This is a genomic window from Rouxiella sp. Mn2063 (genome assembly GCF_049319665.1).
Taxonomy (GTDB): Bacteria; Pseudomonadota; Gammaproteobacteria; order Enterobacterales; family Enterobacteriaceae; genus JBMOUD01.
The window spans coordinates 288,358-403,700 of the sequence record NZ_JBMOUD010000004.1 but is presented as its reverse complement, the minus strand read 5'-3'; the positions used below and the strand labels follow the sequence as shown (position 1 = coordinate 403,700).

Below are 115,343 nucleotides of genomic sequence, written 5' to 3'. Positions count from 1 at the left end.
CGTGCTCGTTTTTTACATTATCCCCGACACCAATCTTTAATTATTCCTTGCTGAAAAAACAGCATATTTAAATGATGGTCTTGCAATAATTATTTGTATTATTGCTTTGGTGGACAAGTTTTCGCATATTAACAGATGTAGAAAAAATAATAAATCTTATTATACCCAAGAAACATTCAGTTACAGGTAGTCGGCAACTGAGATAGTTCTTAGGAGCTTATATAACTAAATAACTGGGATGGGCGATAAATTTGCCAGGAGCAGATTTATCGCTGCTTGTAGCGGCCCTTTTGGGGCGAAGTTCACGGATGAGCCGAGTCATTGCGGCTAACAACCTTTCATATTGAAGGTATGACGGGTTAGCAATATCAATGATGAATCCATCATTGTGAGGTGCCACCGCCAGGGCAGTTCTCTATGCTATGATAGGCCAACTCAACAATTTCTGTTTACTGCCTCCTGATGAAATGGATAGGAGTAAGTATCAGAAGATGTAAAATAACTCATAAAATTAATAAGATATGGAACTTAAACCATTAGATATAAAGGGCGTTATTGTGGGAAATACTGATAAATATAGCGCTCAGCGTTTCTCCGTTGCGCCGATGCTCGACTGGACGGATCGCCACTGCCGCCATTTCCATCGTCTATTAAGTGGTGAAGCGTTGCTCTATACCGAAATGGTGACCACAGGGGCGATTATTCACGGCAAAGGGGATTATCTGGCCTTCGGCGAACAAGAACATCCAGTTGCACTGCAACTCGGTGGCAGCAACCCTGCGGACCTGGCACACTGCGCTAAATTAGCTGAAGCGCGGGGATATGATGAGATCAACTTGAACGTCGGCTGCCCGTCCGATCGCGTGCAGAATGGCATGTTTGGTGCGTGTTTGATGGGGCAGGCTACATTAGTGGCTGATTGCATCAAAGCGATGCGTGATGTGGTGTCTATTCCAGTCACCGTGAAAACACGTATCGGTATTGACGATATGGACAGCTATGAATTCCTATGCGATTTCATCGGCCAAGTCTCTGAACGCGGTGGTTGTGACACCTTTATTATTCATGCTCGCAAAGCCTGGTTGTCTGGCCTGAGCCCAAAAGAGAACCGTGAAGTGCCACCGCTAGATTATCCGCGTGTGTATCAGCTCAAACGTGATTTCTCTCACCTGACGATGGCGATCAATGGCGGCATTAAAACACTAGATGAAGCGAAACAGCACCTCGAACATATGGATGGCGTGATGCTAGGACGCGAGGTTTATCAGAACCCAGGTATTCTGCTCGACGTTGACCGAGAACTGTTTGGTTCGACGGCTGCGCCGTTAACCGGGCCAGAGGCTATCCGGGCGCTCTATCCTTATATTGAGGCAGAGTTATCCAAAGGTACGTATTTAGGCCATATCACTCGCCATATTCTCGGCATATTCCAAAGTATTCCGGGTGCGCGTCAATGGCGTCGCCATTTGAGTGAGAATGCGCATAAACCAGGCGCCGGTATTGATGTGGTTGAACAGGCGCTATCGCTGGTTGCACAGCCGAAAAAATCGCCGCTCGAAGTGTAATTCACTATCTGTTAGTCAACCTGACCAACTCCGCTTGTTTGTTTATAGAATAAATAAGCGGTAACTTCTTATAAATCAACGCACTATATTTTCATCTCTTCTGGCATGTTTCTTGTAATACCTTGCATGGTTATAACGTGTAATTTTTTGCACCTGAGGAGCACGCCATGTTGGAAATTTTATTTGTTTTGGGCTTTTTCTTTATGCTGTTACTGACCGGCATTTCTCTGTTGGGGATGATTGCGGCACTCGTGGTGGCCTTTGCGCTAATGATGTTGGGAGGCCTGCTGGCAGTTGTTATAAAAATGTTGCCATGGTTGGTATTGGCGGTCGCAGTGGTTTGGCTTTATCGTGCTTTCAGGCAGCCTGAATTGCCTCGTTATAAAGGCAGACGCTTGCCTTGAGATGCAAATAAGCGCGGTGAATATAAAGCAGCTATGGATAAAAAGGCTATTTTTCATAAGGTAAACAGTTTTCCCTATTACACATAGGGGCAAATTTGTAGAGATAACTTTTACTTATGTGCAATGGATCACAGCTTAGAACATAAAACGCTATTCTTAGCGCTTAACCATATTTTTTAACATTCTAGGCTGTTAGGATACGTTTCATTGCTTGGACAAACATTTTCATCCGGTTTGCAAGATACAAAATAGTTGCTTAAGCGACACCATCTGCAAATCGACCTCGCAGTAACCTACAAATAAGCAGTAAGGTCTTTCATTCATTTGAACTAGCAAGTTAGTAAGATTGAATATAAGACAACAAAAAGGCTCCTTAATCGGAGCCTTTTTGCATTTTTGCATCAAGGGATCAGCAGGCTGGAACCCTGTGTTGCACGGCTTTCTAGCAGTTCATGCGCCTTCTGCGCATCGGCTAAGGCAAATTTTTGCGTCTCCGGCACATCAATTTTAATATCGCCACTGGCAATTAATGAGAACAACTCATGGCTGGCAGCCGTCAATTGATCGCGGTTGGTGATGTATCCATTGAGCGAAGGGCGTGTCACATACAGTGAGCCTTTCTGGTTAAGGATTGCCAGGTCAATACCCGTTACTGGACCGGAAGCATTGCCAAAGCTCACTAACAAGCCGCGCCGTTGCAAGCTGTTTAAAGAATCCTGCCAAGTACTTTTACCCACCGAATCGTAAACCACGGCAACTTTTTTACCTTGCGTTAACTCTGCAACGCGGCTGGCAATGTCTTCTTTTTGATAGTTAATGGTTTCCCAGGCACCAGCCTGTTTAGCACGTTGGGCTTTCTCATCGGAACCGACGGTACCTATCAACTTTGCACCCAGCGCTTTTGCCCATTGCGAGGCAATTAGACCAACACCGCCGGCAGCAGCGTGGAATAGAAAAATCTCGCCGGGTTTGATTTGATAGGTTTGGCGCAGCAGGTATTGTACGGTCAATCCTTTCAGGAAAGAGGCGGCAGCCTGTTCAAAACTAATACTGTCTGGCAGCAGTGCCACTTTATCTTCTGGTACATTGTGTAATTGGCTATATGCGCCAAGTGTTGCCTGGGCATAGACCACGCGATCGCCAACTTTGAACCCGCTGACGGCGCTGCCGACTTTAGTGACCACGCCGGCAGCTTCAGTTCCCAAACCAGAGGGGAAGGAGGCAGTTGCATACAAGCCGCTACGCACATAGGTATCAATGTAGTTAATCCCTACCGCTTTATTCTCGACCTGAACCTCTGAACTTGTTGGATCTTGTTGCTGATAATCAACATATTGCAGGACTTCCGGGCCACCGGTTGTGGCGAATTGAATGCGCTTAGCCATCACTGCTCCTCACTGTTTGGTGTTGATTTTAACCTACGCTAATTAAGTACCCTGATCTAGATACAACCGTGCCGTCGCTAAGACCATTTAGAAATGACTCATCACAAGGAAATATAATTGAGTATACTGACGCGTTATTATCGTTCGTCGCAACAGGCAGGCAGACGTTTCCACGCAGGCTATTCAGAGTAGGAAAGAATCCATTCATGGCAGCAGCAAAAAAACCAACGACTAAACCGAACGAGCAACCCCGCGATCGCCAGATGGAAGGATTGAAACTTCCCCCGCACTCGCTGGAAGCGGAACAGTCCGTGTTAGGCGGGTTGATGCTGGATAACGAGCGCTGGGATAACGTGGCTGAAAGGGTGGTCAGTAACGACTTCTTTAGCCGTCCACATCGACTTATCTTCACCGAAATGCAGCGTTTGCTAGAGATGAGCAAACCTATCGACCTGATTACCTTATCGGAATCTCTGGAACAGAAATCCGAGCTGGAATCCGTCGGCGGTTTTGCTTATCTGGCCGAACTATCAAAAAATACGCCAAGTGCGGCGAACATCGGGGCTTATGCAGATATCGTCCGTGAACGTGCCGTTGTTCGTCAGATGATCTCGGTAGCGAACGAAATTGCGGATGCCGGTTACGACCCGCAAGGCCGCAGCAGCGAAGAACTGCTCGACTTAGCCGAGTCTCGCGTCTTCCAAATTGCTGAAAGCCGTGCCAATAAAGATGAAGGCCCGAAAAGCATCGATTTGGTATTGGAAAGCACGGTATCGCGTATTGAAGAGCTGTTCCAGCGCCCGCATGATGGCGTGACCGGCGTATCGACTGGCTATAGCGATTTAGATAAGAAAACTGCCGGTCTGCAAAAGTCCGACTTAATTATCGTGGCGGCACGTCCTTCGATGGGTAAAACCACCTTCGCGATGAACTTGTGCGAAAACGCCGCGATGATGCAGGAAAAACCGGTACTGATTTTTAGCCTGGAGATGCCCGCAGATCAGCTGATGATGCGTATGTTGGCCTCGTTATCGCGCGTTGACCAGACTCGAGTGCGTACCGGTCAGTTGGATGATGAGGATTGGGCGCGCATCTCCAGCACGATGGGCATCTTGCTGGAAAAACGTAACATGTACATCGATGACTCCTCCGGTCTGACGCCAACCGAGGTACGTTCGCGTGCGCGGCGTATTTTCCGCGAGCATGGCGGGTTAAGCCTGATCATGATCGACTACCTGCAATTGATGCGTGTACCCTCGTTGTCTGATAACCGTACCTTAGAAATCGCCGAAATCTCTCGTTCTCTCAAAGCGCTGGCTAAAGAATTACAGGTGCCGGTTGTGGCGCTGTCACAGTTGAACCGAAGCCTGGAGCAGCGTGCCGATAAACGCCCGGTTAACTCCGACTTGCGTGAATCTGGCTCGATTGAACAGGATGCCGACTTGATCATGTTTATTTATCGTGACGAGGTGTATCACGATAACAGTGATGAAAAAGGCATTGCGCAGATCATCTTAGGTAAGCAGCGTAACGGCCCAATCGGCACTGTGCGACTGACCTTTAATGGTCAATGGTCACGCTTCGATAACTACGGCGGTCCGCAATACGACGAGGACTAATCGGTCTGGTCAGTCTGCATTGTTGGTCAGGGCGCTGTATTGCATCATCTCGTTAAATTTTTTCGTTAAGGAACGCCAATGAAAGCCGCTACGGCTGTGATCGACCGCCGCGCTTTGCGACATAATCTGCAACGTATACGTCAACTCGCGCCGAACAGCCGGGTCGTTGCGGTGGTAAAAGCGAACGCTTATGGGCATGGCATCGTTGAAGCCGCTCAAAGTTTACAAGCGGCGGATTATTACGGCGTGGCGCGCTTGTCGGAAGCACTGGCCTTACGTGCCAGTGGCATAACTAAGCCTATTTTGCTGTTAGAGGGTTTTTTCGAAGCAGCTGACCTGCCGCTATTAGTCGCTAATGCAATTGATACGGCAGTTCACAGCGAAGAACAGTTGCTAGCGTTGGAGCAGGCCCAGCTTTCCAGCCCGCTTAATGTGTGGATGAAACTCGACACGGGTATGCATCGTTTAGGTGTGCGTCCTGATGTTGCCGAGACATTTTACCAGCGCTTAACCGTTTGCAAGAACGTTGTGCAGCCCGTGAATATCATGAGCCATTTCAGCCGTGCCGATGAGCCACAGGTTTCTTATACTTCCGAGCAGCTTGCTTGCCTGAGTCAATTTATGGCTGGTAAACCAGGAATGAAATCTATCGCTGCATCGGGCGGTATTTTGCTCTGGCCCACAGCGCATCTGGATGTCGTTCGGCCCGGCATTGTGCTTTATGGTGTTTCACCACTAAACGATGGCAATGCCCGTGATTTTGGTTTGCAACCAGCTATGACACTGACTACCAGCCTGATTGCCATTCGTGAACACCGGGCGAATGAGCCGGTGGGCTATGGTGGTATCTGGGTGAGTGGTCGCGATACACGCCTTGGTGTGTTGGCAATAGGTTACGGCGATGGCTATCCGCGAGATATGCCGAGCGGTACGCCGGTGCTGATCAATGGCCGACAGGTCCCGATTGTGGGACGAGTATCGATGGATATGATCTCGGTGGATTTAGGCCCTGATGCTAAAGACTGTGTCGGCGATGAAGCGATTCTCTGGGGAGCCGGTTTGCCTGTTGAACAGATTGCCGCCGCTGCTAAGATGAGCGCCTATGAATTGATCACTCGCCTGACGCCACGCGTGGAGCGTGAATATCGAGAGGCGTAATCTTTTTCGGATATGTGTACCAGGCCGCAATTGATGAAAATTCACTGCCAATCCGCATCTTTTTATCGATATTTACCCGCGTAAACGGCATATTTAAAGGCTGGAGCTTAGCCATTTTGGTTGGCTGATTGCAGCTCTGATAATGGTTCGACATTAAAAATAATCCCAGGAGAGTAATACCGTGTTTCAACATGTTGATGCTTATGCAGGTGATCCCATTCTGTCACTGATGGACGTTTTCAAAAAGGATCCAAGAGAGAAGAAAGTTAACCTGAGCATCGGTCTTTATTACGACGCACACGGTATTATTCCTCAGCTCGATGCGGTCGCAACGGCTGAAAACCAACTGAACGCATTGCCGCAGGTCGCCTCCTTGTATCTGCCAATGGACGGTTTGCCAGCTTACCGTGGTGCGGTGCAACAGCTGTTATTTGGTGCTGAGCATAGTGCTTTGCAACAACAGCGTATTGCGACGATTCAAACCGTAGGTGGCTCTGGCGCATTGAAAGTCGGTGCCGACTTCCTGAAAACTTATTTCCCACAGTCCGAAGTCTGGGTCAGCGATCCGACTTGGGATAACCATGTGGCTATCTTTGCTGGCGCGGGCTTTAAAGTGCATACCTATCCGTACTTTGATCCGCAAAGCCTTGGGGTGAATTTCGACGCGATGCTCGCCACGCTGCAACAGATGCCTGCGCGTAGCATTGCCTTGCTGCATCCTTGCTGCCATAACCCAACCGGTTCAGACCTGACTCATGCGCAGTGGGATCAGGTGATTGAAGTGGTGAAACAGCGCGAGCTGATCCCATTCCTCGACATCGCTTACCAAGGCTTTGGTGCTGGTATGGACGACGATGCTTATGCCATCCGCGCGATGGCGGCGGCAGGCGTCACGCTGCTGGTAAGCAACTCCTTCTCTAAAATCTTCTCACTTTATGGCGAGCGCGTAGGCGGCCTGTCAGTAGTGTGTGAAAATAGCGAAGCGGCCGATCGCGTATTAGGACAGTTGAAAGCTACCGTGCGCCGTAACTATTCCAGCCCGCCAAACTTTGGTGCGCAAGTTGTTGCTACCGTATTGAATGACGCCACGTTGAAAGCACAGTGGCTGGCAGAAGTAGAAGGCATGCGTACACGTATTATTGAAATGCGTGAGACTTTGGTTAATACGCTGAAAGTGGCGTTGCCTACACGTAACTTTGATTACCTGCTGCAACAGCGCGGTATGTTCAGCTATACCGGTTTTAGTGCCGCTCAGGTCGATCGCTTGCGTGAAGAGTTTGGTGTGTATCTGATTGCCAGCGGCCGTATGTGCATGGCGGGATTGAATCACCACAACGTGAAACAAGTCGCCGAAGCCTTTGCTGCAGTGCAATAAGCGGCGCTAAGCGTTAGATAGCATGTCATCAAGCCGGGCAATATAGAGTGCCCGGCTTTTTTATCGGCTTATTCTTGTAGATTCACCACAACGCGACCGCGAATATCGCCATTGATCAGGCACTCAGCAGCATCAATAGCATTTTCCAATGGTATTTCCTGACTGACCGCATCGAGTAATTCTCGGCTGACTAGTTGTGCCAATCGTGCCCATGCAACATCGCGCTCCTCTGCTGGGCGAGTTACGCTGTTAATCCCGGCGAGTGTGACGTTACGCAAAATAAACGGCGCGACGCTGGCGTTAAAATCCATTCCCTGCGCCATACCACAGGCGGCAACGGTGCCGCTCTCGATGATGCTGGCACAGACATTTGCCAGCGTATAACTACCAACGGAATCAATCGCCGCTGCCCAACGCGCTTTTTGCAATGGCTTGCCCGGCTCGCTTAAGGTTGTACGATCGATAATTTCATTCGCGCCGAGTGTGGTGATCAGATAATCCTGCTCGTGCGGGCGGCCGGTGGCTGCCGCAACCTGATAGCCTAATTTAGCCAGCAGCGCGATAGCAAAGCTGCCGACGCCACCATTAGCGCCGGTTACCAGTATTTGACCTTTTTCTGGCGTTACACCGTTCTTTTCTAAGGCGATAATACACAGCATGGCGGTATAACCGGCGGTACCGATAATCATCGTATCTTTTAGGCTTAAACTCTCGGGAACGCGAGTGAGATATTTGGCATCCACACGCGCTTTTTGAGCTAAACCACCCCAGGCCTGTTCACCAAACCCCCAGCCGTTAACCAACACCTTATCGCCTTTAACGTAATCAGCGTTGCTGCTATCGGTGACGATGCCGGCAAAATCGATACCCGGAACCATCGGGAAGCTACGGACAATCGGCCCTTTGCCAGTGATGGCTAATCCGTCTTTATAATTCAGGCTGGAGTAGTGTACATCGATCAATACTTCGCCCGGCGGTAGCTGATCTTCAGATAACTGCGTTAACGTGCTTTGGCTCTTATCATCTGTTTTTTCTATTAAAATAGCCTGAAACATTATTCGCTCCTGAGTAGAAAACGGGTAATCCATATTAAACGACATGACCCAAGGCTATACTTTGCGGTGGAATAACGAAAGAGGAGATAGCACGAATGTGGGTGCAAAAAGAGTTAACGCTGAAGCCAAAAAACCGCGGTTTTCATCTCGTTACCGAAGAGGTGATGCAGCAACTTCCAGAAATTCGCCAGTTTTCCGTGGGCTTATGCCATATCCTGCTGCAGCATACTTCAGCCTCGTTAACCATTAACGAAAATGCCGATCCAACGGTGCGCATGGATTTTGAAAGCCATTTCAATCGTACTGTGCGTGAAAACGAACCCTATTATCAGCACGATTATGAAGGTAGCGACGATATGCCAGCGCATCTGAAAAGCAGCTTACTTGGTTGCACTCTGACGCTGCCGATAACCAGAGGGCGGCTCAATCTTGGTACCTGGCAAGGGATCTATCTGTGCGAGCATCGTAACCACGGTGGCGCGCGGCGCATCGTGATTACCTTGCAAGGGGAATAGCCTCCCCTGAATTGAGGAGGCGAGTTGAGATCACTATTTTTGTTTGTTGCTGTGGCGTTCTAACAGCGGCTTGAGGAAGCGTGCGGTATGGGATTCGGCACATTCGGCGACCGTCTCCGGTGTACCAGACACCAGGATTTGCCCGCCGCCGTGACCACCTTCGGGCCCAAGATCGACAATCCAGTCTGCGGTTTTAATCACATCCAGATTATGCTCGATAACCACGATGGTATTGCCCTGATCGCGCAACTGATGCAGCACTTCTAACAGCTGCTGAATATCGGCGAAGTGCAAACCGGTGGTTGGCTCATCAAGGATATACAGCGTTTGGCCGGTGCCGCGTTTTGACAGCTCACGGGCCAGCTTAACGCGCTGGGCTTCACCACCAGACAGTGTGGTTGCCGATTGGCCCAGACGGATATAGGACAGGCCAACATCCATCAAAGTTTGCAGCTTGCGTGCTAATGCAGGAACGGCATCAAAGAAATCTCGCGCTTCTTCGATAGTCATATCCAGCGTTTCGTGAATGCTTTTGCCTTTGTATTTAATCTCCAGCGTTTCACGGTTATAGCGCTTACCTCGACACTGATCGCACGGCACATAAATGTCCGGCAAGAAGTGCATTTCTACTTTGATAACCCCATCGCCCTGGCAGGCTTCGCAGCGGCCACCTTTCACGTTAAAGCTGAAACGCCCCGGCGTATAGCCGCGAGAACGAGACTCTGGGACACCGGCAAACAGTTCACGAACCGGAGTGAAAATGCCGGTATAAGTTGCCGGGTTAGAACGCGGTGTACGACCGATTGGGCTTTGGTCGATATCGATAACCTTATCGAAATGCTCCAGCCCCTGAATATCACGATATGGCGCCGCTTCAGCAATGGTGGCACCGTTTAACTGGCGCTGGGCCAGCGGGAACAACGTATCGTTAATCAGCGTCGATTTGCCTGAGCCAGACACTCCGGTAATACAGGTAAACAGGCCAACTGGCAGCGTCAACGTGACGTCCTTCAGGTTGTTACCCGTTGCACCAATCAGTTTTAGTACCTTACCTGCATCGGCTTGCACTCGTTGCGGTGGTACGGCGATTTCACGCTTACCGCTCAGATATTGACCTGTGAGCGATTCCTCTTTCGCCATAATATCTGCGGCGGTACCTTCGGCAACCACTTGGCCACCGTGAACACCTGCGCCCGGACCGATATCGATAATGTGGTCAGCGGCACGAATTGCATCTTCATCATGTTCAACCACAATGACGGTGTTACCAAGGTCACGCAGATGGATCAGCGTTTCCAGCAGGCGTTCGTTATCGCGCTGATGCAAACCGATAGATGGCTCATCAAGCACATACATCACGCCAACTAAGCCTGCACCAATCTGGCTGGCCAGACGGATACGCTGTGCTTCACCACCGGATAAGGTTTCGGCAGAGCGTGACAGCGAGAGGTAGTTTAGACCGACATTCACCAGAAACTTCAGGCGGTCACCGATCTCTTTGAGGATTTTCTCGGCAATCTGCTTACGCTGACCGCTGAGTTTCATATTGAAGAAGAAATCCATCGCGTGGCCGATGCTGAAATCTGAGATTTCCGGCAATGTAGTTTCTTCAACGAATACATTACGCGCTTCTTCGCGCAGGCGCGTTCCTTTACAGGAGGCACAAGGGCGATTGCTGATGTATTTCGCCAGCTCTTCACGTACTGCACTGGATTCCGTCTCTTTATAACGGCGCTCCATATTATGCAGCACGCCTTCAAATGGATGGCGGCGGATCGAGGTGTCACCGCGATCGTTTATGTATTTAAACTCGATAGTGTCTTTGCCCGAGCCTTGCAAAATAGCCTGCACAACGTCTTTATCCAACTCGCTGAACGGCGCTTCAACATCGAACTTATAATGCTCACCTAACGAGCGCAGCATTTGGAAATAGTAGAAGTTACGACGATCCCAGCCGCGGATGGCACCACCGGCTAATGACAACTCTGGATTTTGGATCACGCGTTCAGGGTCGAAGAACTGTTGTACACCCAAACCATCGCAAGTTGGGCAAGCACCTGCCGGGTTGTTGAACGAGAACATGCGTGGTTCAAGCTCGCGCATGCTGTAGCCACATACCGGACAAGCAAAGTTGGCCGAGAACAGCATCTCTTCGGCGTCAGCATCGTCCATATCTGCTACGACAGCCGTGCCACCAGACAGCTCCAGCGCCGTTTCAAAGGACTCTGCCAGGCGTTGTTGCAAGTCATCACGGACTTTAAAGCGGTCAACGACGACTTCAATGGTGTGCTTTTTCTGCAGTTCCAGCTTCGGTGGATCGGACAAGTCGCAGACTTCGCCATCGATACGTGCGCGGATGTAACCCTGTGCCGCCAGGTTTTGCAGCGTCTTGGTATGTTCGCCTTTACGATCTTTAATGATCGGAGCCAACAGCATCATGCGCTGGCCTTCCGGCTGTGCCAGCACGTTATCAACCATCTGGCTGACGGTTTGTGCTGACAGCGGCTCGTTATGCGTTGGGCAGCGCGGTTCACCGACGCGGGCAAATAGCAGACGCAGATAATCGTGGATCTCGGTAATGGTCCCTACGGTAGAACGCGGGTTGTGCGAGGTCGATTTTTGCTCGATAGAAATCGCCGGAGACAGGCCTTCAATATGGTCAACGTCCGGTTTTTCCATCAGGGATAAAAACTGCCGCGCATAGGCTGAAAGGGATTCAACGTAGCGGCGTTGGCCTTCGGCATATAAGGTGTCAAAAGCCAGAGAAGATTTGCCAGAACCGGACAAACCGGTGACAACAATCAGTTTGTCACGCGGGATTATCAGGTTGATATTCTTGAGATTGTGGGTACGTGCGCCCCGAACTTCGATCTTATCCATTCACCATTCCCGCAGTAACTTGAAAGTTCACCGTGCCGGAGACAGTCTGTGATGCGTGGGCGTGCATCGCTGTCACCATGCTAATTGCATAGAAATCTTGGGCACAGAAAGTACGAAACGGATAAGTATGCCATAAAAAAAGCTGAATGGATATCCAGTATTCGCTTGCAAATCAGGCTACCGTTTCATCTTGCTCTGAATCTATATCGCAGGTATTAACTCTGGCGATGGCGTGCTAAAATTATTCGTTTAGACTGTAAAAATTAACTCATCAGGAGAGTCGACATGGCCAGCAGAGGCGTAAACAAAGTGATTCTGGTCGGGAATCTGGGTCAGGATCCCGAAGTCCGCTATATGCCTAACGGCGGTGCCGTAGCTAATATCACCCTGGCTACCTCTGAAAGCTGGCGTGACAAGGCTACCGGCGAGCAGAAAGAAAAAACGGAATGGCACCGTGTTGTGCTGTTCGGCAAGCTGGCGGAAGTGGCAGGCGAATACCTGCGTAAAGGCTCTCAGGTTTATATCGAAGGCGCACTGCAAACCCGTAAATGGACCGATCAGGCTGGCGTAGAAAAATACACCACCGAAATCGTGGTTAACGTTGGCGGCACCATGCAGATGCTCGGTGGCCGTCAAGGTGGTGGCGCTCCAGCAGGCGGCGGTCAGGCTTCTGGCGGTCAGCAAGGCGGTTGGGGTCAACCTCAGCAACCACAAGGCGGCAACCAGTTCAGCGGCGGTCAACAATCTCGCCCAGCGGCACAGAACAGCGCGCCAGCACAAAGCAGCAACGAACCACCAATGGACTTTGACGACGACATTCCGTTCTAAGCCCTGCTCAAGAAGTCAGGAGCAAAAGTGGTTACGATAGGCCCTGTTAATCAGGGCCTTTTTTATGCTGTATTTTTAAGTTTGAAACTTAGATTAAAAAATAAAAAAGACCTATCTTTAAAAAGATGATCAAAGCGATGGCTAGATAGCAGTTACATGACTAAGTAAGAATTAAATAAATTGATTTTAATTGAGCTTATTACAGGCGCATCAAAATGAAAAAAATATATACCCTGCCTTTTTTACTTATCATTTATGCCATTCTGGGATATTTCTCTTATAGTGTGCTTTTGAGTATGTATTTTGATGGTGTACAGGTCGCCATCAATAGCTATAGAGAATTTCTCGCAAAGCCATTATTATCGTCAATATTCTATTTGATTTATATTGTCGTTTCATTCTTCGTGTTTAGGTCTATTCTTGTTGTTTCTTTTAAAAAAGAGATGCTATTTCATTTTTTATTTCTAATAGTCAGTTTTTGTCTGTTATGGATTTTCGTATTTTTCTTTAAAGGCAACGTGGAAGAGCTAGTCAGTACAGATGGTATATTGATTTCTATTAATAATTTTTTAGCGTGGAAGTATTATTTGTCATCTGCAGTTACATCATTTCTAGTTTTCGTGATTGTGAGGAAAAAATGCTTCTCTTGATCGAATCTTTGGCAAGGGCATAGAGTAGTCCGCAGCGATTCAGGTAGGAACTGAGAGGTTCTATCTTGAAGCCAATACTATGTTCCTCACTTGACCACTTGTTATGTAGCAGGATGAAACCATGAAAATGATTGGCCTATTGGGCGGCATGAGTTGGGAGTCGACGATCCCTTATTACCGTTCGATTAACGAAGGCGTTAAGCAGCGCTTGGGCGGGCTGCACTCTGCTGAGTTGTTATTGCACAGCGTAGATTTTCAGAGGATTGAGGAATATCAGGTTCAAGGCCAATGGGATAAAGCGGGAGCGGTGCTCGCGAAAGCGGCCAAAGGGCTACAAGATGCCGGTGCCGAAGGCATTGTGCTTTGCACCAACACGATGCATAAAGTGGCTGAGCATATTGAAAAGGCGTGTTCTGTGCCCTTTTTACATATCGCTGAAGCGACCGGAAAGGTGATTCAGCAGTCTGGATATCAGAGGGTTGCCTTGCTGGGTACGGCTTATACCATGGAGCAGGATTTTTATCGTGGCAGACTGCGTGAGCAGTTCTCCATCGACACGATCATTCCAGATGAGCAGCAAAGAAAAGCGGTCCACCGGATCATTTTCGAAGAGCTATGTGTGGGGATAATCTCGGGACAATCCCGCGATATTTATCTGCAAATTATCAGTAGCCTTAAAGATGCTGGAGCCGAAGCGGTGATTTTTGGCTGCACGGAAATCGGCCTTTTGGTGCCGGTAGAAGCCAGCGCACTTCCGGTATTTGATACCACTGCAATACATGCACAAGCCGCGGTAGATTTTATGTTGAGCTAGGGATGTGGTTAGCGTCATTGCAGCATATTCGCCGCGATGACGCTGAAATGCTTACTTCGTTTCAGCACCCTCCATCACTTTTAATAGGAAAGGAACAGAGTCCCGCAGAGATGGATTGACCGTACCTGAATGATCAAGACCCTCATATTCCCGGACCTCAACATCGGTACCTGCTGCTTTAACCGCTGCTGCAAAGCGCTGCTGCATTGATGTTGGCACGTTGATATCACTATCGCCGATACCAATAAATACCGGATGTGCAATGTGCAGCGTTGGATACTGCATTGTGACCATTTGTGTATTGAGCAATTTATCAATAGCGGGTTTTAGGCTATTGGTCGGGTTCAAGTTGTGACTATAGACTTCTTTAGTGAGTGGTGTGATGCACAGTGTGTTAGCCATTTTTAGGATAGGCAGGGCTTTATCCAAAAAATAATCCTCTGCTTTCAGGCTTGGGTTTGTATCGGCAGCCGAGAGGTATATATAAAAAATATAAGACATTTTAGGGTCTGGTTTATCCGGGCTACTTTGACCGAGAATTTGTTCAGCTGTTGTGGTTTCGTCAAAATATGGGGTTCCAGTTAAGACAGTTGCCACGACATTAAGCTGCGGAGCATAGCTTGGTTGATATCCGGCGCTAGCAAAAGCGGCATGCGCCCCCTGAGACTGACCGACGAGTACCAGCTGGTTTCTCAGTGGGAAAGCAGTCAGAGCAGCTCGAGCACTGTCTAGCACACTCCAAGCTTCGGCTTTAGCATCCATATAATGATGTAGTCCATCGGAGCCCAGGCCCGCATAGTCTGGTGACACGACGGCAAAACCGAGAGATAACCAAGTATTAAGGTACTGTTTATCCCTTTCAGTTCGAGGATTAAGCGAGGGCGCGCAGTCCGTCGCGACACCTATTGTGCCATGTGTCCACACCACAACCGGCCAACCATTTTTTGGGGCCTTTCCCTTTGGCAGGAAAACTGCGGCAGTATCTTGCCGTGACGTTTTGCCATCAACACCGCTGATAGATTCATATTTTATCAGGTACTGTTCAGACGCTTCCGACAGCCCATGTTCCGGCGGTAATAGCGTCTTGCTGCTCACCTTGCCTGAACGAATATCCGTTGGGGCTGCGGAGGCAGTCACTGGTATCAGTATCAGAGAGGAAAGGAGCAGTAACATTGTTCCCGCCTGAGTGAGTATTTTTTTAGGATTCAACGGACTCGCTCCATTCATTATAAGATTTATCATCATTGATGATGTCGTTGGCGCTTGCTGCGAAAAGAGACTGTAACTTTTTAAGTTAAGGTAATAGATAGTCGATGACGGGTGTTGTTGCAAATAACGGGGGTTTTACATTTTGATCTATCGAGGGATCATTTGGTTATTTCCTATATCTAACATTTTCCCATCAACTCTAGGCTTCATGAGTCAGTGAATTAACATCAATATCGGAAGTTTACATATTGTAAACTAAAAGCTATTCCGCTATGTTATTTACATAATGTAAACACAGGGGATTGTGATGCATGTGATTTCCAGGGAACCATTTGAGAAAGCAACACGTGATTTCCCAAATGATGCGGATGCGATTATTGCGACATATAAGCAATTAAAAGAAAAGGATTTTACAAGTCCTGCAATGCTGCGGGAGTATTTTCCTAGCCTCGATAATTTTAAGTATCGAGACAAGTGGTGGGTGATTGATATCGGTGGACACAACCTGCGTATGATTGCCTATATTAATTTTCTAAATAAACGCCTCTACGTCAAACACATCGCTACTCACCGTGAGTACGACAAATTAACCAAGTATTATCGGGAGACGAAAGAATGATTGCGGAACCTCTGAAAGCGATTGAAGCGACAAAAATGCTGGTGGAGGCGGTTCCCTTCTTAGGGGGGAGCACTTCCGAGAAGGCGTACAACGATGCGCTCGCTATGGTTGATTACCTGATCGAGAATGATGATGAAAACCCGCTAATTGATTTTCTGGCGGCAAAAATCTCTGAATATGAAGAGAGCAATCAACGTTTTGCGGCATTCAATACCGCGGTAGATGAAATGCCTCGCGGTGTTGCCGCTTTGCGCGTATTGATGGACCAACATGGTCTTTCATATGCGGATTTGAAAACAGAGATAGGCTCGAAGTCACTGATTAGCCAAATATTCTCTGGGAAGCGCGCGTTGACCATTAGCCATATTAAAGCGTTGGCAGAACGCTTTAATGTCAGGCCAGATGTGTTTATCTAAATAGGAGAGACTTCCTTTCCTTGGCTACACCCCGCTATTCTTACACCTAACAATATCCGCCAATATTGACAGTGCAATTTCTGCCGGCGTTTTGCTGCCGATCGGCAGGCCAATCGGGGCGTGGATACGGTCGAGGTCGTCAGTGGTGAGTTCGCTGATGCGCTGTAAACGTTCACGGCGCTGGAGGCTGTTGGCCTGTGAACCCATTGCGCCGATATAGAATGCTTCGGTGGTAACCGCTTCGCTCAGCGTCAGGTCGTCGATTCTTGGGTCGTGGGTTAATGACACGATGGCGGTGGAGCTGGATGCACCGTATTTTTCCAGATACAGCGCCGGATGCTGGCTAATGACCAGATAAGGCGATAGGTCGCTGAAATCCTGTTGTAACTGCCGTTGTTGTTCTTCTCGGTGTTCACAGATCACCACTTCAAAACCCAACATTTCGGCCAGCTTGATGCAATCATGCGCAACGGCTGAATACCCGGCGATCAGTAACGTTGGCACGCTGCCAATGGGTAGCATGATTTCCTGTTGTTGATAACGGATTGCCGCGGTCATATGGCGAGCCGGGCAGGTTTCTAACATGGCGGCTTGCGGCAATAGCAGCGATTTTAGCAGCCGCACTTCGCCTTTTAGCGCCCGTAGCAGTTGGCTGAGATAATCTAAGGTGGATGCGGCCTGTGGCAGATATTCGATCAACACATCCAATGTGCCGCCGCAGGGCAATTCAATGGCAGTTTCCCGTCCACCTTTGCCATAGCGCACCACTTGACTGGCTTGGCAAAACTCTCCCAGTGCAATACGCGCCAGAAAGTCTTCTTCAATACAGCCGCCGGAAAGTGAACCGATAAATTCGCCTTGCGCCGTGGCAGCCAGCAACGAACCGGGAGAGCGAGGGGAGGAACCGTAAGTATGTAATACGGTACATAACCACACCGGGCTGCTGTTTTGCAGCCAGGCGAGGGCTTGAGCGATAACGCGATAATCCAAAGATTGCATAGACACTTTCCCCCTTATCAATATCGCCCGTTTTCTATTAATGAGTGCCCGGATGGGCACGAATATGCGCCACTTTTTCTGCCAGATTTTCCCATGCCGGTTTACCCGGTGCGTAGGTCTGGCGTAAATATGTCGCCAATTCCGCTACTTGTTTATCGGAAAGGCTGGCGGCAAAGCCTGGCATATAGCCTAAATCTGCTGTCGCAGGTTGCGGAATACCGTTGAGGATCACCCTGATCAGATTATCCGGCTGGCTGCTAAATACGCTGGTGTTATTTGCCATCTCAGGGCTGACGCCAAACAGCTGAGGCCCGCCGCTGGCGGCGGTGTGGCACGCCTGACATGCGCCCTTAAATAGCTGCTCTCCGGCGCGAGCCGAGAAAGTCGCTGCTGGCTGAGGAATCGGCTCTGGCGCGGCGTTGGCAGTTTCAGGATTGAGTGAAGCCAGATAGGTCGAAATCGCCCGCACGTCGGATTCTGGCAAGGTGGCTAGCTCGCTGACTACCGGCCCCATTGGGCCTGCGGCAACGCCGTGCTCACTCGAATAACCGGTACGTAAATATTCAAACAACTGCTGTTCGGTCCAGGGTTTGGGTGAACTGGACAGGCCGTTGAGCGCAGGGGCTTCCCAGCCGTCGACAGTGCCACCCGCAAGGAAAGCATTAACTCCGGTTTTCTCCGCACCTAAAATATTTCTTGGCGTATGACAGGCGCCGCAGTGCCCCAGGCCGTTCACCAGATAAGCCCCGCGGTTCCAGGCTTCACTTTGTTGTGGGTCGTTCTGGTAGGCACCGGTACCTAAAAATAGCGCGTTCCAACCGGCCATCAGCGGGCGGAAGTTAAACGGGAAACGCATAGCGTTCGCCGGGGTTGGCTGCTTAACCGCCGGTTGCGACATCATATAGGCATACAGTGCCTGCATATCGGCATCGGTCATCTTTCTAAATGAGGTGTAAGGAAACGCCGGATAGAGATGATGACCATCGCGGCTGATCCCTTGTCGCATTGCCCGGTCAAAAGCGGTGAACGACCAGTTACCAATGCCAGTCTCTTTATCTGGCGTGATATTGGTGGAATAGAGCGTGCCAAACGGTGTCTCCATTGCCAGTCCGCCAGCATTTTTTATCCCACCGGAGGCGGTGTGACAAACGGCGCAATCGCCCGCGGCGGCAAGTTGCCGCCCGCGTTCTAAGGTGCTTTCAGACCAGGTTCCTGCCGATGGCGTCGCGACAGGCGCGATTTCAGCACGCCAAGGCAGGGCATTAGTCGCCATCCCCAGTGCGATGCCGAACACGCCCGCCGCGCCGCCAAAAAACCATTTTTTCTTCGCCGAGGTTTTTACCCTGGGCTTTGGCCCGTCGAGAGCGGTTGGTCCTTGAGCGTCCGGGCCGTTTAATGCCACGCGCAGCTTGTCGGAGGTAATCGGTAATTCGCGAAAACGAATGCCGGTTGCATCATACACCGCGTTGGCAATCGCCGCCGCGCTGGGCACCGAGGCGGACTCACCCGATCCTAACGGCGGATCATAAGGTCGTGGCATCATCACCACGTCGACGTCCGGCACTTCGGGGAAGGTCAGAATCGGGTAAGCGCCCCATTCCTGACTAGAAACGGTGGATTCTTCAAAGGTGACGCGTTCTTTCAGCGCCCGGCTGGTGGATTGAATCACATTGCCGTGGATCTGATGACGCACGCCATCGGGGTTGATCATCATGCCAGCATCGTGACCGACAGTAATGCGGGTAACGGCGATTTCACCGCTCTTTTTATCGATAGCGACATCCGCTACCCACGATGCCCACGCCGCACCAAATCCGGGGAATTTACTGTGAATATAACGCGCGTAGGCAAAACCACGCCCGCGTAATACGCCCGGTTCCGCCTCGGTTTGCATTGGCTGTGTTCTCGGTGTCCAACCGGCACGCTCGGCGGTAGAACGCATCAGCTCGATGGCTCTTTCATCTTTGATATAGCGCAGGCGATACTCAACGGGGTCGACACCGGCGGCAAAAGCAAGCTCATCAATATAGGATTCATGGGCAAAAGTATTGGGCAACGCTGAGACGCCACGCATCCATGACGCGCGTACAATCGGCGCCATATCTTCAATGGTGATACGCATCTCTGGATATTCATAAGGCGGAATCGAAGTGCGATCGCCCATTTCATAAGCTAACGCGGTGGCATCGACTCGACCGGTAAGTAGCAGCGCCAGCGTTGGTGCGCCGTTGGACGGATACGAGGTGGAAAAATCATATACCGCCAAATGTCCTTCGGCATCGATGCCGCCGTCAACTTCCATTAACTGCGCGGTGCCTTTGGGTTCCCACACATGCTCTTGGGCGCGCGTCAGTTGCACTCGTACAGGACGGCCAACCGCACGCGACAGCAAGGCGGCATCGGCCCCAACATCATCAGCACAGTTACGACCGTAACAGCCTGCTGCTTCCATTCGGTTGATTTCTATCTGTTCTTCCGGGTATTCCAATAGCCAGGCCAGATCGGCACGCATCACGTGCGGGTTCTGTGTCCCCGACCACACACGCAGGCATTGCGGCTGGTAATCTGCCAGCGCACAGGAAGGGCCGATAGAAGCGTGGAGCTGATAGGGCCAAAGATATTCACGAGTAAAACGTTGGCTTACACCCGCCAGCGCTTCGTCCACATGGCCAGTATCGTGGACCACGCGTGCGGTACTTGGATTATCCTTCAACGCCTGGGCGACGTTTTGCAAATCAGGCAGCGGCGTTTGCCAGGCTTTCCACTCAACGACGAGTTCTTTGGCGGCTTTTTCGGCCTGCTCTTCACGCTCGGCCACAATACCAATAAAGTCCTGAATCACCACCACGGCGACAATGCCGGGGATATGAGCGATAGAACTTTCATCTACACCGACCAGACTGTTACCGACAAAACTGCCGCTGTCATATCCGGCATAAGGCGGGCGCACCATGCGGCCATGCAACATGCCGGGCAGGCGCATATCGTGCACATAGGTTAGCTCGCCGGTAGCTTTAGCTGGAATATCAACGCGCGGAGAGCTGGTGCCGACAATCTGATAATCCTTCTGCGGCTTGAGCGGCGCATTGCCAGATATTTTCAGCTCACAGTGTTGCCCTTTGACCAGCTCGGCATAGCTTATCTGTTGGCCATTCTCATCTGATATCAGGCCATTTTTTAATGTCAGACTCTCGATATTGACCGCAAAACGCTCGGCGGCACGTTGCATTAGCCAGCAACGGGCTTCTGCCGCGGCGTTACGCAGTGGAATAGCGGAAATTTGTAGCGTGGCGCTGGCAATGGTGGCCCCTTGATTCGGGGTGCGCTGGGTATCGCCCAACACCATTTGTACCTGACTGGTCGATAGATATAGCTCTTCGGCCACAATTTGCCCTAGCGAGGTTTTGACGCCGGTACCTAAATCGACGTGACCGTTGAAGGCGTAAATCTCGCCGCTATCACAGATGGCAATAAACAGCCCTTGTTCTTTGGGTTTTAGCGTGGGCGTTTGCCCTTTTGGCACTAACCCAGCAGGCGGCTGAATCTCATCGACAATCAGCAACACACCGTTGCGTGATAACAGTTCACTGTGGGTTGGGGTGGGTAAATGTTGCTCACTCATGATGACGACTTTCCTCATTGCGCAGGCGCGTTTTTTTATCGTTGTGTTGATGAGGTTGGGGCTGGGGGCTGGACGTAGTACATGGCTCGGCCACGATACATTGCTCTTTGGCGATACATAGCTCACTGGCGATATACAGCTCGATGGCGTGTTTTACCGCGCTGAGTATCTCGATATGAGTGCCGCAGCGGCACAAATTGCCAGACAGTGCCTGGCGGATTTCCGCGTCAGTAGGATGGGGATTACGCGTTAATAGTGCGGCGGTGGTCATGATCATGCCATTGAGGCAATAGCCACATTGCGCCGCCTGTTTATCGATAAAAGCTTGTTGTACCGGGTGCAAATTATCGCGAGAACCCAAGCCTTCTAATGTGGTGATTTCACGATTAACCATCGCAGATGCAGGGATCACACAGGCGCGAGCGGCGATGCCGTTGACTAACACGGTACAAGCACCGCACTCACCTAAACCACAGCCGTATTTGGGGCCATTGAGTGACAAATAATTGCGCAATACCAATAGCAGAGAGGTATCGGCCATCACGCTGACTTGCTGCTTTATGCCGTTGACGGAAAGTGTAAACGTGGTCTCCGGCACTTTTTTTATGGTGGTGCTGTCTTTGATTTCTGTGACTGAAATCCGCGAAGATAGCTCACTTTCAGATACTGCCATTGCTCTTTCTCCGCCAAGTAAGTTATCGCCAGGCGGTTAATATCAACGCGCCTTATTCTGACTGGACAGGAGTGTCATCCAGCATTTTGTTGAGTAAAAACAACAACGCGACTCGTTCGGCCGGGTTCAGATTGCCGAAGGTCATTTCCGATATCTTTAAGGCGTTGGGCACCGTCATCTCGACTAATTCACGCCCTAGCGTGGTCAGGGAGACAATCACTTTGCGTTTATCGTGCGGGTCTGGACTTAAGGTCACCAGTTCACGCGCTTTTAAGCGTTCGACAATGCCACGGATAGTGGCCTGATCGACTGCGGTAACTTGCACCAGCTCTGTTTGCGAACTCGGCCCCATATCTCGTATTGCGCAGAGTGTAATAAACTGCACCGCCGTCAGCTGTGACTGACCGACGTTTTGCTGAAATATTGCCGCATGTCGCTGATACACTTTACGAAGCAGGTGACCGACCTGATCCAGATAGTGATACTCCTGCTCTGATGCAGGCTCCGTCGATGTTTTATGCTCAAACGCTGTCATGTCTTGTCATCCCTATTAAATTGGCTGCCGGAGATAATAGACCATCTCTGGGGTTCCGGCAGCAACAGGTCATTCCCGCCTGTTTTGCTTTTCTTGCCCCAGACTCAGCGCGCTCTGGAAGCTGCCGGGGCGATGACGTCACCGCCGCTCACTACCACCAGACCATCAACGCTGATTTCGCAATTGCGCAGGGCGATATCCATATGGCAAGGGGTCTTTCTGGTGCCGCCGACTTCGGTATTCGGGCCAGTTGAGAACAAGAAGTTGCCGTAAAATGCGCGGGCGTCCATACACATGCCGTCGTTCTTATCGTGTAGCCCCATTGCGGTCCACTGCGCGCGTGGTTGTAGCCCCCAGCCGATATGCGAAATGCCATACACTTCCGGGTCATTGAAATACTTCATGTATTCGCGTAGATATTCGGCCTCAAAGCCGCCGTGGATCTTGGTAACAAAGCCTTTTTCGATCTCTAAGGTAATTTTCTCGCGAGCGTAAGATTTAAACGGCAGCAGGATATCGCCGACATCCAGTACCAATACGCCTTCGGCCTGCTCCTCATTCGGCCAAGTGAACAGGAAACCGCTTGGCCAGTGGTCCCAGCGGCCCGGCTCATCGGCATAACCGTATTCAGTCACCGTCGGATATTGGCCCAGCGGGGCAATAAAATCGCTGCCAGCGGCTGAAGTCACCTTCATCTGACGGGCTTTTTCCAGCACCGCCGCCGCCGCCATGACGCGCGCTTTATCCTCTTCATTAGGCAACATTCGTGCCAAGACCTCTGGCGGTTCGACCGCTAGCAGGATGCGGGTGCCGGTTTTGAGGATTTGTTCTTGTTCGGGTGAATGCAGCAACATCATGGTATCGACAATCAAATCCGCTGCTTCTAAGGCACGCTGTGCCGCGTGATTACCGGTTAAAGCGGTATCACCACAGTAAGCCGTCATATCGTTACCCATCGCCATCGGGTGGTTAAACGATGGTAATTCAACCGCATAAACCTTGGCCCCTAAACGGATTGCCGCTTCGGTCGCCGCACGAACGGTGCGTGGATCTGAGTAGTGACTTTTCAAGATTGCCACGCTTTGTGTGCTGTCCACTTTCGACAGGCTAAGTACGCGTTCAAACAGTTGAACCAACTGACTCTCGTTAACGGCCATATCTCTCTCCATTCGGTGCGATGGGTAAAATATTCTTGTTTTGAATACCTTAAGTACGAGTTCAAAAAATGCCCGCAATTAAAGTGAGTACGCTATATCTAGTTTATAGGGTGAATTGCTTTTCGATTGCAAGTCATAGCGCTCATCCATAAGTAAATCATATTTTAATCAGCAATAACGCTGTGTTTAACATCGATACCACATAAAAAGTCAATATTTAGACATGCGTAACATTTCTTTAACTAAAGATCTTGCTAAGAAATATGTAGTGTGTGCATTGTATTTTGCGCAATTAATCAACATGGCTAGAGCCGTGAGTGGTTATGCGGAAAACCGAAATCGATAGCCGGATACTGAGGAAAACCCCATGAGCAGTAATAAAAAAATCGCAGTAATTGGTGCTGGCCTTGGCGGTGCCGCCGCCGCCGCCCTGTTACAAAAAGCCGGGTTTCACGTAGATATTTATGAGCAAAGTCCTTCTTTCTCCCGGCTGGGTGCCGGTATTCACATGGGGCCGAATGTCCTAAAAATTTTTCGTGAAATCGGCATTGAGAAGCCGCTGGAATTGATGTCTTCTCACCCAGATTTCTGGTTCAGCCGTGATGCGCAGACCGGTGAGTTTTTGTCGCGCATCCCGCTGGGTGATTTTGCCCGTAAAGAATATGGCGCGTCATATGTCACTGTGCACCGTGGGGATTTACAGGCATTGCAACTGACGGCGCTGCAACCGGGTACTCTGCATTTCAATAAATGTCTGCAAAAAATCGACGATAACGGCACCGATGTGCAACTGACCTTTGCCGATGGCAGCGAAGTGCGGGCCGACATTGTTATCGGTGCTGATGGCATCAACTCAAAACTGCGCGAACATCTGCTGGGCCCGGAAGCGCCGACCTACAGCGGTTGGGTTGCGCATCGTTCGATGATCCGCGCCGAGAAATTAGCCAAATACAATCTGACCTTTGACGATTGCGTGAAATGGTGGGCGCAAGACAGCCATTTGATGGTGTATTACACCACCAGCAAACGCGATGAGTACTACTACGTCAGCGGCGTGCCGCATCCTGCTTGGGATTTCCAGGGCAGTTTTGTCGACAGCAGTCGCGATGAGATGTATGCCACTTTTGGCCACTATCATCCAACGGTGCAAGCGCTGATCGAATGCAGTGAACATGTTACCAAGTGGCCGTTGCTCAACCGTAAGCCTTTGCCTATCTGGAGCGAAGGGCGTCTGGTATTGCTGGGCGACGCGTGCCACCCGATGAAGCCGCATATGGCGCAAGGCGCGGCAATGGCTATCGAAGACGGAGCGATGCTGGCGCGTTGTTTGGGCGAAACCGGCCTGGATGATTACACCACCGCGTTCCGCATGTATGAAAACAACCGTAAGGACCGTGCTTCCAAGGTTCAGGCGGTATCTAATGCCAATACCTTCTTGCGCACGCAGGAAGACCCAGCCTGGGTTTATGGCTACGACCTGTTTGCCCATGATCTCAAATCGGAGAGATCGGCATGAGTCAGTCAACCTTTCTCTACGGCGGGAATGTCGCTGCCAACGGCATCCGCCAGCACTATTTGCGCTACGGACCGGCCTCCGACACGCAAGCGCCAGTGTTACTGCTGATCCCCGGTATTACCAGCCCGGCGATCACCTGGGGGTTTGTCGCGGAGGTTTTCGGCCAATACTTTGACACCTACATTCTGGATGCGCGTGGTCGCGGCCTCTCTTCAAGTGGTGAGGGTTTAGATTACGGCACCGATACCTGTGCTGATGATATCAATGCTTTCGCCGAGGCTTTGGGGTTGAGCCAGTATCATTTGGTCGGTCACTCGATGGGTGCACGTTTTATCATGCGTGCGGCAGTACGCCGACCAGAGGGTGTATTAAGTCTGTCGCTGATTGACCCGCCGGTGTCTGGGCCGGGCCGTCGTGAATATCCGGGGAAATGGCCGTGGTATAGCGATTCTATCCGCCAGTCGCTGGTGGGGATGAATGCACAAGACATGCTGGCCTTCTGCCCTAGCTGGACATTCGAGCAACGCCAACTCCGCGCGGAATGGCTCGGTACTTGTTATGAACCGGCGATTCGTCGCGCCTTCGATGATTTCCATCAAGTCGATATCCATGGTGATTTCGCCAAGCTTCCCGCACCGACATTACTGATGGTGGCGGGCAAAGGCGGCGTTATTTTAGAAGAAGATCGCCGCGAAATTCGCACCTTGTTGCCAGAAATTCATATCAGTGATGTGCCAAACGCGGGTCATATGATCCCGTGGGATGACTTCGACGGCTTCTTCCAGGCATTTGGGAATTTCTTGGGCACAACCTTACATCCGGCAGGAGAAAAATAATGAGTAAAACCTTTCGTATCGGTCAAATCGTGCCGAGTTCCAACATTACGATGGAAACTGAGATCCCGGCAATGTTGGCGGCCCGTCAGTTAATCCGCCCTGAACGCTTTACTTTCCATTCCAGCCGCATGCGGATGAAACATGTAAATAAGGCCGAACTGGCGGCGATGGATGCAGAATCGGATCGCTGTGCGCTGGAGCTTTCTGACGCGCAAGTTGATGTGTTGGGCTATGCCTGTCTGGTGGCAATTATGTCGATGGGGCTAGGCTATCACCGCGAATCGCAAACCCGCCTGGCCGGTGTAACCCGCGAAAATAATGCGCCAGCGCCGGTTATCTCTAGTGCCGGGGCTCTGGTAGATGGCCTGAAAGTATTAGGCGCTAAGCGTATTGCCTTGGTCGCGCCTTATATGAAACCGTTAACGCAAATGGTGGTCGAATATATCGAAAATGAAGGCGTGGAAGTGGTGGTGTGGCATGCATTAGAGATTGCTAACAATCTCGATGTCGCTCGTCATGACCCGCAAAATCTGCCGCAAATCGTTGCTGGATTAGATCTCAGCGGCGTCGACGCCATTGTGCTGTCTGCCTGTGTGCAAATGCCGTCACTACCGGCGGTAGCTAAAGTTGAAGCGCAAACGGGTAAGCCGGTATTAACCGCGGCGATTGCCACCACGTATGCCATGCTGAAAGCACTCGATCTGGAGCCGATTGTCCCCGGCGCTGGCGCACTGCTTTCTGGCGCTTATTAGGAGGTGGGCATGGCACCACAGAGCGCAACGGATAATTATCAGGGCGTGTGGGGCAACCGCATTGGTTTCGGTAGCAAGCCCGCGATATTGGTGATTGATTTTATGCAGGGCTATACCACGGAAGGCGCGCCATTGTTCGCGCCGGGCGTGGTCAGTGCGGTAGCGGAATCTGTTGAGTTAATCGCCAGCGCCCGCCAGGCCGGTATTCCGGTTATCCATACCAACATTCGCTATTCACCGGGCAGTTTTGCCGATGGCGGCATGTGGGTAAAAAAAGCGCCGGTGATGAAAGATATGGTCGATGGCAACCCGCTGGCAGAGTTTTGTCCGCAGGTCGCACCAATAGCGGGCGAGATTGTGCTGACCAAGCAATATGCCAGTGCATTCTTTGGTACCTCTCTGGCCCCAATGCTGGTGACGCAGGGGATTGATACCTTGGTATTAATCGGCTGTTCCACTAGCGGTTGTATCCGCGCCAGCGCGGTAGATGGCGTGCAATACGGCTTCCGCACGATTGTGGTCAGAGAATGTGTGGGTGACCGCCATAGCGCTCCACATGAAGCCAATCTGTTTGATATTGATAGTAAATATGGAGATGTTGTACATAAATCGGCAGCAATCGATTATTTCTCCCAGTTAAAGGCGTAGCAATACGCTGAATTTTCACCTGCATGACGTGCTGTTTAAAAAATAAAAACAACCCTGCCGGCTTGTACCGGCAGGTATTCAAGCACAGCCCTAATTAGGGCCAAAACATCGCCGCTGGAGAGCTACATTTATGTCCATTGACTTAACTCGCAATGCCAAAGTGGCGAGCGCAGACTCGCTATCACTGTATAAAAAAATCACCTGGAAGCTGATCCCCTTTTTATGTTTGTGTTATTTAGCTGCCTATCTGGATCGTATTAATATTGGCTTGGCAAAGTTGCAGATGGCCAACCAATTGCAATTGAGTGAGGCCGCCTTTGGACTAGGCGCCGGGCTATTTTTTGTGGGATATATATTATTTGAAGTGCCAAGTAATTTAATTTTGCAGCGCGTTGGGGCCAGGATCTGGATCGCGCGGATTATGATTACCTGGGGATTACTCTCTGCCGCGACCATGTTTGTTACTACGCCGATGCAATTTTATGTCATCCGCTTTTTCCTCGGCGTGGCTGAAGCGGGCTTCTTACCCGGCGTATTATTCTATCTGACGCTGTGGTTCCCGTCTTATCGCCGTAGTCGAATTATTTCCTTATTTATGATTGGTTTACCACTTTCTAGTGTGATCGGTGGTCCGCTATCTGGCTGGATTATGGGTCACTTTGATATGCGCCATGGTTTACACGGCTGGCAGTGGTTATTCCTGCTAGAAGGCTTACCAAGCGTGTTATTAGGTGTATTAACCTTCTGGGTTTTACCTAATCGTTACGAGCAGGCCAAATGGCTAAGCCCGGTTGAGAAAGCGCAACTGGCTAAAGAATTAAGCGCCGATAATGCCCAAGCCACCGGCAGCAAGCACAGTTTCCGCGACGGTTTCTTCAATCTGAAAGTATTAATGCTCGGCGGTATCGATTTCTCTATTTTGCTGTGTGCTTATGCCATGGGATTCTGGATGCCGACATTTATTAAAAATGCCGGCGTGACGGATATTGGGCATATCGGATTATTAACCGCCATACCCAGCGTGGCGGCCTTATTAGGGATGTTATTTATCGGTGCCAGCTCAGATAAACACCGTGAACGCCGCTGGCATATTATTGTGCCCTTTATTATTGGTGCCGTAGCAATGGGCATCAGCACCTTCTTCGCACACAACGTGATGATTACGGTACTGCTCTTCTCAATCGCTCAGGCGGCGATTATCGGCGCTGTTCCGGTATTCTTCAGCTTGCCGGGTACTTTCCTCAGCGGCACCGCCGCAGCGACTGGTTTTGCACTGGCGTGCTCGGTGGCGAATATCGCCGGATTGGTGAGTAATTCCATTATGGGATTAGCGTTGGATTTTACCGGCAGCAGCGGAGGAGCATTATGGTTTTTTGCAGCATGCTTGCTGCTCAGTTCCTTGTTAGTGGTGGCTTTGCCAGCCAGGCTAGTGAATAGGTAACGTTCGAATCAACGTTGAGGATTAACGTTTGAATCAACGTTGGGATTTTTAAAACTGGAACGGTGAATATTTCGGCTTATCAAATGCAGTGTTCAATGCGGCATAGCAGCCGAAGCCGCCATAAGGGTAGCGCGCTACCCTTATGAATCCCGCGCTTTTTTTGATACTTCAACATTCGCGCTAAGGGAGGCCATGTTTCAGGTGCTACGGCGATAGGCGCAAATTTCATGGCTCCGCCATTCCTTCCTTCGGGTTCGAGCCTGCTGCGCTGTCTCTCCACCACTCGTCAGTGAAATTTTGAGTGCGCCACCGGGCTTTTTTAAATTCAAAAGATAAACTGCCTTTGCCTTTGAACTTGACCTTAAAAGCCGCCAAGCGCACTCAAAATGCCACCGGTGGAGTGGTGAAAGACAATAGAATTATCATTGGCTTGAACCCGCAAGCGGGAAGCCCGGAGGGCTGGCATTTGCGCGATAACGGAAGTTCCTGAAACATAGCCTCCACTGGACTCGATAATAAGATGGGAAAAGGCGCAGGATGCCAGAAGGGTTCCGCCTTGAACCCTTCGGTCGGTTTCGGCTGCGAAGCGGCATTGAACACTATATTTGAGAAACCGAAAAATCACCGTTCTATCTTTTAAAAATCTTGCCGTTGATTTGAACGGCCTCTAGGCGCACTCAAAATGCCACCGGTGGAGTGGTGAAAGACAATAGAATTATCATTGGCTTGAACCCGCAAGCGGGAAGCCCGAAGGGCTGGCATTTGCGCGATAACGGAAGTTCCTGAAACATAGCCTCCACTGGACTCGATAACAAGGTGGGAAAAGGCGCAGGATGCCAGAAGGGTTCCGCCTTGAACCCTTCGGTCGGTTTCGGCTGCGAAGCGTCATTGATCACCGCATTTGAGAAACCGAAAAATCACCGTTCTAGCTTTTAAAATCTCAACGTTGATTCAAACGTTAATCCTCAACGTTGATTCAAACGCTAATTTACTATCTGATAATCGTCTGAGATTAATACCGGATCGCATACCCGCTATGCAAAAAACGAAAAAATCCCCTGGCGTGATCCTGCTGGCAGCAGGAAAAAGTACCCGTTTTCGGCAGGCTACCGGGCGGCATAAGTTGCTCGAAAATATGCCGGGTACTGCGTTATGTGTCTTTGAACATAGCCTTCAACATATCCGCGCTGCTGGCTTGCCGCTGATGGTTATCCTTCGTCACGAGGACATACAGCTACAAGAAATCTGTCAGGGAATGAGCGTGCCATTTACCTGTGTGAATAGTCAGGGAATGGGGGAGTCGATTGCGACGGGCGTGAAAGCAACTCAGGATTGGGCGGGATGGATAATTACGCTGGCAGATATGCCTTTTATTAAAAGCGAGTTATTTGAGAACATTGCTCTACACGTCGCCGAAGGGAACGCGGTTCGGCCAGTATATCTTGGGCAAGTCGGACATCCGGTCGGTTTTCCGCTGCAGACAAAATTAATGCTGGAAGCATTAACTCAAGAACAGGGCGCCCGAGACGTATTGAAATCTTATCCGCCGCTATTATTACCGGTTGACGATGTCGGCTGTATTTGGGATATCGACCTGCCTGAGCAACTCAGTCAGACGCCGGATACCGATCCCTCGGCTAGCTAATACGCCGTGATGGTATTAACTCATGAATAGTCTGCTGCCGGTGCTTCAATTGTCCTCCTTCTCTGCCGTTCAATACCGCTGTTATCTCGGCCAGTATTGCTAAAGCTACGCTTTCTGGCGTATCTCCGCCTAAATCTAGCCCGATAGGGTAATGCAGTCGGGGATCGGTAGGCATATTGATATCAGCCAGCAATTTCTCGGTGCGATCTTTTGGCCCTAATTGGCCGATATACACCGCATCAGAGAGTAACGCCGATTTAAGCCACTGAAAATCCTGTGTAAGACTGTGTGTCATCACCACTACTGCAGCCCCGCTCAATTGCGGATTAAAAGCGAAGGGGGCTCGGCTGTCAGCGACGATTACTGCGTTGGCCTGAGGGAAGCGTTCTGCGCGAGCAAACTGTGAGCGCCCATCAATCACCGTGACCTCCCAACCTAAACGACTAGCCATACTGACCAGCGGTTGGGCATCGTGACCGGCACCAAATACCACCAATTTATGGGCTGGCGGGATATATTCCAGAAACACCTCGATTTCCTCTGTGGTGGCAATATAGCGATGCAAGGCGGACTTACGTTTCTCAAGTACCAGAGACAGATCGCGTTCTACCTGTATGGTGATCGAGGTTAATGACCATGGCTGGCTGAACTGGCCGTGGGCAGTTAATGCCATTCTCTCGCCAGTATGTCCCGTATGTTTCAGTACGGTGGCGATGGCTGCGCCTTCACCGCGCTCTTGTACCTGACGCAATGTGCTGAGCAACGGATTGACAAAGGGATGAACCAAGCGCTCCAGCAGGATATATACGGTGCCATTACAGCCCAAGCCAAAACTGTAGCTGTTGTCGCTCAACAGCTCGTCGTCATCGGCCGCTGTGCTATAGGCACAAACCACGGGGCCGGATTCAGTTAACCACCAGGCCTTTTGGATCACTTCGCTTTCCAGACATCCGCCGCTGATGGTGCCAATCGCTTGGCCATATGACGGGATTAACATCCGAGCTCCGGGTCTGCGATAGGCCGAGCCTTCCACCTTAACGACAGTAGCTAAGACGGCCTGCGAACCGTCGGCATCATAGGCGTCTATCGCATCGAGTAATGACTTAATGTAAGGCACCGTCACGACTCTCCTGAACGTCCTTCGGTTTTATTACCCCGCCGCTTTGCCCGAAGTGATGCAGAACAAAGGTGCTCAGCGCGGCCATCTCTTCATTGTTATAATTTTGAGCAAAACCTGGCATGGTGTGTTCAGATCCGAAAATAGCGGGATCATGTCCTGCCAACACCACTGCCAGCAGATTAGTGCCCGCAGGATCATTCACAGTTTTCAGGCCCTTAAGGGTCGCCACCGGGCTTTGATTGCCCTGTCCATCAATCCGGTGGCAACTGGCGCAGGAGTCGAGGAAAAGTTTTCTACCTAGCTCATTGCCATCGGATTGGGCGAAGTTTGTCGCCATTGTTTCAGGCGTCGGGCGTGCAATACCTTCATGACGTGGTGGTGAATCTTGCAGGTAAACCGCAATCGCATGAATATCCTCTGGCGTCAGATACTTAAGGCTGTTCTCGATAACATCGGTCATTGGCCCACCGGCCATGGCGTAGCCTGGTGCTTCACCGGTGCTCAGATAATGCTTGAGCACGTCCTGCGGCCAGCCGCCGACGCCGTATTTTTTGTCAGAACTGATGTTGTAAGCTATCCAGTTACCAATTTTGGCACCTGCCAGTGAATTACTGGTGCTCATTGCCTGGGCAAGGTTACGTGGCGTATGGCACTCGCCGCAGTGTCCCGGCCCTTGTACCAGATAGGCACCTCGGTTCCACTGTGCAGACTTCTCAGGATCTGGCTGGAAAGTTTTTGACGGAGTGAACGCCAGATTCCAGAAAAACATGCCCCAGCGTTGGTTGAACGGGAAGCCAATCTGGTTCTCTTTTGGCGGCTGATTGACCGGTTTCAGGCTAAACAGATAGGCTTTGATGGCCAAAATATCTTCCCGTGGCATTAACCCGTAAGAGGTGTAAGGGAAGGCCGGGTAATAATGTTGTCCGCCTTTGCCGCCCCCTTTCTGCACGGCGTTGACGAAATCGTCATCACTCCAGGAACCAATGCCTGTGGCTTTATCGGGGGTGATATTCGGTGAATACAAGGTGCCAAATGGCAGCTTGAACGCCAGTCCACCGGTAAAAGGTTTGCCGCCTTGTGTGGTGTGGCAGGCAACGCAGTCGGCGGCACGCGCCAGATATTCGCCTCTGGCAATCAGTGGCGCATCATCGGCTTTAGCACTCATCCAGGTGGTCGCCAGAAGGAGTGCGAGGGTGATTTTCAGCGTCGTCATTCCTGGAACCTCTAAATTGTGTAGTAGCCAAAACGGCTCAGTGGTAAACGGCGGATACGCACATTGGTTGCCGCATAGAGCGCGTTGCATAACGCCGCCGCTGCCGGGACGGCACCCGCTTCACCGACGCCGCCGGGCGTTTCCAGACTCGGCATCAGATGGACTTCAACCGAAGGAACATCGCTCATGCGTACCACCCGGTAATTGTTGAAATTTTTCTGCTCCACCTGGCCGTCTTTGAGCGAGATTTCGTTAAACAGTGTGGATGACAGGCCAAACAAGGTGCCGCCTTCAATTTGTGATTGCACCGAAGTTGGGTTGTTGACGAAGCCGCAGTCGATAACTGACAGCAAGCGAGTAATGCGGATGCAATGTTTATCTTCCATTTGCAACTCGACGACAGTGGCAATATGGCTGCCAAATACCGACGAGACGGCAATCCCACGGCCGCGACCTAAAGGTAAGGGTTTATGCCAATCAACCAATTCAGCCGCTTTACGCAATACGGCTAAGGTGCGAGGTTCTTCGATTAAATTGGCGCGATATTCTACCGGGTCTATTTGGGCGTTATGTGCCAGCTCATCAATAAAGGATTCCAGCGCAAAGGTACTACGCAGCGGGCCAACGCCGCGTAGCCAGGATATTTGAACGATTTTCGGATCTTCGCGAATAAAGCGCACCAGCAGGCTTGGCAATTTATAAATAGGAGTGACGGCAATTTCTACCGCATCAGGGTCGACATTATCTGGCGGCAATTGGCCAAAGAAGTTAGCAAATACTGAACCGCCGGTAATGCTATGTTCCCAGCCTTGTGGCAGACCTTTTTCGTCTAGGGCTACCTGAATCTTGTCGATGTAATGCGGGCGGTAATAGTCGTGGGTCATATCCTCTTCACGACTCCAGATCAATTTGATCGGGTAGCTGACGTGACGGGCGATGTCGGCCGCCTGGAAGATAAAGTCAGATTCCAGCCTGCGGCCGAAAGCACCGCCAATCAGCTGGTTATGCAAGGTGATTTTTTCAACCGGCAGACCGGTTATCTTGCTGACGCCAGCCTGTGCAAATACCGGCGCTTGCGATCCGACCCACAGTTCACAGCCATCCGCTGTCACATGGGCAACGCATCCCATTGGCTCAAGCGGAGAGTGCGACAGTAAAGGTTGCTCGTAAGCGGCTTCGAAAGACTGATTTGCCGATTTCAGCGCGGCCTTAATATCGCCACGGTTTTTGGCAATAACGCCGTCACGGCGCGTGGCATCCTGTAACCTTTTATTCAGCTCGCTGGAGTCTGCATCCGCATATTCGCCATAATCCCATTCAATGCGCAGCGCTTTCAGTGCCTGCTGACAGGCCCAGAAGTTGGTTGCGGTGACGGCAACGGCGTTATCGAGTTTGATAATATCGCGCACGCCGGGGATCTGGCGGGCCTGACCTTCATCCACTGCGCGTAGTTTTCCGCTGAGTACCGGGCAGGTGAGGGTTGAAGCAATCAGCATGTCGGGCACTTGTAAGTCGATAGTAAACTTGGCTTGGCCGTTGACTTTATGCGGCGTATCTAAGCGCTGAACGGGTTTACCCAGCAGCGTAAAATCGGCGATATTTTTCAGCGGTACATCGGTTGGAATCGGCAGCTGTGCCGCGGCTTCTGCCAGCTCGCCATAGCCAGCGACTTGCCCTTGCGGGCCGAATACTTGCCCGTTTTTGGCATGGCATTGCGCGGGAGCAATCTGCCATTTTAAGGCCGCGGCCTGAATCAACATCATACGGGCGGTAGCCCCTGCACGACGTAATGGTTCCCAGGTGGAACGGGTCGAGAAAGAACCGCCGGTACCTTGCATATGCAGTAAGGGGTCAATATAACGCTGATTATCCGGTGGCGCTTCCTGAATCTCGACCTGATCCATGCCGATTTCTAGCTCCTCGGCGACCATCATCGCGATACCGGTTTGTATCCCTTGGCCCATTTCAATCTTCGAGGACACGACGCGCACGCGGCCATCGGTGGCAATCTGCACAAACGCGCCAAAACCTTCAAAATTTTGACCCGGATTACGAACCTGAGCCAGCGCGTCGCCAGCCTTGGAACGAGCCGCAGCACTGGGGATCCAGGTACTGAGGATTAACCCGCCCATTGATATCGCGCCGACTTGAAGCAGTCTGCGGCGCGATAGCTGTGGGGAGGAGAGTTTTTCATTGGACATAGAATGTACCCTTAAGCCTGGCTGACGCTTTTAATTGCCGCCCTGATCCGCGTGTACGTCGCGCAGCGGCAAAGATTGCCGGTCATTGCGGTGACGATCTCTTCATCATTGGCTTTCGGGTTGCTTTCTAATAAGGCTACCGCTGCCATAATCTGCCCTGATTGGCAGTAGCCGCACTGCACCACTTCATGTGCTAACCAAGCCTTTTGAAGCTGGGCGCCCATTTCGGTTTCCCCCACGGCTTCAATAGTGGTGATAGCATGGCCTTCGGCTTGGCTTACCGGCAGCACACAGGAGCGCACGGCTTTGCCATCGAGGTGAACGGTACAAACGCCGCACTGGGCAATGCCACAGCCGTATTTGGTGCCGGTCATCCCGAGCACGTCGCGTAGCACCCACAGCAGGGGCATATCAGCAGGAACATCGACATCTCGACGCTGCCCATTGATCAGTAATGTAGGCATGGTGACCTCTTGCATATTTTGTTCATGGCAACCGTTGAAACTCGCAGAGTTCAGTGCATAAGCATGCGTCGTCTGTTTTTTCTTTAGCGGTCATTGCCTTAATTAGAGGTGCCGATGGATGTTTTCTGCGGTTAAAAAATCCTTGTGTCATAGGGTGGCGAGCACAAGAGAATAGCCACAGTATCGGCAATGTTTTTAACTCTGTTTATTAGTGTAGTAGAGCGTGGTGAAAAATCTTCAGCCACCAGATGCCGCTACTCCCACCAAGCTTTATCCAACCCTTATAAAGGAAACTCATCGGTACCTTAATTATTAGGGTACTGGTGGGTATTGTAATAGTCAAGATCCTCTTACGCCTGATATACGAGCAAGAATGAGGGATTAACGGATAAGTTTGAGAGTCGCTCGAGGAGCTGCGACATAGGCTGTTAGGCCCAAATATTGGGCGCAACAGCGAGGGAGGTCAGTACAAATTTTGTATATTTAAGAGGTTAGCTCGCAATCCCTACGCGACATATTTTCAGTATTTGTCTTACCCGTTCGACGGTTTCGGACTTTGAAAGCGCAGCTCGATGATCGAGTGCCTGTGAAAAAAGAGGGTGAGAAATAAGATAGGCCAGCAGCATTTCTGAAATCACAATCGGGTCTTCAACCACCAGCAGCCCTTTATCGCTCATCTGTTGGAGCCACACCGCCAGTTTTGCAGCCAGATATTCCCCGCCTTTTTCAAAGTGGGCGGCGGCGATACCGGGAAATGTTCTGCGCTCATCCATGGCCAAGCGAACAGTGTTGGTCACCGCCACAGACAGCGCATTGTCAGCCCAGCGGATACAGAAATACTCCAGCAGTTCTATCGCTTCGGCGCTGGTATTTATCTGCTTGTCCAAGAGATCGGCGATACGACTGCGTGAGCGCTCAATGACCAAAGAGATCAGCGTTTCTTTACTAGGGACCAAGTCGTATAACGTCCTTTTGGACATCCCCGCCAGTTTGGCAACTTCAGCCATACTGTGAGCATCCATCTCTTTTTGCTCAAGTAATTGCTGGGTGGTTTCCAAAATTACTTGCATCCGTTCTGCTGACGAAAGAACGGGAGGGCGGCCACGCTTTGGTTGTGTGCTCATGAGTTCTCAACTTGGTACATAAAGATAGTACCTATAAGTATATCTTGGCCTTGGGCTGGCTTATAGGGTAACTTTCGCGCCTTTTAGTTCGATCTGTTTAAACCCTAAATGGTGCATAAATTCACGTAAAATCAGCAAGGTGGCAGCAAATTCGTTACTGGCAGGAATGCCCTCAACGTGGGCTGAACGGCCATTAATCACCAGAGATAATCTATCAAAGGTACGCTCGACGGCGTCGATTGAGAGCAGCATATTTTCATCTTCTGCTACTCCCGCCAGATGCGCGATAGTTCGAATGTCTTGATCCTGGCTGATAAGTCGCGCATCGGCTGGGATATCATAGCGAATACGCATAATCTCATCTTCTACCACCATGATCGCCGTTTCCATTTCGGCGGGCGTTGGTGGCTGGTGGCGGAAATAGCCTAGTGCGGTAATTTCTGTGCCTAGCGTCATACTCAGCACCGACTGACCCACATCTACCTGCGTTTCTTCACTGCCAATATGTAAGGTAATAACGATTGGTTTGGCTGGCATATGTTGTCCCTTATAGGTGAGAGGAGAGGTGAAGATACGTTACGCCTGTTTTGCAGGATTAGGCAATGCTGCTACAGGATCCGTCTATCCCCTTCGACGAGGAGAAACATAGACTAAATTCTGTACTCATCAGCCATAACGGAGCAACGTATGAAACAAGTCTCTCAGATTTATATCAACGGCGAGTTTGTCGAGCCTCACGGCACAGAAGTAATGACCTTGGTTAACCCTGTTACTGAACAGCCTGCCACCGAGGTAAGACTGGCCGATGAAATTGATACTCAGCGTGCGATTGCTGCTGCAAAGGCCGCCTATGTTACCTTCTCCAAAACCAGTAAAGCACAGCGTATACAATATTTGCAGCAACTGCACGATGCGGTTAAAGCTCGCTCTGAGCAACTGATTGCCGTGATGATTGAGGAATATGGCGGTACCTATGCGATGGCAAGTGGTACCGTAAATCGCTCAGCTCAGTCATTTTTGCAAGCTCAAGAGTTGTTGCGCACCTACCCGTTTGTCCGTAAAGAAGGCCGTGCGACGGTAGTGATGGAACCACTGGGTGTCGTTGGTCTTATTACGCCATGGAATGCAAGTTATGGCTTTATCTGCAATAAAATGGCGACGGCGATGGCGGCGGGAAGCACCGTAGTGATTAAACCCAGTGAGTTAAGCGCCGCGCAAACACAGCTATTGACCGAGTGTTTGCACGATGCTGGCTTGCCTCCTGGGATCTTTAATATTGTCACCGGCCGTGGTGATGTCGTAGGCGCAGAGATCACTCGCCACCCGGATATTGCTAAAATCTCCTTTACCGGTTCGACGTTGGTCGGCAAAACCATCGCCCGTGGTGCAGTCGATACCATGAAGCGCGTGACGCTGGAGCTCGGTGGTAAATCGCCTAATGTGATCCTGGAAGATGCGGATTTAGAAAAAGCTATTCCATTGGCGTTGATCGTCGGCACTTTTAACAATGGACAAGCCTGCCTGGCTGGAACTCGATTGATTGTGCCGGAAAGCCGCCTGGATGAAGTTAAGGCTATCATCAAACGCGCTGCCGAGCAGGTTGTAGTGGGTGATCCTGTCGATCCGAAGGTGCAAATTGGACCTTTGGTGACCGCTAAACAGTATCAGCGAGTGGAAGACTATATTCGTCTAGGGATTGCAGAAGGTGCAGAACTGGTCTGCGGTGGCGAAGGGCGTCCTGCCGGTTTAGATAAAGGTTATTTTGTTAAACCGACGGTATTTAGCGGTGTGACATCGCAGATGACCATTGCCAAAGAAGAAATTTTTGGCCCGGTAATTTCTATCCTGACTTATCGGAGTGTGGAGGAAGCCATTGAAATAGCCAATGATACGGTTTATGGCTTACACGCTTATGTCAGTTCTGCGGATACCGAAAAAGCGCGCGCGGTAGCTTCACAAATTGTCGCCGGGCGCATATTTATTAACGGTATCTACGATGAACCTGCCGCACCGTTTGGTGGCTTTAAACAGTCGGGATTAGGGCGAGAATTTGGCTCTTATGGGCTGGATGCGTATCTTGAGCCAAAAGCGGTAATAGCGGATAACGATTAACTCTATCTTCGGAGATAAGTGATGAACCCAGCCCAACAAGCCACAGAATATGAACAGAAGCTGCTGACTTTACGGGCTGCGGTTTTAGATCATCTTGCTTGCAAAAACGTCAACGGAAAACATCTGCAAACGGCATTACCTTGGCTGTCTTTTATCCGTTTTACTGAGCCTACTGAACTCAGTAAAGGCATGTTGGAGCCGTCAATGTGCCTGATTTTACAAGGGCAGAAAAAGGTATTGATAGGCCAGGGCGTCACGGAATACGGCGTCGGTAGTTACCTGCTGACGGCGATTGATATGCCGATAGCCGGGCAGGTTATTCAGGCATCATTGGCGCAACCTTATCTTGGTGTGCGTATCGATCTCGACTTGAAAGAGATGGCCGATACTATCCTCACGCTCAATATGCCGATGTCAGAGAAACCAAAAACTGGCGCGGCAACTTACGTGGCGGTCTCTGATACTGCGTTGCTGGATGCGTTCTTACGGCTGGTAAATATGCTCGATAACCCGCAGGAGCTGCAGGTCTTGGCTACGTTGGTGAAGCAAGAGATTGGCTATCGTCTTATCACAGCGCCTGAAGGCGGCGTGTTTTATCAGCAACTGCTCTCGTATTATCAAGGCAAAGGCATTAACGAGGCGATTGTGTGGATACGCAAGAACTTCGCCAACCCACTGCGGATGGACGAGTTGGCGCGACATGTTGGTATGAGCGTCTCTAGCCTGCATCACCGCTTTAAAGCCACGACGGTGATGAGCCCGTTACAGTACCAAAAACAGATCCGACTGCTAGAAGCGCGACGGCTGTTGCTCAGCGGCAAAATTGACGCCGCAACGGCGGCGTTCAGGGTCGGTTACGAAAGTCCGTCGCAGTTTAACCGTGAGTACCGCCGCTCGTTTGGTGCGCCGCCATTACAGGATATGGATGCGCTGAGACAGCAGGGGATTGTGTTATAAATAAAGCGAATAAATCAGATGTTAAACGCGACGTGCTTACCGTCCGGTAGTTTTACATCAAGTCGTAATTCTCCACCCATTGCCGCTACGTAACGTTTTAGGGTTGATAAGCGCGGATCGTTGTCTGCTTTTTCCATTTTCGCCACAGTAGGTTGTGAAATACCCATAGCGGCTGCCATTTGGTTCTGAGACATTTCAAATTCTTCGCGCAGTTTGCTCAAAACAACCTCAACGCGTAACACATCCATTTTTTCAGCTATGCGCTTCTGACTTTCAGGTGATTGTTTCGCTAAGAGTTCTTCTAAAGTAGACATGTTATTTCCCCTTCTTAGTCGATTTTTTCACTATCTCAGGCTGAGATAACTTTTTTAAATGTTTAGCGTATTCTGCATCTGCGATAGCTATCATGTCTGTGTAGAACTGTTCCTCATTCAGACCCTTTTTATTGCCAGCACATAAGATTATGCCTTGCCTTAAAGGGTCGAAGGCGAAAAAACCTCTGAATGGTAAACCACTACTCTGGACGCGTAGCTCTTTCATGTTTGGGTAGTTTGAAGCTCGTATATTATCAACGTACGGCCGCCCAAGATTAGGGCCTATTTCTTTCAAAATACCGAGCATGGCAATAATATCTTCTTTTACACTTTCATCCTGAGCATCTAACCAAGTGTCAAAAGTATCTGTTGTAATAAGGTCCCACATTGCGCTAACTCCCTATAGCGTAATTACTATGAGAAGTGTATAGCAAGTAAGCTATAGGGGCAATGTTCTTATCAGATCATCACTGGTTCCTTTGCGCGAATTCCCCGACTAGCCAATCGATAAATACGCGAACTCGTGGCGAAAGTTGGCGATTTCGTGGATAAAGTAGAGAAACGGGCATTGAGCCGGGAGGGAATTGACTGAGTACAGGGAGCAAACGACCTTGTGCTAAATCGTCCGCGACGCCGTAACGCGGTACTTGAATGATGCCCATTCCTCGTCGAGCCGCCTCTTTCATACTCTCCGCCCCGCTGACCGAAATGGTGGTCGGCAGCATGAGCTGCTGCGGCTTACCCTCGATGTTAAACACCAGCGGCAGCACATTGCCGGTGGCGGTCGAACGGAAGCCAACCATTCGATGCCCGTCTAGGTCGTTAAGCGTTGCTGGTACGCCGTAGCGAGCCAGATACTCCGGGCTGGCACAGGTTATTTCTTCGAGCCTGCCGAGCAGTCGTGCCACCATATCGCTGTCTTTGAGTTCACCCACCCTGACTACACAGTCAATGCCTTCACGGACTAAATCAACTAAGCGATCGCCCTCGCTCATAAAGAGTTCGATATCAGGATATTGCCTCAGAAACTCTGGCATACCCGGTAGGATAAAATGACGTGCCAGCGTGCCGTGAACATCAATGCGCAACAGTCCCTTTGGTTTTGCCCCGGCAAAGGCCATTTCAGCTTCTTCCACATCGGCCAGAATACGCAGGCAGCGTTGATAATAGGCTTCGCCATCTAAGGTCGCGCTGACATGACGAGTCGTACGTTGCAGCAATCTTATTTTCAGTCGTTCTTCCAACTGCTTAATGGCATCTGTCACAGTCGAGCGTTTGAGACCTAAATCTTGCGCAGCTTTGGTGAAACTGCGCAGCTCTACTACTCTGCTAAATAAACGCATGCTGTCGAGTTTGTCCATTAGGGGCGAGCCTTAGCGTGATTGTTCGTTATTTTCGGATAGTGATAACGAATGTTAGGTGATTATCCGAAAGCGTCAAGGGTGCATTATCTGCTCACCGGCCAACGAGCGACGAAGGCCACCATTAAATAAGGCAAACATCATGACAACTACAACTCACGCAGTAGCAGCGAACAGCGGCAAAGTCGCTTTAGTGACTGGCGCATCACGCGGCATTGGCGCCTCTATCGCGGAACGTCTGGCACAAGATGGTTTCACCGTTATTGTTAACTATTCACGCGGTGCGGCAGAGGCTGATGCGTTGGTGGAGAAAATTGAACTGGCTGGCGGCCGTGCTATCAGCGCGCAGGGCGATGTCAGCGATGCGGCAGCAGTTGCGCGCATTTTTGCCAGCGCAGAACAGGCTTTTGGCGGCATTGACGTGTTGGTCAACAATGCGGGCATCATGACGCTTTCGACCATTGCTGATACCGATGATGCCAGCTTCGATCGTTTGATTGATATCAACCTAAAAGGCACCTTCAATACCTTACGTGAAGCGTCAAAACGCCTGCGTGATGGCGGACGTATCGTGAATTTTTCATCCAGCGTCGTGGGATTGTATCAACCAACTTACGGTGTCTATGCTGCAACTAAAGCCGCAGTAGAAGCGCTGAGCCACGTATTAACTAAAGAGTTACGCGGCCGCAATATTACCGTCAACTCCGTCGCACCAGGCCCAACGGCAACCGACTTATTCCTTAACGGCAAATCTGAACAGTTGATCAACACCATCGCTAATATCGCACCACTGCAACGTCTGGGACAGCCGGAAGATATCGCGGCAACCGTCGCTTTCTTGGTAGGTGCTGATGGTGGCTGGATCAATGGACAAACTCTGCGTGCTAACGGCGGCATTATTTAAGCATTGCCCCTCGCAAAACAGGTCTGAGGAACAAAATATGCAACAAGCTAAACAGGTGATTCTGATCACCGGTGCTTCCAGCGGATTTGGTGCATTGACTGCACGTGCTTTGGCTGATGCCGGACATAGTGTTTACGCCAGTATGCGTGATACTACCGGGCGCAATGCACCCCAAGTTGCGGAAGTTGAGCGCTATGCTCAAGAACGCCACGTCGATTTGCGTAGCGTCGAGTTAGATGTCAGTAAGGATGACTCGGTGCAAGCGGGTATCGCCACAGTAATGGCTGAATCTGGGCGCATTGATGTGGTGATCCACAACGCGGGACATATGTCTTTTGGTCCCGCAGAAGCCTTTACGCCAGAACAATTTGCGCAATTGTTTGATATTAACGTGCTGAGCACCCAGAGGGTAAACCGTGCGGCGTTGCCCTACATGCGTAAGCAAGGTAAAGGGCTGGTGATGTGGATCTCGTCGAGCAGTGCGCGCGGCGGTACACCACCTTATCTCTCGCCGTATTTTGCCGCCAAAGCAGCGATGGATTCTCTGGCAGTATCTTATGCCTCAGAATTGACTCGTTGGGGCATTGAAACGTCGATTATCGTACCGGGGGCTTTCACTAAAGGGACCAATCACTTTGTACATGCTGGTTCGCCAGCAGATAAAGCCAGGGTGTCAGAGTATGACAACGGCCCTTACGCTGGATTGGCAGAACAGAGTTTCCAAGGTTTGGCTGCATTAGAGCCTGAGTGGGCTGATGTTGCGGAGGTCGCGAAGGCGATTGTTGATGTCATTGATTTGCCGTTTGGCTCGCGCCCATTCCGCACCCATATCGACCCTTCAGAAGACGGTTGTGACATCGTCAACGGCGTGGCCGATAGAGTGCGTCGTGAGCTATTCCGCCGCATTGGGCTGGAAGACTTACTCAGCCCGCGTTTAGGCGCGCTGTAAGCCGACTCGCTGTAACCAGCTTGGTGGGCAGAACATCACCAAGTTGCCAAGTAAAATCAGCAGCAGGCCAATGACCGCGTTGGTCTGCCACTGATAGCCTTCATAAAACGTCGATACGGTGAGGGCGACCAGCGGGAACAGCAAAGTACTGTAAGCGGCTTGGCTGGCACCAATACGACCGACCAAGCTGAAATAGATACCAAAAGCCAACACCGAACCAAACACCGATAAATACACCAATGACCCAAGATAACGCAGGCTCAAATCAATGGCGAAGGAATCACCTTGCCATAGACTGAACAGGGCCATCGCTATTGCACCGTAGCTCATCGCGTAAGCATTGGTGGTGGTGACATCTAATCCTCGCGCTTTGTGCCGAGTGCTGATCATATTGCCCAATGAGAACCCATAAGTACCAAGCAAACTCAAGCCAATGCCTTTGAGCAGTCCTGGCGCGATTTGTGCCGCCGCAAAGTCGTTCCAGAAAAGAATGACAATACCGGCTAATCCGAGGATTGATGCAGGTATCAGACCCGGTTTGAGTTTCTGGCGGAAAAACAGCATGCCATTGAAAGCATTGAGCAGTATCGACATCGAGAAGATGACCGATTCTAGCCCGCTGCTGATATACGCCGCAGCATGGTAAAAGCAGTAATAATTGAAGGCGAAAACGCAGCAACCCTGTGCAAGACAAAATAAGTGGTCTTTAAGCGCCATATTACGCAGACGGCGAGTCACTAATAAGACGGCCATCATGATGACGGCAGAGAGTAAAAAACGATAAAAGATAGACACTGTCACCGCAACGCTACCTTGTTGCAAGACGATAGCGAACCATGTGGTTCCCCAAATTAAAACCACCGAAATATATAGTAATGCGTTCATTGAACATTCTCATTGCGAGTGACAGAAAAATAACCCGGCATATTATCCAAAGTGATGCACTACCTTGCTTGCAATAATCGGCTGGCACTTGCATATTCTTGCGCATTTTTCGCAGTTACGGTTGGACAATGACTAGCCTGATATCGCGCAACGTTTTACACTGGCGGCAATTCATTGGTTAAGCGATCTTCTCTATGTCTAAGTATCAGGTCTTCAATACACTGAGCAAGCACCGTGCAGCGTTACAGCGCACTGTTCAGATTGGCTCGGGTATTCAATTGGCGGCTTGGTCAAATAAGAATGATTGCGTCACGCTGGAAAAACCTGAGCACCACACGCTAAGTTTGTACGTGGCTGATGGCTATGAGTGCTACCACAAAACACGTAGCGGTTGGCATAATGGCGGTGGCCCGGATCGTTTTTGTATTATGCCCAAGCATAACGAATCGAGCTGGGATATACGCGGTGCGCTCTCTTTTGTTCATCTGTATTGTACCGACGATCATTTACGTCACTTGGTCGAACAAACCTGGGATCGTAGCCCCGCCTCAATTAATGTTGATGAGCAGGTTTTCGGCGAAGATCCGCAAATTACTATGCTATATCGCCATTTTTTGCTTGATTGCGACTGGCAAGACAATAGTAATCAGTTAATCCTCAGCAGTGCGACCACCTTGCTGATGGCACATCTAGCCAAGCGTTATACTCAGTTGCAGTGGGCGTTGCCTACCACGCGTGGTGGTTTGTCTCCCAACGTATTGAATCGGGTGAAAAGCTATATCCATGAGCATTTATCGGCACCACTGACGCTGGCAGAATTGGCCACGATTGCTGAATTGAGCGAATACCATTTTGCGCGGATGTTTAAACAAAGCATGGGCGTAGCACCGCATCAGTATGTGATGAATGCGCGAATTATTCGAGCAGAAGAGATGTTACGTCACGGGCAGCAGGATATAACGACCATCGCCTTAGCCTGTGGGTTTAGCTCCAGCAGTCATTTCAGCAATCGTTTTAAATCACTTCGGGGTATCAGTCCTTCGGCGCTGCGCCAGCAGTCAGGCAGCATTTATTTGCTGTAATGAGGAAGGTGTTGGAACGGCAGGAGTATTGCTTTTCTGTCGGGGAGTACGACAGTGCAGCAAAACCTGCTGCACTGTCTAAATATCACTTACTTAAAATCGACCATCATCAGTTCAGGAATGGATCTTCCTTTGGTTGATGAAACGCATTTGTCGATATAAGTTTTAAACGCCGCAGGTTTAGGCATGCCCATATCCATCAGACGTTGATTATCAAACTTAACGTTCAATTCTGCAAAACCACCGTATAACTTAATTGCACGCAGAATTATTTTATCGTTACAAGGGCCAAGAATATCTTTAAATTGTTTTCTTATACCGGCAAATTCTGCATAGCTAACTTTTTGGTACTCACCGACGATAGCTGTCGTGTTATTTGCTTTTGCCACTGATGCATCAATTTCATGGAATGGCGTACATAAGTCTTCGCCAGAAGAAATATGGTAGAAGTCGTGAGAAATGGTTTCGCTTAAGCACAGGTTAACCAGCACCATCGCGCAGTAATCGACGGGAATAACATCAATTTTGTCATCCAGATTACAGGTAAATTTCTTCAGCTTCAGCGCCATCAAGAATACCCAGAAAATGCTGCTTGATGGGCGGCAACCGAACTGAGTGTGGCCTACGATGATCGATGGACGAGCAACCACGAATGGCAGTTGCGGACATTCCTGACGGATCAGATTTTCAATGGCACGCTTGGACGCAGTGTACTGCACCAGGTCTTCGTTGTGCTCATTATCTGGCATATCTTCATAGAAGACGCTGTCTTTGTCCGGCATGGAAGCCATTGCTGTACCAACGTGAATAAAACGTTTCAGGCCTTTTACGTTTGCCATGCGTTTGGCAAATGCTAAAGAGCCGTCAACATTGACGCGCCACATTGCAGGATTGTTACCAAAAGAGGCAATGGCAGCACTGTTAATCACGTGTGTGACTGAATCTAATCTTGCATCCTGAATGAAACCTTCAGGGGTAGATAAGTCGCCTAATAAAATAGATTGTTCGCTAATTTTATTAAGTTGTTCAACAGTTAAATCAAACTTCTCAAGATTATCTTTAATTCTGGCTAATCCCGCTGCCTGATCTTCAGCCCGTACTAATAACAGAAGGTTGATATCCTCCCCCTGATATTGGCGTAACAGGTGTTCAACAACGGCACCGCCGACGAAGCCAGTGGCACCGGTAATTAAAATATTTGGCATGACGAGACCTTAAATACTGTGAAATGGCTTGAATTTGCAGCAGGGTAGCATTTTATCTTTAAACCGCATCTATACCAATCCGGGCAGTTAATAAACGAAAGATAAACGACCGAGGGTAAACCATTATTATATCTACTTTGCCAGAAGCTACTCAATAGCGAACATCTGAATTTATTGTAACCGGTAACATCGCCACTCAAAAGTCGATAATGCGCGAGTGCAAAGTATGCAGCATGCCGCCACTACGATAAACTGACGGTTAAGAGTGGCCTGAAGCATGGCGCGAGCAGGGCACGTGTTGACTTGAGATAAAGAATAATGTGCGAGGTCATTCCCTCGCGCGTGTAAATAAGGTACAAGGCTGCATGAAGATCCCAAATAGAATCCAACCTTTGGTGGATGACGGCCTGATTGATGACGTGGTCCGTCGTCTTAAAAGCGGCAAAGAAGCCGATGTTTACACCGTGTTATGTGGTGAGGAAATTCGCTGCGCCAAAGTTTATAAAGAAGCATCGCAGCGTAGTTTTAAGCAGGCGGTGCAGTACCAGGAAGGGCGTAAAGTCCGTAACAGCCGCAGCGCACGTGCAATGCAAAAAGGCTCAAAATTCGGCCGTAAACAGCAAGAAGAAACCTGGCAGACTGCTGAGGTTGATGCGCTGTTCCGTTTAGCTAACGCAGGCGTGCGCGTTCCGCAGCCTTATCTATGCTTAGATGGCGTGCTGCTGATGGAGCTTATCACTGATGCTGAAGGCATGGTGGCGCCGCGCTTAAGTGATGTGACGTTTACTCGTGAAGAAGCGTTAGAAGGCCACGAAATAATGATCCGCAACATCGTACGTATGTTGTGTGCGGGGATTGTTCACGGCGACTTATCAGAATTTAACGTTTTGCAGGACGTCGAAGGGCCGGTGATTATCGACTTGCCACAGGCAGTCGATGCCGCAGCGAACAATCATGCCGAGTCGATGTTTGGGCGTGATGTGAACAATATCTCTGAATTTTATGGGCAGTTTGCGCCGGAACTTCTAAAAACGCGTTATGCCAAGGAGATTTGGGCGCTTTACGAAGACGGTAAATTAACGCCAGAAACACCGTTAACCGGACATTTTGAAGACGATACCCACAGTGCGGATGTCGACTCGCTGTTGGATGAAATTATTGCCGCTGAAGATGAATATTACGATCGTCAGCGGGCGTTAAAAGAACGGGAGCGTGATTAAGTCACGCTAGCAAAACCGGCCTGGCTTAAATAATCTTGTCCTAGCGCAGATAAGATAAAGTCAGCAAGCGATTCGGCGCGGGAATGGCAAAGCGCCAGCGCATATTCCGCGCGGATATTTTGCTCAAGCGGAATATCGATCACCTGTAAATCTTGTTGTTGCCTCAGCAGCGGGGCATAGCTGGCATAACCAATAAACAGATCGCATTGCCCGGTACGAATCAGCCAAGCGGCGGCAAGCTCACCGGTTGGCACCGGCGAGCTTTGTGGTCCGCCAACCAGCATCATCGCCCGTTTACGTAATAATTCCCCTGCGCCAGACTGAGCTTGCTCAATCTTATCAAACAACTGCCAGGTATAATCACCGGAAGGGTCGGCCAGCGGCGTGGATGTGGCGACACGTAAACTTACATCGTTAAGTAGCACAAGCCAGTCCGGTGATCTTTCGGCGCCAAAACGCGCGGCAATGGCTGCTTTACTGACAGTCAGACACAGACTGTTGCTGGCAAAACTCTCAACCCGCAAGGCTTTGCCACTGTCGAGCAGCGTCTGCGGGTGTGCCGTATTGGCCGAGGCGAATAGATCGACTTTTTCCCCTTGCTCAATACGCTGGCGCAATAAACCGGCAGGCCCAAAGTTAGAGGTAACGTGAATACCACTTTGGGCTGTAAAGGTGGCCATCATCGGTAGCCAGACTTTTCGCAAGCTGCCTGCGGCTAATACGTTTAGCGTGTTAGCCATGGCTATCGTCAATATCGGCCTTGGAAGGCTGGTAATGAGTACGATAGAACTGCTGATAATAGGCATCAGCCTGTTTTTGCATATCAATATCTTTGAAGCGCGCTGGATAGAGCTTTTTCGCCATCCACAGCTCGCCGAGTGCCAATGCCTCTGGCATCGGATAGCCCCATGCTTTGGCGTATTCTGGCATCAGGTAGACTTTGTGATTTTTTACCGCATCAATAGTCTGCCATTTCGGATCATGGATTATCTCACCGACCACTTCCGGGTAGCGATCCTGTACGAAAATCACCTGAGGATCCCAGGCAATGATCTGCTCTAGTGATACCTGCTTGTAGCCTTTCACCGTTGCTGCCGCGACGTTAAGTGCGCCAGCATGTGCCATCATCAAACCGGTATATTTACCCGATCCATAAGTGGTGAGCTCTGGGTTCGCCATATAAACGCGGATACGCTGTGCGGCGGGGATCGATTGCAAGCGATCGCTAACGATTTTACGTTGGGCGAAGGTATAAGCGATCAGTTGTTTAGCTTGCTGTTGCCGGCCCACCACATCACCAACCAGCGTAATACCTTCTTTCAAGCCCTCGTTATAGGCTTGCTCCTCGTTATCCAGCGTCGGATTTAGTTTACCCGCCTGATCTTTAGCGTCTTTGCGTAGGGAAATAGCCACGACAGGAATGCCTAGTTGACTGATTTGATCAATCATCTCTTTAGGCGCGTAGTTGGTGACAAAAACCACCTGTGGGTGCAGCGCGACCAGGCTTTCTAGATTAACGTGGGTCAAATCTCCCACCGTTGGCAGCTTGCTCAATTCTGGTGCCAGCCGCTGATAGCCGTCTCCGAGCTGCTGTTTCCAATCGTATTGAATGCCGACAATATCGTTAGTCGCGTCTAACTGAACTAATAAATTGAGTGTCTGGTGTTGTAGTACAACCACACGATCAATATGGTCAGGCAATGTTACTTGACGGCCGAGTTGATCGGTCACTTGGCGAGTGGCCCAAGAGGGAAGAGAAGTAAGGCTAAGTAATGCACCGAGCAGGACTGAGGAGAAGAGAGTACGCATCATGACGTTCCGCATTTCGCTATTTACTGCATTATATAGCGCTGTGTCTGGTCTGAAAATAGACGGGTACTCTCTCGATGCTTATTAAGTATTTATCGCTTACTTACGTCCATCTAACAGCATACGCACGGCCAAACCGCTGAGAACCGTTGCCATTAGCCAGCGTTGGATGGTCATCCACAGTGGTCTGCCGGCCAAAAAGACCGCGATATAGCCGGCACTGATGGCAATCAGTGCATTAACCGTCATGCTGACGGTAATTTGCGCGCAGCCGAGTACTAAAGATTGCATCAGCACATGGCCTTGTGCGGGCACGATAAACTGCGGCAAAAGAGATAAATATAGTACCGCTGTTTTTGGGTTCAGCAGATTGGTGACTAAGCCCATTGTAAAGAGTTTACGCGGACCATCTTTGGGCAGGTCACGTACCTGAAAAGGAGAACGACCGCCGGGTTTAATTGCCTGCCAGGCCATATAAAGCAGGTACATCGCCCCGCATAAACGCAGTGTGTCGTAGGCGAAAGGCACGGCCATTAATAGCGCAGTGATACCAAGCGCTGCACAAACCATATAAAACAAAAAACCTACCGCCACGCCGCCTAGTGAAATTAACCCGGCTTTTGGCCCCTGGCTTAATGAGCGTGAGATGAGATAGATCATATTGGGGCCCGGTGTGACCACCAAACCGAGAGCAATAAACATAAAAGGCAAAATATGAGCGATATCAGGCATGCGAAAGCTCCAGGAAGCGTTGGCTAGGTTTTTTTGAACATTAGATATAGAGCTTTTTTCCGCGCTTTGGCAAGCGTTTATCTGCGCGTGATGTGCTGATTTTCTCCCGCATGCGATATTCTGTCATTTACTGATGTTAATTTATTAATCAATACATTGGACGTGCGAAATTGCCTCAGTTACCGTGATTGTCGCAGCTAAAATTGACTCATATAAGGGTCACTTCAACTCATTAGTGGAAACCATCCGTGAATACACCTATGTCTGCCCGTCTGGCGATAGCCAGTCAGATTGTAGAGCGTGCCGCTGAATTGGCACTGAGCCATTTTAACCGCCGCGATGAAATTAACGTCAGCAGTAAGCGTCCACAGGATTTTGTTTCTGAAGCTGATGTGGCTGTTGAGCAGTTTATTCGTGAGCAGTTGCAGTTACATTTTCCTAACGATGCGGTGGTTGGGGAAGAGATGGGTGGACAATTGGGCGATAGCGCCTGTTGGGTGATCGACCCGATTGATGGTACCTCGAATTTCTTACGAGGTTCACCGTTGTGGGGCGTATCGCTTGGGCTGGTAGAACAACATCAGCCGGTAATTGGTGTCGTGTCGTTGCCGGTACTGAATGAACATTTTGCGGCAGAAAGTGGGCAAGGGGTGTTTCGCAACGGGCAGGTTTTCGTGCGCGATAGCCGTTTTGCTGAGGTGCAAATCCTTTCTCTGGGTGACAGTTCTGATGACAAGTTGGATGAGGCGGTCGCCTTCTTTTATGGATTACGTGCCGCTAACTGGTCAGTACACAGCTATCGTTGTACCACCGTTGGGATGATCTTTGCTGCGAAGGGGATGATTGATGGTCATATGCAGCGCCGCACCACCTTGTGGGATATTGCAGGCGGCGCAGTGATTTGTCAGGAAGCTGGGCTGGAGACAGTGATTGGCAGTAGTGAAGAAGGCATTCGCAAGATGTCCGTTGCCAGTGGTACCACGGCATTAATGCAGACGGTTAAACCGTTATGGCCAGATTTGTCACCAAGATAATTGGATCACCTTAAGAAAAGTAAAACCAAGCGGTGTTAATTAAGCCATTATTCACTTCAAACACCGCTACACTTTCTATCGGTTGTTCGCTCAATCCATGAATCCTTTCGAAATCAAATACCTTATTACCTAATACCGTTCGTGAAATGAGCTCGGCCCGTAATGCTGGCTGATTAAAACGGTGATTGGCATAGAATTCTCGGAGTTGCTGTTTACCTATAATAGATGGCTCGGTTGATGGCATGCGATAAGCGATAAAGTTGTCGCTAAAACTGGCGACGAAAGCATCAAGATCATGCTTGTTATAGGCTGAAAATTGGCTTTCTACTACGCTTAGTGCATCAGACATGATAATTCCATATTGAATTTAAATTCATTAAAAATAAATATAAATTCAATATGGGGCTATCGGTAAGTGATGTCAATAGCGATGAATAAAAGCCATAACCTGCTAATTATTCATCTATAGTTGAGTTATATCGCCTCAATTTTGCCGGAGTTGCATGCATGATTACGATCCATCATTTGGATAATTCACGATCTCAACGCATTCTTTGGATGCTTGAAGAGCTTGGTGTTCCTTATGACATTGCGCTTTATCAGCGTGATAAAAGAAGCATGCTGGCCCCGGAATCACTTAAAAAAGTACACCCGTTGGGAAAATCCCCGGTGCTGGTGGATGGCGCTCTGACGTTGGCTGAGTCTGGTGCGATTATTGAGTATTTGCAGGAAACCTATGATCTTGCAGGAAAATACAAACCCACCGAACATATCGCCCGCCAGCAATATCGCTATTGGCTGCATTATAGCGAGGGTTCATTGATGCCATTATTGGTGATGAAGCTTATTTTCGGGCGTTTGGGGCAATCGCCGATGCCGTGGTTGATTCGCCCGATTGGTCGAGCAATTGGTAAAGGTGTGCAGAAAAATTATCTCGATAAGCAGATTGCCAATCATCTGCATTATCTGGAAACGCACCTTACGACACAGCATTGGTTTGCCGGTAGCCAATTTAGCGCCGCAGATATTCAGATGAGTTTTCCGATAGAGGCGATTGAGTCAAGAGGTGGGCTTGAAGCTTATCCCCACCTGCAAGCTTGGTTATCTGCCGTTCAAGTGCGGCCGGCTTATCAACAAGCGCTTAAAAAAGGCGGGCCTTATCAGCTAGCGCGTTGAAAATAAGATGGGGTCGACCAGTAGCAGCATTATAAATTCAATAATCGATGTAGCTTTGCTTGCTCGACCCAAACAAGAACCTGTTTTCTATCTTCAATCAATCGGTGAGCTTCATCTTTGCAATAGTCGATGATGTAGATGTGATGATCTTGGTCTTTATCAACAAAGTAAGAATAGATGACATAGCTATTACTGGTGCACGCCCATTGAATCTTTAGTTCATCACCGTTACCCCAACAGCATCCTTATTGCCACATATGAGCATGATGAAGTTCTTCAGCCCTAGCAGTTATTGGTCTTTCCATAAATTTGCCTCTTCCGATGGTTTCAGAATAAGACATAAAATCATGCTGTTCTATTTCGGAAGGGACTGGAATCTTTCCTTCTTGCAAGCAAATGAGCTTATATTCTTCAAACTCATCAATAGGAAGTTGTGCTGCAGGTTCTTCGAGAATGACTTCTTGGATTAGTTTTGATCTGACGATTTTGTATCCCATATTTTGCGCTTTTCTTCCATTTTCGCAGCAAGGAGATCAGAGGCGATGCTCAATTGTGTCTTATACTCAGACGAACGGCGAATCGATGGACGTTCAGGTCGTTCCCTACCTTTATGCTCTTCGATTACTTGGGCCATATATACCACCTGATATTAGTGACGAATGCTTAACTTGAAGTAGCATGGTACTCAAATTTTCAAATGGCTGCAAAACATCCTGAGTATATTTTAACCGTTTTGAGAGGGAGGGCTGAAGATTACAAATTATTGAACTGCTATCACATCAGCAGTTGTATTTCTTAGTATTGTCATATCTAAAGCATCCGCAGCATCAAAAAAACTAATGCAATAAAATCGGGATTCGTCCATTCAAACCGCACACAGAGATTTAAACTCTGCCACTTTTTGATCTACTATTCCCCCTCGGGATGTCCGGCGTACTTGCTGCGTTCGGCAAAAAGCTGCAATAGAAATAAGAATCTAAGGAAAGTATGGAAATATTTTTTACCATCCTCATTTTGATTCTGGTGGTCTCACTATCCGGTGTTGTTACCAGAATGTTACCGTTCCAAATACCTCTTCCGCTGATGCAAATTGCAGTAGGTGCTTTACTGGCTTGGCCGAATTTTGGTTTGCATGTGGATTTCGATCCTGAACTCTTTTTGGTCCTCTTTATCCCACCTTTGCTGTTTGCCGATGGTTGGAAAACGCCGATGCGTGAGTTCTTGCATCATGGCAGGGAAATTCTTGGATTAGCTTTAGTATTGGTACTGTTGACGGTCGTGGGTGTTGGTTACCTGATTTATATGATGGTACCTAATGTGCCGTTGGTGGCAGCCTTCGCGCTAGCTGCAGTACTGTCACCGACCGATGCCGTGGCATTATCAGGAATTATTGGTAAGGGGCGTATTCCGAAGTCGATTATGAGTGTGCTGGAAGGTGAGGCGTTGATGAATGACGCGTCCGGCCTGGTTTCTCTCAAATTTGCGATTGCGGTGGCAATGGGCACGATGGTCTTTACCGTCTCGGGCGCTAGCCTGGAGTTCCTCAAGGTGGCGATCGGCGGGTTAATGGCCGGGGTAGCCTTGACCTGGTTGTACAGTAAATCGCTGCGTATCATGAGCCGCTGGAGCGGGGATGATCCGGCAACGCAAATTGTTCTGCTGCTGCTGTTACCTTTTGCCTCCTATCTGATTGCCGAACATATTGGTGTCTCGGGGATTCTGGCGGCGGTTGCAGCAGGGATGACGATTAGCCAGTCCGGGATCATCCGTAATGCGCCTCTGGCTATGCGTTTACGTGCTAACAGCGTGTGGGCGATGTTGGAGTTTGTCTTTAACGGCATGGTCTTCATCATGTTGGGCTTACAACTGCCAAGCATTCTTGAGAACTCTATCGATCAAGCGACCCACGATGCATCTATCGTGACCTGGCACCTGTTTGCGGACGTTGGCATTATCTATTTTGCACTGCTGCTGCTGCGCTTTGTGTGGCTGTGGCTGATGAAGAACTTCAGCAATCGCATTCTGAAAAAGAAACCACTGTTGTTTGGTTCATACAGCACGCGTGAACTGTGGGTGGCATCTTTCGCTGGGGTGCGTGGAGCCATCACACTGGCAGGTGTGCTCTCTATTCCGTTGTTCCTGGCCGATGGTTCATCATTCCCTTCGCGTTATCAACTGGTCTTTTTAGCGACCGGTGTGATTTTGTTCTCCTTAGTGGCCGGGGTTATCGCATTGCCGTTCTTACTACGCGGTGTACATGTGGCGGATAACACGGCTTATCGTAAGGAAGAACGTATGGCGAAAGGCATTGCTGCAGAAGTCGCGATTGAGAGCGTTCATAAGATGGAAGAACGTCTGATGAATGACTCGGAAGAGAACATTGATGAGCTGACGCTCAAAGAGATCAGTTCTCGGGTTGTCGGTACCTTGCGGCGACGTACCGAGAATAAGGATGATATCGAAAGCGCCTTGATGCTAGAAAACCTCGAGCGCCGTTTCCGCTTGACGGCCTTGCGCGCTGAACGTGGTGAGCTGTATCACCTGCGTGCAACGCAGCGGATCAGCAACGAAACTCTGCAAAAGTTATTGCATGATCTCGATTTGCTGGAAGCGCTACTGGTTGAGCGAGAAGTCTAAATCTGCAACATGAGATGATCTGCCCGCCTGGTTCATGCCCGGCGGGCTTTTTTATGTCATGATGCCCCGCGTACCGTCGCTTCGCTGTCTTTTATTTATGTCGTACCTTGCATCGCGTCTCGAAGGGCGTTCACCAATGCTGTGGCAGCTGGCGACAGGCTCACGCCTGCCAGTCTCGAAATACCAATTTGCTCTAAAATCAGTGGCTCAAATGCTGGTAGACGGACGAGATCACCACTGTGTGCGGCATCGAATACGACAGACTGCGGCAGCATGCCTAGCAAATCAGTGCTTTTAAGTAACCATAGGCTATTAAAAAAGGATACCGTTTCAATCGATGCATGAGGCGGATCAATATTCTCTTTATAGAAAATATTATCAAATTGTTTTCGCAGGGTAGTTTCTGAGGACGGAAGTAGCCAGGGTTCGTGTGCGAGCTCCTCAAGCGTTGCTTCCGGTCTTTCAGCCAGTGGATGGCCACGTCTGGCGACGATGATGGCATTCTCGCTAAATAGCGCTTCCTGTAAAACAACGGAACTAGAACTGATGTCCGATAACCTGCCTACCAGAAAATCAAGTTCGCCGGAAATTAAACGGGGTATTAGCTCTCCACTGACACCCTCGACGATTTTGATTCGAATGTTTGGCCGGGATAACCATAGCCTTGCGATTGCGGCTGGCACCAAGTAGCTGGAGCCCGTCAGCATGGTTCCAATGGTAACGCGCCCCGCATGTCCTTTACCCAAGGCATCTATCGCCTGAGAAACGTGCTCGAGTTGTGCAAGCACCATTCTACTGCGGTCTACAAATGCCCGTCCTAACTCAGTCGGTGTGACTCCTCGACGGTTACGGATGAATAACTGAGCGCCAATAGCCTCTTCAAGATCTTGGAGCAACTTGCTTGCTGTTGGTTGGGATATGTTCAGGGCTCTCGAAGCATGAAGGACACTACCGTATTCGAATAGCGCGATGGTTAAGCGAAAATGCCTAACGGTAGCCCAGCGCTCCAATCGTTCCAGACGCATTTTGGTATTCCTTTTTTAAATACCACATTGAATATAATTTGGATTTACGTATATCACAATACTTCATAGAATTCTGGCTAAGCGCTGATTCTTACTTACTTTTTTCGTGATTGAGCAGCGCAATACAGGTATGAGACCTGATTCTCACATCGATGTGGGCGGGCTCATTCTTCCAGGACCAATAGAGAGTGGATTCATGATCAAAAATCCTCATGTACGGCCTGACCTCAGTGATATCGACTTCACGAACTGGGTGGACCGCTGGTTACCGAGAGCGTGGCGACCTTACGCTCGGCTCGCACGGCTAGATCGGCCTGTTGGCACTTGGTTAACGCTGTTGCCGTGTCTTGCCGCCTTGGTGCAGGCCGCTGATGGTCTGCCGACCTTCCAGCGATTGATTGTTTTTTCGCTAGGTGCGCTCATCATGCGAAGTGCGGGGTCAACGGCTAACGACATTGCGGACAGAAAATTCGATGCGCATGTAGAGCGAACCCGTTTTCGTCCGTTAGCGAGTGGGCAACTACGAACTCGTCAGGGGCTGGTGTTTCTCATTGCCGAGCTTGCTGTCGCTGCCTCGTTGCTGATTTTCTTGAATCCGTTATCTCGATGGCTTGCCGTCGGGGTGCTGCCGATTGTCTTTATTTATCCTCTTTGTAAAAGATTTACCCATTGGCCCCAGGTGCCATTAGGTGCCGCTTTTAATTGGGGCATGTTGATGGCGTGGGCTGATACGCAAGGAATGGTTCCTCTCGGTGCCATTATCATGTGGGCCGGTGCTGTTGCCTGGCAAGTCGGTTACGACAGTATTTATGCCTATGTTGATGTGACAGACGATGCCAAGCTTAAACTGCGTTCTACCGCAATATTATTTGGCGCAAGAGGGCGGGAGTGGATCGGTGGGTTTTATATTGTCACCGTGCTGTTGTGGACTATCGGAGGATGGATGCTGTCAATGTCAGCCGCATACTTTTATGGTATGGCGATACTTGCAGCCCATCTCGCGTGGCAAGCATGGAGAATAGATGTTGATCGCCCTGATCTGAACTTCAAGCTATTTAGAGCGAATATAGTCACAGGCGTAATGTTGCTTGGAGCAAGTATCGTAGGCGTATTGCCACTTTTTTAAAAAATACAGTGACGACTGTCAGCATAACAAGGCGATGGCGAATCCCTTTGGGACGAGTCAAAGCCTGATAAATGTTAGCGATTTTTGGGTTTCAGACATTGGCTAAGTAGAGAGAGTCTGTCCCCGTACTCTTTTATGGCTGCTGTTCTTTGCCCGTCAAGTATTCGTGGCACAGCGCAATCCACGCTTGTGCGCTTTGCGACAGGTAGTTCCCCTGATGCCAGATCAAGCCGAGTTGCCAGGTCATCTCTGGCTCTAGCGGCAACCATAATAGGCGACTGGCATCGAGGCGTTGGCAGATTGGCGCGGGTAAAATAGCGACACCCATGCCGGTTTTCACCATCGCGGCCAGGAAATCCCACTGGCCGCTGCGTGCGGCAATTTTTGGCGTAAAGCCTTGCTGACTAAATACCGCCATCAGTTGCCGATAAAGCGCAAAGCCTTCGTTGTAAATCAAAATGCTTTCATTGGCTAAGGCGGCGATGGGCACGCAGGTTTGGCTAAGCCAATACTCATTGCGTGGTGCCACCACGTACAACGGGTGGGAGAAAAGTGGCATCGAGGTGATGGGCAAAGATGAATCGCTTGGCAATGCAGTGATCGCTAAATCTAACTCGCCAGATATCACTGCTTGCTGTACCACCAATCCGCCCAGTTCAGAAATAATCAGTTCTATCCCTGGGTAGCGCTGCCTGAAGGTGCCGATCAGATCTGCCATTTGTGTGCCGACCATTGGCGGAATACCCAGACGTAAGCGCCCGGATTTGACGTTATTGATATCCTCAAGCTCGGCTTCTAGCTGGCGAAACTCTTCAAGAATATTCAGTCCCCGTTGGTAAAGTGCCTGGCCGCTATCGGTCAGATGAAGCCGCCTCCCTTCGCGGATGAGTAAGGTGCATTGCAACTCCTCTTCAAGATGGCGCAACATCTTGCTGATGGTCGGCTGGGTGACGAACAGTTTTTCCGCCGCACGAGTAAAGCTTTGCTGGCGGACCACTTCAACAAAATAGCGCAGGGTGCGAACGTCCATAAAACTCCTATTTTTAAATCATTCCAATTTGGCATGATTTAAGTGATTTTAATTCATTTCTTAACAGGTTTCCTGTGAACGTATACTGCGTATCGTAATTTCTCCTCTTTTAAGGCCATTTACTATGATGTTGGCGTTGCGCTTGAAAGCGCCGTCTTTGATTGCCCGTTTTCAGGTTGTGATTCAGGTCATACTGTATGGGCTGCTTTTTATTGTCGCTGAACGTTTAGTGGTGTTATTACATCTGCCTTTGCCTGCCAACATTGTTGGTATGCTGATGCTGTTGCTACTGATTATTTGCAAGGTGTTGCCTGTGAGCTGGGTGAAAGCTGGCTCTCGCTGGTTATTGGCGGAAATGTTGCTGTTTTTCGTGCCTGCGGTAGTCGCGGTAGTGAATTACACGCAATTACTGATGGTAGAAGGCTGGCGTATTTTACTGGTGATTGCGGTCAGTACTGTACTGACGTTGGGGACGACTGCTTGGGTTGTTGACCGGGTTTATCGTTTTGAACAGCGTATGATGCAAAAGCGTGGCAACCATGATTGATATTATTCTCAGCCTTATCTGCTTTGTGGTGACATTGGCGCTGTATTATTTCAACAAGAAGCTCTATCGTCAAAAACGAACTCTCTTGCTGATGCCGTTACTTTTTACTCCGATAGTCTTGGTGTTGTTGCTGGTGACGACACATGTCTCTTACCAGGATTATATTGGTGAAACACATTGGCTACTGTGGTTTTTGGGGCCTTCAACGATTGCGTTTGCTGTGCCGGTTTATGAAAATTTGCACATCATTCGTCGCCATTGGATGTCACTGAGCGCGGGCGTGTTAACGGCAATTCTTGTCGCCGTGTTCACTTCTGTATGGTTAGCTAAATTCCTGGCATTACCTATGGAAGTACAGCGCAGTCTGGCCGTGCGTTCGGTCACAACACCTTTTGCTTTAGCGGCAGCCAAACAGTTAGGTGGGCAGCCAGATCTGGTGGCGTTGTTTACGGTAATAACCGGTCTGTTTGGTATGACAATCGGCGATATTATGTTTTTGCGTTTAGCGGTAAAAAGCCGCTTGGCTAAAGGTGCCGGGCTTGGTGCATCATCTCACGGTGCGGGCACCGCTAAAGCTTATGAGATGGGGCCAGAAGAAGGGATGGTATCGAGTCTGGTTATGATGCTAGCAGGGGTTGCGACTGTGGTAGCAGCACCGCTGATCGGCATCTTGATGTGGTGATATGCTAAGGCGTATGACTCAATAAAAAGCCCGCGCGATCGCGGGCTGAGTTTGATGACAATGTTGTCTTGAAGATCGAGATACTCGGGCATAGTACGCCTAGGGGCGCTCAGACGGACAAGCCGCTCCGACCCCAACGGCGTACTCTCCCTAATAACTGACTTTGTCAGCAGTCTGAGCCCGCGAATGATCGCGGGCTTTTTGTTTCTGATGCTTAGTAAAGAGAAGGCGCGCCTGCAGGCCGCGTTTTAAATCGGCGATGCAGCCAGAGATACTGAGAAGGTGCTCTCATGATTTCCTTTTCTACTACCCGATTCATATAAGCTGCTGCAGCCATCTCGTCGTCAATAGGATAGTCAGTCAGGGCCGGTTGAATCACCAGATCATAACCGGCACCTTTTTCTTTACGTACCAGTACAACAGAAACCAGCGCTGGTTTTGCCAAACGGGCTAGCATATAGGTACCACTGGTAGTGGCTGCCTGATCGACGGCAAACAGTGGAGCAAATACGCTGCCACGCGGGCCGTAATCCTGGTCTGGAGCAAACCAAACGGCTTCGCCTTTTTTCAGTGCGTGTACCATGCCGCGCAAATCTTTACGATCCAGCATCGCTTTGTTTGAACGCATACGGCCCCAGGTTTGTACAAACTCCATCGCTTTGTTGTTATGCGGGCGGTACATCGCCATCATTGGCTGGCATAGACCCATCGCGCGTCCGCCTAGTTCCAGCGACATAAAATGTACACCAATGACCAGCACCCCTTTTTGATTCTGCTGGGCCTGCTTTAGGTGGTTTAAACCGCTGACATCAAACCAACGTTTAACGCGGGCATCGGACCAGAACCAAGCCATACCGGTTTCTAATAAGCCCATCCCCAGAGATTCAAAATTCTGCACAATAGTGCGTTCTAACGTCTCTTTGTCCATGTGTGGGAAGCAAAGCTGCAAGTTTCTGCGGGTAATCGATACGCGGCGCTTAAGGAAACGCATTGAGGTTCGGCCCAGCCATATCCCAAGACGATACATCACAGGATAGGGTAGCTGAACGAGCAAGAATAGAACGCCTAGACCAAACCAGGTTAGCCAGTAACGTGGGTGTAAGAATGATGCTTGAAAGCGAGTCGGTGCAGTCATAAAAGTTCAATCATCTGTATAGAGTGATTCTGGGGTAACGCGTCAGCTGTGGCAGGAGAGCGATACTGTTTTGTATGAATATTCAGACACCGTTAAAAACGAAACGTTTAAAGAAACATCAAAGTGGCCGAATTATCATGTAAAAGACGGGGGTCGCAAAGCTAACTGGCTTTCCGTAGGCGATTGGCGGAGCGAGGTCGACTCTTTGGGATAACTATAACATGATCATTTAAGAAGACAGAGAGGGTAATCGTCCGAGAAACGTAATGTTTATTACTCATTTGTGAATCATTGTATATTGGTTTACTTTTGTACAAAAATACAATCGGGATGTGATATGTCTTTTATCATTGATATTTTCAATGATAAATAAAATTCCATTAACTATAAGATATTAATAGTTATTTTCCTTTTTTAAACGTTATCTAAACCATTGGTTCTAGTGATGTACTTTGGCCTTTTTCCTACTATGCAATAAAAAATAGCCTGCTATTGTTTAGGCGACTTATTGTCATTAGATAAAGGTTTTGTACCAATATATGGGTATTTATGATGACCAAATCTTATTATAACTGAGATATTTAAGGCCATCAGGTACAAATATTTTTGCTCTTGTATTATGAATATTCTTTAAATTTCAGCAGGTAACTTTTTTATTTAATTCACATTCACTCTTCAATAACTTAGGTCGTACACGAGATATTAGTGCTGGGCAAAGGCCTGCTGTCCTGTTAAAACAGTGGCTTGATTTTTCTATACGATTTAACCCCATTATGATTGTTCGTCCGCAGCAACACTGGTTCCCCCGTCTATTTGTCTGGCATGGCGCGGTGCTTACCAATATCCTTTTCCGCCTTAGCCTAAACTTTTGTGCCTCCATCATCGCTGTTATCTGCGAGCGGGCTTATGAATCCTTGGATATCCGCCTGACCTTAGCGCCGTTTAGCCTGCTGGGGATTGCTATCGCTATCTTCCTCGGTTTTCGCAATAGCGTTAGCTATGCAAGGTTTAGCGAAGCACGCCACCTGTGGGGTAATCTACTCATCACCAACCGTAGCCTGTTGCGTCAGGTTAAGAGCCTGATACCAGATGAAAAGGCTGCCATTGAGCATTTTACCTCGCTACAGATAGCGTTCAGTTATGCTCTCAAACACCAACTGCGCGGGACATCCCCTCAAGAGGATATGCTGCGGTTATTGCCGCAAGAAAGGGCAAATGAGGTGCTCAACACGCAATCTCCGACTAACCGGTTGTTATTGCTGATGGGAGAATGGCTAGGTCATCAACGTCAGGAAGGGAAGCTTTCGGATATTTCTTTCACCGCCATTGATGCCAATATCAATGTTCTTTCTGAAGTACTCGGCGGATGTGAGCGGATTGCCAATACGCCAATTCCTTTTGCTTATAGCCTGATTGTTCATCGTACGGTCTATCTGTTCTGTACGCTGCTACCTTTCGCCTTAGCCCCAACGCTTGGCTATATGACGGTGCTAGTGTCGGTGTTTATCTCTTATACCTTTATCTCTATCGATGCTTTGGCCGAAGAGCTGGAAGACCCATTTGGCACCGCCGACAACGACCTGCCGCTCAATGCCATGTGCAACACTATCGAGATTAACCTACTCGAGATGAATGGTGTCCAACCATTGCCTGCGCGCTTGCAACCGGATGAGAATTATCGGTTGAGTTAAGCCGAGCTGAGCCAACTGATCTTGGTATTTTTAAACTGGCTCTCGTGCTGGCAGCCCTCGTTGGTAGTTTCTTGGAGATTTTCCTATGACACGCTTAAATGCGTTGCTAAATGCACTTTCCGATGTGTATCCAAGTGACATAGCAAGGGCGCCGACAGACACTCGCTCGTTCTGCAAGGTGTGTTCTGCTAGCCTCATACGCCAATCTGTCAGGTAAGCCATTGGTGCAACGCCAGCTACGGTTTTGAAATATGCTGAGAATGTTGCGCGCGACATTGCTGCAGATTTTGCTAATTCTCCTAATTGCCAGGGATGACCTGGTTCCCCATGCATTAATTGCAATGCAGGGGCTAAGCGCTTGTCTCCCATTGCCCGAAGCCTGCCGCTGGTGATGGGATCTACATTCTCAAAATACGCACGTAAGATCTGAATGAACATCAGGTGAGCAAGCTGCGATGAAGCTGCACCTGCTCCTGGATAATTACCATCCTGCTCTGCGACAAGCTGTTCCAATAGCCAACAAAGTGATGGCGAATGTCGGGAAGCGGAACGGATATGAATCATAGGGGGCAACTCATCAATAAGAAGCTGTGCACTATTGTCAGACAGCTCTACTTTCCCGCCTATCATGAAAAACTCTTCACCTTCACCATAATAGGCAATGGTTCCCTTACGGCTTTCCAGAATCTCCGCCAAATGAATAGATTTGAGCGTTAGATCACTTGCCAGGATGTGTGAGCGAGGGGTTCTAAGGAGAAAAATATCCCCAGCTCCAACGGTAATGGGACTAGTTTCTCCATCCATGAGGAGTGAGCAGTTACCACGAACAATGCCCCAGAACTTAATTTGATCGGACGCTGGGAACTCAATAGCCCATTTTCCACCGGTGATCAGTCCACCAGCTAGAACGGATTGCGCATTAAGTAATTTTAGAAGGTCGGAAAAGGGATCTAGAGTCATTTTTAGATTTTTACGCATAAAACATCGAATAACAAGCATTAATAATCTTATTGGCATCCACTATTCTTGAACTGCAATTTGAGGCGCTTTCATCTACAGAGAGCGATTCAGATTTAATCATCTGATTACCTACTTGGAAGGAATGGAAATGATGCAGCAGCGAACTTGGTTTATCACCGGAGTTAACAGTGGCTTTGGTCGCCAGATGACAGAACAACTTCTTGCTCGAGGAGATTGTGTTGCTGGAACCGTGCGTGCGCTATCAACAATGAATGATCTTAAGGCTCGTTATGGCGATCGTTTATGGCTGGCAGAACTTGATTTAACCGATACGTATTCTATTAGGCATGTCATTGATAAGGCGTTTGATGAATTAAGCAAAATTGATGTCGTTGTCAGCAATGCTGGCTATGGTCTGTTCGGGGCTGCGGAAGAAATGACGGATGAGCAGGTGTTGCATCAGATCTCGACTAACCTTATTGGTTCGATCCAAGTGGTACGTGCGGCACTCCCATACTTACGTCACCAGCAGGGGGGACGTATTATCCAGCTATCTTCTGTTGGCGGGCAGGCGGTGTTTCCCGGCGGTTCGTTATATCACGCCACTAAATGGGGGATAGAGGGATTTATTGACGCAGTCGGACTGGAGGTTGCCGCTTTCAATATCGGCTGTACGCTCATTGAACCTGGCGGTGCGCGAACAGATTTTCGCTATAGAAGTTCGCAGCTTGGACCAAAGATCGACGCTTATGATGCGTCGCCTGCGAGTATGGCTCGCCGAATGATTGAAGGGGGGATTATTATTCCTCCGGGCGACCCAGCGAAAATGGCGTCAATCATCATTGATAGTGCGGATCAACATCCAGCGCCGACGAGGATTGCTCTTGGCAGCGATGCGTATAACGTGATGCACAAACAACTTAGCAGCCGGTTAGCCGCACTCGAAGAGCAGAAAGATCTGGCATTTTCTACGGACTATCCAGCAAATAGCTGATTGGCTTTGGTATGGCTGAAAATCTTGAGTCCTTCCATTTATAAACAGCCGCATAAATACCAATAAAAAAGGCGCTCTATCTTGCGATAAAAGCGCCTTTTCTCAAGCAACTCACTGATTAATATCAGTTCATGCCGTATTTTTTCAATTTCTTACGCAGCGTACCGCGGTTGATACCCATCATCAGGGCTGCACGAGTCTGGTTGCCACGGGTGTACTGCATCACCATGTCTAACAGTGGCTGTTCAACTTCAGCCAGAACCAACTCATACAGGTCATTGACGTCCTGACCATTCAGTTGAGCGAAATAGCCCTTAAGTGCTTGTTTTACCGAGTCACGCAGGGGTTTTTGGGTTACCTGATCCTGAGAATTAACGGTAGATACGGTCAGTACATCAGAATTCACGCGTTGTTCGAACATAGTTCTGTCAGCTCTTTTTTGTTACGCAAGATTTTCGAAATATGCTTCCAACGCCTCCAGCTGTTCGCTGGCATCCTCTATGGCGTTGAAGGAGCGCCGAAACTGGTCATTCGGGGCATGCTCCTGGAGATACCAGGAAACGTGCTTACGGGCGATACGGAATCCCTTGCCTTGACCGTAGAAGTCGTGCAATTCCCGTACGTGCCCTATTAACAAGTGCTGAACCTCCCCAAGCGGTGGCGGCGGTAACAGCTCCCCTGTGTCCAGATAATGCTGGATTTCCCGGAAGATCCAAGGTCTTCCCTGAGAAGCGCGTCCTATCATCAAGGCATCAGCCCCGGTGTAGTCGAGCACTGCTCTGGCTTTATGCGGGTCAGTTATGTCGCCGTTCGCGATAATCGGAATGGCGACATTCTGCTTAACTGTCCGAATACTGTCGTACTCAGCCTCTCCATTGAAGAGGCAGGAACGTGTCCGGCCATGAATCGTCAAGGCCTGAATACCACAATCTTCAGCCAATTGGGCAATTTGTAGACAGTTACGGTTTTCCGGTTCCCAACCAGTACGAATTTTCAACGTCACTGGCACATCAACCGCTTGAACGACAGCGGTGAGGATCTGTTTCACCAGATCCGGATACTGCAACAAGGCAGATCCAGCCAGCTTACGGTTCACTTTCTTGGCCGGGCAACCCATATTGATGTCGATGATTTGAGCACCGCTTTCCACATTAATGCGCGCGGCGGCAGCCATATCATCAGGATCACAACCGGCAATCTGCACGGCGCGAATCCCAGGCTCATCGTTATGTACCATACGCAAGCGTGACTTATCCGTCCGCCAGACCTCAGGGTTAGAGGACAGCATTTCGGATACAGCCATACCAGCCCCCATCGCATGACATAAGGCACGAAACGGGCGATCTGTGATACCGGCCATTGGGGCGGCAATCAGGCAATTTTTAAGCTGGTGGTGACCAATGCGCATAGACTAGGAATGACCATACTGAAGTCCGCAAGGGCGCGTATATTACGCATTTTTCCTAGGATATGAAAGGCCAAACTTTGAGCAATAGGCTAAGAAAAAGGTTAATTAACAGATGATGATGCTACGTTTTTTGTTTTTTATCATAAATAACATAATGTTATCGATAATCGATTAAATTGTACTCTTGTGTAATTTCCTTTCATTTCGCTGAATTAGGATGCTCAACTAGTCAAATCTAAGGTGAATATTGCTGTTTTAAGTAGCAATAACCGCGAAGATTCTGTGACGTGCATCGCTCGGAGATTAAAATTAACGCAGCGAAAATCGCCATAAATGACAAGGCATAGCGCAAAAAAAGCCCGTTCGGCGGTGATGCCGGACGGGCTGTGAAAATGATGTGCAGTTGAATTAGTGTTTTTTCACACCCGTGATACGGCACCATTCTTCTTTCTCTGCCACAGGGTCAAGCTCGAACAGGTCGCTATAGGCTTGGGCAACACTTTCGGCTTGGCTTGCTAAAATACCCGAGAGGCCAAGATGTCCACCTGCCACCGGCAGTATGCTGATAAGCGGCGCCAGTTCACGCAATGGGCCTGCAAGGATGTTAGCGACCACGACATCAGCAGAAAGGTTAGCGGGCTGGTCTTGGGGTAGATAGAGCGACAAACGCTCTGAAACGCCGTTACGTTGCGCATTATCGCGGCTGGCTTGAATCGCCTGTGGGTCGATATCAATACCAATAGCGCTAGCCGCGCCGAGCTTCAATGCGGCAATGGCTAAAATACCGGAGCCACAGCCAAAATCGATAACCGTTTTGCCCTGTAGATCGAGGCCATCGAGCCACTCCAAACACATCGCGGTAGTAGGATGCGTGCCAGTACCAAAGGCTAAACCAGGGTCGAGCATCACGTTAACCGCCGTTGGGTCTGGTACATCGCGCCAGCTTGGACAGATCCACAGACGTTGGCCGAAGCGCATTGGGTGGAAGTTGTCCATCCATTCACGCTCCCAGTCTTTGTCTTCCAACTGCTCGATTTTATGGACAAAGCCTTTACCCAGCAGCGGTTCCTGCTCCAGCATGGCAATGACATCGTCCATATCGGTTTCTGCGTCAAACAGACCAATCGCATCGGTATCGCCCCATAGCAGGGTTTCTCCCGGCAGTGGTTCAAACACCGGATTATCATGAGTATCCTGGAAAGTGACAGATACCGCGCCGCTCTCAATCAGCGCATCGCTGAGCGTTTCTGCGTGTTCACCGGTAGTATTAATTTTCAGTTGGATCCAAGGCATAACAATTCTCTTTTTAACTTTCTTGAAAGTAGCAACGGCAACGTTATTGGGTGTCCTGCGCAGTAATGACAGGTTTCACCTGTGGCGTCCGATGACACTTATTGCCCAAATAAAACGCCACCAGGCTCAACAGCAGTGATGGCACAATAGGGTGCAAACCGGCGATATGCAGATTGATGCTGGCTAATAGGGTATAGCATACCGCGCCGACAATCATTGAGCAGAGTGCGCCAGTGGCATTCGCGCGTTCCCAATACAGGCCAAGCACTAGAGGCCAAAGGAAGACCGCTTCCAGGCCGCCGAAGGCCAGTAAATTTAGCCAGATAATCATCTCTGGCGGCCGCCAGGCTGCGAAAACGACCAAAAGACCCAATACCAGCGTTGCCAGGCTAGAAAAGCGTTTAAGGCGCTTCTCATTGGTCATTTGATTAGGGCGGATCCCTAAGTAGAGATCTTTGACGATCGTTGCCGACGATTGCAACAGTTGTGCGTTGATAGTCGACATGATCGCCGCCATCGGTGCAGCCAGAAAGATCCCGGCAGCCAGTGGCGGTAATACGGCGATCATGAGCGTCGGGATCACCTGATCCGGTACTTTGAGATCGGGCAGGATCGCCCGGCCAAGTGCGCCAGACAAATGCATACCAAACATCAGCACGGCAACCACAAGCGTACCGAGCACAATACCACGATGCACCGCCTTGCTGTCACGATAAGAGATGCAGCGTACCGCGGTGTGCGGCAAACCAATCACCCCAAAGCACACTAAGATCCAGAATGATGCCATAAACGGTGCGGAGAGAATGTCATCACCGCCATGTACGGAGACAAGCTTAGGATCGATATGTTGCAGTTTATCGACCGCACTGTGTAATCCACCGGCCGCGTGGATCACTGCCACGACCAGTAAAATGGTACCCAGCAACATCACCAACCCTTGCATGGCATCATTGAGCACGCTGGCGCGAAAGCCACCAAAGGCGGTATAGAGGGCGATACTGACACCGAAAATCATCAGGCCAGTGTCGTAAGGGATACCCGCCGCCGTTTCTAACAGTCGTGCGCCGCCAATAAATTGCACGGTCATGGCACCGAGGAAAGCGACCAGCAGACTAAAGCTTGCCAGCCACACTAAAAGGCGGCTCTGATAACGGCCATAAAGCATGTCATTGAGCGTCACCGCATTATAACGGCGCGCCAGAATGGCAAATTTTTTGCCTAATACGCCAAGCGATAGCCACACCGCGGGCAGTTGGATCATCGCCAGCAGCACCCAGCCTAACCCATATTTATAGGCGGCTCCCGGCCCACCGATAAATGAACTGGCGCTGATATAGGTAGCGGTCAGCGTCATGGCAAGGACAAATCCGCCCATTGAGCGATTGCCAAGAAAATATTCAGTTAGAAAGCTACCTTCCTGACGTTTGGAATAGGCGTAAACCGACAGGCCGAAGACCAACAGCAGATAGGCGATCAGCGGCAGTAATATTTCAATCTTCACCGTTGTTCTCCAATGAAATATCGCGGAATACCACGCGAACCATAACCCAACTGAGTAATACAAACAGCAATGGCACCAACAGGCAGGCCATTTCAAACCAGTGTGGCAGGCCAGTAATCCCTTGTTTATCATCAAGTAGGTAGGCGGCTGACGACCAAGCTAACAGGTAAGCGACCGTCAGGCCAAAGGCCCAGCGTGCTTCCCGATTGGCTTGCAGGAATCGTTTGTCCATTCCAGGCTCCTATAAATGAAAAAAGGCCGGAATATCCGGCCTTAGTAGAGTTAAACCTTGGGTTTACTCGATTATTTTTCCTGCAGACCGAGTTTCTTCTCCAGATAGTGGATGTTGGTTCCACCGTGCTGGAAGTTCTCGTCGCTCATGATGCGCATTTGCAGGTCAACGTTGGTTTTGATGCCATCGATGATCAGTTCTGCCAAGGCGTTTTTCATGCGGGAAATTGCCACATCACGGTTCTCACCGTAAGTGATCAGTTTACCGATCATGGAATCATAATACGGAGGCACAGTGTAGCCTGCGTAAATATGAGATTCCCAACGTACACCAAAGCCGCCAGGCGCGTGGAAACGGGTGATTTTACCCGGGCTTGGCAGGAAGGTGTTCGGATCTTCGGCGTTAATACGACATTCAACGGCATGGCCTTGAATACGTACTTCGTCTTGTTTGATCGACAAAGGCTGGCCTGCGGCAATGCGCAGTTGCTCTTTGATCAAATCGACGCCGGTGATCATCTCGGTAACCGGATGTTCAACCTGGATACGGGTGTTCATCTCGATGAAGTAGAACTCGCCGTTTTCATACAGGAACTCAAAAGTACCTGCACCACGGTAGCCGATATCTACACAAGCTTTTGAACAGCGTTCACCGATATAACGACGCATTTCTGCAGTGATACCTGGTGCTGGAGCTTCTTCAACCACTTTCTGGTGACGACGTTGCATAGAGCAATCGCGTTCTGCCAGATAGATAGCGTTACCTTGACCGTCAGCCAATACCTGGATTTCCACGTGACGTGGGTTTTCCAGGTATTTTTCCATGTAAACCATGTCGTTGTTGAAAGCCGCTTTGGCTTCTGCACGAGTCATGTTAATGGACTGCTCAAGATCTTTTTCGCTACGCACGACGCGCATACCGCGACCGCCGCCGCCGCCAGAGGCTTTGATGATAACCGGATAACCGATGCGCTTACCGAAGGCACGGTTTTTATCCATGTCATCGCCCAGCGGGCCATCAGAACCAGGTACGCAAGGTACGCCTGCTTTTTTCATCGCGCTAATCGCAGACACTTTATCGCCCATCAGACGAATAGTGTCGGCTTTCGGGCCGATGAAGATAAAGCCAGAGCGCTCAACTTGCTCAGCAAAGTCGGCGTTCTCGGACAGGAAACCGTAACCAGGGTGGATAGCCACCGCACCGGTGATTTCTGCCGCAGAGATCAGCGCAGGAATGTTCAGGTAACTTTTTACTGAAGGTGCCGGGCCGATACAGACGGTTTCGTCCGCCAGCAGCACGTGTTTCAGATCGCGGTCAGCGGTCGAGTGCACAGCAACGGTTTTGATGCCTAATTCTTTACAGGCACGCAAAATACGTAGGGCAATCTCACCGCGGTTAGCGATAACAATTTTATCTAGCATGGTTCGCCTCGTTATTCGATGACGACCAGTGGCTCGTCGAATTCAACCGGTTGGCCGCTTTCAACCAGAATGGCTTTAACCACACCAGCTTTGTCGGCTTCGATTTGGTTCATCATTTTCATTGCTTCAACGATGCACAGAGTGTCGCCAACGTTAACTCTTTGGCCAACTTCAACGAAGGCTTTCGCGTCTGGGCTTGGGGTACGGTAGAACGTCCCAACCATTGGCGAAAGAACAACATGTCCGCTGATAGCTGCAGGCGCTGCTTCAGCCGCTGGGGCTGCTGGTGCAACGGCTTGTGCCAGAGCTGGTTGTGGAGCTGGTGCTGCGTATTGCTGCATGACCGGGTAAGCGGCGACAGGTGCTGCACGGCTGATACGAACGGACTCTTCACCTTCAGAAATTTCCAGTTCAGAAATACCTGATTCTTCAACCAGTTCGATCAGTTTCTTAATTTTACGAATATCCATGGTGTGATTCCGCACTCTTGTTTCGAAGTTATTAAATGGATTTTGACAAGCGGTTAACCGCTGCCTGTAAAGCAAAATGGTAGCCATCTGCACCAAGGCCGCAGATGACGCCCACTGCGATATCGGATAGATAAGAATGATGCCTAAATGTCTCGCGAGCATGCACATTTGACAGATGGATTTCGATAAACGGAATCTGTACTGCCAGCAATGCATCACGTAACGCCACGCTGGTATGGGTAAAGGCTGCAGGGTTTATCAAGATAAAGTCCGTATTTCCCCGTGCCTGATGAATCCGGTCAATCAGGAGGTGCTCTGCGTTAGATTGCAGGTGGCTCAACGCAACATTCGCTGCGGCGGCCTGCTGTTCCAAACCTTTAACGATATCGTTAAGCGTGGTACTGCCATAGGTTTCTGGCTCACGGGTCCCGAGTAAATTTAGGTTCGGGCCGTTAAGAAGCAAAATGTCAAACTTATGCGTCATTGTGAGCCTATCTCCGGCAATTAGACAAAGATTGTAGAAAATACCTCGACGTCACCGATTTGTCACCTATTTCGCGTCAAATTAGTCTGCCGATGGGAGTTATGTCGTGCATTATAATGATATCGTGGCAATTCGCAGCTAAATACTGGTCTTATCAGCGAAGATAATCAACCCTCAGTTTGCAACTGAGGGTAAATGAAAGAACATTTTGAGGGGGTAAATACACCACAATCTAGGGAAGATGGCGGCGTTATCGCCACCATTGGCGCACTTTCTTATAGCGTAATGCCAACAAGATCGCGGCAATTAGCGCATAGAGCATTGGCTGAGGCGACAAGATTTTCACTGACCATAGATAGTGAATTGGCGCCAGGATAGCGACAATATAGATACCGTTGTGCAATCTTTGCCACCCTTTACCTAATTTGCGCTGCGACCATAATGTCGAAGTACAGGCTAGTACTAATAAGATTATCCAACTAATAATGCCTAAGGTGAGATAAGGGCGGGAAATAAGTTCGCTGCCCAATAAGGCTAAGTTACTTATACCCAACTCCAGGAAGGAGTAGCTTAATAAATGCAGTGTTCCCCACGCAAAACACCATAATCCGACCAAACGACGCACCCGAATCAATAATGGTTGTTTGCCATAGCGGGCAACGGGCGTGATGAGTAATGTTGCCAGCAGCAGTTTTAACGTCATTCGCCCGGTAAAATGCTGGATATCTTTCGAAGGATCGGCGCTGAACCACCCTTGATTGATTGAGATGAAAATCCACAGTAAAGGTACAAATGCGGCGAGATGTATCACCACCTTCAGCCAGATTATCTGTTTTGCACTAAGGCGTCGCATCGTCGTTGTTCCCGTTTCTCTCAACTTTACTGTGGGGTAAATCATTTATTGTATTTTAAAATCAATGGTTAACCGGTAAATCAATAGTTAACTCGTAAATCCAAGCCGCGATAAAGGTGTGCGACTTCTTTAGCATAGCCGTTGTAGAGCAGGGTCGGTTGGCGTTTCACATCAAGAATGCCGCCTGAACCGATAAAGCGTTCTGTAGCTTGCGACCAGCGCGGGTGGTCAACGTGCGGGTTGACGTTGGCATAGAAGCCGTACTCGTTAGCGGCGATTTGATTCCAGGTTGTTGGCGGTTGCTCCTTGACCAACTTAATGTTCACTATCGATTTAATGCCTTTAAAGCCGTATTTCCATGGAATGGTTAGACGTATTGGCGCGCCATTTTGCGGCGGCATCGCTTTACCGTAAACCCCGACTGACATGAACGCGAGCGGGTTCATTGCTTCATCCATACGCAATCCTTCTACATAAGGATAATCTAGCCCGCCGCCGATAAAACGGTCTTTCTGGCCCGGCATATGCTCTGGGTCATACAAGGTTTGGAAAGCAACAAAACGCGCGTTACTGGTCGGTTCCACGAGCTTCAGGAGGCTGCTGAGTGGAAAACCAACCCACGGGATAACCATTGACCAGGCTTCAACACAACGCATGCGGTAAATGCGTTGTTCTAGCGGGAAACGTTTGAGGATATCGTCCATATCCAGCGTGATAGGTTTGCCCACTTCGCCATCAATGACCACTTTCCAATCGGTCAGTGGCAACTGCCCGGCATTTGCCGCAGGATCGGCTTTATCTAAACCAAATTCATAAAAGTTGTTATAGCCGGTGACTTTATCTTCTGGTGTGAGTGGCAGATTACTTTGATAGTCGGCAGGTTTGGTAAATGTCAGTGGTTTTCCCGCCGGTGCTTTCGGCCGGTCATTGCCTTTGAACCACGAGAGAACATCGGCTTGAGACGTAGCAGGGATCGCGAGCGCTGCCGCGCTAAGTCCAAGTGCCTGCAAAACTTTGCGCCTATCGTTAAAAATATGTTCGGGGGTGACGTCGGCTTCGGTAAGTACGCGTGGTTTGCTCATAAGGACACTCCATAGGAATGACGGCTATTTTTTCTATTCATCAACTATCAATCGATGACGGGATGAATGAAGCATGGCGTTAAAATGAGTATTTGGCGAGAGGGAGGAGCATGAAAATACGAAATTTTACAGATGTTGCAGTAAGAGGATTGTAGGTAATATTTTGTCATAAACACAAACTTATCGCCCTCGCTGGTGATGAAGGCAGTGTAATAGCGCTTTTTCTCGCATAAAAATCTCCGCTTTCTGCTACGTTTTGTTTTTTAATTAGCTAATTAATACCATGTTAATACAGAAATTTTTTTTGTTTACTCGCAGATATAGTTGCCTCTTTCTACGGTTTACCAAGAAAAGTCTTACCACTTTACAGGCGGAGATGTTTTATACTACCCAGGTTACAAGGTGGAGCCGTTGCACGTAGTCAGTTGCAACTTGCATTCAATTCATCAAAGTTCAGTAAGGCACAGGGATGCGATTTACTACCAGATTGTTTGCACTGATATCCATGCTAGTTGCGCTGGCAATATTCGCGATATTGCTCGGCTCAATTTTTAGTTTTGCCTATCAGACGGATAAAAACTCGGATCAACATATGCGGGTTTTAGTCACCAGTCTTGACCAGAGTCTGCTGGTTCAATCTCCTGCGATGCTTGATAACTGGCTGCCCCAAGTGATGGGAACATTGGGTATTGTTGAGCTTAATTTGCTCGACGAGCAGTCTGCTATTTACCAACACAGCTTGCCGCTCAATGATAGCTTCACGTTAGAAAATAGTACGCTGGATTTAAAAGAGGTGACTCTTCCTTTATTAGAACATCCGTCAATGCATGTACGGTTGGTCTATGCCGATCCAGTTGCTGACTATATGTATTCCCCGCTTTCCGCACTCACGATCGGTGGGCTGGTGTTGCTGGTTATCGTGCTGGTGTTATGCAGCTTTCGCTGGCTGAGATCTCAAACATCGGGGCTAGAAAAACTCGAAGCCAAATCGGTGAGGATCTTACGCGGTGAGCGCGATCATTTACCAACGCATGATGTGGCGGAATGGCCTTCAAGTGCCAGTGCCGCTATCGATCAGTTGTTATTGGACTTGAGCCAGGCTCGTGAGCAGCGCAGCCGTGTCGACACATTGATTCGAGCTTTTGCGCAACAAGATGCCAAAACTGGCCTGAGCAATCGGCTATTTTTTGATAACCAACTGACGACAGAATTAGAGGAAGAGGGCGCACACGGTATTGTGATGCTGATTCGTCTGCCAGATTTCGACACGTTGCGAGAAATGCACGACCGCGAGCAGGTGCATGCATTAATGTCGGCGATGGTGAATTTGCTTTCTACCTTTGTGATGCGTTTCTCTTCTGCGCTACTAGCGCGTTATTTCAATAGCGATTTTGCCGTGCTGTTACCACACCGCACGCTAAAAGAAGCAGAAATCATGGCCGCGCAATTGGTTAATGCGCTTGATGCGTTGCCTGTCTCGCGGATCATCGATCGTGAAGCGCTGCTTTATATCGGTATTAGTGCTTATCGTGCAGGACAAACATTAGATCAGGTGATGGATTCTGCGGAACAGGCGACACGCAATGCGTCGTTCCAAGGCAGTAATAGCTGGTCAATTTATGACAATAAAGTGCCAGAAAAAGGGCGCGGCAGCGTCAAATGGCGCACGCTGTTAGAAAATACATTGGCGCGTGGCGGGCCAAGGTTATATCAGAAGCCAGCGATGGATAAAGCGGGCCAACTGGACCACCGTGAAGTTCAGCGACGGATCTTCGACGGCGAACAGGAATTGCTGGCCGCAGAATTTATGCCTCTTGTTGTGCAGTTCGGCATGTCGCAAAGTTATGACCGACGTATGCTTAGTCAGATAATTCCTTTACTGAACCGCTGGCCGGACGAGACGCTGGCATTTCACCTTACGGTTGATTCATTATTGCAACGCACTTTTATCCGCTGGTTACGCGATACATTGTTACAGTGCGAGAAAAAGCAAAGAAGGCGAATGCTAATTGAACTTGCAGAGGCAGATCTTTGTCAACACATCGATAGATTGCGTCCTGCTATTCGATTATTGCAAGGATTAGGCTGCCGACTGGCTGTATCACAAGCTGGATTAACGGTTGTCAGTACATCCTATCTCAAGGTATTTCCTGTGGAGCGCGTAAAACTGCACCCTGGGTTAGTACGTGATATTGATAAACGAATTGAAAATCAGTTGTTTGTGCAAAGTTTACTTAGCGCATGCCAGGGAACATCTGCCAAGGTTTACGCCTCGGGTGTTCGCACAATGGATGAATGGTTAATCCTGTTGGAAAAGGGAATTCACGGCGGTCAGGGGGTTTTATTTGCCGAGCCGGTAGTTGTTGAACCACCCGGTAAAAAATATTCACATAACCTTGAAGTTTTAACTGATCGAAACGCAGAAAATTAACGTAGAATGGCCCACTCGTTACCTAGCGACCGTTTTTATCAGGTCGATCCTTTGGAAACCTTAGGTAAAGTGTAAGAATTTATGTGCGGTGTTTGTGCTTTTGCTTGTTCCTGCAATCTTTAAGCTGTTTCTTAGATTCAGATTTATTATGCGGTGTATTAAATCATCAAGTAAGGCAGCGGACATCGCTGACAATTTTCACCGAAGTAGAACGTTTTTGCGCCTTGTCGCTACTTCGTGTGGTTGGTAAAGTAGGCGGATTTTATTTTCCGCCCCCAGCTAGCAGGATTATCCTTTCGTTATGTTTAAGAAATTTCGCGGCATGTTTTCCAACGACCTGTCCATCGACTTGGGTACTGCCAATACCCTTATTTATGTAAAAGGACAAGGTATCGTGTTGAATGAGCCATCAGTTGTGGCTATTCGTCAGGATCGCGCTGGTTCACCTAAAAGCGTTGCGGCTGTTGGCCACGATGCAAAACAGATGCTGGGTCGTACTCCTGGCAACATCGCAGCCATTCGTCCGATGAAAGATGGCGTTATCGCTGACTTCTTCGTTACCGAAAAAATGCTGCAGCACTTTATCAAACAGGTTCATAGCAACAGCTTTATGCGTCCAAGTCCACGCGTACTGGTTTGTGTGCCTGTTGGTGCGACGCAGGTTGAGCGTCGTGCTATCCGTGAGTCAGCACAAGGTGCTGGTGCACGTGAAGTTTTCCTGATTGAAGAGCCAATGGCCGCTGCTATCGGTGCAGGTTTACCGGTTTCTGAAGCCACAGGTTCTATGGTGGTGGATATTGGTGGTGGTACGACTGAAGTCGCCGTGATCTCGCTTAATGGCGTGGTTTACTCCTCTTCTGTGCGTATCGGTGGTGACCGTTTCGACGAAGCGATTATCAACTATGTACGCCGTAACTACGGTTCTCTGATTGGTGAAGCAACGGCTGAGCGTATTAAGCACGGCATTGGTTCCGCTTACCCTGGTGACGAAGTCCACGAAATTGAAGTACGTGGTCGTAACCTGGCAGAAGGCGTGCCACGTGGCTTTACCCTGAACTCCAATGAGATTCTGGAAGCTTTGCAAGAGCCTTTAACGGGTATCGTCAGCGCAGTTATGGTTGCGCTGGAGCAATGTCCTCCAGAGTTAGCCTCTGATATCTCTGAGCGCGGCATGGTATTGACCGGTGGTGGTGCGCTGTTGCGTAACCTTGACCGTCTTCTGATGGAAGAAACGGGTATCCCTGTTGTCGTTGCAGAAGATCCATTGACCTGCGTAGCTCGCGGCGGTGGTAAAGCGCTAGAGATGATTGACATGCACGGCGGCGATCTATTTAGCGAAGAATGATCTGCCGTGGAAGGTAAGACCCGTCTGGTAAAGCTGCTCGTTTAACGGCCGCAGTGACATACCTAGATATGTCGAGCACTGTCTGAATAATTGCTATCCTTGATAATGAATGTCTTGGATAAGTGATGATTCAGACAGCTGCGCGATCTTTATCATTTGCTGCTTTGCCTCTCGGGTGAGTCTTTCTCTATTGATTGGCGGAAACCTTCTGTTGCCGAGGAACTCGCATATTTTATGAAGCCTATTTTTAGCAGAGGCCCTTCTCTGCAACTGCGACTTTTTTTGGCTATTCTCACAGCCATTGTCCTGATATTTGCCGATATTAAAGTAGGTGCATTCGTTAAGATCCGTAGTTATATGGATACTGCCGTTAGCCCTTTCTATTTCTTGTCTAATGCCCCGCGTGAGTTTTTGGATAATATTTCCAATACTTTTGCATCACGCCAACAGCTTGAGCTTGAGAATCGCGCTTTGCGTCAAGAATTGATGCTAAAAAACAGCGATCTGCAATTGCTGGGACAATTTAAACAAGAGAATGCCCGTCTGCGTGAACTGCTGGGTTCGCCATTGCGTCAAGACGAGCACAAAATGGTGGCACAGGTACTTTCCACCAGCAACGACCCCTACAGCGATCAAGTTGTCATTGATAAAGGCAGCAACAACGGCGTGTTCGTTGGTCAGCCAGTGATCAGTGATAAAGGTGTGGTCGGCCAGGTTGTTGCTGTCGGCGCTATTACCAGCCGAGTCTTGCTGATTTGCGATGCATCTCATGCCATTCCGATTCAAGTATTACGTAATGATATCCGTGTTATTGCAGCAGGCAGCGGTTGTTCTGATGATTTGCAATTAGAACATCTGCCAGCAAATACTGATATTCGTGTTGGTGATGTATTAGTCACCTCGGGTTTGGGAGGACGCTTCCCTGAGGGTTATCCGGTTGCCGTTGTTTCCTCTGTAAAAGTGGACAACCAACGAGCCTATACGGTAATTCAGGCACGCCCGACGGCCGGTTTGCAGCGTTTACGTTACCTGCTGCTACTGTGGGGTTCCGATCGTAATGGTGACAAACCTATGTCGCCAGAAGATGTGCATCGCGTTGCCAATGAGCGTTTGAGCCAAATGATGCCGCAGGTTTTGCCGCCTCCTGGCGATATGGGACCTCCGGCACCCATTCCTGCTCCGGCAACCGGCACGGTAACTACGCCAGTTGCAACGGACCCTGCTGCTAAACCGAAGACTGAAAAACCGGTACGCAAACATACAGCAAGGAAACCAGAGTCTCGTTCAACGGTGTCCTCAGAACCTTCCTCGGGAGGGACACAATGAATGGCTATCGCAGCCACGGGCGCTGGATAATCTGGCTATCATTCTTGATAGCCATGTTGTTACAGATAATGCCTTGGCCGGAACAGTTGTATATGTTCCGGCCATCTTGGCTAATGCTGATCTTAATTTATTGGGTAATGGCATTACCGCATCGGGTTAATGTAGGTACCGGTTTTTCTGCCGGTTTCTTCATGGATCTGGTGCTAGGCTCAACGCTTGGTGTACGTGCGTTGGCGTTTGCTATTACCGCTTATCTGGTCGCTTTTAAATTCCAACTATTTCGTAATATGGCGCTGTGGCAACAGGCGTTGATCGTCATGCTGATTTCGATGGCAGTGAATTTCATTGTCTTCTGGGCAGAATTTATCGTGATCAATGTTTCGTTCCGCCCACAAATATTTTGGAGCAGTCTGGTAGACGGCGTACTGTGGCCGTGGCTATTTTTGCTCATGCGTAAAATCCGCCGTCAGTTTGCCGTTCAATGAGAAAACCATGACCCAACTTTATCTTGCCTCCGCCTCTCCTCGTCGCCGTGAGTTACTCGCTCTATTGGATATTCCTTTTGAACGGCTGGTGACTGATGTTGAAGAACAACGCCAGGAGAGCGAAACGCCCGCTGAATATGTACAGCGATTAGCGAGAGATAAAGCGCAGGCAGGTGTGAACGTTGCGCCAGAAAATTTACCGGTACTCGGCGCAGATACTATAGTGGTATTAGATGGCCGAGTGCTGGAAAAACCGCAAGATACTCAGCAGGCTGCCGAGATGTTGTCAGCGCTTTCTGGGCAGCAGCATCAGGTGATGACGGCGATTTGTTTTGCTGACCGCCAGCACCATCTTAGTTCGTTGGTGGTGACCGATGTAACGTTTCGGTTGTTATCAACCGATGATATTCAACATTATATTTCTAGCGGTGAGCCGATGGATAAAGCCGGAGCCTATGGGATTCAAGGCAAAGGTGGATGTTTTGTCCGGGAGATTTGCGGCAGTTACTACGCAGTCGTTGGGCTACCGTTGGTAGAAACCCAAGAGCTGTTTCGTAGTTTTGTGGCATTGCGCGATAATAAGGAACCTACATGACAGCTGAGTTATTAGTGAATGTCACCCCGTCAGAAACCCGAGTGGCTTATATCGACGGCGGTATTTTGCAAGAGATCCACATTGAACGTGAAGCTAAGCGCGGTATAGCAGGAAACATCTACAAAGGCCGCGTTAGCCGTGTGTTGCCCGGAATGCAGGCCGCCTTTGTTGATATTGGCTTGGATAAAGCCGCATTTTTACATGCCTCCGATATCATGCCACATACCGAATGCGTTGCCCGCGATGAGCAAAAAAACTTTAATGTTCGCGATATCGTCGAGTTAGTACACCAAGGCCAGGACTTAATGGTTCAGGTGGTTAAAGATCCTCTGGGTACAAAGGGCGCGCGACTCACCACAGATATTACTCTGCCTTCCCGTTATCTGGTGTTTATGCCTGGCGCATCGCATGTAGGCGTATCGCAACGTATCGAAAGCGAAGCCGAGCGTGAGCGTCTGAAAAAGACGGTCGCTGCTTATTGTGATGAGCACGGGGGCTATATTATTCGCACTGCTGCAGAAGGCATTGGCGAAGAAGAGTTATCTCAGGATGCGGCTTTTCTTAAACGTTTGTGGACCAAAGTTATGGAACGCAAGCGTCGCAATAAAACTAAATGTAAGCTTTACGGTGAGCTCGCGCTAGCGCACCGTATTTTGCGCGACTTTGCTGGCGAATCGCTGGATCGAATCCGCGTCGATTCTCGCCAAACGTATGAATCTCTGGTGGAGTTTACCGGCGAATATATTCCTGAGATGACCGCTAAGCTTGAGCATTACAGCGGTAAGCAGCCGATTTTTGATCTCTATGATGTCGAAAACGAAATTCAGCGGGCACTGGAACGTAAAGTTGAGCTGAAATCTGGCGGTTATTTGATCATCGACCAAACCGAAGCCATGACCACGATTGATATCAATACTGGGGCGTTTGTTGGTCATCGTAACCTTGAAGAAACCATTTTTAATACCAATACCGAAGCCACACAGGCGATTGCTCGTCAACTGCGTTTGCGCAACCTTGGCGGTATTATCATTATTGATTTTATTGATATGGCTAATGAAGAGCATCGCCGTCGTGTGCTGCACTCATTAGAAGTCGCACTATCGAAAGATCGAGTAAAAACCGGGATTCATGGTTTCTCTGCGTTGGGCTTGGTAGAGATGACTCGCAAAAGAACGCGTGAAAGTGTGGAACATGTTCTATGTGTTGATTGTCCAACTTGTCACGCACGTGGCACGGTAAAAAGTGTCGAAACGGTTTGTTATGAGATTTTACGAGAAATCGTGCGGGTACATCATGCTTATGATACCGATCGTTTCTTGGTTTATGCGTCTGTAGCGGTAGGAGAGGCACTGAAAAGTGAAGAGTCTCATGCGCTGGCAGAAGTCGAAATATTCGTTGGAAAACAGGTTAAAGTGCAAATTGAGCCGCTTTATAGCCAAGAGCAGTTCGACGTTGTCATGATGTAATTGCGTATAATGTAAGATCGTTATGGCGTTTAGCTAAAGACTTTGTGGTTCTATCTCGTTGTCCATTAGCCTTTGTCCTGCCGTGCAGGTAATTTAAACGAAATTCGGCGTTTCCATTGCGGTCTGCGCTGACGCGTTTAGCGCGTAGAATGGAATACAAGGAGAGAGGTGTGAGGCGACTGCCTGGGATACTATTAATCAGTTTCGCGACAATCGTGGTTATTGTTGCGTTGTTGGTCAGTGGCTTACGTCTGGCGTTGCCTCAATTGAACCGTTTTCAAACGCAAATTGTTGCACAGTTGCAATCGGCTACCGGTGTACCAATCAGCGTTGAACAAATCGATGGCGGCTGGCAAACCTTTGGTCCGACGCTTGAAGTCAAAAATATAGCCGTTTCCATGCCGGAAGCTGCCTGGAAAGTTGAACGCGTGACGCTAGCGCTAGATATCTGGCAGTCATTGCTACATATGCGCTGGCAGTTTCGTGATCTCACGTTTTATAACCTGCAACTGGATCTGAATTCGGATCTGGGTGATGGCTCTAAGAAAGGCCAAGGTATCCAAGCCAACCGTATTAGCGATATCTTTTTAAAGCAGGTCGACCATTTCGATCTGCGTAACAGCCGCATTACTTTTCTTACGCCCTCCGGCCCTCGCGCCGAATTTGATATTCCTCAGCTCACTTGGTTGAACTCTCCTAATCGCCATCGGGCAGAAGGCCAGCTTGGTCTGTCGAGCTTTAATGGCCAGCACGGCGTTGTGCAGATCCGTATGGATTTGAATGACACCAATGGTTTACTCAATAACGGCAAAATTTACCTGCAAGCCGATGATATTGATATGAAACCTTGGTTTAGTCGTTTACTGCGCAGCAATACTGGACTCGAAAGTGCTGATTTTAGTCTGGCTGCCTGGCTGACATTACGCGATGGCGAAGTGTTTTCTGGTGATATGCAGATTAAACAAGGCGCGGCGACCTGGGCAATTGGCGATGCGCAACACCGTTTAGATGTTGATGATCTGACCTTGCACGGTAAACGACAAGATAGTGGTTATCAAATTGATATTCCACAGCTTAATCTTAAAACTGATGGTATAGCCTGGCCACAGGGATCATTAAGTGCACTTTATTTGCCGGAAAATAAACAGTTCCTCGGGCCATCGAGCCAAGAAGAATTGCGCCTGCGTGGGCATAACATTCAGTTAGAACGTATCGGGCCACTGATCCCGACAATTTCATACCTGACGCCAGCATTGCTAGAGCGTTGGCATGATCTACAGCCGCGCGGCACTATCGATAAATTGGCGTTGGACATTCCGCTGCAACAGCCCGAACGGACGCGTTTTGATAGCAGCTGGCACGATGTAAGCTGGAACCAATGGCAATTATTGCCGGGGGTAAATCATTTTAGCGGTACGCTTAGCGGCAGCGTACCTCGCGGACGCTTGACGATTGGTCTGCAAGATAGCCAATTGCCTTATGAAGGCATGTTCCGTGCGCCACTTGAGGTGAGTCAGGCCAGTGGCACCTTTGATTGGAGTAACAATCAGGATGGCTGGTCGCTGTGGGCTAAAGGCATTGATGTACGAGCTAAGGCGCTGTGGGCGCATGGCGATTTTACTTACCAGCATCCCGCCAACGGTCAGCCATGGTTGAATATTTTATCGGGTATCCGTTTATACGATGCTGGCCAATCATGGCGTTACTTCCCTGAACACTTTATGGGGAAACATCTGGTCGATTATCTGAGCTCGTCTATTCAAGCTGGGCAGGTAGACAACGCGACGTTGACCTTTAATGGTAATCCGCATGATTTTCCTTTCCTGCATAACGAAGGACAGTTTGAAGTGTGGGTGCCATTGCGTCACTCGACCTTCCAGTTCGAACCAACATGGCCAGCGCTCACCAATCTGGATATAGACCTCGATTTCCTCAACGATGGTTTATTTATGAAAGCGCCTCATATCAAGTTGGGTGAGGCGGATGGTAACAATGTCGTCGCGAATATTCCTGACTACTCGAAAGAGAAGCTGCTTATTGATGCTGATATTCAGGGGGCAGGGAAAGCCATTGGCGATTACTTTATGCAAACGCCGTTGCATGACACGCTTGGCGGTGCGCTGCAGGAATTACAAATTGGTAATAATGTTAGTGGTCGCTTACATCTTGATATACCACTGGATGGCGAACAAGTTAAAGCCAGTGGTGAAGTGGCACTTAACGATAACAGCTTGTTCATTAAGCCGCTGGAAAGCCAAATTGAGCACCTCAATGGGCAATTCAGCTTCGATAATGGCAATCTGCAAAGTAATCAGATGACGGCTAATTGGCTGGGACAATCGCTAAATATTCAATTTAAAACGACGGAACTCCCTGATAATTATACTATTCAGGTTGGTCTAAATGGCAATTGGCAACCTGGAAAACTGCCGGGTGTGCCACCCGCTGCGGCTGAAAAATTGAGTGGTGATACGAGCTGGACTGGTAATGTTGATATCTCATTGCCGCATAAGGGAACGCCAAATTATAAAGTATCAGTAGACGCTGATCTTAAGAATGTAAGTAGTCACTTACCTGAGCCTTTAGATAAAAAGGCGGGGCGTTCATTGCCGCTTAATATTAAGGCCGATGGCGATTTGCATAGCTTCACACTGAGTGGTGTTCTGGCGGGCAAGAACCGCTTCAATAGCCGCTGGCTGCTGGGCAAGACTCTGACGTTGGATCGTGCAGCCTGGCAGGCAGAAACCTCAAAAACGCCGGCTCTGCCTGCTACCAGCAGCATGACGCTAGCGCTTCCAGCCTTAGACGGTGAAAACTGGCTGGCACTGCTGTCCCCAGACAAAACGCTGTCTCCTGATAAGACATTGCTGTCTGAAGGTGTGAAAAAGAGCCGTAAAGAGAGCAAAAAAGAAAATAATCATGCCGTTGGGTTTGGCTTCCCGCATCAAATGACCTTAACCACGCCACGTTTGAGTATTGGCGGGCAGGCCTGGAATCAACTGATGCTGCAAGCCATTCAAACCGATAAAGGTTTGTCGATCAGTGCGAAAGGGAAAGAGATAAACGGCACGCTGGATATGAATGACAATGGTCCGTGGCTGGCTACCTTGCACTATCTCTACTTTAATCCGCAATGGAGCAGTAGCACTGACAATGCAGCGGCAAGTCCATCAGGGCGCAACCCGTTTGCAAATAAGATTTCTTTTGCCAACTGGCCTGCATTGAACATTCGCTGTGAATCCTGCTGGTTCTTCGGTCAGAATTTCCGCCGTGTTGAAGGCGATGTGACGCCGCAGGGTGATAATTTACTGCTGCGCAATGGCCTGGTGGATACCGGCAAAGCTAAATTAGTGATTGATGGCGATTGGAAACAGAGCGGTCAAGGCAATAGCACCGGGATCAAAGGCAAGCTTAGCGGCGGCAACATTGCACAAGCGGCGTCGTTTTTTGGGGTGACAACACCCCTGAAAGACTCGCCTTTCTCGTTCGATTTTGATTTCCATTGGAAAGATACGCCGTGGAAACCTGATGTTAAGACTCTTAATGGCGTGCTGAAAAGCCAGCTTGGCAAAGGGGAAATCAGTGACATGGGCGGTGGTCGTGCAGGTCAACTGTTGCGTTTAGTGAGCTTCGATGCGTTGTTACGTAAATTACAGCTCGATTTCCGTGATACCTTTGGTCAAGGTTTCTATTACGATTCGATTAAATCCACTGCGTGGGTTAAAGATGGCGTATTACATACCGACGATTTGTTCGTTGACGGTTTAGCGGCAGATATTGCGATGAACGGCAGTGTCGATTTGGTTAATCGTCGACTGAATATGGAAGCGGTGATCACCCCGGAAATTTCAGCAACGGTTGGCGTAGCGACTGCCTTTGCAATTAATCCGATTGTTGGTGCGGCAGTGTTTGCTGCGACGAAAGTATTAGGGCCGCTGTGGACTAAAATCTCGCTTATTCGTTATCAAATTGACGGTAGCATTGAGCAACCAAACGTGCATGAAATTTTGCGCCAGTCGAAAAACGACAACAAAAATGAGCATAAAACGCAGCCTGCTCCCGCGCATTAAGTTGATGTGGCATCACGCTCACGCAATCTCAAATTAGTGCGGCATTACTGCGCTGGGTGTCAGCGTGTTGGCTGTGATAGTCTGGCGGCAATAGCCACAAGCATTGAGTGACCCGAGGGTTAACCGTCGGGGAAATCCATCTTATAAAGAGTGAAGATATTATGAGTCTGGCCTTAGTCAGTGAGCGGTTACTAACTGCTAATAATCTGAGTCATCAAGATCTGTTTTCGGTACTAGGTCAGTTGACTGAGCGTCGTCTCGACTATGCAGATCTCTATTTTCAATCCAGTTTCAACGAATCCTGGGTAATTGAAGATAGCATAATCAAAAACGGCTCCTATAACATCGACCAAGGCGTTGGCGTACGTGCCATCAGCGGTGAAAAAACCGGTTTCGCTTATGCTGACCAGATTACCCTGAATGCGCTACAACAAAGTGCCACCGCAGCACGCAGCATTGTGCGCGAGCAAGGCGATGGTAAAACCCGTACGCTGGGTGAAATTGGTTATCAGGCGCTTTATCCGGTACTCGATCCGCTACAAAGCCTGTCGCGTGAAGAGAAAATCGACTTATTGCACCGGGTAGATAGAGTCGCGCGTGCTGCTGACAAGCGAGTGCAGGAAGTCAGTGCCAGTATTACCGGTGTGTACGAGTCGGTATTGGTCGCGGCAACTGACGGTACGTTGGCAGCCGATATTCGTCCTTTGGTCCGTCTGTCAGTCAGTGTACTGGTGGAAGAAGATGGTCGTCGTGAGCGTGGTTCCAGCGGCGGTGGCGGACGTTACGGTTACGATTTCTTCCTCGAAAATGAAAACGGTGAAGTTCGCGCGGATAATTTCGCCCGTGACGCTGTGCGTATGGCGCTGCTTAATCTGTCTGCGGTCGCAGCCCCTGCTGGCGCGATGCCGGTTGTACTGGGCGCTGGCTGGCCAGGTGTATTGCTGCATGAAGCGGTTGGGCATGGTTTGGAAGGTGATTTTAACCGCCGCGGCACCTCTATTTTCAGCGGACAAGTGGGCCAGCTGGTATCTTCTGAGCTGTGCACGGTAGTTGATGATGGCACGTTACCTGGTCTTCGCGGTTCGCTGGCCATCGACGATGAAGGTGTACCTGGCCAATACAACGTGCTGATTGAAAACGGCATATTGAAAGGTTTTATTCAGGATAAACTAAACGCCCGCTTGATGGGATTAGCGCCAACCGGTAACGGTCGCCGCGAATCTTACGCGCACCTGCCGATGCCGCGCATGACTAACACCTATATGTTAGGTGGTAAATCAACGCCAGAAGAGATTATCAGCAGCGTTGAGTATGGATTATATGCACCAAACTTCGGCGGTGGTCAGGTAGATATCACTTCCGGGAAATTCGTATTCTCCACCTCAGAAGCTTACCTGATTGAGAAAGGGCGCATCACCAAACCGGTGAAAGGCGCAACCTTGATTGGCTCCGGTATTGAAGCGATGCAGCAAATCTCGATGGTTGGTAATGACCTGGCGCTAGACAAAGGCGTGGGCGTTTGCGGCAAAGAGGGCCAAAGCGTCCCCGTTGGCGTGGGCCAGCCAACGCTGAAACTAGATAGCCTGACCGTTGGCGGGACGGCGTAATTTAGCCAAAATAACGTCTGACCTGGCTCTTGGTTATTGGTTATTGAGCTGTTGACCTTCAATCGCGCATCTTGTCGGCCAAGCGAACGAATGCAGGTTAGGGGAAAGTTGCCAGGGAGGGCAACTTTAGGTTGAGCCGGACAGGGATGTCCGTCTCAGCCGACCCGTCCAGCCAAAGTAGTGAACGCGGGTAGTCGCGCAGCGACCCGATAAGCTAAGCGAGGGGCGGGGATGCAAGGGTTTCGCCTGAAAACCCTTGCCGGTCGCGTTCGGCTACGCTGATATATACCTGTTTATTAATAAGCGACTGAACCTGCGCGGCGCTGGCATCATTGGTCTTCTTATAACGAGACGATAACTGGGTTATCAAGCTGACTAAAATCATTTAGTTCCCATGAGCTTGCCGGTACAACTGATAGGTATTATTCACTTCGTTGAAGTAATCCGTTAGATAGTTGAGACAGACTTGCACTTTGAGCGGCAGCTTATCCTTCTCGGTGTACAGCGCGTACACCGGGCGCGGGACGTACTGGTAATCGCTGAACAGGATCTCCACCTCGCCCGAATTGATCTCATCCATGATCCACATGATCGGAACGTAAGCTATACCGGCACCGGCTTTTAGCCAGCGGATCATAGTTTGTGAATCATTGGTGACAAAGCGACCCTGTGGTCGGATCTTGGTGGTGATCCCTTCTGGTGATACGAGCTCAAATTCACTGTCGGGACGAACGCTGTATTCCAGCCAAGAGAAGTTGAGCACGTCCGCCGGTTTTTCTGGCGTACCGTGCTGGGATAGATAGCTTTTGGCCGCGCAGACTAACATTGGCATTGCGCCAAGACGTTTTGAAAAAAGGCTAGAGTCTTGCAGTGTGCCAGCCCGGATCACCATATCCAACCCATCAGCAATCAAGTCTGGAGCCGGAATGCCGGTAACCAGATTCACCGACAGACTGGGATATTCCGTCAGCATCTTGGTTGTCATGGCGGCTAGAACGTTTTGTGCCATTGTTGATGAACTGCCGATGCGCAATGTGCCTGCTGGCGTATTGTTGAAGGCATACAACTGTTCATGTACTTCATGCGCATCCTGCAGCATCCGACGACAGCCTTGGTAGTAAATTTTACCCGCCTCAGTGAGCCCAATACTGCGTGTGCTTCTATTTAATAATTTGATTTTTAACTCATTTTCAAGTTTTGTTACGGTCTGGCTTATGGCAGAAACACTCATGTCGAGCCGGCGAGCGGCCGCGGTATAAGAACCACTTTCGATCACTTGTGCGAAAATCGACATGCGCTTTAATCGTTCCATTGTTAACTCTGGCTTAAAAGTGATTTAGATTGCAGTATGTTGATCAGTTGATAATGAGCAGGCTAATATACCCGCTCAGGCAGAAATCGGTTGTGGATAGCATATAGTAAGTTAGCATTTTACCTTCGCTTAATTTCCCGGCATATCACCTATAATCTCGGCTCTCCACGTCTAGTGATATAGATTTCCTAGAGTGAGGAGGCCTGTTGCCGAATATAATGCATTGTGTTTTGTAAACTCCAGATTTTGCCTCTGTAGTGAAAATTTAAGGAAATATCCATGAGTTTGCTTCCGGTGATGGTGATTTTCGGATTGTCGTTTCCCCCGGTATTCTTTGAAATACTCTTATCGTTAGTGGTGTTTTTCTTTTTACGAAAAATCCTAACTATGACGGGAATTTACGATTTTGTCTGGCACCCGGCGTTATTTAATACAGCACTTTACTGCTGTCTCTTTTACCTAATATCTTGCCTTTTTATTTGAGGGTGTCGTGAAAAATCTACATATAAAAATAATACGTTATGCAATAACGCTACTGGTTGTTTTGTTAGCGGTCATCGCGATTTTTAAAGCCTGGGTGTTCTATACCGAATCTCCGTGGACGCGCGATGCTAAATTTACCGCTGATGTGGTGTCTATCGCGCCAGATGTTAGTGGTCTGGTGACTGATGTGCCGGTAATCGATAACCAACTGGTTAAAAAAGGTCAGGTGCTTTTCACCATCGATAAGCCGCGTTACCAACAGGCGCTGGATGAAGCCAATGCGGATGTCGCTTACTACCAGGCACTGAGTGAAGAGAAGAAACGTGAGGCTAACCGCCGCGTTAAACTCGGCGTACAGGCGATGTCACAAGAAGAGATCGAACAGGCCAGCAATACTCTGCAGACCACGGTACACCAGCTAGCAAAAGCGCAGGCTGCTCGCGATCTTGCGCTATTAGATTTACAACGCACGGTGATTACTGCGCCTGCTGATGGCTGGGTGACCAACCTCACCGTGCACCCTGGTGATTTTATCAATCGCGGGGCGACCTCGGTGGCTTTGGTGAAGAAAAACACCTTCTATATTTGGGCCTACCTGGAAGAGACCAAACTGCCTTCGGTGAAAAAGGGCGATCGCGTTGAGATCACTCCACTTGGCAGCAATCATGTGATGCATGGCACGGTGGACAGTATTGCCGCCGCTGTAAGCAATAGCAGCAGTACATCGGCAGCCAATGGGCTGGCAAGTATCGACAGCAACCTCGAATGGGTTCGCCTGGCACAACGTGTGCCGGTAAAAATCGTACTTGACCCTATCGATGAAGAACACCCTTATCCGGCCGGTACTACCGCCACGATAGTGATCACCGGTAAAGAAGATCGTATGCGTGAGAACGACCCGTTCTTTACTAAATTATTGCGTCGCCTGCGTGAGTTTGGCTAAGGGGCTAAGATGATAGGCCCGACTTTTGTGCGTTTGCGTTTTGCGTGTAAGCTGATTTTCGCCATCCTCGGGGCATTGACTCTGGGGTTTTACCTACAGCTGGAGACGCCCCGCTGGTCGGCGATGAGTGCCGCAATTGTTGCCGCAGGGCCTGCCTTCGTTGCCGGAGGCGAGCCTTTCGCTGGTGCTATTCGCCATCGCGGGTTCCTACGCATTATCGGGACTTTTCTTGGTTGTATCGCTGCCGTCGTTATTATTACCAGCACCGTCCGTGCTCCTGTCGTCACACTGCTGGTTTGCTGTTTGTGGGCGGCATTTTGCACGTGGTGGTCTTCATTGGTGAGAGTCGAAAACTCTTATGCATTAGGGCTATCCGGTTATACCGCACTGATTATTGTGACCGCAGCAATCAGCACACCTTTGGCTGCGCCGCAGCTTGCCATTGAGCGCTGTAGCGAGATTGTCGTGGGTATTTGCTGCGCTATCGTGGCCGACTTGCTCTTTTCGCCGCGTTCTATCAAAGGGGATTTGGATCGGGCGGTCAGTCAGTTATTACTCGATCAATTTGCCTTGATACGGATTTGTATCAATCAGGGGGAAAAGGAGGTCATTGATAAGGCCTGGCACCATTTGGTGAAAAGTACCGCGGCACTTAACGGGATGCGTACGCACCTGATGATGGAGTCATCGCGCTGGCAGCGAGTCAATAAACGGATGAAAGCGCTCAACACTCTGTCGCTGAGTATGATCACGCAAGCCTGTGAAACTTTTCTGATCGAGCAAAACGCTAAGCATTCTATCCCTCCTGAAGTGAAAGCCTTATTTGAACAGCCGGCGGAAACATTGCCAGAGGTTCGTCAGCGCATGAAAAAACTGCGCCATCTGCTAGCAGATACGCATGGCAACGATGCCTTGCTCACTATCAGTGCGTGGGTTGGTTCTGCTACGCGGGCGCTATTGATGCTCAAAGGCATTCATACCAATAGCAGTATCAGCAGCATAGAAAATAATGTACTTAGCACTGAGGTGGTAGTTAAGCCCAGTTCTGCCGAACGGCATCATGCAATGATCAATGGAGTGCGTACCTTCGTTGCGTGTTTGATTGGTTTTCTGTTTTGGCTATGGAGTGGCTGGACGTCAGGTAGCGTTGCGGTATTAATGGTGGTGATCATTACCTCGCTTGCGATGCGAACGCCTAATCCGCGCATGATGGCGATGGATTTCATTATCGGCATGATTGCCGCCATTCCCGTTGCCTCGCTATATTTTATGGTGATTATGCCTGCTACTCAGCAGAGCTTATTGCTGTTGTTTATCGCGTTAGGCGTGTTTATCTTCATCTGTGGCATTGAGGTACAGAAGCGGCGGCTGGGGGTGATGGGCTTGCTGGCTGGCGTTATCAATGTTCTGGTGTTGACGAACCCGATGACCTTTAACGTTAGCTCATTTTTCGATTCTGTTATCGGGCAGGCCATCGGCTGCTGTATCTCATTGATTGTATTGTCTCTGATTCGTGATAAATCACGGGATAAAACGGGGCGAACCTTGCTTAATCGTTTTGTCAGCAGCGCTGTTTCTGCATTGACCACCAAAGCTTACCGCCGCCGTGAGAATCATCTGCCAGCGTTATATCATCAGCTTAATCAACTGCTGGTGATGTTCCCTAACGATATCGGTAAATATCGCCTGGCGTTACAGCTTATTATTGCGCATCAGCGTTTGAAAATGGCTGAAGTACCGATGATTGAAGAGCTATCGGTTTTTCATAAAAAGATCCGTAATACTGCCGATCACGTCGTTTCTTCGCTCAGTGAAGGAAAGCGCGCCTATTATTACCAGCGTTTACTTGATGAGATGAATGAATATCAGCGTAAATTGGTGGAATACGACTCACCACATAAGGTGATTGAACCGGTGAAAAATTTAACTGAGTTGCTGAGTAAGTATCAGCGAGCATTTTTGGAATAATCCTCCCCTTCTGCTAAAAGGCCGGGCAATAGACATTGCACCGGCCTTTTTTAACTCACGAGGGTTAAGCAGTACGTGTTTTCACTACAACTTCGGGTTCGTATTCAAACTCATCTTCATCCCGGGTAATCACGACCGTTTTGTGACCTGAAGCCACCCCCCAGTAGTACGCAATCAGGGTGACGATAACGACTAAAATAATATCCATCGGGCTGGAAATGGCGTTAATACCACCAAAGCTGCCAAGATAGGACAATACCAGCATCACCAGACAATAGACTGCCAGCCACAGTGAGCTCTTCACGTCCCGCGCGGCGTTACTATCTTTTTTAGCAAATAAGATAAAGCCAGCCCACGAAACTAAGAGAATCGGTAGCAGCAATTCATCAACGGACCAGCCACTCCAATAAACCAGCAGGCTACTGGCAATAAACGCCAGTGGGCTAATCACACTAAATAGCGGCAGCTTGAAAGGGCGATGCAAATGCGGCAAGCGTGAACGCATTACCGCGGCATTGATAGGCCCTGGTAGATAAGTGAAGATCGTCGCTGACGTTACCGCACCAATCAATCCACCCCATACTTGGAATTCTGAAGGTAAGGTCCAGGCAATCGACAGGATGAGCGACAGCCACAGCGCGCCGCGTGGAACGCCAGAGCGTGGGTCAACTTTAGCAAAGATGCTGTAAAGATGACCATTTTTTGCCCAGGCAAACAGTACGCGCGAGGCGCTTGCCAGATAGATATTACCGGTACCTGCTGGAGAAATAACGGCATCAATCAGGATCAAGTTAATCAGCCAGGTAATTCCCAGACTGCGCGCCAGATCGGCATAAGGTGACTGGAAGATAGTTTTTAATCCTACCCAGCCATTGGCGCTTAACAGGTTGCTTGGAATGGCCCCCATGAAAGCAAATTGCAGCAAAATATAGACCACAAAGCTGATGGCAATCGCCAGCATAATAGCGATAGGAATATTACGCTGCGGGTTTTTGGCCTCACTGGCGAAATCGACCGCCTGACGGAAGCCCAAATAAGCAAAGACAATGCCGGCGCTGGTCAGTGAAGATAATACGCCGTGAACGCCACCGGGTTCGGCACCAGGCGCTTGAAGGTTTGCACCATGGTAATAGCCGAACAAGGTGATAATCACCATCACCGGAACAATAAACTTAAAGGTGGTGATGATAGTATTCATCCGACCAAAGAATTTAACGCTCCAGTAGTTGAGTAGGAAGAAACCAAACAGCAGCAGAGCTTGCATGATAAAACCCAGCGTACTTGGCGTGCCGTGAGCGTTACCCAGCGCTGGCCACCAGTAAACGGCGTATTGACGCACGGCTTCAACTTCTACCCCTGCGGTACTGGTGTAAGCCAGTAGCGAGCAAACGCCAATCATAAAACCAACGACGTTACCGTGAGTATACTGTGGGTAACGAACGCACCCTCCAGCACGCGGTGTGGCAGCTGCCAGCTCGGCAAAAACCAAGCCCAGCAGTAAAACCATCACGGCACCTAGCAACCAACCCCACCCAGTTAATCCTCCTGCATAACCTGAACTGGTTAATGCCGCATATAACCAACCTGAGCCAATCATCGAACCTACCCCAAGTAGGGTTAAATCCAGCAGATTAAGCTTTTTCTTCAATGTACCCTGCGCCATAGCATCCCCTTTAGGGTTTATTAATTTGATAAATCATCAGAAATTTTTCTGTTGATAGTTGGCGATCTTCCTGTGCCTCTGTCCTGTTTATTTTTCGTCGTATTACTTGCATCACCCTTTTTGGCATAACACACGTCCTTAGCAGGAAACGTGCCAACCAATATCAAGGTGTCAAAGAGAGCGGCCAGCGGTGGTAAGTGCAATTTTTGTTGGTCGGGATGCGCAACGGCTGTGAAACTTTTGCCCTGATTGTGTGCAGTCTGTTGCACTCAATCAGCAAGTCACCGGGGTGATTGCGAACATGGCAGCATGAAAAAATCACCTTAGCGCAATTAATGAGCATCTTGCGCTAAGGATGTGGTCTATCAGGCTGTGGGTTAAGCGCTATACTTTGTCAGGCATGGTTGACATAAGGTATAAATTGACGCTTGTGGCCTCGAGGCAATGCCAATTATTTTGGGTATATATGAATCGTAAATCTGACGATGCGGAAAGTAGGTATCAATGAATCTAGTCAATAAATGGCAGCAGATTGGGCTGTCGCGGGTAGGACTGTGGCGAATAGCGTTGTGCCTGTTTTGTGTCTGGGGAGGCTTAAGCTCACCAAGCTATGCCAAACAACGTGTTGATAGCGTCATTACCCAACTGACATCGGAACAGACGGTGGTGAGTTATTTGCGTCAGAATCACCGTTTACCTGATTATTATGTCACCAAAAAACAAGCGCGAGCACAAGGTTGGGACGCAAGGGCAGGTAATCTTTGTCAGGTTTTACCGGGCAAGGCTATCGGTGGCGATCGTTTTTCTAATCGGGAAGGTCAACTGCCTGCTGCGCCAGGAAGAGTCTGGCGTGAAGCAGATATCAATTATCAATGTGGTCGTCGAGGTGCAGATCGCCTGCTGTTTGCCAACGACGGGCTGATTTATGTCAGCCGTGACCATTATCGCAATCTTGTTCGGGTGGAGTGAATTCGATGAGTAAAGCCGTCTTCGATTTTAATCATATCCCGGATCTGCCCAGCTTTTATGCTGAGTTTGCTCGTCAGTTTGCCTTGAGTGAAAGCTTTGGCGCTAATCTGGATGCGCTCTGGGATGAAGTGACCGGTGGTATCGCACTGCCGGTTGAAATAGAGTTCGCCAACTTTACCGCAGGACGCAAACGGCGATTTGGTGCATTAGTCCTGCTGTTTGAAGAAGCGGAGGAAGAGTTGGACGGTGATTTGCGTTTCAATCTGCTGGAGAAACCGCAGGGCAAGACGAAAGGATAATAATTACGGGCTGTCCGTTAGCGGGCAGCCCGTAAGATATTAATCGTTAGATTCTGCCAGTTCGCGCAGATATTGGAAAATCTGACGGTAGGCTTTCGGCGGTTTATTGCCGGCTTTCTCTTTTTGCGCATTACGCACGAGTGCGCGTAATTGTTGGCGATCGGCGTGAGGATAGAGCTCCAGAATAGCAGGAACCGCATCATCACCTTCTTCCACCAGACGGTCGCGCAACACTTCGAGTTTATGGAACAGCGAAACCTGTTGGTTGTGGCGATTTTTCAGCTTATCCAACGCGGTCTGAATCGGCTCAACATCGCGCGAGCGTAGCATTTTGCCAATCAGCTGCAACTGACGACGGCGCCCTTCTTTTTTGATCTTTTGCGCCAGCTCAATGGCCATCAATAGATCGTCATCCAGCGGGATTTTTTCCAGGGCGTTTTTGCCCAATTCAACCAGCTCGAGGCCCAGATCTTTTAACGCTTCGGCATCGCGTTTAATTTCACTCTTACTGACCCAGATGATTTCATCATCTTCTTCGTTGTCATTCTCATCTGGAACGTCATCGAGCCAGTCATCAATTTTCTTCGTCATGGGGATTCCTTTAAATTCTATGCGGCATTATCGCACAATTTGTCCTTTAGCTTCTATCTTCCTGACCATTGGCCTGCAAGATATCGCGCGATTGATTGCCTTTACTGAGCAAGATTAGCAGCGAAATCCTGACAGCATGCGAAATTATGAGCGGGCTCTGGTAGACTCAGAACAATAAGTTTACTCGACACCTAACAGATAAATGGCAGGCTGATGAACGTAATCAATCAAGTTGCACAACAGCGTAAAACCTTGGAGCAGGCCGTTGCTCAGGCGCTAGAACTGGCGAAGGCCGGTTCAGACGGGGCTGAAGTCTCCGTCGGTAAAACGACCGGTATTGGCGTTAGCACTCGATTTGGCGAAGTCGAAAACGTTGAATTCAATAGCGATGGTGCGTTGGGAATAACGGTTTATTACCAGCAGCGCAAAGGCAGTGCGTCCTCGACCGATCTCAGCCCGGATGCCATTGCGCGTACCGTGCAGGCGGCGTTAGATATTGCGCGTTATACCTCTCCAGACCCTTTTGCTGGTGTGGCAGATAAAGAACTACTGGCTTTTGACGCACCGGATTTAGATCTCTTCCATCCTACCGAGCTCGATGCCGATCGCGGCATCGAGTTAGCGGCCAGAGCCGAACAGGCTGCATTGGCAGCCGATAAGCGTATTACTAATACCGAAGGTGGTAGTTTTAACAGCCATTACGGTCTGCGCGTATTCGGTAATAGCCACGGTATGTTACAAAGCTACTGTTCTACTCGCCACTCGATTTCAGCTTCGGTGATTGCCGAGCATAACGGCGATATGGAACGTGATTACGCTTATACCATTGGCCGCTCCATTGATGATTTGGCTAGCGCGGAGTGGGTGGGGGCTGAATGCGCACGCCGCACGCTTTCTCGCTTGTCACCACGTAAATTACCGACCATGCAAGCGCCGGTCATGTTTGCTGCCGAAGTGGCGACGGGCTTATTCGGACATTTAGTCGGGGCCATCAGCGGCGGCAGTATCTACCGCAAATCCTCTTACTTGCTCGATAGCCTGGGTAAGCAGATTTTACCTGAGTGGATCACTATCGAAGAACATCCACATTTGCTCAAAGGCCTGGCATCTACACCTTTTGACAGCGAAGGTGTTCGCACCGAGCGTCGCGATATTGTCAAAGACGGTATTTTGCAAACCTGGCTAATGACCAACTATTCTGCGCGTAAACTTGGCCTGCAAACTACCGGTCATGCGGGTGGCATTCATAACTGGCGCATAGCAGGGCAAGGCGATGATTTTGCCGCGATGCTGCGCAAAATGGGCAAAGGCCTGCTGGTGACTGAATTGATGGGTCAGGGCGTGAGCGGTGTCACTGGTGACTATTCTCGTGGTGCTTCGGGCTTCTGGGTGGAAAACGGCGAGATTCAGTACCCGGTGAGCGAAATCACTATCGCGGGCAACTTAAAGGATATGCTGCGCAATATGGTGAGTATTGGTAGTGATATTGAAACTCGCAGTAATATTCAGTGCGGTTCAATTCTGCTGCCTGAGATGAAAATCGCTGGCGAATAACACGCTTCCTGTCTGATTCTGGTGCGGTGAATGCTATCACCGCGCCATCCTCGCTAAATGTTACAACTTCGTTGTATCAAATTTACAAAAAAGTTCACCACTTTCCCCTCAAGCCCTTTATTTTGATAGGGCTGAAAAGCAATGTCGTTACTCAAAAACTTGCCAATAACTCGCCGACTCTGAGCGAGCTATTAGGTAATACTATAATTAAAAATGGAAGGTAGCATTAACATGCGTAAACAACTGATCGTGCTCGCTACGGTAGCCCTGCTGGGTGCCAGTTCAATGGTTATGGCAGAAGATCTCTCTGTAGATATGGATACCATCGCTGAAAACTACGGTAAGGCTCTGAAAGCTGATAACGCAGCCGATTTCACGGCAGCGCTGGCTCAGATGAAATCTGCCGCAGAAGATGCGAAAAAAGATACCCCGACAAAACTTGATGGCAAAGCGCCTAACAGCCCTGAAATCAAAGATTATCAACATGGCTTAGACACCTTGATTGGCCAGATCGATAAAGCCGCTGAGTTGGCTAAAGCCGGTAAGCTGGATCAGGCTAAGACCGAAGCGCAAAGCTTCAAAGCAACCCGCGATGAGAACCACAAGAAGTTTAGATAAGTGAAAAACAGGTTCGCGGAAATTTGAACCAGAGATTTTTTACTTTACGGTACGCCGGTTGGCGTACCGTATATTAACTATCCCCATATTGTTGCCATAAGGGCATAATTATAGAGAAAGCACTTATCATAGATGTCAATGTTATCAAAAAATATTAATAAGGGGTTTAAGTGGAAAACTGAAATGTTATTTTTTATCTATTCAAAATTAATACTTTTAACTTCTTGGTTTTTTAATGTCAATTGTTTAACTGTGTGTGTTAGTTGATGTCATGTTTTAAATGTTATGAAATTTATTGAGGCTGCTATTTTTAATGACATAAATGTTGTTTCTTCATTTCATTAATTAACCATTATTGAGTAGTTATTTTTCTATGGGGGTGAGGTTAAAATCATGCTTGGTCTGATAAGTCATTGGGTTAGTTTGTTTTGAATGGTGTAAAAACTAAGTTATATCAATGCGATAAGGTTTTTTTGGTTTTATATTTATGCTGTTGGTATATATTGTCTGTTTTGATTTGTACTGAAGATGGGAATGATTTTTATAACCCCGTATAATGAAAGTGCTTTCTGGTATTTTATTTTTTTAATAAATAAAAAGTACACTGCATTTATTCCTTTTTGGTATTGTGGCTTGAGTGATGACTCTATTCTTGTTTTCAACGATATGTATGGGTTAAGTCATTGTTGAAGTAAGCATTTTATGTTGTTTGATAACGCTTTGGATTTATTTATCTATGGAAGTTGAAGCATATATTTAAATAGCTTTCAGAAAAAGTTATGAAAATGCATTAATGCCGAGTTCGACCAGTATCCAAGCGGAGATGTCTTTAAGTTTTATGAAAATTGAGCGCTACAGCAACGATAAGGGCGGAGTTTATTACAGGTAAGTCATTCGTCTGCCCCTAACAATGATGGGTAGGAAAAATTATCTACCTTCACGATTTACCTTCCGCAAACCGTTATGGAAATCAGCTTATTACACGGAGTAAACCCATGGATCTTACGGGTACGGTACACAACGTATTAACACATTTGAGCGGTGCTGCCCTGAACCGCTATCGCCTTGCTATCCCCTCCTGCTTATCCCCTGTAGATGTGGAGGATTTTAGCGGCGTTGAGGGTATCAGCGAGGCTTATCGCTACTGCATTCATTTTACCAGTACCGACAAAGATATTGATGCCAGCCAGCTACTGCGTAAACCGGCCACTCTGGCGATGGGCCGCGGGGTACTGCACAATCTGACGGAGCAAAAAGCCGTTCACGGTGTCATCACCGACTTTCGTCGGTTGTCAGGCTCTGTTGACCAGGCGAGGTATCAGATAACACTCGAACCATTTCTGGTACTGCTGGATAAACAGTTCCGCACTCACCGTTTTTTCGTAAATCAGTCAGTTCCGGAAGTCGTTGAGCAGATACTGACCGAACATGGACTGAAAGGTTGGGAATTTGAATTTTCGCTCAAACAGACTTACCCAAGGCGTGAGCAAATAAACCAGTATCAGGAAACAGATCTGAGGTTTATAGAACGCCTGCTGGCAGAAGTGGGGATATTTTACTTCTTCACCTTACAACCTGACACCCAGACAGAAGTCATACATTTTGCCGATAAACAAAGTGCCTATGAATTCGGTAAAACCTTGCCGCTGAACAGCCCGTCAGGGATGAGTGACAGCGGTGCGGACTCGATCTGGGGGCTGAACGTGCAGCACCAGGTGGTCGAGGCCAGTGTCACCGCCAAAGACTACAATCACCGCGAAGCGCAGAAGGTGCTGCAATCAGCCAAAGCGGACATGACGCGCGGCTATGGTGAAGGTGTGACTTACGGCGAAGTCTATCACTACAAGCCGCGCCATCTGGATACGGGCGATAAGCTTGACCCAACGGCAGAAACTGCCAACTTCATGGCGCGTCTTGACCATGAGCGTTTTTTGTCACAACAGACGCTGATTGCCGGTATCAGTACCGATGCCACCTTACAGCCTACTCAGGTTTTAACCGTTATCGACAGCAGTATTCCGTCCACATTGCCGGAACAGCTATCCCTGCCGATGGTTATTGTACGTATCGAACTAAGCGCCAGCCGTAAAGATGCACTGATAGTGACGTTCAACGCTGTACCTTATAGCGAAACGCTGTGCTGGCGGCCTACGCTGCTGCCGCGTCCTAAAGTCAGCGGTACGCTGATGGCGCGAGTAACCAGCGCCAAGGCCCACGATATCTACGCCTGGCAGGATGCATCAGGGTTGTATCGGGTAAAATTTGATGCCGACCAGGACGACAAAAAACCGGGGCAAGAGAGTATGCCGCTGCGTCTGGCGAAACCTTACGGCGGTGATGTTTACGGTATTCACTTCCCGCTGATACAGGGCACCGAAGTAGCCATCGCCTTCCACAACGGCGACCCGGACCGGCCCTATATCGCCCATGCGCTACATGATTCGCGTCACGTTGATCACGTCACTGAGAAAAACAATACCCGCAATGTCATCCGCACCCCGGCCAATAACAAACTGCGCTTTGAAGATAAGCGCGGTGAGGAGCATATCAAGCTCAGTACCGAGTACGCCGGCAAGACGCAGCTTAATTTGGGGCACAACGTTGATGACCAGAGAGCGCTGCGTGGCCAAGGTTTTGAACTGCGTACCGATGCCTGGGGTGCGATAAGGGCTGGTAAAGGGATTTTTATTACAGCGGATAAGCAGCCTTCAGCCAGCGATAAGATGCTGGAGATGCAAGATACCCTGGACCGGCTAAAGCAAGCGGGGGAACAGATGGACTCCCTGTCCAGCGATGCCCAGACGGCCAAAGCCGATCCCGCGCAGGTAGAAGCACAGCTCGCTTTTATGCATGAACAAATAGAACAACTTAAGGAAGCGGTGGCCGTACTCAGTGCTCCTAAAGGTATCGCGCTGACTAGCGGTAAACATCTACAGTTGGCGGCTTACCGTAATCTTATGTTCAGCGCGGGTGCTGATGCGGATATGGGGGTGATGAAGCGGCTGTTTATTGGCGTAGGCGAAGGCCTTAGCCTGTTTGTGCGCAAGCTGGGCATTAAACTTATTGCTAATCAAGGGCCGGTGACGATCCAGGCGCAGAACGATCAACTGCAACTGCTGTCCCGGCAAGGGCTGGAGATCACCAGTACCGAGGATGAAATCCACATCGTCGCGAAAAAGAAAATTACCCTTAACGCCGGGGGAAGTTATATCACCCTCGATCCGTACAAAATAGAACAAGGCACCAGCGGTGATTTTGCTGTAAAGGCCGCAGACTTTGCCTACAGCGGTCCGGCCAGTATGAAAGCGGATCATCCTGAGTATCCACCGCTGCAGATTCATGCCCGGCAGTCTTTACGTTTTAGTGTGCCGCAATCTCCTAATGCTTCAGGCAGTAGTTGGGCTGGCATGCCTTACAGTCTTTATGCCGATGGTGCGTTGTTAACCCAAGGCGTGTTGGATAAGCGCGGGCAGATAGACGTTGATCATCAGGTGGTCACCCAGGCTTACAAGCTGGTGATGGCTAACGGCGCCAGCTATCACATCCCAGTAGCGAGTGCTTACCGCAATACAGAGCAAGGGGAACTAGCCAATCGCGGTCTACACCACCATACCTTACAGGCCAACGAGACAGTGAACTTGCCTGCCTCACATACCGATCATCGTGACCAATATGCTGAGCTACTGGATGGCTTAAACGATAAGGAAGAAAGCTAATGAGTCAACCCGATATTGTGGTCCCTATTGCAACCGACGTCACTAATCAGTGCACCATCACCGCGCCTTGGTTTATTCAGCAGAGTGAATACAAGCCGATGCAGGCGACTTATATGCCTTTAGTAAATGGTGAAGAAGCCTTTGCGGCGGTACATCGCGCCATCGCCGATGCGAAGAAATCTGTGGATATTATTTGCTGGGGATTTCAGCCGTCGATGTATTTTATTCGTGACGGCAAAGCCCCCTGCATTGGTGAGCTGTTGAATAACATTGCTCGAGAAAAGGGTGTGCAGGTGCGTATTTTGGGCTGGGAAGCGCCATTCAATTCAGCAGGTTATGCAGGGGAAGCTAACTTACCCGGCAAAGGTGCTATCAGAGTAAGTGATCGGGCAGGGCAAAGCGCTTCTGATAAACAATATGCTTATGATCGCCAGTGGTTTAAAGAACATTCTTACAAAGACGAGTGGATGGATCTATTCCCCGTTATGATCTTCGGTGTACTTGGTAAAGGTGCACAAAACGCAGTGCGTCATGAAAAGCTTAGGGCATATGCTCCAGTATTCGTTGGCCGCGGTTTTGGTGCAATGGATCGTGCCGAGATCGCTTACCGTGCCTCGCAGCAAGCCACTGATAAAGATATCAGTGGTTCCACCGTATCTATTTTGACCCTCGCCCCTACTCACCATCAAAAGACCGTGCTGGTTGACTACGAGTTACCGGACGATGCGGTGGGTTTTGTGATGGGCCATAACATGCTCGATGAGTACTGGGACACGGATAAACACTCTGCGCAGCACCGGGGCAACAATAAACTGCCGCCCAATGCCGGGCCTCGTGGTCATCTGCCGCGACAGGATATCTCCAGCCGAGTGACGGGCCCGATTCTGGAGCATCTGCATGAGAATTTTGCCACTGCCTGGTGTAAGGAAACCGGGCAGGATTTGCTGACCTTACGCAAGGCGAAAGATGTCGCTAAAAAACTCAGGCCACGTGCAGATTACGGCACGCCATTGATGGCACAGCTACTACGTACTCAGGAGCAGGAAAAGCGGCGTGATATTGAAAAGCTCTACTTAAATGCCGTTAATAACGCGACGCAATTCATCTATATTGAAAATCAATATTTCCGTTGGCCCTCTCTCTCTGAGGCCATAAAAGAAGCTATTTCCAACCAGATTAAGTGCGGGCGTAACCCCGATAGGGACGGTTATTTACATCTGTTTGTGGTAACCAATGTGACGGATGAAGGCATTGGACCAGGCACCGTGAACACACAGCGTATGCTCGAGAGCCTTGGGCGTGCGGATACTATTCCCAAAATAACTAAGCTACGCAAAATAGAGAAGCTGAGAAACGAAATGTTTAAGGCTTCTGACTCACCTCCTCGCTTTTATATCGACCCTGCTGATATGAACCAGCATACCCAGGAGGCGCTTGAGCATGCCCAGGAGAGGTTAAGGAAGCAGGCTGAATTTGAAAAGAAAGCGCAGGAAATTCAAGACAGTGAAATTTTGCAGGTCGATATCCCCGGCCTGAAAGTCCATATCTGTTCACTGGTCGCGCAGGATTCCCCTGCGGAAAAATGGATGCCGGTCTATATTCACTCCAAGCTGATGATTATCAATGATGTATTTACCACCCACGGTTCAGCCAATATTAATACCCGCAGTATGCAGGTCGACAGTGAAATGAATATTGCCCACGATTGGGCAAGCGTGACCCAAGCGTTACGGCGGCGGTTGTGGAAACTGCATACAAAAGAAAAGGGAATGCAGGATGAATCAGCTAAGGCGTTTGAAGCTTGGGATGATCTTCTGACTGAAAATCAGAAAAGGCAATATCCACGAGATGAAAAGGAGGCGCCTCAGCAGCCTTTAGCCCCGCTAATCCAGTTTCAATACAACAAAAATGAACTTAAGGATCAGGACTAATGCGCCGGCTATTACTGTTATCTTGCCTACTGCTGGCCGCCTGTGACCAGAGCAATGCGCCGACTACCGTTACTGCTAATAAGGATGTTGCGATGACCCCCCTGAGCGAAATCAACGCCAATCTGGCCTTTACCTGTGCCCATGAACGTTTCCCGGAGCCTGCTGTGGACCCTGATATCCTGTTTAAATATGCCCGCTGGTTGCAGGTGAATAATCTGCTTAAACGAGACGCAGAAATCGATGCCGAAATCGCCCGGCTATACCGCATTGCCGCTGAAAATGGCCATGTTAAAGCCAATATCAACCTGCAAAACGGTGCGCTGCGTGGGAGGTTTAGTTTAACAGGAGAAGAGCGGCTACGTTTTAGCCAGCAACTGATTGATGCAGATGTGGCCAGCGGCTACTACTTTATCGCTATCTATTTGCAACACGGCGCAGCAGGTTTAAAACAAGATGACGAGATGGCGCTGCGCTACTACCGTAAAGCGGCGGATGAGGGGAGCGGATTGGCGCAGGCTTATGTAGCGGAAAAATTAATTAGGAGTCGCAAGGCGCTAGATGTCGCCAACCAGATGGAGCGTTGTGCCGCTAAGCAGGGGGGGGGGAAATCAGCCCGTTTTCTAGGGGTTACTTTAAAAGGCCAAAAACACTATCAGCAAGCGCTGGAAGCCTTTCAACAGGGGGCAGCGGCGGGAGACTCAAGCTCAGCAAGTTTTTTAGAGCATGGATTTGAAGGACGTGATGTGACGGATGAGCTGTATTATCTTGGCCAGCAGAAAGATCTTGAACGCGCCCGTCGTTACGAGATAATTGGTGATATGTTGAGCCGTTACTCCTATGCCAGCCCCAAAGTACCTGAAATCAACGACATCGTCCCGTTACCGCCTGCCAAACTGCCCGCCTGGGACGGTAAATTAGAATGGGTAGAAACGTGGAAGGCCAATGTGCCACCCACCAAACCCAGCGCCGCGCTGATCGCGCAACTGGCGCAAGACAAACAGCTCAACCCAGTAACCGGCAGACCGCTGCCCACTTCGCCGAACTTTGATAAGGATAGTGTGGCTTATTTACTGTGCCGCAGCGGTGAACTCTGTCCGTACAGCGGTTACTGGCAAGTGGCTTATCGCCCCTATATTGGTAGCAGCCAGCGCGATATTCGCTACTTTAAACAGGGCGAAGTGATGCCCACCGATCTGGTTGAAATCTTTCATCCTCGGCCGTGGCCGCTAAGCGATCAATACATTCAGCAGGAGCAATGGGTGGAGTGGCTGTTAGTGGGTGAGGCATAACGTTCAACCCGTCGCAGGATAAAGGAATATTACACAGATGGAGGCAAGGAATGCACGATATGACAGGATTGATAAAAGCCAGTAAGAGATACCCGCGGTTGTTATTACTCTCTAGTCTGTTGCTGGCTGGTTGCGATCAGGGCAGTTCATCGGCTGCAGTAAACAAGGGAATATCAGTTGCTCCCCTGACCGAAATCAACGCCAACCTGGCCTTTACCTGTACCCATGAACGTTTTCCTGAACCTGCTGCGGACCCGGATATCCTGTTTAAATATGCCCGCTGGTTGCAGGTGAATAATCTGCTTAAACAAGACGCAGAAATCGATGTCGAAATCGCCCGTCTGTACCGCATTGCCGCCGAAAATGGCCATGTTAAAGCTAATATCAACCTGCAAAACGGGGCGTTACGTGGCAGATTCAGTTTAACCGGGGAGGAGCGGCTACGTTTTAGCCAGCAACTGATCGACGTAGATGTGGCCAGCGGTTACTACTTTATTGCTATCTATTTGCAACACGGCGCAGCGGGTTTAAAACAAGATGACGAGATGGCGCTACGCTACTATCGTAAAGCGGCGGATGAAGGAAGCGGATTGGCGCAGGCTTATGTAGCGGAAAAATTAATTAGGAGTCGTAAGGCGCTGGATGTCGCCAGCCAGATGGAGCGTTGTGCCGCTAAACAGGGGAACGGCAAGTCAGCAAGTATGTTGGGGATCACGCTACAAGATCAAGGGCACTATCAGGAGGCAATGGAAGCCTTTCAATTAGGGGCAGCGGCGGGAGATTCAGCATCCGCTAGTTGGTTAAGTGCCGCCTTTCTTGACCCGGAGCCGAGTGATGAACTGAATTATATGGGACAACAAAAAGATGAAGAGCGTGCCCGCCGTTACAAGGCTATCTGGCGTGTGCTGTCCAACTACTCCTATGCCAGCCCCAAAGTACCTGAAATCAACGAGATCGTTCCATTGCCACCTGCGAAGCTGCCCGCCTGGGACGGAAAATTACAATGGGTAGAAGCCTGGAAGGCCAATGTACCGACCACCAAACCCAGCGCAGCGCTGATCGCGCAACTGGCGCAAGACAAACAGCTCAACCCAGTAACCGGCAGACCGCTGCCCACTTCGCCGAACTTTGATAAGGATAGTGTGGCTTATTTACTATGCCGCAGCGGTGAGCCCTGCCCGTACAGCGGTTACTGGCAAGTGGTTTATCGCCCCTATATTGGCAGCAGCCAGCGTGATATTTGCTACTTTAAACAGGGCGAAGTGATGCCTACCGATCTGGTTGAGATCTTCCGTCCCCGGCCGTGGCCACTAAGCGATCATTATATCCAGCAGGAGCAATGGGTGGAGTGGCAGTTAGTGGGTGAGGCGTAACGTTCAACCCGTCGCAGGATAAAGGAACATTACACAGATGGAGGCAAGGAATGCACGATATGACAGGATTGATAAAAGCCAGTAAGAGATACCCGCGCTTGTTATTACTCTCTAGTCTGTTGCTGGCTGGTTGCGATCAGGGCAGTCCATCGGCTGCAGTAAACAAGGGGATATCAGTCGCTCTCCTGACCGAAATCAACGCCAATCTGGCCTTTACCTGCGCCCATGAACGTTTCCCGGAGCCTGCTGCGGACCCGGATATACTGTTTAAATACGCCCGCTGGTTGCAGGCGAATAATCTGCTGAAACAAGACGCGGAAGTCGATGCCGAAATCGCCCGGCTATACCGCATTGCCGCCGAGAACGGCCATGTAAAAGCTAATATCAACCTGCAAAATGGCGCGCTGCGTGGAAGGTTTAGTTTAACAGGAGAAGAGCGGTTGCGTTTTAGTCAGCAACTGATTGATGCAGATGTGGCCAGCGGTTACTACTTTATCGCTATCTATTTGCAACACGGCGCAGCGGGTTTAAAACAAGATGACGAGATGGCGCTGCGCTATTACCGCAAAGCGGCGGATGAGGGAAGCGGATTGGCGCAGGCTTATGTAGCGGAAAAATTAATTAGGAGTCGCAAGGCGCTAGGTGTTGCCAGCCAGATGGAGCGTTGTGCTGCTAAACAGGGGAACGGAAAGTCAGCAGGTATGTTGGGGATCACGCTACAAGATCAAGGGCACTATCAGCAGGCACTGGAAGCTTTTCAATTGGGGGCTGCAGCGGGAGACTCAAGCTCGGCTAGTTTTTTAGAGCATGGATTTGAAGGACGCGACGCGACGGATGAGCTGTACTATCTTGGTCAGCAGAAAGACCCTGAACGAGCCCGTCGTTACGAGATAATTGGTGATATGTTGAGCCGTTACTCCTATGCCAGCCCCAAAGTACCTGAAATCAACGACATCGTCCCGTTACCGCCTGCCAAACTGCCCGCCTGGGACGGTAAATTAGAATGGGTAGAAACGTGGAAGGCCAATGTGCCACCCACCAAACCCAGCGCCGCGCTGATCGCGCAACTGGCGCAAGACAAACAGCTCAACCCAGTAACCGGCAGACCGCTGCCCACTTTGCCGAACTTTGATAAGGATAGTGTGGCTTATTTACTGTGCCGCAGCGGTGAACTCTGTCCGTACAGCGGTTACTGGCAAGTGGCTTATCGCCCCTATATTGGTAGCAGCCAGCGCGATATTCGCTACTTTAAACAGGGCGAAGTGATGCCCACCGATCTGGTTGAAATCTTTCGTCCTCGGCCGTGGCCGCTAAGCGATCAATACATTCAGCAGGAGCAATGGGTGGAGTGGCTGTTAGTGGGTGAGGCATAACGTTCACCAATAGCAAAGTAAGGGAACATGGGTTTTCCGCACAGTAAACGTTTTGCTTACACAACTTAATAAACACCGCTCTTTGTAGGAGCGTAGAACACATCCAAACAATGACTTATATGAGGCACATATCAATGAAAGGGATTATTCGCATAGGTGATATGCATACGGGGGGAGGCTCGGTCCTCAGCGGTTCTTCCAATATGAAGTTTGGTGGTATCGGCGTGGCGCGTCAGGGCGATCCGGTCAGTTGTCCGATCCCCGGTCATGGTCTAACTGTTATCGCACAGGGCCATCCAACCTTTAAGGATCACGGCATACCTGTCGCATTCAACGGCCATCTTTGTGCCTGTGGTTGCGTGCTGATTACCAGCCTGCCACAAGCGGCGGTAAGCTGAAAATGCCTATTAATTTAAAACTTATTCCCGCGCCTGCCACTTTACCTCGCCGGCCTAAATGGTGGATATGGCTGTTATTACTGCTGGCAGGTCTTGTGGGAGGAACGGCTTACGCGATTTTAAATAACGGTACAAAAGCTGAGGTAAATACCGAAACATTTTGGAGTACGGCGTTGCTCATCCCAGCCTTATTCTGGTTAACCTTATTGCTGTTACGTCTTATCTGGCATAACGGCCAGCAGTCAATGGCATACCATTGGGATAAGGACCGTGAATTGGCCTTGCTGCGCGAAACCCAACGCGGCAGACGCTCTTTGCAAGTATTGGGTGCCAGCCTACATAGTGCACTGCGTAAGCTTGATGATACCAAAGGGGAAATGCAGTGGAGTGCTTTGCAGGCAAAGGCTCAAGCGCTGAAAACACAAGCCTCTTGGCTGAGCGACGAAGGTTTACGGCATAGTCGATTAGTTCGTCATGAGTCAGAAACGCCAGAACAATTGTTGAGCAGGGTGCTAAGTGAAACCCTTGACGACATAAGCCAATTACTGGCATCGGTACCTGCTGATATGCCACTGGCAGTGTTAGTTGAGAGCAACACGAGTGTGCCACACGAGCAGTTGCAGGCTATTTGGCAGCAGAGTTGGGCAGTAAGTCCTATTCGTCAATCTGTGACTCATATGACGGGTAGTGGCTTGACTGTCATTGATCAATGGCTGGATCAAGATATCAATAAACTGTCGCTATTATTAGTAGTGGCATTGCAGGTTGCTCCCGAGCAACCAAAAGGCACGGCGGAAGCTGTGGTAGGCTTATTATTTGGTAGTGCTCAGACTACTACTGACTTGGCTCCAGTGGCTATTTTGCATCGGCCAGAACAAGCACACCAGACAAGCGTTCAGGATCTACATTATGCTTTGCATCAGTCGCTGGATTGGGCTCCGGTAGCGGCTGAACAAGTGACTTGTGGCTGGCTAGTGGGGGTTGAGACAGTGTGGCATGAAGCAATTGCCACAGGGCTGAAAGCATTGCCGAGCCCGATCAATATAGGTCAAGACTTGCAAGATTTGGATAAGACTTTGGGCTACCCTGGCCCTGCTGCTCCTTGGCTTGCTATTGCTGCGGCAGCCGATGGTAGCAGTGGCGGCGAGCCCCAACTCATTGTAAGCGGTGACGGTTCTATTAATACCCCATTGTGGGCTACGGTCGTGATGCCTGCTTCATAGTTTTTCTGCAGCCAGGCGGTGTGACTGCCTGGCTGTATCTTTACTTACTGCCTTTCTCACCGATTACAGCAAATATTCACCAGCTGCTTCTGGCTGGTATAGCAACTCCAGCACTTTGACGGTGCTCAGTTCGCCGTTTGGCATCGCCCAGCTAATACTATCACCAACCGTTAACCCAAGCAGAGCGGCACCTAATGGCGCCATTACCGAGAGCTGTTCCATGGTATTGCTTAATGTGGCAGGATAAACCAGCGTGCGTATATGTTCACCGCCATCCTTGCCTTCGCAAAAGCGTACCTTGCTGTTCATCGTCACGACATCAGCGGGAATTTTCTCCGGCGGCAAAATCTCTGCGCGATCCAGTTCTTCATTCAACGCATCTGCGATGGCGGACGTGGCATAAGCCGGTTGCTCCAATAGGGCATCCAGACGGGCCGCATCTCGTTCATTGATGGTCAGTGTCGGTTTGCTCATAACATTCTCCATATTTCCTTATCGTCACCAGTACTCACTGATGTTTATGTACGGCCGCTGGCCGGTGAACAAAAAGCAACACCCCCACGCCTAAGCGCAGGGGTGTCGAGTTATCTGTATGTATTCTTCGATACTAGGCAGTAATCAAAGCGCTGTCGAGTAAATATTGGTTCCGTAAATCTGATTTTTGTCAGGCTAATACTCTGCAATATAGCTAAATAACTAGTCGGCTATCCGGTTGACGGAAAATTTGCGAATTGGATCTACTCGTGTCATGACATTTCCAGTTTGAACTGGAAAAAAACCGTCTACACAGAAAATGCTCATGGGGGTAGGGTTAATACAGGCGGAAATTGCATATACATCATGCTTGATGCATTGAAAGAGGTAATCGCGAGTGAATAACGGAATAGTCTTTGCTAATCAAGCAGAGCAAATTGGGATAAAAGAACCTCTTAAGCTAGAAGATGCTCCAGCAATAACTGAAAGGTTATTAGCCTATATTCAGACAATGTTGAATGCTGAAAATATTTATACCAATGATGTTCAGCAACAGATGTTAGCGTCTCACGTTAAAGCAATGGTATTACGATCAATAACGGGTGAACCTTTACCTGAAGTTGAAAAAGAACTCTTTGACGAAATATCTGCCGACTCAATGCAACGAGCTGAACATATTGTTGGTTTATTGAGTAATTTGCCTATAGAAGAAGCTTATTTGTTATCGGTACATTTTGAAGTCGCGAAAGATAATAATACCGATTTGTAAAAATAGCCTCATTTCATTTTAAAAATACCTTACTGGTTCATTTGGAGAAATAAATTATGTCACAAGTCATCGTAGTGATTGGCGATCGTTTGGGTAAAGGCCAAAAAGTAGCAGCAGGTGTTGAAGCTGCTGGCGGAAAAGCCATTGTTATTCCTGGCGTTGCTGCCGATATGAAGCTGGGCGATGTGATGAATGCTGAGCAAGCAAGCTTGGGGATCTCTTTCTGCGGTAGCGGCGGTGCCGGTGCTATTACTGCGCAAAATAAATATAAGTATAAAGCCAAACACGGCATGCGTTCGGTTGATGAAGGCGTGACAGCAATTAATGAAGGTTGCACCGTATTAGGATTTGGTTTTATGGATAAAGAAGAGCTGGGTCAGAAATTAGTAGAAGCGTATATCAAGAAACATGGCCAAGCGTAATGAAGCAGCAATTAACCACCACAGTGCGGGTTGAAGGGAAAGGTGAAAATAAGGCCGCTGCCTTTTCTTCCGCACTGAGTCAGGTACAGAGAACCGTTCTTAAATCCACTGAAAATATTTTGCTGCGTATTGAACCGCAGGACGTCAATGTTATTACAGCGGAAGAGAAGGTTGTTAAGGAAAAGTTTCTGTTCTTTTTTCTGGCCAGGGAAAGAAAGACTTATTACGTGACGTTGGACATTACCGTCAACCTGACAGTTATTAATACTGACAAGGTGGTTTTTGTCACGAAATAAAAACGTTAGCGATATACCCGAGGTGATTGAAGTTATTTTTACGTTGGTTTTGTTACTCGGTTTATCCGAATAACTTACCGCTTTGAGATAACGTCAATTATTTAAGGGATAAATCAAAAGGATACACTGATGTTTTTAATTATCTTATTTAAATCGCTGATTATTGGCGGATTAGTTGGGGTGGGGGTCGGTGCCGGTGCGGCACGTATGTTCCATGCGCCAACGGTACAGGGAATGGGCGCTTTTCGTACACTTGGAGAATTAAACTCCTGTGAGGGCGATCCCGCTTCGCATTTCTCTTTCGGCCTGGGGTTCTTCTTTAATGCCTGGGCATCTTCAGTCGCAGCAGGCTCTTTCACCCAAGACGTTGACCACCGCATTATCCCAAACTGGGCTGCTGCTGTATTGATGATTAAGAATCGCAATGTGGCTGAAACCCTGCATGACCCACGCAAGATGGCGATTGCTGGCGGCATTATCGGCATGATTGTGGTGGCTTTCCTTAACTCTACTGCTTCCGCCGTTCCTCCTGCGTTGCAGGTCACCGCGGTCAAGGTCTTGGTACCTGCTGCCAATCTGTTGGTGAATACGGTAATGCCCGTGATTTTCTGGCTAGCGGCGATTGATGCCGGTCGTCGTTCTGGCTTCTGGGGCACCATTTTCGGTGGTCTGGCGCAGTTGATTATGGGTAACGCCGTACCGGGTCTGGTGCTGGGTATTCTGATCGGCAAAGGCGTGGAAGAAGCGGGTTGGAATCGAGTTACCAAAGTAATGATGGCCGTTATCGTGCTGCTGTTTGTGCTGAGTGGTTTCTTCCGCGGTTTCGATATGAAGCTACTGCAATCATTCATGCTGGACGTACCGACCTGGTTGAACGGCATTCACAACACCTTAAGCGGTAAATAATAGGGGATCATGAAAATGGAAGAACAAGCCAAAAGTGGTTTCTGGTACGCCGAGTGGTCATTCCCGATTTTCGTCGGGTTGCTCTCTGCGGGCGTATTTGCCGGGACCCATATGTATTACACCTACGGCATCGGTGCTTTTAACGAAGTGGCCTTTGTCTCAATGCTGCGCTCCGGGATGGAAACCGGCGCTTATGGTGCGGTAGCGGCCTTTGGTGCCAGTTTCCTGTTTGCACGCATTATCGAAGGTTCTCTGGTCGGTATTTTGGATATTGGCGGTGCTATCCAGACCGGGATTGGGCTGGGCGTGCCGGCATTATTGTTAGGCGCAGGGATTTTTTTCCCGGTCACTAACTTTGCGGCGTCTCTGATCACGGGTCTGGTGCTTGGCCTGGCGGTCGGATACATAATTATTCTGGCGCGTAAATTTACCATCAACCAAGGCAACTCAACGTTTGGTGCTGATGTGATGATGGGGGCAGGGAACTCCTCGGGCCGTTTCCTTGGGCCGCTGATTATTCTGTCGGCGATGACGGCGTCAATCCCAATTGGTTTGGGATCGTTACTCGGCGCACTAGGATTTTATATTTGGCAAAAGCCGATCACCGGTGGGGCGATCCTCGGCGCTATGCTGCTCGGTTATTTCTTCCCAGTTTCATTATAAGAGTTAGCAGATACCAGGCTGCGAGGAGGTCGTCCTCGCAGCCGCGTAACGGATGAGGCTTCTCTCGTTACGGAACGCAAGTTTACGGAGAATCATTTTATGTATGATCTGATCGTCAGACGGGCAAAGTTGGTTGATGGCAGCCTGACTGATATCGCCATTCAAAACGGCAAATTTGCTGCCATCGGCACATTGGACGAGAGCATTACCGCTTCCCGTACACTCGATCTTCAAGGCAAATATTGGGTGAGTGCCGGCTGGATTGACGCCCATGTTCACTGTTATCCCAAATCACCTATCTACCATGATGAAGCGGACTTAATTGGTGTTGCTACCGGCGTGACCACGGTTATCGATGCAGGCAGCACCGGTGCGGATGATGTCGAAGATCTGTATCAACTGACTCGCCAAGCAAAAACTAACGTTTACGCCTTCTTGAATATCTCCCGTACCGGCATCGTTACACAAAATGAGCTGGCCGATATGGCGCAAATCGACAAACTTTGTGTACATCAGGCGATTAAAAAAAATCCGCAGTTTATCGTCGGTCTGAAAGCGCGAATGAGCAGCAGCGTAGTCGGTGAAAATGGCCTTAAGCCATTGCTGCGTGCTAAAGAGATGCAAAAAGAGAACAACCAGTTACCTCTGATGGTGCACATTGGTAACAACCCACCGAATCTGGATGATATTGCTGATGTGCTGGACGCTGGCGATATCGTTACTCACTGCTACAACGGTAAACCTAACCGCATTCTTACCCCTGAAGGCCAACTGCGTGATGCGATTAAACGAGCGTTAGATCGCGGTGTGCTGCTTGATGTTGGTCACGGTAGCGCCAGCTTCAGTTTTGACGTCGCTCGCACGGCAATAAAACAGGGTATTTTGCCGCACACCATCAGCTCGGATATTTACTGCCGCAATCGTATTAATGGTCCGGTTCGCAGCCTCGCGCATGTGATGTCTAAATTCTTTATTTGTGGGATGACGCTAGAGCAGATCATCGCCTGCGTCACGCTCAATGCAGCTAAGGCACTGAAGCTATCGGCTAAAGGCCAGCTTGAAGTGGGATACGACGCCGATCTGACTATTTTTGAGACTCGCCAACAGCCGCAGGTATTTGTGGACTCAGACAATGTGTCGGTTGAAGGAGAGTCCTGTCTGGTTCCTCTGGTCGCCGTCGTGGCGGGTGAGGCTGTATTAACCGATGAAGGGAAAGCAAATCATGTCATCACTTTATGAAAAATATAATTTAAAACAAGTTATTAACGCTTCTGGCCGTATGACTATTCTTGGTGTTTCCACGCCGAGAGCTGAAGTCGCCGACGTCGTGAACTACGGCTTGAATCACTTCTTTGAAATGAAAGATCTGGTGAATAAAACCGGCGCTTACATTGCCAAGATGCTCAATGTTGAGAATGCAGTGGTGGTGTCTTGTGCTTCTTCTGGTATTGCACAGTCGGTGGCGGCAGTGATCGTTAAAGACGACGCTTGGCTGCTGGAAAATCTGCACGCTGAACCGCTTAACGTGCCTAATGAGATTGTATTACCGAAAGGTCATAACGTTAACTTTGGTGCGCCGGTGGCGACAATGGTGACGCTGGGCGGCGGAAAAATCCGCGAAGCGGGCTACGCCAACGAATGTTCTGCGGCGCAGTTTGCGGCAGCAATCACGCCACGCACAGTGGCGCTGCTGTATATCAAATCGCACCACTCGGTGCAGAAAAGCATTTTGTCTGTTGAAGAAGCGGCTGCCGTTGCCCGCGAACATAATCTGCCGCTGATCGTCGATGCTGCCGCAGAAGAAGACCTGACCTGTTATTACCAGATGGGCGCTTCACTGGTGATTTACAGCGGTGCTAAAGCCATTGAAGGGCCAACAAGCGGCTTGGTATTGGGTAAACACCACTATGTCGAATGGGTTAAGTTGCAATCCAACGGTATTGGTCGGGCAATGAAAGTAGGTAAAGAAGGCATCCTCGGTCTGACTCAGGCGATTGAAAGCTATACCCAACTGCCAAAAACCACCGGCCAGGAAATGGTCGACAAAATGACACCGTTTATCGACAGCCTAAATAAACTGAACGGCGTGTCTGCTCGCGTAGTGTGGGATAGTGCCGGACGTGATATCGCCCGTACCGAAATCGCCTTTGATGAAGCGACACTCGGTTGGAAAACCAAAGCCATTGTTGATGCGCTAAAAACCGGTGAGATCGCCATCTACTTCCGCGGTTACCGCGCTAATGAAGGCAAAATCGAAGTCGATGTGCGCAGCGTCACGCCGCCGCAGCTCGAGATTATCGCGCAGTGCATCAAGCAGTTATTCGTTTAAAAAATCATCCAAAAAACTAATTAAGAAAAAATAACTGGAGAAGAGCATGAAGCTTACCCCGAATTATTACCGCGACCGCGTATGTTTGAACGTCTTGGCTGGCTCGAAAGACAATGCCCGTGAGATCTACGAAGCGGCGGAAGGCCATGTATTGGTTGGTGTGTTATCGAAGAACTATGCTGATGTCGCCAGCGCGGTAGAAGATATGAAGGCTTACGCCGCGCTTATCGACAACGCGCTATCGGTCGGGCTGGGCGCAGGCGATCCGCGCCAGTCGTTGATGGTCAGTCAGATTTCCCAGCAAGTGCAGCCCCAGCACGTCAATCAAGTGTTTACCGGCGTTGGTACCAGTCGTGCGTTGCTTGGCCAGAATGACAGCATCGTTAACGGCCTGATTTCGCCAACCGGCAAAGTAGGGATGGTGAAAATCTCCACTGGTCCTCTGAGTTCTGCTGCCAGTGATGGCATTGTGCCGATAGAAACCGCTATTGCATTGCTAAAAGATATGGGCGGTAGCTCGGTGAAATATTTCCCAATGGGCGGCCTGAAAACGCGTGAAGAATACACTGCCGTTGCCAAAGCCTGTGCGCAGCATGATTTCTGGCTGGAGCCAACCGGTGGTATCGATCTGGAAAACTTTGAAGAGATTGTCACCATCGCGCTGGAAGCCGGTGTGAGCAAAGTGATCCCGCATATTTACAGCTCAATCATTGATAGCGCCAGCGGTAATACCCGCCCGCAGGATGTCAAAACACTGTTAGCCAGCGTGAAAAAACTGGTGGGCTAAACCTTATCCTGCGCGGTGCATATCAAAAAGCAGGATAAGTCACTTTTATTTGTAGAATCAGCGACCTAAATATGCGGGAAAATGATCCCGCGTATTTTATGGGGATAGAATATGAGAAACTGGTTGTTTATTTCAGGCCTATCATCAGCGCTATTGGCAATGTCCGCTACACCGCTGATGGCTGCAGAGAAAGTGATGACGCAAGCAACGACATACTATGCTTATGTCGGTACTTACAACCCTAACGGGGAAGGATTGTACCGCTTCAAGCTTGATACAAAGAGTGGCGCACTGAGTGAACGGGTACTCGTCAGCCAATTACCTAATCAGTCGCAATTGGTTGCCAGCCACGATGGCAAAACGCTATATGTTGGTAGTGAAATCGATAACTACAATGGCGGAAAACATGGCGCGATTGCGGCCTACCGTATTAATTCGCAGGACGGTAGCCTGACGCTGATTAATCAGGTTGATTCGCAGGGAGCCGGTCCGGTTTATCTCTCTTTGACGCCAACAGGCGATCGTTTACTGGTAGCCAATTACATTAGCGGCGCGGTTGCCGTCTTCCCAATTGATAGCAGCGGAAAACTGGGGGAGGCCAGCGATGTTCAGCAGGATCAAGGCCTTGCGGGCGCGGCGAAACCTGCGGCAGCGGTGGAAGGTAGTTTTGCTGCCAGCGATCATAATGGCCCGCATGCTCATATGATCGCCACCGATCCTAGCGGTAAGTTTGTGTTCTCGACCGATCTTGGTTTGGATCGTATCTATCAGTGGAAACTGAACAACGGTAAGTTGGAAGCCAATACACCAGCCTTTATCTCGGCGTCGTCGCCGGGAGCTGGCCCTCGACATTTTGTCTTCCACCCTAATGGAAAAATCGTTTTCTTAATCAATGAAGAAGCCTCGGTACTGACCAGTTA

At 49.3% G+C, this 115,343-nt stretch carries 103 protein-coding genes and 2 pseudogenes (1 of these 105 running past the window's edge); 61 read left to right on the top strand and 44 right to left on the bottom strand.

Annotated features, from left to right (window positions below):
* Positions 1 to 557 precede the first annotated feature (557 nt).
* Together dusA and pspG are read left to right on the top strand one after the other, a co-directional pair.
* Positions 558 to 1,565 (top strand): tRNA dihydrouridine(20/20a) synthase DusA, encoded by a 1,008-nt coding sequence (dusA, locus tag ACL9RG_RS09340; protein WP_422792314.1) that lies wholly within the window; start codon positions 558 to 560, stop codon positions 1,563 to 1,565.
* Between the two features lie 167 nt (positions 1,566 to 1,732).
* The gene (gene pspG / locus ACL9RG_RS09335) at positions 1,733 to 1,969 is read left to right on the top strand and encodes an envelope stress response protein PspG (protein WP_422792313.1); all 237 of its coding nucleotides are present in this window, start codon (positions 1,733 to 1,735) and stop codon (positions 1,967 to 1,969) included.
* A gap of 401 nt (positions 1,970 to 2,370) precedes the next feature.
* On the opposite strand, the gene ACL9RG_RS09330 is transcribed toward pspG, so the two are convergent.
* Positions 2,371 to 3,354, bottom strand: a complete 984-nt coding sequence (locus ACL9RG_RS09330) for a quinone oxidoreductase (RefSeq protein ID WP_422792312.1) — start codon at positions 3,352 to 3,354, stop codon at positions 2,371 to 2,373.
* Positions 3,355 to 3,560: 206 nt separating this feature from the next.
* Here ACL9RG_RS09330 and dnaB point away from each other — a divergent pair, with 206 nt between their 5' ends.
* The 3 genes from dnaB to ACL9RG_RS09315 all read left to right on the top strand — a co-directional run bounded on the left by dnaB (position 3,561) and on the right by ACL9RG_RS09315 (position 7,506).
* Positions 3,561 to 4,973, top strand: coding sequence for a replicative DNA helicase (gene dnaB, locus ACL9RG_RS09325; RefSeq protein WP_422792311.1), 1,413 nt, complete (start codon positions 3,561 to 3,563; stop codon positions 4,971 to 4,973).
* Between the two features lie 78 nt (positions 4,974 to 5,051).
* Entirely contained in the window at positions 5,052 to 6,131 is a 1,080-nt protein-coding gene (gene alr / locus ACL9RG_RS09320) for an alanine racemase (RefSeq protein ID WP_422792310.1), read from the top strand.
* Positions 6,132 to 6,312: 181 nt separating this feature from the next.
* Entirely contained in the window at positions 6,313 to 7,506 is a 1,194-nt protein-coding gene (locus ACL9RG_RS09315; protein WP_422792309.1) for an amino acid aminotransferase, read from the top strand.
* 68 nt (positions 7,507 to 7,574) lie between these two features.
* Here the strand turns inward: ACL9RG_RS09315 and ACL9RG_RS09310 are convergent, their stop codons facing one another.
* Positions 7,575 to 8,561 carry an MDR family oxidoreductase gene (locus ACL9RG_RS09310; RefSeq protein ID WP_422792308.1) on the bottom strand — a complete coding sequence of 329 codons (987 nt, stop codon included), beginning with the start codon at positions 8,559 to 8,561 and terminating at the stop codon, positions 7,575 to 7,577.
* Positions 8,562 to 8,656: 95 nt separating this feature from the next.
* Between ACL9RG_RS09310 and ACL9RG_RS09305 the strand changes: the two genes are divergently transcribed.
* A complete protein-coding gene (locus tag ACL9RG_RS09305) occupies positions 8,657 to 9,076 on the top strand; it encodes a secondary thiamine-phosphate synthase enzyme YjbQ (protein WP_422792307.1) in 420 nt (139 codons plus the stop codon).
* Positions 9,077 to 9,109: 33 nt separating this feature from the next.
* On the opposite strand, the gene uvrA is transcribed toward ACL9RG_RS09305, so the two are convergent.
* Complete coding sequence (gene uvrA / locus ACL9RG_RS09300; RefSeq protein ID WP_422792306.1) at positions 9,110 to 11,956, bottom strand: excinuclease ABC subunit UvrA; 2,847 nt, start codon at positions 11,954 to 11,956, stop codon at positions 9,110 to 9,112.
* Between the two features lie 285 nt (positions 11,957 to 12,241).
* Between uvrA and ssb1 the strand changes: the two genes are divergently transcribed.
* Positions 12,242 to 12,784, top strand: coding sequence for a single-stranded DNA-binding protein SSB1 (gene ssb1 / locus ACL9RG_RS09295; protein WP_422792305.1), 543 nt, complete (start codon positions 12,242 to 12,244; stop codon positions 12,782 to 12,784).
* Between the two features lie 771 nt (positions 12,785 to 13,555).
* Entirely contained in the window at positions 13,556 to 14,248 is a 693-nt protein-coding gene (locus ACL9RG_RS09290; protein ID WP_422792304.1) for an amino acid racemase, read from the top strand.
* Positions 14,249 to 14,299: 51 nt separating this feature from the next.
* On the opposite strand, the gene ACL9RG_RS09285 is transcribed toward ACL9RG_RS09290, so the two are convergent.
* Positions 14,300 to 15,421, bottom strand: coding sequence for an alpha/beta fold hydrolase (locus ACL9RG_RS09285; protein ID WP_422792303.1), 1,122 nt, complete (start codon positions 15,419 to 15,421; stop codon positions 14,300 to 14,302).
* 343 nt (positions 15,422 to 15,764) lie between these two features.
* Here ACL9RG_RS09285 and ACL9RG_RS09280 point away from each other — a divergent pair, with 343 nt between their 5' ends.
* Positions 15,765 to 16,076: a type II toxin-antitoxin system HigB family toxin gene (locus tag ACL9RG_RS09280; protein ID WP_422792302.1), complete on the top strand. Its 312-nt coding sequence runs from the start codon at positions 15,765 to 15,767 to the stop codon at positions 16,074 to 16,076.
* Positions 16,073 to 16,492, top strand: a complete 420-nt coding sequence (locus tag ACL9RG_RS09275) for a helix-turn-helix domain-containing protein (protein WP_422792301.1) — start codon at positions 16,073 to 16,075, stop codon at positions 16,490 to 16,492. Before ACL9RG_RS09280 ends, ACL9RG_RS09275 begins: the two co-directional genes overlap by 4 nt.
* A 24-nt stretch (positions 16,493 to 16,516) precedes the next feature.
* Here the strand turns inward: ACL9RG_RS09275 and ACL9RG_RS09270 are convergent, their stop codons facing one another.
* From ACL9RG_RS09270 to ACL9RG_RS09250, 5 genes and pseudogenes are all read right to left on the bottom strand, one after another.
* Positions 16,517 to 17,491 carry an XdhC family protein gene (locus ACL9RG_RS09270; RefSeq protein ID WP_422792300.1) on the bottom strand — a complete coding sequence of 325 codons (975 nt, stop codon included), beginning with the start codon at positions 17,489 to 17,491 and terminating at the stop codon, positions 16,517 to 16,519.
* 37 nt (positions 17,492 to 17,528) lie between these two features.
* Complete coding sequence (locus ACL9RG_RS09265; protein ID WP_422792299.1) at positions 17,529 to 21,113, bottom strand: molybdopterin cofactor-binding domain-containing protein; 3,585 nt, start codon at positions 21,111 to 21,113, stop codon at positions 17,529 to 17,531.
* 136 nt (positions 21,114 to 21,249) lie between these two features.
* Positions 21,250 to 21,711 (bottom strand): annotated as a pseudogene (locus ACL9RG_RS09260) ((2Fe-2S)-binding protein); the annotation flags it as partial.
* 127 nt (positions 21,712 to 21,838) lie between these two features.
* The gene (locus ACL9RG_RS09255; protein ID WP_422792298.1) at positions 21,839 to 22,321 is read right to left on the bottom strand and encodes a MarR family winged helix-turn-helix transcriptional regulator; all 483 of its coding nucleotides are present in this window, start codon (positions 22,319 to 22,321) and stop codon (positions 21,839 to 21,841) included.
* A 104-nt stretch (positions 22,322 to 22,425) separates the two neighbouring features.
* Complete coding sequence (locus ACL9RG_RS09250; RefSeq protein WP_422792297.1) at positions 22,426 to 23,478, bottom strand: 2,5-dihydroxypyridine 5,6-dioxygenase; 1,053 nt, start codon at positions 23,476 to 23,478, stop codon at positions 22,426 to 22,428.
* A gap of 367 nt (positions 23,479 to 23,845) precedes the next feature.
* On the opposite strand from ACL9RG_RS09250, the gene ACL9RG_RS09245 reads away from it, so the two are divergent.
* From ACL9RG_RS09245 to ACL9RG_RS09220, 6 genes are all read left to right on the top strand, one after another.
* Entirely contained in the window at positions 23,846 to 24,994 is a 1,149-nt protein-coding gene (locus ACL9RG_RS09245; protein WP_422792296.1) for an FAD-dependent monooxygenase, read from the top strand.
* Positions 24,991 to 25,830, top strand: a complete 840-nt coding sequence (locus ACL9RG_RS09240; protein WP_422792295.1) for an alpha/beta fold hydrolase — start codon at positions 24,991 to 24,993, stop codon at positions 25,828 to 25,830. The genes ACL9RG_RS09245 and ACL9RG_RS09240 overlap by 4 nt, the downstream gene beginning before the upstream one ends.
* Positions 25,831 to 25,880: 50 nt before the next feature.
* On the top strand, positions 25,881 to 26,582 hold the full coding sequence (locus tag ACL9RG_RS09235) for a maleate cis-trans isomerase family protein (protein WP_422792358.1): 702 nt from the start codon (positions 25,881 to 25,883) through the stop codon (positions 26,580 to 26,582).
* Between the two features lie 9 nt (positions 26,583 to 26,591).
* Positions 26,592 to 27,230: an N-carbamoylsarcosine amidohydrolase gene (locus ACL9RG_RS09230; protein WP_422792294.1), complete on the top strand. Its 639-nt coding sequence runs from the start codon at positions 26,592 to 26,594 to the stop codon at positions 27,228 to 27,230.
* Positions 27,231 to 27,360: 130 nt separating this feature from the next.
* Positions 27,361 to 28,671, top strand: coding sequence for an MFS transporter (locus tag ACL9RG_RS09225; protein ID WP_422792293.1), 1,311 nt, complete (start codon positions 27,361 to 27,363; stop codon positions 28,669 to 28,671).
* 1,036 nt (positions 28,672 to 29,707) lie between these two features.
* Positions 29,708 to 30,316 (top strand): nucleotidyltransferase family protein, encoded by a 609-nt coding sequence (locus ACL9RG_RS09220; RefSeq protein ID WP_422792292.1) that lies wholly within the window; start codon positions 29,708 to 29,710, stop codon positions 30,314 to 30,316.
* Here ACL9RG_RS09220 and ACL9RG_RS09215 read toward each other — a convergent pair.
* The 6 genes from ACL9RG_RS09215 to ACL9RG_RS09190 form a co-directional block, all read right to left on the bottom strand.
* Positions 30,309 to 31,433 carry an XdhC family protein gene (locus tag ACL9RG_RS09215; RefSeq protein ID WP_422792291.1) on the bottom strand — a complete coding sequence of 375 codons (1,125 nt, stop codon included), beginning with the start codon at positions 31,431 to 31,433 and terminating at the stop codon, positions 30,309 to 30,311. The two genes, ACL9RG_RS09220 and ACL9RG_RS09215, sit on opposite strands and share 8 nt — an antisense overlap.
* Positions 31,420 to 32,649 carry a c-type cytochrome gene (locus tag ACL9RG_RS09210; RefSeq protein ID WP_422792290.1) on the bottom strand — a complete coding sequence of 410 codons (1,230 nt, stop codon included), beginning with the start codon at positions 32,647 to 32,649 and terminating at the stop codon, positions 31,420 to 31,422. Before ACL9RG_RS09210 ends, ACL9RG_RS09215 begins: the two co-directional genes overlap by 14 nt.
* 11 nt (positions 32,650 to 32,660) lie before the next feature.
* On the bottom strand, positions 32,661 to 34,850 hold the full coding sequence (locus ACL9RG_RS09205; RefSeq protein ID WP_422792289.1) for a molybdopterin cofactor-binding domain-containing protein: 2,190 nt from the start codon (positions 34,848 to 34,850) through the stop codon (positions 32,661 to 32,663).
* Positions 34,851 to 34,861: 11 nt separating this feature from the next.
* Positions 34,862 to 35,314, bottom strand: a complete 453-nt coding sequence (locus ACL9RG_RS09200; protein WP_422792288.1) for a (2Fe-2S)-binding protein — start codon at positions 35,312 to 35,314, stop codon at positions 34,862 to 34,864.
* A gap of 491 nt (positions 35,315 to 35,805) precedes the next feature.
* Positions 35,806 to 36,438 (bottom strand): TetR/AcrR family transcriptional regulator, encoded by a 633-nt coding sequence (locus tag ACL9RG_RS09195; RefSeq protein WP_422792287.1) that lies wholly within the window; start codon positions 36,436 to 36,438, stop codon positions 35,806 to 35,808.
* A 60-nt stretch (positions 36,439 to 36,498) separates the two neighbouring features.
* Positions 36,499 to 36,975: a peptidoglycan recognition protein family protein gene (locus tag ACL9RG_RS09190; RefSeq protein ID WP_422792286.1), complete on the bottom strand. Its 477-nt coding sequence runs from the start codon at positions 36,973 to 36,975 to the stop codon at positions 36,499 to 36,501.
* Positions 36,976 to 37,125: 150 nt separating this feature from the next.
* On the opposite strand from ACL9RG_RS09190, the gene ACL9RG_RS09185 reads away from it, so the two are divergent.
* Positions 37,126 to 38,550 carry an aldehyde dehydrogenase family protein gene (locus tag ACL9RG_RS09185; protein WP_422792285.1) on the top strand — a complete coding sequence of 475 codons (1,425 nt, stop codon included), beginning with the start codon at positions 37,126 to 37,128 and terminating at the stop codon, positions 38,548 to 38,550.
* Between the two features lie 21 nt (positions 38,551 to 38,571).
* Positions 38,572 to 39,507, top strand: a complete 936-nt coding sequence (locus ACL9RG_RS09180) for an AraC family transcriptional regulator (protein WP_422792284.1) — start codon at positions 38,572 to 38,574, stop codon at positions 39,505 to 39,507.
* Between the two features lie 14 nt (positions 39,508 to 39,521).
* Here ACL9RG_RS09180 and ACL9RG_RS09175 read toward each other — a convergent pair whose 3' ends face one another.
* The 3 genes from ACL9RG_RS09175 to ACL9RG_RS09165 form a co-directional block, all read right to left on the bottom strand.
* Positions 39,522 to 39,821, bottom strand: a complete 300-nt coding sequence (locus tag ACL9RG_RS09175; protein ID WP_422792283.1) for a helix-turn-helix domain-containing protein — start codon at positions 39,819 to 39,821, stop codon at positions 39,522 to 39,524.
* Between the two features lies 1 nt (position 39,822).
* Entirely contained in the window at positions 39,823 to 40,209 is a 387-nt protein-coding gene (locus tag ACL9RG_RS09170; protein ID WP_422792282.1) for a type II toxin-antitoxin system RelE/ParE family toxin, read from the bottom strand.
* Between the two features lie 79 nt (positions 40,210 to 40,288).
* Positions 40,289 to 41,182 carry a LysR family transcriptional regulator gene (locus ACL9RG_RS09165; protein ID WP_422792281.1) on the bottom strand — a complete coding sequence of 298 codons (894 nt, stop codon included), beginning with the start codon at positions 41,180 to 41,182 and terminating at the stop codon, positions 40,289 to 40,291.
* Between the two features lie 142 nt (positions 41,183 to 41,324).
* On the opposite strand from ACL9RG_RS09165, the gene ACL9RG_RS09160 reads away from it, so the two are divergent.
* Positions 41,325 to 42,086, top strand: a complete 762-nt coding sequence (locus ACL9RG_RS09160) for an SDR family oxidoreductase (RefSeq protein WP_422792280.1) — start codon at positions 41,325 to 41,327, stop codon at positions 42,084 to 42,086.
* A gap of 37 nt (positions 42,087 to 42,123) precedes the next feature.
* The gene (locus tag ACL9RG_RS09155) at positions 42,124 to 43,035 is read left to right on the top strand and encodes an SDR family oxidoreductase (protein ID WP_422792279.1); all 912 of its coding nucleotides are present in this window, start codon (positions 42,124 to 42,126) and stop codon (positions 43,033 to 43,035) included.
* Here ACL9RG_RS09155 and ACL9RG_RS09150 read toward each other — a convergent pair.
* A complete protein-coding gene (locus ACL9RG_RS09150; protein WP_422792278.1) occupies positions 43,021 to 43,920 on the bottom strand; it encodes a DMT family transporter in 900 nt (299 codons plus the stop codon). The genes ACL9RG_RS09155 and ACL9RG_RS09150 overlap by 15 nt on opposite strands.
* Before the next feature lie 194 nt (positions 43,921 to 44,114).
* Here ACL9RG_RS09150 and ACL9RG_RS09145 point away from each other — a divergent pair, with 194 nt between their 5' ends.
* The gene (locus ACL9RG_RS09145; protein ID WP_422792277.1) at positions 44,115 to 45,002 is read left to right on the top strand and encodes a helix-turn-helix domain-containing protein; all 888 of its coding nucleotides are present in this window, start codon (positions 44,115 to 44,117) and stop codon (positions 45,000 to 45,002) included.
* 89 nt (positions 45,003 to 45,091) lie between these two features.
* On the opposite strand, the gene ACL9RG_RS09140 is transcribed toward ACL9RG_RS09145, so the two are convergent.
* Entirely contained in the window at positions 45,092 to 46,207 is a 1,116-nt protein-coding gene (locus ACL9RG_RS09140) for an SDR family oxidoreductase (RefSeq protein WP_422792276.1), read from the bottom strand.
* Positions 46,208 to 46,572: 365 nt separating this feature from the next.
* On the opposite strand from ACL9RG_RS09140, the gene ACL9RG_RS09135 reads away from it, so the two are divergent.
* Positions 46,573 to 47,427, top strand: coding sequence for a PA4780 family RIO1-like protein kinase (locus ACL9RG_RS09135; protein ID WP_422792275.1), 855 nt, complete (start codon positions 46,573 to 46,575; stop codon positions 47,425 to 47,427).
* On the opposite strand, the gene ACL9RG_RS09130 is transcribed toward ACL9RG_RS09135, so the two are convergent.
* The 3 genes from ACL9RG_RS09130 to ACL9RG_RS09120 all read right to left on the bottom strand — a co-directional run bounded on the left by ACL9RG_RS09130 (position 47,424) and on the right by ACL9RG_RS09120 (position 49,968).
* The gene (locus tag ACL9RG_RS09130; RefSeq protein ID WP_422792274.1) at positions 47,424 to 48,167 is read right to left on the bottom strand and encodes a substrate-binding domain-containing protein; all 744 of its coding nucleotides are present in this window, start codon (positions 48,165 to 48,167) and stop codon (positions 47,424 to 47,426) included. The two genes, ACL9RG_RS09135 and ACL9RG_RS09130, sit on opposite strands and share 4 nt — an antisense overlap.
* The gene (locus ACL9RG_RS09125) at positions 48,160 to 49,236 is read right to left on the bottom strand and encodes an ABC transporter substrate-binding protein (RefSeq protein ID WP_422792357.1); all 1,077 of its coding nucleotides are present in this window, start codon (positions 49,234 to 49,236) and stop codon (positions 48,160 to 48,162) included. Before ACL9RG_RS09125 ends, ACL9RG_RS09130 begins: the two co-directional genes overlap by 8 nt.
* Positions 49,237 to 49,335: 99 nt before the next feature.
* Positions 49,336 to 49,968, bottom strand: coding sequence for a LysE family translocator (locus ACL9RG_RS09120; protein ID WP_422792273.1), 633 nt, complete (start codon positions 49,966 to 49,968; stop codon positions 49,336 to 49,338).
* A gap of 248 nt (positions 49,969 to 50,216) precedes the next feature.
* On the opposite strand from ACL9RG_RS09120, the gene ACL9RG_RS09115 reads away from it, so the two are divergent.
* A complete protein-coding gene (locus ACL9RG_RS09115; RefSeq protein ID WP_422792272.1) occupies positions 50,217 to 51,002 on the top strand; it encodes an inositol monophosphatase family protein in 786 nt (261 codons plus the stop codon).
* A gap of 10 nt (positions 51,003 to 51,012) precedes the next feature.
* On the opposite strand, the gene ACL9RG_RS09110 is transcribed toward ACL9RG_RS09115, so the two are convergent.
* Complete coding sequence (locus ACL9RG_RS09110) at positions 51,013 to 51,351, bottom strand: nuclear transport factor 2 family protein (protein WP_422792271.1); 339 nt, start codon at positions 51,349 to 51,351, stop codon at positions 51,013 to 51,015.
* A gap of 158 nt (positions 51,352 to 51,509) precedes the next feature.
* Between ACL9RG_RS09110 and ACL9RG_RS09105 the strand changes: the two genes are divergently transcribed.
* Positions 51,510 to 52,178 (top strand): glutathione S-transferase family protein, encoded by a 669-nt coding sequence (locus ACL9RG_RS09105; RefSeq protein ID WP_422792270.1) that lies wholly within the window; start codon positions 51,510 to 51,512, stop codon positions 52,176 to 52,178.
* Between the two features lie 245 nt (positions 52,179 to 52,423).
* Here the strand turns inward: ACL9RG_RS09105 and ACL9RG_RS09100 are convergent, their stop codons facing one another.
* Positions 52,424 to 52,675, bottom strand: a complete 252-nt coding sequence (locus ACL9RG_RS09100) for a hypothetical protein (protein WP_422792269.1) — start codon at positions 52,673 to 52,675, stop codon at positions 52,424 to 52,426.
* Between the two features lie 490 nt (positions 52,676 to 53,165).
* Between ACL9RG_RS09100 and ACL9RG_RS09095 the strand changes: the two genes are divergently transcribed.
* Entirely contained in the window at positions 53,166 to 54,815 is a 1,650-nt protein-coding gene (locus ACL9RG_RS09095; protein ID WP_422792268.1) for a Na+/H+ antiporter, read from the top strand.
* A 95-nt stretch (positions 54,816 to 54,910) separates the two neighbouring features.
* Here ACL9RG_RS09095 and ACL9RG_RS09090 read toward each other — a convergent pair whose 3' ends face one another.
* Positions 54,911 to 55,840: a LysR family transcriptional regulator gene (locus ACL9RG_RS09090; RefSeq protein ID WP_422792267.1), complete on the bottom strand. Its 930-nt coding sequence runs from the start codon at positions 55,838 to 55,840 to the stop codon at positions 54,911 to 54,913.
* Between the two features lie 196 nt (positions 55,841 to 56,036).
* On the opposite strand from ACL9RG_RS09090, the gene ubiA reads away from it, so the two are divergent.
* Positions 56,037 to 56,966, top strand: coding sequence for a 4-hydroxybenzoate octaprenyltransferase (gene ubiA / locus ACL9RG_RS09085; protein ID WP_422792266.1), 930 nt, complete (start codon positions 56,037 to 56,039; stop codon positions 56,964 to 56,966).
* A 133-nt stretch (positions 56,967 to 57,099) separates the two neighbouring features.
* On the opposite strand, the gene ACL9RG_RS09080 is transcribed toward ubiA, so the two are convergent.
* A complete protein-coding gene (locus ACL9RG_RS09080; RefSeq protein WP_422792265.1) occupies positions 57,100 to 57,996 on the bottom strand; it encodes a LysR substrate-binding domain-containing protein in 897 nt (298 codons plus the stop codon).
* A 124-nt stretch (positions 57,997 to 58,120) separates the two neighbouring features.
* On the opposite strand from ACL9RG_RS09080, the gene ACL9RG_RS09075 reads away from it, so the two are divergent.
* Both ACL9RG_RS09075 and ACL9RG_RS09070 read left to right on the top strand, forming a co-directional pair.
* Positions 58,121 to 58,543 (top strand): CidA/LrgA family protein, encoded by a 423-nt coding sequence (locus ACL9RG_RS09075; RefSeq protein ID WP_422792264.1) that lies wholly within the window; start codon positions 58,121 to 58,123, stop codon positions 58,541 to 58,543.
* Entirely contained in the window at positions 58,536 to 59,225 is a 690-nt protein-coding gene (locus tag ACL9RG_RS09070) for an LrgB family protein (RefSeq protein ID WP_422792263.1), read from the top strand. The genes ACL9RG_RS09075 and ACL9RG_RS09070 overlap by 8 nt, the downstream gene beginning before the upstream one ends.
* Positions 59,226 to 59,439: 214 nt before the next feature.
* Here the strand turns inward: ACL9RG_RS09070 and lpxP are convergent, their stop codons facing one another.
* Positions 59,440 to 60,360: a kdo(2)-lipid IV(A) palmitoleoyltransferase gene (gene lpxP / locus ACL9RG_RS09065; protein ID WP_422792262.1), complete on the bottom strand. Its 921-nt coding sequence runs from the start codon at positions 60,358 to 60,360 to the stop codon at positions 59,440 to 59,442.
* A gap of 773 nt (positions 60,361 to 61,133) precedes the next feature.
* Between lpxP and ACL9RG_RS09060 the strand changes: the two genes are divergently transcribed.
* A complete protein-coding gene (locus tag ACL9RG_RS09060) occupies positions 61,134 to 62,051 on the top strand; it encodes a bestrophin family protein (protein ID WP_422792261.1) in 918 nt (305 codons plus the stop codon).
* Between the two features lie 30 nt (positions 62,052 to 62,081).
* Here the strand turns inward: ACL9RG_RS09060 and ACL9RG_RS09055 are convergent, their stop codons facing one another.
* Positions 62,082 to 63,050: an AraC family transcriptional regulator gene (locus ACL9RG_RS09055; RefSeq protein WP_422792260.1), complete on the bottom strand. Its 969-nt coding sequence runs from the start codon at positions 63,048 to 63,050 to the stop codon at positions 62,082 to 62,084.
* Positions 63,051 to 63,159: 109 nt separating this feature from the next.
* Between ACL9RG_RS09055 and ACL9RG_RS09050 the strand changes: the two genes are divergently transcribed.
* Positions 63,160 to 64,005, top strand: a complete 846-nt coding sequence (locus tag ACL9RG_RS09050; protein ID WP_422792259.1) for an SDR family oxidoreductase — start codon at positions 63,160 to 63,162, stop codon at positions 64,003 to 64,005.
* A 124-nt stretch (positions 64,006 to 64,129) separates the two neighbouring features.
* Here ACL9RG_RS09050 and fis read toward each other — a convergent pair whose 3' ends face one another.
* The 10 genes from fis to msrP all read right to left on the bottom strand — a co-directional run bounded on the left by fis (position 64,130) and on the right by msrP (position 72,749).
* Positions 64,130 to 64,426, bottom strand: coding sequence for a DNA-binding transcriptional regulator Fis (fis, locus tag ACL9RG_RS09045; RefSeq protein WP_004097144.1), 297 nt, complete (start codon positions 64,424 to 64,426; stop codon positions 64,130 to 64,132).
* Between the two features lie 21 nt (positions 64,427 to 64,447).
* Positions 64,448 to 65,413, bottom strand: coding sequence for a tRNA dihydrouridine synthase DusB (gene dusB / locus ACL9RG_RS09040; protein WP_422792258.1), 966 nt, complete (start codon positions 65,411 to 65,413; stop codon positions 64,448 to 64,450).
* Positions 65,414 to 65,821: 408 nt separating this feature from the next.
* Positions 65,822 to 66,706 carry a 50S ribosomal protein L11 methyltransferase gene (gene prmA, locus ACL9RG_RS09035; protein WP_422792257.1) on the bottom strand — a complete coding sequence of 295 codons (885 nt, stop codon included), beginning with the start codon at positions 66,704 to 66,706 and terminating at the stop codon, positions 65,822 to 65,824.
* Between the two features lie 43 nt (positions 66,707 to 66,749).
* Entirely contained in the window at positions 66,750 to 68,207 is a 1,458-nt protein-coding gene (gene panF, locus ACL9RG_RS09030) for a sodium/pantothenate symporter (RefSeq protein ID WP_422792256.1), read from the bottom strand.
* Entirely contained in the window at positions 68,197 to 68,439 is a 243-nt protein-coding gene (locus ACL9RG_RS09025; protein WP_422792255.1) for a YhdT family protein, read from the bottom strand. The genes panF and ACL9RG_RS09025 overlap by 11 nt, the downstream gene beginning before the upstream one ends.
* 71 nt (positions 68,440 to 68,510) lie before the next feature.
* Positions 68,511 to 69,860 (bottom strand): acetyl-CoA carboxylase biotin carboxylase subunit, encoded by a 1,350-nt coding sequence (gene accC / locus ACL9RG_RS09020; protein ID WP_422792254.1) that lies wholly within the window; start codon positions 69,858 to 69,860, stop codon positions 68,511 to 68,513.
* An 11-nt stretch (positions 69,861 to 69,871) separates the two neighbouring features.
* Entirely contained in the window at positions 69,872 to 70,330 is a 459-nt protein-coding gene (gene accB, locus ACL9RG_RS09015; RefSeq protein WP_422792253.1) for an acetyl-CoA carboxylase biotin carboxyl carrier protein, read from the bottom strand.
* A 31-nt stretch (positions 70,331 to 70,361) separates the two neighbouring features.
* Entirely contained in the window at positions 70,362 to 70,814 is a 453-nt protein-coding gene (gene aroQ / locus ACL9RG_RS09010) for a type II 3-dehydroquinate dehydratase (protein WP_422792252.1), read from the bottom strand.
* Between the two features lie 250 nt (positions 70,815 to 71,064).
* Positions 71,065 to 71,667, bottom strand: coding sequence for a protein-methionine-sulfoxide reductase heme-binding subunit MsrQ (msrQ, locus tag ACL9RG_RS09005; protein WP_422792251.1), 603 nt, complete (start codon positions 71,665 to 71,667; stop codon positions 71,065 to 71,067).
* 80 nt (positions 71,668 to 71,747) lie between these two features.
* Complete coding sequence (msrP, locus tag ACL9RG_RS09000; protein ID WP_422792250.1) at positions 71,748 to 72,749, bottom strand: protein-methionine-sulfoxide reductase catalytic subunit MsrP; 1,002 nt, start codon at positions 72,747 to 72,749, stop codon at positions 71,748 to 71,750.
* A 469-nt stretch (positions 72,750 to 73,218) separates the two neighbouring features.
* Here msrP and csrD point away from each other — a divergent pair, with 469 nt between their 5' ends.
* The 8 genes and pseudogenes from csrD (at position 73,219) to tldD (ending at position 86,074) form a co-directional block, all read left to right on the top strand.
* A complete protein-coding gene (csrD, locus tag ACL9RG_RS08995; RefSeq protein ID WP_422792249.1) occupies positions 73,219 to 75,180 on the top strand; it encodes an RNase E specificity factor CsrD in 1,962 nt (653 codons plus the stop codon).
* Positions 75,181 to 75,481: 301 nt separating this feature from the next.
* Positions 75,482 to 76,525 carry a rod shape-determining protein MreB gene (gene mreB / locus ACL9RG_RS08990; protein ID WP_007891976.1) on the top strand — a complete coding sequence of 348 codons (1,044 nt, stop codon included), beginning with the start codon at positions 75,482 to 75,484 and terminating at the stop codon, positions 76,523 to 76,525.
* A gap of 234 nt (positions 76,526 to 76,759) precedes the next feature.
* Positions 76,760 to 77,851: a rod shape-determining protein MreC gene (gene mreC, locus ACL9RG_RS08985; protein ID WP_422792248.1), complete on the top strand. Its 1,092-nt coding sequence runs from the start codon at positions 76,760 to 76,762 to the stop codon at positions 77,849 to 77,851.
* A complete protein-coding gene (gene mreD, locus ACL9RG_RS08980) occupies positions 77,848 to 78,336 on the top strand; it encodes a rod shape-determining protein MreD (RefSeq protein WP_422792247.1) in 489 nt (162 codons plus the stop codon). The genes mreC and mreD overlap by 4 nt, the downstream gene beginning before the upstream one ends.
* A gap of 7 nt (positions 78,337 to 78,343) precedes the next feature.
* Positions 78,344 to 78,938: pseudogene (locus tag ACL9RG_RS08975) on the top strand (Maf family protein).
* Positions 78,928 to 80,397 (top strand): ribonuclease G, encoded by a 1,470-nt coding sequence (gene rng / locus ACL9RG_RS08970; RefSeq protein WP_422792246.1) that lies wholly within the window; start codon positions 78,928 to 78,930, stop codon positions 80,395 to 80,397. The pseudogene ACL9RG_RS08975 and the gene rng overlap by 11 nt, the downstream one beginning before the upstream one ends.
* A gap of 170 nt (positions 80,398 to 80,567) precedes the next feature.
* The gene (gene yhdP, locus ACL9RG_RS08965; RefSeq protein WP_422792245.1) at positions 80,568 to 84,467 is read left to right on the top strand and encodes an AsmA2 domain-containing protein YhdP; all 3,900 of its coding nucleotides are present in this window, start codon (positions 80,568 to 80,570) and stop codon (positions 84,465 to 84,467) included.
* A 161-nt stretch (positions 84,468 to 84,628) separates the two neighbouring features.
* On the top strand, positions 84,629 to 86,074 hold the full coding sequence (gene tldD, locus ACL9RG_RS08960) for a metalloprotease TldD (protein WP_422792244.1): 1,446 nt from the start codon (positions 84,629 to 84,631) through the stop codon (positions 86,072 to 86,074).
* A gap of 385 nt (positions 86,075 to 86,459) precedes the next feature.
* On the opposite strand, the gene aaeR is transcribed toward tldD, so the two are convergent.
* On the bottom strand, positions 86,460 to 87,386 hold the full coding sequence (gene aaeR / locus ACL9RG_RS08955; protein WP_422792243.1) for an HTH-type transcriptional activator AaeR: 927 nt from the start codon (positions 87,384 to 87,386) through the stop codon (positions 86,460 to 86,462).
* 279 nt (positions 87,387 to 87,665) lie between these two features.
* Between aaeR and aaeX the strand changes: the two genes are divergently transcribed.
* Genes aaeX through aaeB form a run of 3 tightly spaced genes read left to right on the top strand, consistent with a single transcriptional unit; the run spans position 87,666 to position 90,780 of the window.
* Positions 87,666 to 87,869 carry a p-hydroxybenzoic acid efflux pump operon protein AaeX gene (gene aaeX / locus ACL9RG_RS08950; RefSeq protein ID WP_422792242.1) on the top strand — a complete coding sequence of 68 codons (204 nt, stop codon included), beginning with the start codon at positions 87,666 to 87,668 and terminating at the stop codon, positions 87,867 to 87,869.
* A gap of 7 nt (positions 87,870 to 87,876) precedes the next feature.
* The gene (gene aaeA / locus ACL9RG_RS08945) at positions 87,877 to 88,812 is read left to right on the top strand and encodes a p-hydroxybenzoic acid efflux pump subunit AaeA (protein ID WP_422792241.1); all 936 of its coding nucleotides are present in this window, start codon (positions 87,877 to 87,879) and stop codon (positions 88,810 to 88,812) included.
* 9 nt (positions 88,813 to 88,821) lie between these two features.
* A complete protein-coding gene (gene aaeB, locus ACL9RG_RS08940) occupies positions 88,822 to 90,780 on the top strand; it encodes a p-hydroxybenzoic acid efflux pump subunit AaeB (RefSeq protein ID WP_422792240.1) in 1,959 nt (652 codons plus the stop codon).
* A gap of 64 nt (positions 90,781 to 90,844) precedes the next feature.
* Here the strand turns inward: aaeB and ACL9RG_RS08935 are convergent, their stop codons facing one another.
* Together ACL9RG_RS08935 and ACL9RG_RS08930 are read right to left on the bottom strand one after the other, a co-directional pair.
* A complete protein-coding gene (locus ACL9RG_RS08935) occupies positions 90,845 to 92,443 on the bottom strand; it encodes an APC family permease (protein WP_422792239.1) in 1,599 nt (532 codons plus the stop codon).
* Between the two features lie 20 nt (positions 92,444 to 92,463).
* Positions 92,464 to 92,712 (bottom strand): hypothetical protein, encoded by a 249-nt coding sequence (locus tag ACL9RG_RS08930; RefSeq protein ID WP_422792238.1) that lies wholly within the window; start codon positions 92,710 to 92,712, stop codon positions 92,464 to 92,466.
* Positions 92,713 to 92,947: 235 nt separating this feature from the next.
* On the opposite strand from ACL9RG_RS08930, the gene ACL9RG_RS08925 reads away from it, so the two are divergent.
* Both ACL9RG_RS08925 and ACL9RG_RS08920 read left to right on the top strand, forming a co-directional pair.
* Positions 92,948 to 93,412 (top strand): ribonuclease domain-containing protein, encoded by a 465-nt coding sequence (locus tag ACL9RG_RS08925; protein ID WP_422792237.1) that lies wholly within the window; start codon positions 92,948 to 92,950, stop codon positions 93,410 to 93,412.
* 5 nt (positions 93,413 to 93,417) lie between these two features.
* Positions 93,418 to 93,711, top strand: a complete 294-nt coding sequence (locus ACL9RG_RS08920) for a barstar family protein (RefSeq protein WP_422792236.1) — start codon at positions 93,418 to 93,420, stop codon at positions 93,709 to 93,711.
* A 39-nt stretch (positions 93,712 to 93,750) separates the two neighbouring features.
* On the opposite strand, the gene yjgA is transcribed toward ACL9RG_RS08920, so the two are convergent.
* On the bottom strand, positions 93,751 to 94,302 hold the full coding sequence (gene yjgA, locus ACL9RG_RS08915) for a ribosome biogenesis factor YjgA (RefSeq protein WP_422792235.1): 552 nt from the start codon (positions 94,300 to 94,302) through the stop codon (positions 93,751 to 93,753).
* A gap of 213 nt (positions 94,303 to 94,515) precedes the next feature.
* Here yjgA and pmbA point away from each other — a divergent pair, with 213 nt between their 5' ends.
* The 9 genes from pmbA to ACL9RG_RS08870 all read left to right on the top strand — a co-directional run bounded on the left by pmbA (position 94,516) and on the right by ACL9RG_RS08870 (position 107,777).
* Positions 94,516 to 95,856 carry a metalloprotease PmbA gene (gene pmbA / locus ACL9RG_RS08910; protein ID WP_422792234.1) on the top strand — a complete coding sequence of 447 codons (1,341 nt, stop codon included), beginning with the start codon at positions 94,516 to 94,518 and terminating at the stop codon, positions 95,854 to 95,856.
* 231 nt (positions 95,857 to 96,087) lie between these two features.
* A complete protein-coding gene (cybC, locus tag ACL9RG_RS08905; protein ID WP_422792233.1) occupies positions 96,088 to 96,474 on the top strand; it encodes a cytochrome b562 in 387 nt (128 codons plus the stop codon).
* Positions 96,475 to 97,469: 995 nt separating this feature from the next.
* Positions 97,470 to 100,190 carry a type VI secretion system Vgr family protein gene (locus ACL9RG_RS08900; RefSeq protein WP_422792232.1) on the top strand — a complete coding sequence of 907 codons (2,721 nt, stop codon included), beginning with the start codon at positions 97,470 to 97,472 and terminating at the stop codon, positions 100,188 to 100,190.
* Positions 100,190 to 102,121, top strand: coding sequence for a phospholipase D-like domain-containing protein (locus tag ACL9RG_RS08895; protein ID WP_422792231.1), 1,932 nt, complete (start codon positions 100,190 to 100,192; stop codon positions 102,119 to 102,121). Before ACL9RG_RS08900 ends, ACL9RG_RS08895 begins: the two co-directional genes overlap by 1 nt.
* Entirely contained in the window at positions 102,121 to 103,410 is a 1,290-nt protein-coding gene (locus tag ACL9RG_RS08890; protein WP_422792230.1) for a DUF6396 domain-containing protein, read from the top strand. The genes ACL9RG_RS08895 and ACL9RG_RS08890 overlap by 1 nt, the downstream gene beginning before the upstream one ends.
* A 59-nt stretch (positions 103,411 to 103,469) precedes the next feature.
* Entirely contained in the window at positions 103,470 to 104,783 is a 1,314-nt protein-coding gene (locus ACL9RG_RS08885; RefSeq protein ID WP_422792229.1) for a DUF6396 domain-containing protein, read from the top strand.
* A gap of 59 nt (positions 104,784 to 104,842) precedes the next feature.
* A complete protein-coding gene (locus tag ACL9RG_RS08880) occupies positions 104,843 to 106,156 on the top strand; it encodes a DUF6396 domain-containing protein (RefSeq protein ID WP_422792228.1) in 1,314 nt (437 codons plus the stop codon).
* Positions 106,157 to 106,290: 134 nt separating this feature from the next.
* Complete coding sequence (locus ACL9RG_RS08875; protein ID WP_422792227.1) at positions 106,291 to 106,554, top strand: PAAR domain-containing protein; 264 nt, start codon at positions 106,291 to 106,293, stop codon at positions 106,552 to 106,554.
* A gap of 2 nt (positions 106,555 to 106,556) precedes the next feature.
* A complete protein-coding gene (locus ACL9RG_RS08870) occupies positions 106,557 to 107,777 on the top strand; it encodes a hypothetical protein (RefSeq protein WP_422792226.1) in 1,221 nt (406 codons plus the stop codon).
* Positions 107,778 to 107,840: 63 nt separating this feature from the next.
* Here the strand turns inward: ACL9RG_RS08870 and rnk are convergent, their stop codons facing one another.
* Positions 107,841 to 108,251: a nucleoside diphosphate kinase regulator gene (rnk, locus tag ACL9RG_RS08865; RefSeq protein ID WP_422792225.1), complete on the bottom strand. Its 411-nt coding sequence runs from the start codon at positions 108,249 to 108,251 to the stop codon at positions 107,841 to 107,843.
* A 442-nt stretch (positions 108,252 to 108,693) separates the two neighbouring features.
* Here rnk and ACL9RG_RS08860 point away from each other — a divergent pair, with 442 nt between their 5' ends.
* From ACL9RG_RS08860 to ACL9RG_RS08820, 9 genes are all read left to right on the top strand, one after another.
* The gene (locus tag ACL9RG_RS08860; RefSeq protein WP_422792356.1) at positions 108,694 to 109,020 is read left to right on the top strand and encodes a glycine dehydrogenase; all 327 of its coding nucleotides are present in this window, start codon (positions 108,694 to 108,696) and stop codon (positions 109,018 to 109,020) included.
* 56 nt (positions 109,021 to 109,076) lie between these two features.
* A complete protein-coding gene (locus ACL9RG_RS08855; RefSeq protein WP_422792224.1) occupies positions 109,077 to 109,442 on the top strand; it encodes a glycine-rich SFCGS family protein in 366 nt (121 codons plus the stop codon).
* A complete protein-coding gene (locus ACL9RG_RS08850) occupies positions 109,442 to 109,738 on the top strand; it encodes a DUF4312 family protein (protein WP_422792223.1) in 297 nt (98 codons plus the stop codon). The genes ACL9RG_RS08855 and ACL9RG_RS08850 overlap by 1 nt, the downstream gene beginning before the upstream one ends.
* Positions 109,739 to 109,867: 129 nt before the next feature.
* On the top strand, positions 109,868 to 110,644 hold the full coding sequence (locus tag ACL9RG_RS08845; protein WP_422792222.1) for a DUF4311 domain-containing protein: 777 nt from the start codon (positions 109,868 to 109,870) through the stop codon (positions 110,642 to 110,644).
* Between the two features lie 15 nt (positions 110,645 to 110,659).
* Positions 110,660 to 111,307 (top strand): DUF4310 family protein, encoded by a 648-nt coding sequence (locus tag ACL9RG_RS08840; protein WP_422792355.1) that lies wholly within the window; start codon positions 110,660 to 110,662, stop codon positions 111,305 to 111,307.
* A 99-nt stretch (positions 111,308 to 111,406) separates the two neighbouring features.
* The gene (locus ACL9RG_RS08835) at positions 111,407 to 112,546 is read left to right on the top strand and encodes an amidohydrolase/deacetylase family metallohydrolase (RefSeq protein ID WP_422792221.1); all 1,140 of its coding nucleotides are present in this window, start codon (positions 111,407 to 111,409) and stop codon (positions 112,544 to 112,546) included.
* The gene (locus tag ACL9RG_RS08830; protein ID WP_422792220.1) at positions 112,530 to 113,636 is read left to right on the top strand and encodes a DgaE family pyridoxal phosphate-dependent ammonia lyase; all 1,107 of its coding nucleotides are present in this window, start codon (positions 112,530 to 112,532) and stop codon (positions 113,634 to 113,636) included. The genes ACL9RG_RS08835 and ACL9RG_RS08830 overlap by 17 nt, the downstream gene beginning before the upstream one ends.
* A gap of 46 nt (positions 113,637 to 113,682) precedes the next feature.
* The gene (gene dagF / locus ACL9RG_RS08825) at positions 113,683 to 114,423 is read left to right on the top strand and encodes a 2-dehydro-3-deoxy-phosphogluconate aldolase (RefSeq protein WP_422792219.1); all 741 of its coding nucleotides are present in this window, start codon (positions 113,683 to 113,685) and stop codon (positions 114,421 to 114,423) included.
* 111 nt (positions 114,424 to 114,534) lie between these two features.
* Positions 114,535 to 115,343, top strand: partial view of a lactonase family protein gene (locus ACL9RG_RS08820; protein WP_422792218.1) — the 5' portion only. It continues 385 nt past the right edge of the window; the window shows 809 of its 1,194 coding nt (coding positions 1–809); the start codon lies at positions 114,535 to 114,537; its stop codon lies beyond the right edge, outside the window.

Coding starts and splice junctions, on each gene's coding strand:
- ACL9RG_RS09165 (WP_422792281.1), bottom strand. CDS start 41,182: ATGGACAAACTCGACAGCATGCGTTTATTTAGCAGAGTAGTAGAGCTG.
- lpxP (WP_422792262.1), bottom strand. CDS start 60,360: ATGACTGCACCGACTCGCTTTCAAGCATCATTCTTACACCCACGTTAC.
- prmA (WP_422792257.1), bottom strand. CDS start 66,706: ATGCCTTGGATCCAACTGAAAATTAATACTACCGGTGAACACGCAGAA.
- ACL9RG_RS09245 (WP_422792296.1), top strand. CDS start 23,846: ATGAGCAGTAATAAAAAAATCGCAGTAATTGGTGCTGGCCTTGGCGGT.
- ACL9RG_RS09050 (WP_422792259.1), top strand. CDS start 63,160: ATGATGCAGCAGCGAACTTGGTTTATCACCGGAGTTAACAGTGGCTTT.
- ACL9RG_RS09025 (WP_422792255.1), bottom strand. CDS start 68,439: ATGGACAAACGATTCCTGCAAGCCAATCGGGAAGCACGCTGGGCCTTT.
- ACL9RG_RS08840 (WP_422792355.1), top strand. CDS start 110,660: ATGGAAGAACAAGCCAAAAGTGGTTTCTGGTACGCCGAGTGGTCATTC.
- ACL9RG_RS09170 (WP_422792282.1), bottom strand. CDS start 40,209: ATGTGGGACCTTATTACAACAGATACTTTTGACACTTGGTTAGATGCT.
- msrP (WP_422792250.1), bottom strand. CDS start 72,749: ATGAGCAAACCACGCGTACTTACCGAAGCCGACGTCACCCCCGAACAT.
- ACL9RG_RS08850 (WP_422792223.1), top strand. CDS start 109,442: ATGAAGCAGCAATTAACCACCACAGTGCGGGTTGAAGGGAAAGGTGAA.
- fis (WP_004097144.1), bottom strand. CDS start 64,426: ATGTTCGAACAACGCGTGAATTCTGATGTACTGACCGTATCTACCGTT.
- rng (WP_422792246.1), top strand. CDS start 78,928: ATGACAGCTGAGTTATTAGTGAATGTCACCCCGTCAGAAACCCGAGTG.
- ACL9RG_RS09305 (WP_422792307.1), top strand. CDS start 8,657: ATGTGGGTGCAAAAAGAGTTAACGCTGAAGCCAAAAAACCGCGGTTTT.
- ACL9RG_RS08855 (WP_422792224.1), top strand. CDS start 109,077: ATGTCACAAGTCATCGTAGTGATTGGCGATCGTTTGGGTAAAGGCCAA.
- ACL9RG_RS08845 (WP_422792222.1), top strand. CDS start 109,868: ATGTTTTTAATTATCTTATTTAAATCGCTGATTATTGGCGGATTAGTT.
- uvrA (WP_422792306.1), bottom strand. CDS start 11,956: ATGGATAAGATCGAAGTTCGGGGCGCACGTACCCACAATCTCAAGAAT.
- ACL9RG_RS08875 (WP_422792227.1), top strand. CDS start 106,291: ATGAAAGGGATTATTCGCATAGGTGATATGCATACGGGGGGAGGCTCG.
- ACL9RG_RS09190 (WP_422792286.1), bottom strand. CDS start 36,975: ATGCCAGCCAAACCAATCGTTATTACCTTACATATTGGCAGTGAAGAA.
- csrD (WP_422792249.1), top strand. CDS start 73,219: ATGCGATTTACTACCAGATTGTTTGCACTGATATCCATGCTAGTTGCG.
- mreB (WP_007891976.1), top strand. CDS start 75,482: ATGTTTAAGAAATTTCGCGGCATGTTTTCCAACGACCTGTCCATCGAC.
- ACL9RG_RS09185 (WP_422792285.1), top strand. CDS start 37,126: ATGAAACAAGTCTCTCAGATTTATATCAACGGCGAGTTTGTCGAGCCT.
- ACL9RG_RS08920 (WP_422792236.1), top strand. CDS start 93,418: ATGAGTAAAGCCGTCTTCGATTTTAATCATATCCCGGATCTGCCCAGC.
- ACL9RG_RS09100 (WP_422792269.1), bottom strand. CDS start 52,675: ATGGGATACAAAATCGTCAGATCAAAACTAATCCAAGAAGTCATTCTC.
- tldD (WP_422792244.1), top strand. CDS start 84,629: ATGAGTCTGGCCTTAGTCAGTGAGCGGTTACTAACTGCTAATAATCTG.
- ACL9RG_RS08880 (WP_422792228.1), top strand. CDS start 104,843: ATGACAGGATTGATAAAAGCCAGTAAGAGATACCCGCGCTTGTTATTA.
- ACL9RG_RS09145 (WP_422792277.1), top strand. CDS start 44,115: ATGTCTAAGTATCAGGTCTTCAATACACTGAGCAAGCACCGTGCAGCG.
- ACL9RG_RS09110 (WP_422792271.1), bottom strand. CDS start 51,351: ATGTCTGATGCACTAAGCGTAGTAGAAAGCCAATTTTCAGCCTATAAC.
- ACL9RG_RS08890 (WP_422792230.1), top strand. CDS start 102,121: ATGCGCCGGCTATTACTGTTATCTTGCCTACTGCTGGCCGCCTGTGAC.
- ACL9RG_RS09270 (WP_422792300.1), bottom strand. CDS start 17,491: ATGCAATCTTTGGATTATCGCGTTATCGCTCAAGCCCTCGCCTGGCTG.
- ACL9RG_RS08830 (WP_422792220.1), top strand. CDS start 112,530: ATGTCATCACTTTATGAAAAATATAATTTAAAACAAGTTATTAACGCT.
- ACL9RG_RS08870 (WP_422792226.1), top strand. CDS start 106,557: ATGCCTATTAATTTAAAACTTATTCCCGCGCCTGCCACTTTACCTCGC.
- dagF (WP_422792219.1), top strand. CDS start 113,683: ATGAAGCTTACCCCGAATTATTACCGCGACCGCGTATGTTTGAACGTC.
- ACL9RG_RS09255 (WP_422792298.1), bottom strand. CDS start 22,321: ATGACAGCGTTTGAGCATAAAACATCGACGGAGCCTGCATCAGAGCAG.
- ACL9RG_RS09310 (WP_422792308.1), bottom strand. CDS start 8,561: ATGTTTCAGGCTATTTTAATAGAAAAAACAGATGATAAGAGCCAAAGC.
- ssb1 (WP_422792305.1), top strand. CDS start 12,242: ATGGCCAGCAGAGGCGTAAACAAAGTGATTCTGGTCGGGAATCTGGGT.
- aaeR (WP_422792243.1), bottom strand. CDS start 87,386: ATGGAACGATTAAAGCGCATGTCGATTTTCGCACAAGTGATCGAAAGT.
- ACL9RG_RS09055 (WP_422792260.1), bottom strand. CDS start 63,050: ATGCTTGTTATTCGATGTTTTATGCGTAAAAATCTAAAAATGACTCTA.
- msrQ (WP_422792251.1), bottom strand. CDS start 71,667: ATGCGACGCCTTAGTGCAAAACAGATAATCTGGCTGAAGGTGGTGATA.
- ACL9RG_RS09095 (WP_422792268.1), top strand. CDS start 53,166: ATGGAAATATTTTTTACCATCCTCATTTTGATTCTGGTGGTCTCACTA.
- aaeX (WP_422792242.1), top strand. CDS start 87,666: ATGAGTTTGCTTCCGGTGATGGTGATTTTCGGATTGTCGTTTCCCCCG.
- ubiA (WP_422792266.1), top strand. CDS start 56,037: ATGATCAAAAATCCTCATGTACGGCCTGACCTCAGTGATATCGACTTC.
- ACL9RG_RS09060 (WP_422792261.1), top strand. CDS start 61,134: ATGATTGTTCGTCCGCAGCAACACTGGTTCCCCCGTCTATTTGTCTGG.
- ACL9RG_RS08895 (WP_422792231.1), top strand. CDS start 100,190: ATGAGTCAACCCGATATTGTGGTCCCTATTGCAACCGACGTCACTAAT.
- ACL9RG_RS09230 (WP_422792294.1), top strand. CDS start 26,592: ATGGCACCACAGAGCGCAACGGATAATTATCAGGGCGTGTGGGGCAAC.
- ACL9RG_RS09135 (WP_422792275.1), top strand. CDS start 46,573: ATGAAGATCCCAAATAGAATCCAACCTTTGGTGGATGACGGCCTGATT.
- dusB (WP_422792258.1), bottom strand. CDS start 65,413: ATGCGCATTGGTCACCACCAGCTTAAAAATTGCCTGATTGCCGCCCCA.
- mreC (WP_422792248.1), top strand. CDS start 76,760: ATGAAGCCTATTTTTAGCAGAGGCCCTTCTCTGCAACTGCGACTTTTT.
- ACL9RG_RS09125 (WP_422792357.1), bottom strand. CDS start 49,236: ATGCGTACTCTCTTCTCCTCAGTCCTGCTCGGTGCATTACTTAGCCTT.
- ACL9RG_RS09225 (WP_422792293.1), top strand. CDS start 27,361: ATGTCCATTGACTTAACTCGCAATGCCAAAGTGGCGAGCGCAGACTCG.
- ACL9RG_RS09195 (WP_422792287.1), bottom strand. CDS start 36,438: ATGAGCACACAACCAAAGCGTGGCCGCCCTCCCGTTCTTTCGTCAGCA.
- ACL9RG_RS09175 (WP_422792283.1), bottom strand. CDS start 39,821: ATGTCTACTTTAGAAGAACTCTTAGCGAAACAATCACCTGAAAGTCAG.
- accB (WP_422792253.1), bottom strand. CDS start 70,330: ATGGATATTCGTAAAATTAAGAAACTGATCGAACTGGTTGAAGAATCA.
- ACL9RG_RS09180 (WP_422792284.1), top strand. CDS start 38,572: ATGAACCCAGCCCAACAAGCCACAGAATATGAACAGAAGCTGCTGACT.
- cybC (WP_422792233.1), top strand. CDS start 96,088: ATGCGTAAACAACTGATCGTGCTCGCTACGGTAGCCCTGCTGGGTGCC.
- ACL9RG_RS09120 (WP_422792273.1), bottom strand. CDS start 49,968: ATGCCTGATATCGCTCATATTTTGCCTTTTATGTTTATTGCTCTCGGT.
- ACL9RG_RS09090 (WP_422792267.1), bottom strand. CDS start 55,840: ATGCGTCTGGAACGATTGGAGCGCTGGGCTACCGTTAGGCATTTTCGC.
- ACL9RG_RS09280 (WP_422792302.1), top strand. CDS start 15,765: ATGCATGTGATTTCCAGGGAACCATTTGAGAAAGCAACACGTGATTTC.
- ACL9RG_RS09155 (WP_422792279.1), top strand. CDS start 42,124: ATGCAACAAGCTAAACAGGTGATTCTGATCACCGGTGCTTCCAGCGGA.
- ACL9RG_RS09285 (WP_422792303.1), bottom strand. CDS start 15,421: ATGTTACTGCTCCTTTCCTCTCTGATACTGATACCAGTGACTGCCTCC.
- ACL9RG_RS09140 (WP_422792276.1), bottom strand. CDS start 46,207: ATGCCAAATATTTTAATTACCGGTGCCACTGGCTTCGTCGGCGGTGCC.
- ACL9RG_RS09250 (WP_422792297.1), bottom strand. CDS start 23,478: ATGGCCGTTAACGAGAGTCAGTTGGTTCAACTGTTTGAACGCGTACTT.
- ACL9RG_RS08925 (WP_422792237.1), top strand. CDS start 92,948: ATGAATCTAGTCAATAAATGGCAGCAGATTGGGCTGTCGCGGGTAGGA.
- pspG (WP_422792313.1), top strand. CDS start 1,733: ATGTTGGAAATTTTATTTGTTTTGGGCTTTTTCTTTATGCTGTTACTG.
- ACL9RG_RS09240 (WP_422792295.1), top strand. CDS start 24,991: ATGAGTCAGTCAACCTTTCTCTACGGCGGGAATGTCGCTGCCAACGGC.
- rnk (WP_422792225.1), bottom strand. CDS start 108,251: ATGAGCAAACCGACACTGACCATCAATGAACGAGATGCGGCCCGTCTG.
- ACL9RG_RS09330 (WP_422792312.1), bottom strand. CDS start 3,354: ATGGCTAAGCGCATTCAATTCGCCACAACCGGTGGCCCGGAAGTCCTG.
- ACL9RG_RS09130 (WP_422792274.1), bottom strand. CDS start 48,167: ATGGCTAACACGCTAAACGTATTAGCCGCAGGCAGCTTGCGAAAAGTC.
- ACL9RG_RS09200 (WP_422792288.1), bottom strand. CDS start 35,314: ATGCCTACATTACTGATCAATGGGCAGCGTCGAGATGTCGATGTTCCT.
- ACL9RG_RS09205 (WP_422792289.1), bottom strand. CDS start 34,850: ATGTCCAATGAAAAACTCTCCTCCCCACAGCTATCGCGCCGCAGACTG.
- ACL9RG_RS09275 (WP_422792301.1), top strand. CDS start 16,073: ATGATTGCGGAACCTCTGAAAGCGATTGAAGCGACAAAAATGCTGGTG.
- ACL9RG_RS09235 (WP_422792358.1), top strand. CDS start 25,881: ATGGAAACTGAGATCCCGGCAATGTTGGCGGCCCGTCAGTTAATCCGC.
- yjgA (WP_422792235.1), bottom strand. CDS start 94,302: ATGACGAAGAAAATTGATGACTGGCTCGATGACGTTCCAGATGAGAAT.
- aroQ (WP_422792252.1), bottom strand. CDS start 70,814: ATGACGCATAAGTTTGACATTTTGCTTCTTAACGGCCCGAACCTAAAT.
- ACL9RG_RS09150 (WP_422792278.1), bottom strand. CDS start 43,920: ATGAACGCATTACTATATATTTCGGTGGTTTTAATTTGGGGAACCACA.
- ACL9RG_RS09220 (WP_422792292.1), top strand. CDS start 29,708: ATGCAAAAAACGAAAAAATCCCCTGGCGTGATCCTGCTGGCAGCAGGA.
- ACL9RG_RS09080 (WP_422792265.1), bottom strand. CDS start 57,996: ATGGACGTTCGCACCCTGCGCTATTTTGTTGAAGTGGTCCGCCAGCAA.
- mreD (WP_422792247.1), top strand. CDS start 77,848: ATGAATGGCTATCGCAGCCACGGGCGCTGGATAATCTGGCTATCATTC.
- dnaB (WP_422792311.1), top strand. CDS start 3,561: ATGGCAGCAGCAAAAAAACCAACGACTAAACCGAACGAGCAACCCCGC.
- alr (WP_422792310.1), top strand. CDS start 5,052: ATGAAAGCCGCTACGGCTGTGATCGACCGCCGCGCTTTGCGACATAAT.
- ACL9RG_RS09265 (WP_422792299.1), bottom strand. CDS start 21,113: ATGAGTGAGCAACATTTACCCACCCCAACCCACAGTGAACTGTTATCA.
- ACL9RG_RS08935 (WP_422792239.1), bottom strand. CDS start 92,443: ATGGCGCAGGGTACATTGAAGAAAAAGCTTAATCTGCTGGATTTAACC.
- ACL9RG_RS08835 (WP_422792221.1), top strand. CDS start 111,407: ATGTATGATCTGATCGTCAGACGGGCAAAGTTGGTTGATGGCAGCCTG.
- ACL9RG_RS09290 (WP_422792304.1), top strand. CDS start 13,556: ATGAAAATGATTGGCCTATTGGGCGGCATGAGTTGGGAGTCGACGATC.
- ACL9RG_RS09160 (WP_422792280.1), top strand. CDS start 41,325: ATGACAACTACAACTCACGCAGTAGCAGCGAACAGCGGCAAAGTCGCT.
- ACL9RG_RS09075 (WP_422792264.1), top strand. CDS start 58,121: ATGATGTTGGCGTTGCGCTTGAAAGCGCCGTCTTTGATTGCCCGTTTT.
- accC (WP_422792254.1), bottom strand. CDS start 69,860: ATGCTAGATAAAATTGTTATCGCTAACCGCGGTGAGATTGCCCTACGT.
- aaeB (WP_422792240.1), top strand. CDS start 88,822: ATGATAGGCCCGACTTTTGTGCGTTTGCGTTTTGCGTGTAAGCTGATT.
- ACL9RG_RS09105 (WP_422792270.1), top strand. CDS start 51,510: ATGATTACGATCCATCATTTGGATAATTCACGATCTCAACGCATTCTT.
- ACL9RG_RS09210 (WP_422792290.1), bottom strand. CDS start 32,649: ATGACGACGCTGAAAATCACCCTCGCACTCCTTCTGGCGACCACCTGG.
- ACL9RG_RS08900 (WP_422792232.1), top strand. CDS start 97,470: ATGGATCTTACGGGTACGGTACACAACGTATTAACACATTTGAGCGGT.
- ACL9RG_RS08885 (WP_422792229.1), top strand. CDS start 103,470: ATGACAGGATTGATAAAAGCCAGTAAGAGATACCCGCGGTTGTTATTA.
- pmbA (WP_422792234.1), top strand. CDS start 94,516: ATGAACGTAATCAATCAAGTTGCACAACAGCGTAAAACCTTGGAGCAG.
- ACL9RG_RS09070 (WP_422792263.1), top strand. CDS start 58,536: ATGATTGATATTATTCTCAGCCTTATCTGCTTTGTGGTGACATTGGCG.